General features: G+C 60.3%; 87 protein-coding genes, 2 pseudogenes and 2 riboswitches (1 of these 91 cut by a window edge). Of the genes and pseudogenes, 49 read left to right on the top strand and 40 right to left on the bottom strand.

Going from position 1 to position 115,343, the window contains the following annotated elements; translation table 11 throughout:
• Positions 1-386, top strand: partial view of a TerC family protein gene (locus tag TK42_RS12855; RefSeq protein ID WP_078821548.1) — the 3' portion only. The gene continues 1,183 nt to the left of window position 1, outside the view; only the last 386 of its 1,569 coding nucleotides appear in the window; its start codon lies off the left edge, out of view; the stop codon is at positions 384-386.
• A 37-nt stretch (positions 387-423) separates the two neighbouring features.
• Here the strand turns inward: TK42_RS12855 and TK42_RS12850 are convergent.
• Positions 424-696: pseudogene (locus TK42_RS12850) on the bottom strand (thioredoxin family protein); the annotation flags it as partial.
• 325 nt (positions 697-1,021) lie between these two features.
• Between TK42_RS12850 and TK42_RS12845 the strand changes: the two are divergent.
• The 8 genes from TK42_RS12845 to TK42_RS12810 all read left to right on the top strand — a co-directional run bounded on the left by TK42_RS12845 (position 1,022) and on the right by TK42_RS12810 (position 7,609).
• Positions 1,022-1,870: a transporter substrate-binding domain-containing protein gene (locus TK42_RS12845; protein WP_005788838.1), complete on the top strand. Its 849-nt coding sequence runs from the start codon at positions 1,022-1,024 to the stop codon at positions 1,868-1,870.
• 52 nt (positions 1,871-1,922) lie between these two features.
• Positions 1,923-2,585: an amino acid ABC transporter permease gene (locus tag TK42_RS12840; RefSeq protein ID WP_103734358.1), complete on the top strand. Its 663-nt coding sequence runs from the start codon at positions 1,923-1,925 to the stop codon at positions 2,583-2,585.
• A 12-nt stretch (positions 2,586-2,597) separates the two neighbouring features.
• Entirely contained in the window at positions 2,598-3,260 is a 663-nt protein-coding gene (locus TK42_RS12835) for an amino acid ABC transporter permease (RefSeq protein ID WP_032876082.1), read from the top strand.
• Entirely contained in the window at positions 3,257-4,039 is a 783-nt protein-coding gene (locus tag TK42_RS12830; RefSeq protein WP_103734357.1) for an amino acid ABC transporter ATP-binding protein, read from the top strand. The genes TK42_RS12835 and TK42_RS12830 overlap by 4 nt, the downstream gene beginning before the upstream one ends.
• 15 nt (positions 4,040-4,054) lie before the next feature.
• Positions 4,055-4,444 carry a RidA family protein gene (locus TK42_RS12825; protein ID WP_005788829.1) on the top strand — a complete coding sequence of 130 codons (390 nt, stop codon included), beginning with the start codon at positions 4,055-4,057 and terminating at the stop codon, positions 4,442-4,444.
• A gap of 167 nt (positions 4,445-4,611) precedes the next feature.
• Positions 4,612-5,376, top strand: coding sequence for an IclR family transcriptional regulator (locus tag TK42_RS12820; RefSeq protein ID WP_032876076.1), 765 nt, complete (start codon positions 4,612-4,614; stop codon positions 5,374-5,376).
• A 9-nt stretch (positions 5,377-5,385) separates the two neighbouring features.
• The gene (locus TK42_RS12815; protein ID WP_103734356.1) at positions 5,386-6,594 is read left to right on the top strand and encodes an amino acid deaminase; all 1,209 of its coding nucleotides are present in this window, start codon (positions 5,386-5,388) and stop codon (positions 6,592-6,594) included.
• Between the two features lie 109 nt (positions 6,595-6,703).
• On the top strand, positions 6,704-7,609 hold the full coding sequence (locus tag TK42_RS12810) for a sugar kinase (protein ID WP_103734355.1): 906 nt from the start codon (positions 6,704-6,706) through the stop codon (positions 7,607-7,609).
• Positions 7,610-7,713: 104 nt separating this feature from the next.
• On the opposite strand, the gene TK42_RS12805 is transcribed toward TK42_RS12810, so the two are convergent.
• The 12 genes from TK42_RS12805 to TK42_RS12750 all read right to left on the bottom strand — a co-directional run bounded on the left by TK42_RS12805 (position 7,714) and on the right by TK42_RS12750 (position 23,244).
• The gene (locus TK42_RS12805; RefSeq protein WP_003174397.1) at positions 7,714-7,989 is read right to left on the bottom strand and encodes a peptidylprolyl isomerase; all 276 of its coding nucleotides are present in this window, start codon (positions 7,987-7,989) and stop codon (positions 7,714-7,716) included.
• Between the two features lie 43 nt (positions 7,990-8,032).
• Positions 8,033-10,570, bottom strand: a complete 2,538-nt coding sequence (locus TK42_RS12800) for a PAS domain-containing protein (protein WP_103734354.1) — start codon at positions 10,568-10,570, stop codon at positions 8,033-8,035.
• Between the two features lie 141 nt (positions 10,571-10,711).
• Positions 10,712-12,667 carry an acetoacetate--CoA ligase gene (locus tag TK42_RS12795; RefSeq protein WP_103734353.1) on the bottom strand — a complete coding sequence of 652 codons (1,956 nt, stop codon included), beginning with the start codon at positions 12,665-12,667 and terminating at the stop codon, positions 10,712-10,714.
• A gap of 162 nt (positions 12,668-12,829) precedes the next feature.
• Positions 12,830-13,603: a 3-hydroxybutyrate dehydrogenase gene (locus TK42_RS12790; protein WP_103734352.1), complete on the bottom strand. Its 774-nt coding sequence runs from the start codon at positions 13,601-13,603 to the stop codon at positions 12,830-12,832.
• A 7-nt stretch (positions 13,604-13,610) separates the two neighbouring features.
• The gene (locus tag TK42_RS12785; RefSeq protein ID WP_005788811.1) at positions 13,611-15,002 is read right to left on the bottom strand and encodes a GntP family permease; all 1,392 of its coding nucleotides are present in this window, start codon (positions 15,000-15,002) and stop codon (positions 13,611-13,613) included.
• 280 nt (positions 15,003-15,282) lie between these two features.
• Positions 15,283-16,686 carry a sigma-54-dependent Fis family transcriptional regulator gene (locus tag TK42_RS12780; RefSeq protein WP_103734351.1) on the bottom strand — a complete coding sequence of 468 codons (1,404 nt, stop codon included), beginning with the start codon at positions 16,684-16,686 and terminating at the stop codon, positions 15,283-15,285.
• 22 nt (positions 16,687-16,708) lie between these two features.
• Complete coding sequence (locus tag TK42_RS12775; protein ID WP_103734350.1) at positions 16,709-18,280, bottom strand: ABC transporter ATP-binding protein; 1,572 nt, start codon at positions 18,278-18,280, stop codon at positions 16,709-16,711.
• A gap of 10 nt (positions 18,281-18,290) precedes the next feature.
• Positions 18,291-19,313 carry an ABC transporter permease gene (locus TK42_RS12770; protein ID WP_005788807.1) on the bottom strand — a complete coding sequence of 341 codons (1,023 nt, stop codon included), beginning with the start codon at positions 19,311-19,313 and terminating at the stop codon, positions 18,291-18,293.
• Positions 19,313-20,371 (bottom strand): microcin C ABC transporter permease YejB, encoded by a 1,059-nt coding sequence (locus tag TK42_RS12765; RefSeq protein ID WP_032876053.1) that lies wholly within the window; start codon positions 20,369-20,371, stop codon positions 19,313-19,315. The genes TK42_RS12770 and TK42_RS12765 overlap by 1 nt, the downstream gene beginning before the upstream one ends.
• On the bottom strand, positions 20,371-22,230 hold the full coding sequence (locus tag TK42_RS12760; protein ID WP_032876050.1) for an extracellular solute-binding protein: 1,860 nt from the start codon (positions 22,228-22,230) through the stop codon (positions 20,371-20,373). Before TK42_RS12760 ends, TK42_RS12765 begins: the two co-directional genes overlap by 1 nt.
• A 130-nt stretch (positions 22,231-22,360) precedes the next feature.
• Positions 22,361-22,642, bottom strand: coding sequence for a peptidylprolyl isomerase (locus TK42_RS12755; RefSeq protein ID WP_005788801.1), 282 nt, complete (start codon positions 22,640-22,642; stop codon positions 22,361-22,363).
• A 107-nt stretch (positions 22,643-22,749) separates the two neighbouring features.
• Positions 22,750-23,244, bottom strand: coding sequence for a DUF1543 domain-containing protein (locus TK42_RS12750; RefSeq protein WP_032876046.1), 495 nt, complete (start codon positions 23,242-23,244; stop codon positions 22,750-22,752).
• Between the two features lie 106 nt (positions 23,245-23,350).
• Between TK42_RS12750 and TK42_RS12745 the strand changes: the two genes are divergently transcribed.
• Positions 23,351-24,172 carry an aldo/keto reductase gene (locus tag TK42_RS12745; RefSeq protein ID WP_032876043.1) on the top strand — a complete coding sequence of 274 codons (822 nt, stop codon included), beginning with the start codon at positions 23,351-23,353 and terminating at the stop codon, positions 24,170-24,172.
• A gap of 53 nt (positions 24,173-24,225) precedes the next feature.
• Here TK42_RS12745 and TK42_RS12740 read toward each other — a convergent pair whose 3' ends face one another.
• Positions 24,226-24,741, bottom strand: a complete 516-nt coding sequence (locus tag TK42_RS12740; protein WP_005788794.1) for an Hcp family type VI secretion system effector — start codon at positions 24,739-24,741, stop codon at positions 24,226-24,228.
• A 483-nt stretch (positions 24,742-25,224) separates the two neighbouring features.
• On the opposite strand from TK42_RS12740, the gene tssA reads away from it, so the two are divergent.
• The 15 genes and pseudogenes from tssA to TK42_RS12665 all read left to right on the top strand — a co-directional run bounded on the left by tssA (position 25,225) and on the right by TK42_RS12665 (position 42,531).
• Positions 25,225-26,778, top strand: coding sequence for a type VI secretion system protein TssA (tssA, locus tag TK42_RS12735; RefSeq protein WP_177464466.1), 1,554 nt, complete (start codon positions 25,225-25,227; stop codon positions 26,776-26,778).
• A gap of 28 nt (positions 26,779-26,806) precedes the next feature.
• Positions 26,807-27,304, top strand: a complete 498-nt coding sequence (gene tssB / locus TK42_RS12730) for a type VI secretion system contractile sheath small subunit (protein WP_078821537.1) — start codon at positions 26,807-26,809, stop codon at positions 27,302-27,304.
• 27 nt (positions 27,305-27,331) lie between these two features.
• The gene (tssC, locus tag TK42_RS12725) at positions 27,332-28,810 is read left to right on the top strand and encodes a type VI secretion system contractile sheath large subunit (RefSeq protein ID WP_005788785.1); all 1,479 of its coding nucleotides are present in this window, start codon (positions 27,332-27,334) and stop codon (positions 28,808-28,810) included.
• Positions 28,811-28,824: 14 nt separating this feature from the next.
• Complete coding sequence (gene tssE / locus TK42_RS12720) at positions 28,825-29,226, top strand: type VI secretion system baseplate subunit TssE (RefSeq protein WP_103734348.1); 402 nt, start codon at positions 28,825-28,827, stop codon at positions 29,224-29,226.
• A pseudogene (gene tssF / locus TK42_RS12715) lies at positions 29,216-31,003 on the top strand (type VI secretion system baseplate subunit TssF). The gene tssE and the pseudogene tssF overlap by 11 nt, the downstream one beginning before the upstream one ends.
• Positions 30,967-31,980 carry a type VI secretion system baseplate subunit TssG gene (gene tssG, locus TK42_RS12710; RefSeq protein WP_103734347.1) on the top strand — a complete coding sequence of 338 codons (1,014 nt, stop codon included), beginning with the start codon at positions 30,967-30,969 and terminating at the stop codon, positions 31,978-31,980. The pseudogene tssF and the gene tssG overlap by 37 nt, the downstream one beginning before the upstream one ends.
• 8 nt (positions 31,981-31,988) lie before the next feature.
• Positions 31,989-33,518, top strand: coding sequence for a sigma-54-dependent Fis family transcriptional regulator (locus TK42_RS12705; protein ID WP_103734416.1), 1,530 nt, complete (start codon positions 31,989-31,991; stop codon positions 33,516-33,518).
• 34 nt (positions 33,519-33,552) lie between these two features.
• Positions 33,553-33,684 carry a type VI secretion protein gene (locus TK42_RS12700; RefSeq protein ID WP_078821533.1) on the top strand — a complete coding sequence of 44 codons (132 nt, stop codon included), beginning with the start codon at positions 33,553-33,555 and terminating at the stop codon, positions 33,682-33,684.
• 11 nt (positions 33,685-33,695) lie between these two features.
• Positions 33,696-34,892 carry a type VI secretion system-associated FHA domain protein TagH gene (tagH, locus tag TK42_RS12695; protein ID WP_103734346.1) on the top strand — a complete coding sequence of 399 codons (1,197 nt, stop codon included), beginning with the start codon at positions 33,696-33,698 and terminating at the stop codon, positions 34,890-34,892.
• Positions 34,893-34,897: 5 nt separating this feature from the next.
• Positions 34,898-35,383, top strand: coding sequence for a type VI secretion system lipoprotein TssJ (tssJ, locus tag TK42_RS12690; RefSeq protein ID WP_032876027.1), 486 nt, complete (start codon positions 34,898-34,900; stop codon positions 35,381-35,383).
• 1 nt (position 35,384) lies between these two features.
• On the top strand, positions 35,385-36,713 hold the full coding sequence (tssK, locus tag TK42_RS12685; RefSeq protein ID WP_103734345.1) for a type VI secretion system baseplate subunit TssK: 1,329 nt from the start codon (positions 35,385-35,387) through the stop codon (positions 36,711-36,713).
• Positions 36,714-36,718: 5 nt separating this feature from the next.
• The gene (icmH, locus tag TK42_RS12680; RefSeq protein WP_103734344.1) at positions 36,719-37,579 is read left to right on the top strand and encodes a type IVB secretion system protein IcmH/DotU; all 861 of its coding nucleotides are present in this window, start codon (positions 36,719-36,721) and stop codon (positions 37,577-37,579) included.
• Between the two features lie 16 nt (positions 37,580-37,595).
• Complete coding sequence (gene tssM, locus TK42_RS12675) at positions 37,596-40,964, top strand: type VI secretion system membrane subunit TssM (protein ID WP_103734343.1); 3,369 nt, start codon at positions 37,596-37,598, stop codon at positions 40,962-40,964.
• A complete protein-coding gene (locus tag TK42_RS12670; RefSeq protein WP_032876015.1) occupies positions 40,961-41,692 on the top strand; it encodes a PP2C family serine/threonine-protein phosphatase in 732 nt (243 codons plus the stop codon). Before tssM ends, TK42_RS12670 begins: the two co-directional genes overlap by 4 nt.
• Positions 41,689-42,531: a serine/threonine-protein kinase gene (locus TK42_RS12665; RefSeq protein WP_032876012.1), complete on the top strand. Its 843-nt coding sequence runs from the start codon at positions 41,689-41,691 to the stop codon at positions 42,529-42,531. Before TK42_RS12670 ends, TK42_RS12665 begins: the two co-directional genes overlap by 4 nt.
• 8 nt (positions 42,532-42,539) lie before the next feature.
• Here TK42_RS12665 and TK42_RS12660 read toward each other — a convergent pair whose 3' ends face one another.
• Positions 42,540-42,869 (bottom strand): DUF6388 family protein, encoded by a 330-nt coding sequence (locus TK42_RS12660; protein WP_032876009.1) that lies wholly within the window; start codon positions 42,867-42,869, stop codon positions 42,540-42,542.
• 10 nt (positions 42,870-42,879) lie between these two features.
• Positions 42,880-43,134 (bottom strand): hypothetical protein, encoded by a 255-nt coding sequence (locus tag TK42_RS12655; protein WP_228309798.1) that lies wholly within the window; start codon positions 43,132-43,134, stop codon positions 42,880-42,882.
• A 343-nt stretch (positions 43,135-43,477) separates the two neighbouring features.
• Between TK42_RS12655 and TK42_RS12650 the strand changes: the two genes are divergently transcribed.
• Complete coding sequence (locus tag TK42_RS12650) at positions 43,478-45,547, top strand: PTS sugar transporter subunit IIC/EAL domain-containing protein (protein ID WP_103734342.1); 2,070 nt, start codon at positions 43,478-43,480, stop codon at positions 45,545-45,547.
• A 58-nt stretch (positions 45,548-45,605) separates the two neighbouring features.
• Here TK42_RS12650 and TK42_RS12645 read toward each other — a convergent pair whose 3' ends face one another.
• Positions 45,606-47,063, bottom strand: a complete 1,458-nt coding sequence (locus TK42_RS12645; protein ID WP_032876003.1) for an alpha/beta hydrolase — start codon at positions 47,061-47,063, stop codon at positions 45,606-45,608.
• A 173-nt stretch (positions 47,064-47,236) separates the two neighbouring features.
• Here TK42_RS12645 and TK42_RS12640 point away from each other — a divergent pair, with 173 nt between their 5' ends.
• On the top strand, positions 47,237-47,824 hold the full coding sequence (locus tag TK42_RS12640) for a LysE family translocator (RefSeq protein WP_032803577.1): 588 nt from the start codon (positions 47,237-47,239) through the stop codon (positions 47,822-47,824).
• On the opposite strand, the gene TK42_RS12635 is transcribed toward TK42_RS12640, so the two are convergent.
• From TK42_RS12635 to gloB, 8 genes are all read right to left on the bottom strand, one after another.
• Positions 47,766-48,659, bottom strand: coding sequence for an AraC family transcriptional regulator (locus TK42_RS12635; RefSeq protein WP_078821524.1), 894 nt, complete (start codon positions 48,657-48,659; stop codon positions 47,766-47,768). The two genes, TK42_RS12640 and TK42_RS12635, sit on opposite strands and share 59 nt — an antisense overlap.
• 77 nt (positions 48,660-48,736) lie before the next feature.
• The gene (locus TK42_RS12630) at positions 48,737-50,338 is read right to left on the bottom strand and encodes an ABC transporter ATP-binding protein (protein WP_032875996.1); all 1,602 of its coding nucleotides are present in this window, start codon (positions 50,336-50,338) and stop codon (positions 48,737-48,739) included.
• Between the two features lies 1 nt (position 50,339).
• Entirely contained in the window at positions 50,340-51,359 is a 1,020-nt protein-coding gene (locus TK42_RS12625) for an ABC transporter permease (protein WP_005788757.1), read from the bottom strand.
• A gap of 1 nt (position 51,360) precedes the next feature.
• Positions 51,361-52,434, bottom strand: a complete 1,074-nt coding sequence (locus TK42_RS12620; protein ID WP_005788756.1) for a microcin C ABC transporter permease YejB — start codon at positions 52,432-52,434, stop codon at positions 51,361-51,363.
• Positions 52,435-54,273 (bottom strand): extracellular solute-binding protein, encoded by a 1,839-nt coding sequence (locus tag TK42_RS12615; RefSeq protein ID WP_103734341.1) that lies wholly within the window; start codon positions 54,271-54,273, stop codon positions 52,435-52,437.
• Positions 54,270-56,099 (bottom strand): extracellular solute-binding protein, encoded by a 1,830-nt coding sequence (locus TK42_RS12610; protein WP_103734340.1) that lies wholly within the window; start codon positions 56,097-56,099, stop codon positions 54,270-54,272. The genes TK42_RS12615 and TK42_RS12610 overlap by 4 nt, the downstream gene beginning before the upstream one ends.
• Positions 56,100-56,309: 210 nt before the next feature.
• Entirely contained in the window at positions 56,310-57,710 is a 1,401-nt protein-coding gene (locus TK42_RS12605) for a transglycosylase SLT domain-containing protein (protein WP_103734339.1), read from the bottom strand.
• Between the two features lie 98 nt (positions 57,711-57,808).
• Entirely contained in the window at positions 57,809-58,576 is a 768-nt protein-coding gene (gene gloB / locus TK42_RS12600; protein ID WP_103734338.1) for a hydroxyacylglutathione hydrolase, read from the bottom strand.
• 65 nt (positions 58,577-58,641) lie between these two features.
• Between gloB and TK42_RS12595 the strand changes: the two genes are divergently transcribed.
• From TK42_RS12595 to TK42_RS12575, 5 genes are all read left to right on the top strand, one after another.
• The gene (locus tag TK42_RS12595) at positions 58,642-59,400 is read left to right on the top strand and encodes a class I SAM-dependent methyltransferase (RefSeq protein ID WP_005788749.1); all 759 of its coding nucleotides are present in this window, start codon (positions 58,642-58,644) and stop codon (positions 59,398-59,400) included.
• Between the two features lie 85 nt (positions 59,401-59,485).
• Positions 59,486-59,938 (top strand): ribonuclease HI, encoded by a 453-nt coding sequence (rnhA, locus tag TK42_RS12590; protein WP_003173571.1) that lies wholly within the window; start codon positions 59,486-59,488, stop codon positions 59,936-59,938.
• 84 nt (positions 59,939-60,022) lie between these two features.
• Positions 60,023-60,763: a DNA polymerase III subunit epsilon gene (dnaQ, locus tag TK42_RS12585; RefSeq protein ID WP_164699548.1), complete on the top strand. Its 741-nt coding sequence runs from the start codon at positions 60,023-60,025 to the stop codon at positions 60,761-60,763.
• A 105-nt stretch (positions 60,764-60,868) separates the two neighbouring features.
• On the top strand, positions 60,869-63,124 hold the full coding sequence (locus TK42_RS12580) for an Orn/Lys/Arg decarboxylase N-terminal domain-containing protein (protein WP_032875977.1): 2,256 nt from the start codon (positions 60,869-60,871) through the stop codon (positions 63,122-63,124).
• Positions 63,125-63,147: 23 nt separating this feature from the next.
• Positions 63,148-63,717, top strand: a complete 570-nt coding sequence (locus tag TK42_RS12575) for a GNAT family N-acetyltransferase (protein ID WP_078821556.1) — start codon at positions 63,148-63,150, stop codon at positions 63,715-63,717.
• Between the two features lie 8 nt (positions 63,718-63,725).
• Here the strand turns inward: TK42_RS12575 and TK42_RS12570 are convergent, their stop codons facing one another.
• The gene (locus TK42_RS12570) at positions 63,726-64,634 is read right to left on the bottom strand and encodes a LysR substrate-binding domain-containing protein (RefSeq protein WP_032875974.1); all 909 of its coding nucleotides are present in this window, start codon (positions 64,632-64,634) and stop codon (positions 63,726-63,728) included.
• 183 nt (positions 64,635-64,817) lie between these two features.
• Between TK42_RS12570 and TK42_RS12565 the strand changes: the two genes are divergently transcribed.
• On the top strand, positions 64,818-65,156 hold the full coding sequence (locus tag TK42_RS12565; protein WP_032880976.1) for a hypothetical protein: 339 nt from the start codon (positions 64,818-64,820) through the stop codon (positions 65,154-65,156).
• A 62-nt stretch (positions 65,157-65,218) separates the two neighbouring features.
• Here the strand turns inward: TK42_RS12565 and TK42_RS12560 are convergent, their stop codons facing one another.
• A complete protein-coding gene (locus tag TK42_RS12560; protein WP_032875971.1) occupies positions 65,219-65,455 on the bottom strand; it encodes a hypothetical protein in 237 nt (78 codons plus the stop codon).
• A 227-nt stretch (positions 65,456-65,682) separates the two neighbouring features.
• On the opposite strand from TK42_RS12560, the gene TK42_RS12555 reads away from it, so the two are divergent.
• On the top strand, positions 65,683-66,240 hold the full coding sequence (locus tag TK42_RS12555) for an NADPH-dependent FMN reductase (RefSeq protein WP_005788734.1): 558 nt from the start codon (positions 65,683-65,685) through the stop codon (positions 66,238-66,240).
• A gap of 51 nt (positions 66,241-66,291) precedes the next feature.
• On the opposite strand, the gene poxB is transcribed toward TK42_RS12555, so the two are convergent.
• The 3 genes from poxB to TK42_RS12535 form a co-directional block, all read right to left on the bottom strand.
• Complete coding sequence (poxB, locus tag TK42_RS12550) at positions 66,292-68,016, bottom strand: ubiquinone-dependent pyruvate dehydrogenase (protein ID WP_103734337.1); 1,725 nt, start codon at positions 68,014-68,016, stop codon at positions 66,292-66,294.
• 318 nt (positions 68,017-68,334) lie between these two features.
• Entirely contained in the window at positions 68,335-68,829 is a 495-nt protein-coding gene (locus tag TK42_RS12540; RefSeq protein ID WP_103734335.1) for a DUF934 domain-containing protein, read from the bottom strand.
• The gene (locus TK42_RS12535; protein ID WP_103734334.1) at positions 68,813-70,471 is read right to left on the bottom strand and encodes a nitrite/sulfite reductase; all 1,659 of its coding nucleotides are present in this window, start codon (positions 70,469-70,471) and stop codon (positions 68,813-68,815) included. The genes TK42_RS12540 and TK42_RS12535 overlap by 17 nt, the downstream gene beginning before the upstream one ends.
• A gap of 424 nt (positions 70,472-70,895) precedes the next feature.
• On the opposite strand from TK42_RS12535, the gene TK42_RS12530 reads away from it, so the two are divergent.
• On the top strand, positions 70,896-71,963 hold the full coding sequence (locus TK42_RS12530) for an ABC transporter substrate-binding protein (protein WP_032875962.1): 1,068 nt from the start codon (positions 70,896-70,898) through the stop codon (positions 71,961-71,963).
• On the opposite strand, the gene TK42_RS12525 is transcribed toward TK42_RS12530, so the two are convergent.
• Positions 71,960-72,178 (bottom strand): DUF2970 domain-containing protein, encoded by a 219-nt coding sequence (locus tag TK42_RS12525; RefSeq protein ID WP_032875959.1) that lies wholly within the window; start codon positions 72,176-72,178, stop codon positions 71,960-71,962. The genes TK42_RS12530 and TK42_RS12525 overlap by 4 nt on opposite strands.
• Positions 72,179-72,304: 126 nt before the next feature.
• A complete protein-coding gene (locus TK42_RS12520) occupies positions 72,305-77,140 on the bottom strand; it encodes a dermonecrotic toxin domain-containing protein (RefSeq protein ID WP_103734333.1) in 4,836 nt (1,611 codons plus the stop codon).
• A gap of 179 nt (positions 77,141-77,319) precedes the next feature.
• Here TK42_RS12520 and TK42_RS12515 point away from each other — a divergent pair, with 179 nt between their 5' ends.
• On the top strand, positions 77,320-84,561 hold the full coding sequence (locus tag TK42_RS12515) for an NEL-type E3 ubiquitin ligase domain-containing protein (RefSeq protein ID WP_103734332.1): 7,242 nt from the start codon (positions 77,320-77,322) through the stop codon (positions 84,559-84,561).
• Between the two features lie 44 nt (positions 84,562-84,605).
• Here TK42_RS12515 and metH read toward each other — a convergent pair whose 3' ends face one another.
• Entirely contained in the window at positions 84,606-88,316 is a 3,711-nt protein-coding gene (gene metH, locus TK42_RS12510) for a methionine synthase (RefSeq protein WP_103734331.1), read from the bottom strand.
• Between the two features lie 167 nt (positions 88,317-88,483).
• On the opposite strand from metH, the gene TK42_RS12505 reads away from it, so the two are divergent.
• Both TK42_RS12505 and TK42_RS12500 read left to right on the top strand, forming a co-directional pair.
• Entirely contained in the window at positions 88,484-90,775 is a 2,292-nt protein-coding gene (locus TK42_RS12505; RefSeq protein WP_032875951.1) for a fatty acid cis/trans isomerase, read from the top strand.
• Positions 90,776-90,856: 81 nt separating this feature from the next.
• The gene (locus TK42_RS12500) at positions 90,857-91,882 is read left to right on the top strand and encodes an acyltransferase (protein WP_103734330.1); all 1,026 of its coding nucleotides are present in this window, start codon (positions 90,857-90,859) and stop codon (positions 91,880-91,882) included.
• A 41-nt stretch (positions 91,883-91,923) separates the two neighbouring features.
• Here TK42_RS12500 and TK42_RS12495 read toward each other — a convergent pair whose 3' ends face one another.
• Positions 91,924-96,420, bottom strand: a complete 4,497-nt coding sequence (locus tag TK42_RS12495) for an SET domain-containing protein-lysine N-methyltransferase (RefSeq protein WP_256584579.1) — start codon at positions 96,418-96,420, stop codon at positions 91,924-91,926.
• 99 nt (positions 96,421-96,519) lie between these two features.
• Here TK42_RS12495 and nfuA point away from each other — a divergent pair, with 99 nt between their 5' ends.
• A complete protein-coding gene (gene nfuA / locus TK42_RS12490; RefSeq protein WP_003190728.1) occupies positions 96,520-97,104 on the top strand; it encodes a Fe-S biogenesis protein NfuA in 585 nt (194 codons plus the stop codon).
• Between the two features lie 123 nt (positions 97,105-97,227).
• Here the strand turns inward: nfuA and cobM are convergent, their stop codons facing one another.
• From cobM to TK42_RS26970, 5 genes are all read right to left on the bottom strand, one after another.
• Entirely contained in the window at positions 97,228-97,974 is a 747-nt protein-coding gene (gene cobM, locus TK42_RS12485; RefSeq protein WP_078821508.1) for a precorrin-4 C(11)-methyltransferase, read from the bottom strand.
• A gap of 71 nt (positions 97,975-98,045) precedes the next feature.
• The gene (locus TK42_RS12480) at positions 98,046-98,438 is read right to left on the bottom strand and encodes a cobalamin biosynthesis protein (RefSeq protein WP_032875943.1); all 393 of its coding nucleotides are present in this window, start codon (positions 98,436-98,438) and stop codon (positions 98,046-98,048) included.
• Positions 98,435-99,139: a CbtA family protein gene (locus TK42_RS12475; protein WP_103734328.1), complete on the bottom strand. Its 705-nt coding sequence runs from the start codon at positions 99,137-99,139 to the stop codon at positions 98,435-98,437. Before TK42_RS12475 ends, TK42_RS12480 begins: the two co-directional genes overlap by 4 nt.
• Positions 99,140-99,150: 11 nt before the next feature.
• Positions 99,151-99,339: a CbtB-domain containing protein gene (locus tag TK42_RS12470; protein WP_032875937.1), complete on the bottom strand. Its 189-nt coding sequence runs from the start codon at positions 99,337-99,339 to the stop codon at positions 99,151-99,153.
• Between the two features lie 96 nt (positions 99,340-99,435).
• A riboswitch (cobalamin riboswitch) is annotated at positions 99,436-99,650 on the bottom strand.
• Positions 99,651-99,768: 118 nt separating this feature from the next.
• Positions 99,769-100,338 carry a hypothetical protein gene (locus TK42_RS26970; protein WP_177464464.1) on the bottom strand — a complete coding sequence of 190 codons (570 nt, stop codon included), beginning with the start codon at positions 100,336-100,338 and terminating at the stop codon, positions 99,769-99,771.
• Positions 100,339-100,602: 264 nt separating this feature from the next.
• Positions 100,603-100,803, top strand: a riboswitch (cobalamin riboswitch).
• Between the two features lie 91 nt (positions 100,804-100,894).
• Between TK42_RS26970 and cobW the strand changes: the two genes are divergently transcribed.
• From cobW to TK42_RS12445, 4 genes are read left to right on the top strand one after another with little or no spacing between them, the layout of a single operon-like run.
• Positions 100,895-101,956, top strand: coding sequence for a cobalamin biosynthesis protein CobW (cobW, locus tag TK42_RS12460; protein WP_103734327.1), 1,062 nt, complete (start codon positions 100,895-100,897; stop codon positions 101,954-101,956).
• A gap of 2 nt (positions 101,957-101,958) precedes the next feature.
• Positions 101,959-105,720: a cobaltochelatase subunit CobN gene (gene cobN, locus TK42_RS12455; RefSeq protein ID WP_103734326.1), complete on the top strand. Its 3,762-nt coding sequence runs from the start codon at positions 101,959-101,961 to the stop codon at positions 105,718-105,720.
• Positions 105,720-106,718 (top strand): ATP-binding protein, encoded by a 999-nt coding sequence (locus TK42_RS12450; protein ID WP_078821506.1) that lies wholly within the window; start codon positions 105,720-105,722, stop codon positions 106,716-106,718. Before cobN ends, TK42_RS12450 begins: the two co-directional genes overlap by 1 nt.
• 53 nt (positions 106,719-106,771) lie before the next feature.
• Complete coding sequence (locus TK42_RS12445) at positions 106,772-107,374, top strand: VWA domain-containing protein (protein ID WP_032880973.1); 603 nt, start codon at positions 106,772-106,774, stop codon at positions 107,372-107,374.
• Between the two features lie 114 nt (positions 107,375-107,488).
• Here TK42_RS12445 and TK42_RS12440 read toward each other — a convergent pair whose 3' ends face one another.
• Positions 107,489-108,436 carry a DUF1853 family protein gene (locus TK42_RS12440; RefSeq protein WP_032875927.1) on the bottom strand — a complete coding sequence of 316 codons (948 nt, stop codon included), beginning with the start codon at positions 108,434-108,436 and terminating at the stop codon, positions 107,489-107,491.
• A 145-nt stretch (positions 108,437-108,581) separates the two neighbouring features.
• Here TK42_RS12440 and TK42_RS12435 point away from each other — a divergent pair, with 145 nt between their 5' ends.
• The 6 genes from TK42_RS12435 to pepN are packed head-to-tail and all read left to right on the top strand — an operon-like array spanning position 108,582 to position 115,082.
• On the top strand, positions 108,582-109,472 hold the full coding sequence (locus TK42_RS12435; RefSeq protein ID WP_003217892.1) for an NAD(+) kinase: 891 nt from the start codon (positions 108,582-108,584) through the stop codon (positions 109,470-109,472).
• Positions 109,469-110,443: a metallophosphoesterase gene (locus TK42_RS12430; RefSeq protein ID WP_164699547.1), complete on the top strand. Its 975-nt coding sequence runs from the start codon at positions 109,469-109,471 to the stop codon at positions 110,441-110,443. The genes TK42_RS12435 and TK42_RS12430 overlap by 4 nt, the downstream gene beginning before the upstream one ends.
• Entirely contained in the window at positions 110,440-111,309 is an 870-nt protein-coding gene (locus TK42_RS12425) for a rhomboid family intramembrane serine protease (protein ID WP_032875921.1), read from the top strand. Before TK42_RS12430 ends, TK42_RS12425 begins: the two co-directional genes overlap by 4 nt.
• A 14-nt stretch (positions 111,310-111,323) precedes the next feature.
• Positions 111,324-111,584, top strand: a complete 261-nt coding sequence (locus tag TK42_RS12420) for a YeaC family protein (RefSeq protein WP_005788688.1) — start codon at positions 111,324-111,326, stop codon at positions 111,582-111,584.
• Complete coding sequence (locus TK42_RS12415) at positions 111,581-112,411, top strand: DUF2797 domain-containing protein (protein WP_005788687.1); 831 nt, start codon at positions 111,581-111,583, stop codon at positions 112,409-112,411. Before TK42_RS12420 ends, TK42_RS12415 begins: the two co-directional genes overlap by 4 nt.
• Before the next feature lie 13 nt (positions 112,412-112,424).
• Positions 112,425-115,082 carry an aminopeptidase N gene (pepN, locus tag TK42_RS12410; protein WP_103734325.1) on the top strand — a complete coding sequence of 886 codons (2,658 nt, stop codon included), beginning with the start codon at positions 112,425-112,427 and terminating at the stop codon, positions 115,080-115,082.
• Positions 115,083-115,343 lie beyond the last annotated feature (261 nt).

Raw genomic sequence — 115,343 nt, 5'->3', positions numbered from 1 at the left:
GCCAGGAGTCCACCCACATCGCCTTCGTGATCAACGAATTCGGGGACTTCATGGGCGTGTTGAGCATGACCGATATTCTGGAATCCATCGCCGGTGAATTGCCCGATGCCAGCGAAATCGAAGGGCCGGACATCGTCGAGCAGAACGACGGCTTTCGTGCCAACGGTGCCTTGAACCTCAATCTGGTGCGTCAGCGCACGGGCTTCAAGGCTGCGGCGACCGAGGATTATCAAACCCTGGCGGGGTTGGTGATGAGCCTGCTCGACCGTTTGCCGGTGGTGGGCGATAGCCTGGAACATGAGGGTTGGCGTTTGACGGTAGCTGAAGTGGAGGAGCGTCGAGTGACGCAAGTGCACTTGCGCCCTTGCTCAGGTCATAACGGTTGAAGATGTCTGTTACGCACTGCTCTTGTTCTTCAAGTGGGCCGAAGCCCTTGAGTTTTTCTACCACGATTCCCTCCTGGTAGATCAGTAGCGTCGGGGTGCCTGTCACATCAGGGTGCCTCGGCGTATGGGCGCAATCGAGTACCAAACTGACTAGCCAGGGATGCTTCCAAGCGGCCTGTTCGAATAAGGAGCCTGCTTGCGCACAGGCAGGGCAGTGCTCGGAAACAAACAGAATGAACACCGGGCGCGGGGTGTTCAGTACCCGATTGAACTCTTTGGCGCTGGAAATTCTGCGCGTGGCGACTCCCATGTCGATCCCCTTCCGGCTGTGTTGGTTTTTGCCAACGCTAAGCCGGTGGGGTACCACCGTCTACTGTCAACCTTCACAGGTGTGCGTCGATCCGTGGCGGTCAGTATGGGGGCGCAGTAACACCGTTGTGGGGCGTTGCGTAGCAACACCCGATGCTGGCGGCGCAAAGCCGTTAAGCGCTTCAATACCTATCTTACTGAACCCTAAAGAGTTTCCCGACCGCATATTTTTCCTCCCGTGGCTGTGGCACACTTTCTGCTGTCTATTCCGTTGTTACATACCAAGTTCCGGTATAGCGGAATACACAACCCCTGGAGTGCTTGTCATGCATCACCGACCTTCCGTATTCAAAGCGTGTGTTTTTCTTGTTGCCGCATCGGCTTCCTTCACAAGCATGGTGCAGGCGGCGGACAGCAAGCTGGATGATGTGCTCAAGCGCGGGCATCTGATCGTGGGTACAGGCAGTACCAATGCGCCGTGGCACTTCCAGGGAGCGGATGGCAAATTGCAGGGGTTTGATATCGACATCGGCCGCATGGTGGCCAAGGGTTTGTTCAATGACCCGAGCAAGGTCGAGTTTGTGGTGCAGTCATCTGATGCGCGCATTCCCAACCTGCTGACGGACAAGGTCGACATGAGCTGCCAGTTCATCACCGTCACCGCCAGTCGTGCGCAGCAGGTGGCTTTTACTTTGCCGTACTACCGCGAAGGTGTCGGCCTGCTGTTGCCCAACAACAGCAAGTACAAGGAAATCGAAGACCTTCAAGCCGCAGGCGATGACGTGACCGTGGCCGTGCTGCAAAACGTGTACGCCGAAGAGCTGGTGCACCAGGCACTGCCCAAAGCCAAGGTCGACCAGTACGACAGTGTTGACCTGATGTACCAGGCCGTGAACTCCGGTCGCGCCGACGCGGCTGCCACCGATCAGTCCTCGGTCAAATACCTGATGGTGCAGAACCCCGGTCGCTACCGCAGCCCCACTTACGCCTGGAGCCCGCAAACCTACGCGTGTGCGGTCAAGCGTGGCGACCAGGATTGGCTGAACTTCGTCAACACCGCGCTGCATGAAGCCATGACCGGTGTGGAATTTCCCACCTACAAGGCTTCTTTCAAGCAGTGGTTCGGCGTTGACCTGCCAGAACCGGCCATCGGTTTTCCCGTGGAATTCAAATGATCCGGAACAGCCGGGGCGTGCTTGAGCGCGCCTCACTCAGGTATTGCCGACCATGAACTATCAGTTGAATTTTGCCGCCGTCTGGCGTGATTTCGACACCTTGCTGGCGGGGCTCGGTCTGGGCCTGCAGTTGGCCCTGCTGTCGATTGCCATCGGCTGCGTGATCGGCCTGCTGATGGCGTTTGCCATGCTGTCCAGGCACCGCGCGTTGCGCATCCTCGCTTCGGTGTATGTGACGGCGGTGCGCAATACGCCGATCCTGGTGTTGATCCTGTTGATCTACTTCGCCTTACCGTCCCTGGGGATTCGCCTGGACAAAATCCCTTCGTTCATCGTCACCCTGTCGCTGTACGCCGGTGCCTACCTGACCGAAGTATTCCGCGCCGGGCTGTTGAATATTCCCAAGGGCTTGCGTGAAGCGGGGTTGGCGATCGGCCTTGGCGAATGGCGGATTCGCGCCTATATCACCGTGCCGGTGATGCTGCGCAACGTGCTGCCGGCGCTGTCGAACAACTTTATCTCGCTGTTCAAGGACACGTCCCTGGCCGCCGCGATCGCGGTGCCGGAGCTGACCTATTACGCCCGCAAGATCAACGTTGAAAGCTACCGGGTGATTGAAACCTGGCTGGTGACGACCGCGCTCTATGTGGCTGCCTGTTACCTGATTGCCATGCTGCTCCGTTACCTGGAGCAGCGTCTGGCGATCCGTCGTTAAGGAAGGGTTTGCATGTACGAATCCCCCAGTTGGCTGCATGAATTGTGGATCGCCCGCGAGACCCTGTGGGCCGGCTTCCAGGCCAGTGTGTCGGTCTCGGCACTGGCGATTATCTTCGGCACCCTGATCGGTATCGTCGCCGGGTTGATCCTGACCTACGGCAAGTTCTGGATGCGTGCACCGTTTCGTCTGTACGTCGATCTGATCCGAGGCACCCCGGTGTTCGTGCTGGTGTTGGCGTGTTTCTACATGCTCCCGGCCCTGGGCTGGAAAATCAGTGCATTCCAGGCCGGTGCGGTCGGGTTAACCCTGTTCTGTGGCTCCCACGTGTCGGAAATCGTGCGCGGTGCACTGCAAGCCATTCCCCGTGGGCAACTGGAAGCGGGCAAGGCCATTGGCCTGACGTTTTACCAGTCGTTGGGCTATGTGTTGTTGCCCCAGGCCCTGCGTCAGATCCTGCCGACCTGGGTCAATTCCTCTACCGAAATCGTCAAGGCGTCCACTTTGCTGTCGGTGATCGGCGTGGCCGAATTGCTGCTCAGCACCCAGCAGGTGATCGCCCGCACCTTCATGACCCTGGAGTTCTACCTGTTCGCCGGTTTCATGTTCTTTGTCATCAACTACGCCATCGAATTATTCGGGCGCTACATTGAAAAGCGGGTGGCCTTGCCATGAACCAAGCTCAAACCAAACCAGCGCTGCTGGACATTCGTGGCCTGCGTAAACAGTACGGCCAGGTGGAAGTGCTCAAGGGTGTCGATCTGTCGATGCAGCGCGGCAATGTGGTGACGTTGATCGGCTCCAGCGGCTCGGGCAAGACCACCTTGCTGCGTTGCGTGAACTTGCTTGAGGAGTTCCAGGGCGGGCAGATCACCCTGGACGGCGAGTCCATTGGCTACAGCGAGGTCGGCGGCAAGCGCGTACGGCACCCGGAGCGGGTGATTGCCCAGCACCGCGCCATGACCGGCATGGCGTTCCAGCAATTCAACCTGTTCCCGCATCTGACCGCGCTGCAAAACGTCACCCTTGGCTTGCTCAAGGTCAAGAAGATGGGCAAGGATGAAGCCGTGGCCCTGGCCGAAAAGTGGCTGGACCGCGTCGGCCTGCTGGAGCGGCGCAACCACTTTCCCGGCCAATTGTCTGGTGGTCAGCAACAGCGCGTGGCGATTGCCCGCGCCATTGCCATGAACCCCAGTCTGATGCTGTTCGACGAGGTCACATCGGCCCTCGATCCGGAGCTGGTAGGCGAAGTGCTCAGCGTGATCAAGGGGCTGGCGGAGGAGGGCATGACCATGTTGCTGGTCACCCACGAAATGCGCTTTGCCTATGAAGTCTCCGACCAGATCGTCTTCATGAACCAGGGCCGCATTGAAGAGCAGGGCACTGCGAAGGACATCTTCGAGCGGCCGCAGTCGCCGCGACTGGCGGAATTTTTAAAGAACATTCGTTTTTAACAAGGAGCAACTTTTATGAGCATTACTCGTTACGGTACCGGCAGCACCGCAGGTGGCGGCCAGCCACGCCCGTTCGCACGTGCGGTGGAGGCCGATGGCTGGCTGTATGTGTCGGGCCAGGTGCCGGCGGTGGATGGCGAAATCATCAGTGGCGGCATCGTCGAGCAAACCCGGCAGACCATGCGCAATGTGGTGGCGATCCTCGAAGAAGCCGGCTATGAGCTCAAGGATGTTGTGCGCGTGGGCGTGTGGCTGGAAGATCCACGGGACTTCTGGAGTTTCAACAAGGTCTTCGGCGAATACTTCACCCCCGAGCACGCCCCGGCGCGGGCTTGTGTGCAGGCCAATATGATGGTTGATTGCAAGGTTGAGATCGACTGCGTGGCCTACAAGAAAAAGGGCTGAATGCCCCCACTCTTGAGATCACTGAAGATCAATGTGGGAGCTGGCTTGCCTGCGATGACGTAGTGCCAGATAACACCTTTGTCACTGACCCACCGTCATCGCGGGCAAGCCCGCTCCCACAGGGGATCACCGTGCAGCAAACACCTTTGACCGGACCCATCACTGCCATGACCGAAGACACCATCAAACGCCGCGCCAAAGGCCTGGACCGTGCGTTCGATATCCTTGATTTTCTCAAGGAGATCGGCCAACCCCTGCGCCCGAATGACATTGCCAGCGGCATCGGCAGCCCCAAGTCCACGGTCTACGAATTGGTCGCGTCGCTGCTGGAGCGGCGCATTCTGGAAACCGTGGGCAAGGACGGTCACGTGTATCTGGGGCGCCAGCTGTATTTCCTCGGCCAGGCGCACCTGCGGCACTTCGACCTGACCCGCGAGGCCGATCACGCCCTGCAGGAAATCGTCAGCCAGACCCACGAAACCGCGCAGATGTGCCTGCTCAACGGGCGCAAGTACACGGTGGCGCTGATGCGCGAAGGCCAGCGGCATTTCCGTATTTCTTCGGATATCGGTGAAAACGCGCCGATCCCGTGGACCGCTTCCGGGCGTTTGTTGCTGGGGCATTTGAGCGACCAGCAGATCATCGAGCTGATCGACCCCGACGATTTCATCCTGCCGGACGGCCTGCGCCTGCCGCTCGATACCTTCCTGGCGCAGATCCGCCAGGCCACCGTCGATGGGTTCTTTTCCTTCGACAGTGTGGCCGACACCTTCACCCATTGCTTCGCCGCCCCGGTGCGGGACGCCCAGGGCATCAGCATTGCGACCCTGTGCATCGTTGCCCCGCGAGCCGATGCCAGCAAGCACTACCACGACTATCGCCGGGTGCTGATCGACAGCGCCAACAGCCTGGCCCGGCGCATCAACGAATAGGAGTTTTCCATGTCTGCCCTCAATGCCGTTGAAAAAGGTGCCGCCGCCGTCGGTGCCCATTTGGTCCGCGATGTCAGCCTGCCGGCGCTGGTGCTGCACCGTGACGCCCTGGAGCACAATATTCGCTGGATGCAGGACTTTGTCAGCCACAGCGGCGCCGAGCTGGCGCCCCACGGCAAGACCAGCATGATGCCTGCGCTGTTCGAGCGCCAGATCACCGCCGGTGCCTGGGGGATCACCCTGGCCAACGCCGTACAAACCCGCGCCGCCTATGCCGGTGGCGTGCGTCGTGTGCTGATGGCCAACCAATTGGTGGGTGCGCCGAACATGGCGCTGATCGCCGACCTGCTGGCCGATCAGGATTTCGACTTCCATTGCATGGTTGATCACCCGGACAACGTCGCGGATCTGGGCCTGTTCTTCGCCGCGCGCGGCCTGCGTCTGAACGTGATGATCGAATACGGCGTGGTCGGCGGCCGGTGTGGCTGTCGCAGCGAGCAAGAAGTGCGTGAACTGGCCCGGGCAATCAAGGCCCAACCGGCATTGACGTTGACCGGCATCGAAGGCTACGAAGGGGTGATCCACGGCGAGCACGCCATCAGCGGCATCCGTGACTTCGCTGCCAGCCTGGTGCGCCTGGCGGTGGACCTGCAAGACAGCGGCCTGTTCGACCTGCCCAAACCGATCATCACGGCGTCGGGCTCGGCCTGGTACGACCTGATCGCCGAGTCGTTCGAGGCGCAGAACGCTGCCGGTCGTTTCCTCAGTGTGTTGCGCCCAGGCAGCTACGTGGCCCACGACCATGGCATCTACAAAGACGCGCAATGCTGCGTGCTCGACCGACGCAGCGACCTCAACGAGGGCCTGCGCCCGGCGATGGAAGTCTGGGCGCACGTGCAGTCGCTGCCGGAGCCGGGGTTTGCGGTGGTTGCCCTGGGTAAGCGTGACGTGGCCTATGACGCCGGCTTGCCGGTGCCGCTCAAGCGCTACAAGGCCGGGATCGTCCCGGCGCAGGGTGATGATGTGAGCGCGTGCAAGGTCACCGCGGTGATGGACCAACATGCGTTCATGACCGTAGCGCCGGGGGTTGAGTTGCGCATTGGCGACATCATTTCGTTTGGCACGTCCCATCCCTGCCTGACCTTCGACAAATGGCAGGTGGGTTGCCTGGTGGATGAGCAGTTGCAGGTGGTCGAGTCGCTGCGTACCTGTTTCTAGACCGAGTCGCACCTATCGGGGGCAAGCCCCCTCCCACATTTGGAATGCATTCCCCTGTGGGAGGGGGCTTGCCCCCGATGAGGCCATCAGCCCCACCGAGACAGCAGCCATGACCACCCAACCCCGCATCGCCCTTATCGGCGAATGCATGATCGAACTGCAACACCGCGCCGACGGCAGCCTGCACCAGAGCTTCGGCGGCGACACCCTGAACACGGCGGTGTACTTGCGCCGTGAGCTGGGCGAGTGCGCCAGCGTCGACTACGTCACCGCCTTGGGCGATGACAGTTTCAGCGACGCCATGTGCCAGCAGTGGCAAACCGAGGGCCTTGGCCTGAGCATGGTCCAGCGCCTGCCCGGGCGTCTGCCGGGTTTGTACTGCATCCAGACCGACGCCAGTGGCGAGCGCAAGTTTCTTTACTGGCGCAACGAAGCGGCCGTGCGTGACTGCTTTACCACGCCTGCGGCCGAGCCGATCCTGGCAGTGTTACCGGATTATGACGTGGTGTATTTCAGCGGCATTACCCTGGCGGTGCTGGGCGAGGTTGGGCGCGAGCGCTTGCTGGACACCCTGGTCGAAACCCGCCGCCGAGGTGGCAAGGTGGTGTTCGATAACAATTACCGGCCACGGCTATGGGCCGATGTGCAAGCGGCCCGTGCGGCTTATCGCAAGGTGTTGGCCGAAGTGGATATAGCCTTGTTGACCGAGGATGACGAGCACGCGTTGTTTGGCTATGAGGACAGCGAGCAGGTGTTTGCGGCCTATCCATCGATTGCAGAAGTGGTGCTCAAGCGTGGCGCGGATGCGTGTTTGATTCGCTGTGCGGGAGAGCGTTTTGCGGTGCCGGCGTTGAAGGTGGAAAAGGTGGTGGACACTACGGCGGCGGGAGATTCGTTCAGTGCGGCGTATCTGGCCGGGCGGCTCAAAGGTGGCTCGCCGCAAGAGGCTGCATTGGCTGGGCATCGGCTGGCGAGTCGGGTGATTCAGCTGCCGGGGGCGCTGATACCGAGGTGAATGGCCGCCTGCGGCGGATCGGGAGCAAGCCCCCTCCCACATTAGACTGCATTCCTTCAGTTGGAACAGGGTCAACTGTGGGAGGGGGCTAAAAGGCAATCCCATCAATCCCGGTAAAACACCTGCACCAAGTGATAGCCAAACTTGCTCTTGATCGGCCCGTGCACCACCTTCACCGGCTTCTTGAAGATCACCGCATCAATCGCTCCCACCATCTGCCCGGGCCGCACTTCGCCCAGATCGCCGCCACGCTTGCCCGACGGGCAGGTGGAGTACTTCTTGGCCAGCACGTCAAAGGCTTCACCCTTGGCAATGCGCTGCTTGAGTTGTTCGGCTTCTTCGCTGGTTTTCACCAGGATATGACGGGCTTGGGCTTTCATTGATCTCTACCAGGTGTGCGACGGCGCGCGATTATGCCTGAACTCAGGCCTCGCCGCCGATCATGCTGCGGATTTTGGTGGCCAGCAGGTCGATCGAAAAGGGCTTGGCGACCATGTCCATGCCGTCTTCCAAAAAGCCCTGGCGCTCAGCGGCTTTCTCGGCATAACCGGTCATGAACAACACCCGCAGGCCGGGGCGATGCTGGCGCGCGATTTCCGCCAGTTGCCGGCCGTTCATGCCCGGCAGGCCGACGTCGGTCACCAGCAAATCCACGCGCAAATCCGACTCCAGCAGCGGCAGCGCGGCACGGGCGTCGGCCGCCTGGTGCGCGGTATAGCCCAGTTCATCGAGGACGTTGACCACCAACATGCGCACTGCGGGGTCGTCCTCGACCACCACCACGGCTTCACCGGCCAGGGCCACCGGGGCTTCGGTGAGGCTGACGGGCAGGTCGCTTTCCAGTGCGGTGCCGTGCAGGCGCGGTAGGTACAGGCGCACGCAGGTGCCCTGGCCCGGTTCGCTCTGGATCGTTACATGGCCACCGGACTGCTGGGCAAAGCCGTAAATCATCGACAGCCCAAGGCCGGTGCCTTGGCCGATAGGCTTGGTGGTGAAGAACGGGTCGAATGCCTTGGCGAGGATTTTCGGCGCCATGCCGCTGCCGTTGTCGCTCACGCCGAGCATTACGTAGTCGCCGGCCTTGACCGGCTCCAGGGTGGTGATGTCGGTGCCGTCCAGGTAGCTGTTGGCGGTTTCGATCAGCAACTCGCCGCCGTCGGGCATGGCGTCGCGGGCGTTGATCACCAGGTTGAGCAGGGCGTTTTCCAATTGGCTGGCGTCGGTGTTCACCGGCCAGATGTCCTTGCCCAGTTGCACCTTGAGCGCGATATGCGCGCCCTTGGTGCGCTGGAACAGATCTTCCAGGGATGCCACCAACTGGTTGGGATCGGTGGGGCGGCGGTCCAGCGACTGGCGCCGCGAAAACGCCAGCAGGCGGTGGGTGAGGGCGGCGGCGCGATGGGCCGAGGATACGGCGGCATCGGCAAAGCGGCCAATCTCATCGCTGCGCCCGGCGGCAATATAGCGCTGCATCAGGTCCAGGCTGCCGATGATGCCGGTGAGCATATTGTTGAAGTCATGGGCGATACCGCCGGTGAGCTGGCCCACCGCTTCCATCTTCTGCGCATGGCGCAGGGCGTCTTCGGCGCGTTCACGCTCGAACATCTCGTTCTGCAGGCGCTGGTTGGCCTCGGCCAGCGCCTGGGTACGCTGGGCCACACGCTCTTCGAGGTTCTCGTTGAGATGACGCAGGGCTTCCTCGGTGAGTTTGCGTTCGGTCTCGTCGATCACAAAAATGTAGAAGCCGTTCACCGAACCGTCATTGCTGAAGCGCGGCAGGTATTTCATCAACGCGTGGCGCGGGCGGCCGTCGCGATGGGGCGTGAGGGTCATGAAGCTGCACGCCTTGCCGTTCAGGGCCGCTTCGATCTTGTCTATTCGTCCGGCATACACCTCATCACCGAGCACTTCGCGGATGGTCTTGCCGTACAGCTCCTGGGGCGTCTTGCCGTACCAGTCGAGGTAGGCGCTGTTGTTCAGGCGAAAGCGCTGCTCATGGTCCACGTAGCCGATCAACACCGGCATGGCGTTGATGATCAGTTGCAGCTCGGTCTGGCTCTGGCGCAGCGCCTGTTCGGTGTGCTTGCGCTCGGTGAGGTCCAGCGCGGCACCGAGGAAGCGTGCGGGTCGGCCTTGTTGGTCCTTGTAGCAGCGGCCACGGGCAAACACCCAGCGCACTTGGTCGTCGGCTTGCAGCAGGCGGTACTCCTCGGCGTATTCAGTGCCGAAGGTGATGCAATGCTTGATGCTGCGCGTGACCATGCCACGGTCTTCGGGATGCACGCCGAGCAGATAGGCGCTGATGGGCAGCAGGCCGGCGTCACTCGGGTCGACACCGTGCAGGTAGGCGAAATGTGCATCGGCGATAAAGTGATCTTCACCGATGTCCCAGTCCCAGGTGCCCACGGCATCGGTCGCCGCCAGTGCCAGTTGCAGGCGCTGCTCGGTGTTGTGCTGGGCCTTGAGGCTCGCTTCGGAACGCTGCTGCAGTTCCAGGGTTTTGCTGCGCCGTTCATTGGTTTCGATGGCGGTGACCAGGATGCCTGCCACCTGGCCACTTTCGTCGCGCACCGGGCTGTAGGTCAGGTCGAGCCAGATTTCGGTGTCGCGACATTCGCGTTGCAAGACAAAACGCTGCTCGCTGAAGGTGCGCACCTGGCCGCCGAGCACCGCGTCGTATACCGGCGCAGCGAAGCTTTGCAGCTCCGGCCAGGTCTGGTGCGCAGGCTGGCCCAGGGCGCCAGGGTGCTTGTTGCCCACCAGGTGGGCAAAACCATCGTTATACAGTTGTATGAGTTGCGGGCCCCACAACAGCACCATCGGCATCGGCGAATGCACGACGATATCGACGGCGGTACGCAGGCTCTGCGGCCACTCGCTGGCCTCACCGAGGGGGCTTTGCGCCCAGTCCAGCCGCTTGATCAATGCAGCGGCCTCGCTACCGGTGGATGTTCCATTCATGAAAAAAAGCCCTGAACACGACGCTTTGAAAAATGACCACATCCATTGTCCCAAGGATCATCAATGGATGACTACCCCGGAAAAATAGCACGCATTGACGGCTTTTCTTCAAAACAGCGGTTCAGCGCTGAAACCTTTCATCTAAAAATCCAGTTCAGGGCGTCGGCGAAACTGCTCCAGTGCTTCGGGATTGGCGAGGGCATCGGTGTTCTTTACCGGCTCCCCATGTACCACGTTGCGCACCGCCAACTCCACGATCTTGCCGCTGATGGTGCGAGGGATATCCGTGACAGCGAGGATCTTGGCCGGTACGTGGCGCGGCGTAGTGTTGGCACGGATTACCTGGCGGATCTGCTGTTGCAGCGCCTCATCCAGCTCGACGCCGTCATTGAGGCGCACAAACAGCACCACACGCACATCGTCCTGCCAGCGTTGGCCGATGGCGAGGCTTTCCAGCACCTGTGGGACTTTTTCCACTTGGCGGTATATCTCGGCGGTGCCGATGCGTACGCCGCCAGGGTTGAGCACCGCGTCTGAGCGCCCATGAATCAGCAGGCTGCCATTGGCCCGCTGCTCGGCATAGTCACCCTGGGCCCATACGCCGGGGAACTGGCTGAAATAGGAGGCGCGCAGCTTGTGCTGGTTCGGGTCGTTCCACAGCCCAATGGGCATGGCCGGAAAGTGCCGGGTGCAAACCAGTTCGCCTTTTTCCCCGATCAGCGGCCGGCCCTGGTCGTCCCACACCTCGATGGCCATGGCCAGGCTCTTGCACTGCATTTCACCGCGTCGCACCGGCAGCACCGGGTTGCCGATCACGAAGCAGGAGACGATATCGGTGCCACCGGACATCGACGACAGGCACAGCTCGTTCTTGATCTCGCGGTAGACATAGTCGTAGCTCTGGGGTGACAGCGGCGAGCCGGTGGAAATCAGGCCCTTGAGGCTGCTCAGGTCGTGGCTCAGGCGTGGCCGCAACCCGGCTTTCTCCAGGGTAGCGAGGAATTTCGGGCTGGTGCCGAATACACTGATTTTTTCCGCATCGATCAAGTCGATCAAACGCTCGGGGCCGGGGTGGAACGGTGAGCCGTCATACAGCACCGCCGTGGCGCCTATCGCCAGCACCGACACCAGCCAGTTCCACATCATCCAGCCGCAGGTGGTGTAGTAGAACAGGCAGTCCTTGCGGCTCAGGTCGGCGTGCAGGCCGTGTTCCTTGAGGTGGGTGAGCAGCACGCCGCCGGTGCCATGGATAATGCATTTGGGGATGCCGGTGGTGCCGCTGGAATAGAGGATATACAGCGGATGATCGAACGGCACTGCGACAAATTCGGGCACGCCGCCGGCCTGATAGAAGTCGTCCCACAGCGTGACACGGGCTTGGCTCAGGTAATCGTCGACCTGTGCCTGAGGCCGGGCGTACGGCACGATGATCAGCTGTTGCAGGGAGGGCAGGCGCGCAAGGATTTCATTGAGCTTGGCGCTCTGGTCGATGTTTTTGCCTGCATAGCGGTAGCCGGCGCAGGTAATCAGCACTTTGGGTTCGATCTGGCCGAATCGATCGATGACGCCCTGGGTGCCGAAATCCGGCGAAGAGCATGACCAGATCGCGCCGAGGCTGGTAGTGGCAAGCATACCCACCAGGGTTTGCCAGGTGTTGGGCATGCACGCGGCCACCCGGTCACCCATGCCCACGCCTGCCGCGCGCAGGCTGCTTTGCAGGCCTGCGACGTGGGCGGCCAGCTCGGCGTAGGTCAGTTGTTCACGCAGTCCGTCTTCGCTGATAGCGACTACGGCAGGGTGATCGTCGCGGCGGCGCAACAGGTGTTCGGCAAAGTTCAGGGTGGCGCCGGGAAACCATTGGGCGCTGGGCATCTCGATGTCTTCGATCAGTGTGACGCTGGGCGGGCTGCGAAACTGCACGTCGAAGAACGCCACAATCGCCTGCCAGAAGTCCGGGCGCTGGTCGATGCTCCATTGGTGCAGGGCAGGGTAGTCGTGGAGGTGCAGGTCGTGGCGTTGGTTGATGAAGCGACGGAACTGGTCCATCCGTGTGTTGGCGATGCGTTCGGGCGAGGGTTGCCAGAGGATGTCGGACATAGCGAAATCTCTTGTTCTAGTATCGGTCTTCCAAACAATAGCGTTCCAATGTGGGAGGGGGCTTGCTCCCGATAGCGGTGGTTCAGTTACAAATGTCTACCCTGACACACTGCTATCGGGAGCAAGCCCCCTCCCACATTTTGATCTCCGGTGTCTGGGGGGTTATTGGGCCAGCCAGCCACCGTCGATATTCCACGCCGCACCGCGCACTTGGGCGCCAGCTTCGCTGCACAAAAACAGCACCAGCTCACCCAGCTGCGACGGCGTCACAAACTCCAGGGACGGCTGCTTTTCAGCCAGCAAATCCTGCTGCGCCTGTTGCGGGTCGATCCCACTGGCCACGCGATCATCAATCTGCTTCTGCACCAGCGGCGTCAGCACCCAGCCCGGGCAGATCGCATTGCAGGTCACATTGCTGGTGGCGGTTTCCAGGCCCACCACCTTGGTCAGGCCGATCACGCCATGCTTGGCCGCCACGTAGGCAGCCTTGCCCACTGAGCCGACCTGGCCGTGCACCGAGGCGATATTGACGATACGCCCCCAGCCCTTGGCCTTCATGCCCGGCAGGCTCAAACGTGTACTGTGGAACACCGAGGACAGGTTGATCGCGATAATCGAATCCCAGCGCTCCACCGGGAAGTCTTCCACCGCCGCCACATGCTGGATGCCGGCATTGTTGACCAGAATATCCACGCCACCGAACTCGCGCTCGGCGTAGGCGAGCATGTCGGCGATCTGCGCCGGGTCGCTGACATCCGCCGGGTGATGCCCGACCTTGCCACCAAACACCTGCACCTGGGCGATCACCGCGCTGGCGTCGCCAAAGCCGTTGAGAATCAGGTTGGCGCCGGCCTTGGCCAGGCTCAATGCTATCCCTAAGCCGATGCCGCTGGTGGAGCCGGTGACCAAGGCGGTCTTGCCATTCAAAGTCGTCATGAAAACCTCACACAATGCCGGTGGCATAGAAAGTACCGATCACCACGAACACCGCGAGGGTCTTGATAATCGTGATGCCGAAAATGTCCTTGTAGGCTTCGCGGTGGGTCAAGCCGGTGACCGCCAGCAGCGTGATCACCGCGCCGTTGTGGGGCAGGGTGTCCATGCCGCCGCTGGCCATGGCCGCGACCCGGTGCAGCACTTCAAGAGGGATATTGGCCGCATGGGCCGCTGAAATAAAGCTCTCGGACATCGCCGCCAGGGCAATGCTCATGCCGCCGGAAGCCGAGCCGGTGATGCCCGCCAGCAGGGTCACGGTAATTGCTTCGTTGACCAGCGGGTTGGGGATGCCCTTGAGCCAGTCCGCCAGTACCAGAAAGCCTGGCAGCGAGGCGATTACTGCGCCAAAGCCGTATTCCGAGGCGGTGTTCATTGCCGCCAGCAGCGCGCCGCTGACCGCACTTTTACTGCCTTCGGCCAGCTTGCTTTTGATCGCGGAGAAGCCGAACACCAGTACCACGATAATCCCCACCAGCAACGCCGCCTGCACCGCCCAGATCGCGGTGAGCTTGGCGATTTCGGTGGTCACCGGTGCGCTCATGCCTGGCAGGCTGAGGCTGTGGGTCTTGCCGTACCACTGCGGGATCCAGTGGGTAAACAGCAGGTTCATTACCCCGACCAGAATCAACGGCGACAGCGCGATCCAGGGATTGGGCAGGCTGAGGTTCTCGGCGGTTTCCGGCTCGTTACGCAACTCGGTGCCATAACCTTCCCCGGCCCGCTGGGCCTTGTTGCGCTGGCGGGCCAGGTAGAGCATACCGGTGCAAAACACGAAGATCGTGCCGATCAGCCCCAGCCACGGCGCCGCCCAGGCAGTGGTGTTGAAGAAGGTACTGGGGATGATGTTCTGGATCTGCGGCGTGCCGGGCAGGGCGTCCATGGTGAACGAGAACGCGCCGAGGGCGATGGTTGCCGGGATCAGGCGCTTGGGGATATTGCTCTGGCGAAACATCTCCGCCGCGAACGGGTAAACCGCAAACACCACCACGAACAGCGACACGCCGCCGTAGGTGAGCAGGGCGCAGACCAGCACGATAACCAGCATCGCCTGGCGTGTGCCCAGCAAGCGGATCGCAGCCGCCACGATCGAGCGCGAGAAACCCGACAACTCGATCAGCTTGCCGAACACTGCGCCGAGCAGGAACACCGGGAAATACAGCTTGATAAAACCGACCATCTTTTCCATGAACACCCCGGTAAAGGCGGGGGCGACGGCTGATGGGTCGGTGAGCAGCACCGCGCCGAGGGCGGCGATGGGGGCGAACAGGATAACGCTATAGCCACGGTACGCAGCCAGCATCAGCAGCGCGAGCGCGGCCAGGGCAATGATCACACTCATGGTGTGTCTCCATCGGATTGTTATTGTTGTGGGGTGAAGCGGTGGGAGGGCTATAGCTAGATGTGTGCCATGTTATTAACTATTTGAAAAACAACAATATTTTCAGAATTTTCAACAGCGCTTTGAAATTTTATCTCTATTTTGAGACAAGCAAATACCTAATGTGGGAGGGGGCTTGCTTCCGAGAGCAGTGGGTCAGGTACAGATGCTCAGCCTGACAGGCTGCCATCGGGAGCAAGCCCCTCTCACAATGGATTGTCTTTGTATTGAGAATTGGGTCTCAATATGGAGACTGAGTTAGCCCCAGCGCCACCATTTTCTTGTACAGCGTCGACCGTCCAAGCCCCAACTGCCTGGCGGCCTCTACCACATTCCCGGTACACGCCTGCAACGCCGCCCCAATCACCTGCCGATCAAACCGCTCCCGCGCCGCCGCAAAGGTTTCACCCTCGATCGCGTCCACCGGGCCACGGACTACTGGGCTGAACGTACCAATCGCTGCACGAACCTGCGCGGCATTCAACATCAGGTCATCACTGAGCAACGCCGCCCGCTCCAGCACATTGCGCAGTTCACGGATATTGCCCGGCCATGCATGTTGTGCGAGCAACACCAGCGCCTCAGGGTCCAGTTCGTGCTGGCTGCGCAGCTCTTCGAGGATCGCCTCGCTCAGCGCTGGAATATCCTCCAGCCGTTCACGCAACGGCGGTACCTGGATCGGCAGTACGTTGAGGCGGTAATACAAATCCGCACGAAACTCGCCACGTTTGATCGCTGCCTCCAGGTCCATGGATGTCGCGGCAATCACCCGCACATCGCTGTGCAGCATCTCGTTGGAGCCCACCGGTTCGAATTCTTTTTCCTGCAACACCCGCAGCAATTTGCTTTGCAGCGGCAGCGGCATGTCGCCAATTTCGTCGAGAAACAGCGTGCCGCCCTGGGCGATCTGGAACTTGCCGGGGCGACCCTTGCGGTCGGCGCCGGTAAATGCACCGGGTGCGGTGCCGAAGAACTCTGCTTCGAGCAGATCGTGGGGAATCGCGGCGCTGTTGATGCTCACGAAGGCTTTGTGCGCCCGCGGTGACGCACCGTGGATAGCCTGGGCGAGCAGTTCCTTGCCGGTGCCGGTTTCCCCCAGCAGCAACACTGGCGACTCGGCACTCGCACTGCGCCGCGCCCGGCGCTTGACCTCCAGGCTGGCAGCGCTGGTGCCGATAAAATGCGCGAAGTTGTATTTGCTTTGCCGCGAGCGCAGCAGCGAGCGCGTCGAGGCCAGCTCTTGCTGCATGCTCAGGTAGCGCTCGATCAGCGGTGACAGGTTGCGCAACTCATCGAACAGCGCAAAGCCAATCGCGCCGATCACCGCTCCGGCATCATCGTGGATTGGCAGGCGCATCACCACCAGCGGGCCCTTGGGGGTGTCCTGGATATCCAGCAGTATCGGCCGGTCGTTGTGCACCACCTGGCGCAACAGGCTATTGGAAATCACCTGCTCGCAGGGCTGGCCGATGGCCTCATCGGCGCTGTGCAGGCCGAAACGCCTGGCGTAGCGCTCGTTCATCCACACGATGTTCGCGTCGCGGTCGACGATGACCGTGCCTTCGCTGGACTGCTCGATGATCTCGAACAACGACTGAATGGCCAGGCCGCGAACGTGTTGATAATCCTTGAGGCTGGTACTCATGGAGGCAGAATCCTGTTGATCATCACAAAGGGATGTGCGCTGCAGCCAGCAGTTCTTTGGTATAGGGGTGCTGGGGCGAATCAAACACATCATGACTGGCACCGCGCTCCACTACCTTGCCATCCTTGACCACGATCATGTCATGGGCCATGGCGCGCACCACGGCCAGGTCATGGCTGATAAACAGGTAAGTCAGGCCATATTTGTCCTGCAGTTCACGCAGCAACGCCACCACTTGTTTCTGCACCGTACGGTCCAGGGCCGAGGTGGGTTCGTCGAGCAGCATCAGCGCCGGTTTGAGCACCAGGGCGCGGGCGATGGCGATGCGTTGGCGCTGGCCACCGGAAAACTCATGGGGGTAGCGATGCCGGCTGGCGGGGTCGAGGCCCACGTCCTTGAGCACCTGGATCACCTGGGCATCGCGCTCGGCCAGGCTGCATGGCGCATGCACTTCCAGGCCTTCGCTGATGATCTGCTCGACCGACATGCGCGGGCTGAGGCTGCCATAGGGGTCCTGGAACACCACCTGCATCTGCTTGCGCCACGGGCGCATCTGCTGATGGTTGAGCGGGTCGAGGGCCTCACCCTGGAAGCGGATGCTGCCGGTGGAGTCAAGCAAACGCAGGATCGCCTGGCCCAACGTCGATTTGCCTGAGCCGGACTCACCGACAATCCCCAGGGTCTTGCCGCGCTGCACGCTGAGGCTGATGCCGTCGACCGCACGCAGCCAGGTCTTGCGCCGAAACAACCCGCCGCCCAAGGGGAAATCGACGTTGAGGTTGTCTACTTGCAACACCGTCTCGCGCGCATCGCTGCACAGCGCATCGCCCGTGGGCTCGGCGTCCAGCAGCAGGCGGCTGTAAGGGTGCTGTGGGGCCGTGAACAAGGTCTGGCAGTCAGCCTGCTCGACAATTTCCCCGGCGCGCATCACGCAGACCCGCTGGGCGATACTGCGCACCAGGTTAAGGTCATGGCTGATCAGCAGCAGCGACATGCCCAGGCGTTGCTGCAAAGACTTGAGCAGCAGCAGGATCTTGCGCTGCACGGTCACGTCCAGCGCGGTGGTGGGCTCGTCGGCAATCAGCAACTCCGGCTCGCAGGCCAGGGCCATGGCGATCATCACCCGCTGGCGCTGGCCGCCGGACAACTGATGCGGGTAGGCCTTGAGCCGTTCCTGGGGTTTCTGGATACCCACCAGCTCCAGCAGTTCGAGAATCCGCGCCCGCGCCTGCTTGCCGCCCAGGCCCTTGTGCAGCAGCAAGGTTTCGCCGATTTGCTTTTCGATGCTGTGCAACGGGTTCAGGGACGTCATCGGCTCCTGGAAGATCATCGCAATTCGGTTACCGCGCAGTTTTTGCAGGGTAGACGGCGCTGCACCGATCAACTCCTGGCCACGATACTTGATCGAGCCCGTGGTTTCGGTACCGGCTTGCGGCAGCAGTTGCAGGATTGAATGGGCGGTCACTGACTTGCCCGAGCCCGACTCACCCACCAGCGCCAGGCACTCGCCGGGGCGCACATCCAGGCTCAGATTGCGTACCACGGTCTGGCCGCTGAACGCGACGCACAGGTCGCGGATTTCGATCAGGTTCATAGGCAATTACTCATGAGCGAGGGTCGAAGGCGTCACGCAACGCCTCGCCGATAAACACCAGCAACGACAGGATCAGCGCCAAGGTGAAAAACGCGGTCAGGCCCAGCCAGGGGGCTTGCAGGTTCTGCTTGCCCTGGGCGATCAGCTCACCCAGGGACGCGCTGCCAGCCGGCATACCGAAGCCGAGGAAATCCAGGGCGCTCAAGGTGGATATCGCCCCGGTCAAGATAAACGGCAGATAGCTCAGCGTCGCGGTCATGGCATTGGGCAGGATATGCCGGCGAATGATCTTGGCGTCGCCCAGGCCCAGGGCGCGCGCGGCCTTGACGTACTCCAGGTTGCGCCCGCGCAGGAACTCGGCGCGCACCACATCCACCAGCGCCAGCCAGGAAAACAGCGCCATGATCCCCAGCAACCACCAGAAATTCGGCTCGACGAACCCCGACAGGATAATCAGCAAGTACAGCACCGGCAGGCCGGACCACACCTCCAGAATGCGCTGCCCGAGCAAATCCACCCAGCCGCCGTAGTAACCCTGCAACGCCCCGGCGGCAATGCCGATGGCGGCGCTGATGGCGGTCAAGGCCAGGGCAAACAGGATCGACACCCTTGCGCCGAAGATCACCCGCGCCAGTACATCGCGGGACTGGTCATCGGTGCCCAGCCAGTTCACCGCCGACGGTGGGCTCGGGGCAGGGCGGGTCAGCTCATAATTGGGGGTGTCGTCGCTGAAGGGAATCGGCGGGAACAGCATCCAGCCGCCGTCCTGCTTGATCAGCTTTTGCACATAGTCACTGCGGTAATCCGCCTGGAACGGCAGCTGCCCGCCGAACTGCTGTTCGGTGTAGCGCTTGAACACCGGGAAATACAGTTCGTTCTTGAAGCTGAGCACCAAGGGTTTGTCATTGGCGATCAGCTCGCCGCCCAGCGTCAGGATAAACAGGCCGATAAACAACCACAGCGACCACCAGCCACGCCGGTTTTTCTTGAAGCGTTCGAAACGCCGACGCGCAACGGGAGACAGGTCAAGCATCAGGCGTTCCTCGCAGCAAAGTCGATACGCGGGTCCACCAGGGTGTAGCAGAGGTCACCGATGAGTTTTATCAAAAGGCCGAACAGGGTGAAGATAAACAGCGAGCCGAATACCACCGGGTAGTCACGGGACACTGCCGCCTCGTAGCTCATGCGGCCCAGGCCGTCGAGGGAGAAGATCACTTCGATCAGCAGTGAGCCGGCAAAAAATACGCTGATAAACGCTTGGGGAATCCCCGAGATCACCAGCAGCATGGCATTGCGAAACACATGGCCATACAGCACCCGGCGTTCGCTCAGGCCCTTGGCACGGGCGGTCACCACGTACTGGCGGGTAATCTCATTGAGGAAAGAGTTCTTGGTGAGGATGGTCAAGGTGGCAAACCCGCCGATCACCAGCGCCGTCACCGGCAAAACCAGGTGCCAGAAATAGTCGGCAACCTTGCCCACGGTGCTCAGTTCGGCAAAGTTTTCCGACACCAGCCCGCGCACCGGGAACCAGTTCAGCGACGTACCGCCGGCGAATACCACAATCAGAAACATCGCAAACAGGAACGCCGGCATCGCGTAACCGATCACGATGGCCGTGCTGCTCCACATGTCAAAGCTGCTGCCATGGCGCACGGCCTTGCGTATCCCCAAGGGTATCGACACCAGGTAGGTGATCAGCGTCGCCCACAGGCCAAGGGAAATGGTAACTGGCATCTTTTCCAGGATCAGGTCGGTCACCGTCGCGCCGCGAAAGAAACTGTTGCCGAAGTCCAGCTGGGCGTAGTTCTTGAGCATCAGCCACAGGCGTTCCGGTGCGGACTTATCGAAGCCGTATTGTTTTTCGATGTCCTTGATCAGCTTCGGGTCCAGGCCACGACTGGCCCGGGAGCCGCTGATACCTTCGCCGGATGCGCCCGCTACACCGCCGCCGCCAATGCCTTGCAGATGGGCAATGGCCTGTTCCACCGGCCCGCCGGGCGCGGCCTGCACGATCACGAAGTTCACCAGCAGGATGATCACCAGCGTCGGGATGATCAGCAGCAGGCGCCGTACGATATAGGCAAACATCAACGGGCTCCTCCGCGTTTTTTCAGCTCGGCCTGCATTTGCTCGTTAGTCAGTGGCGTGGGGCTGACTTCCCACCAAGTTTCCAGGGCTTCGTCATTCTTCGCCTCGATCGCCGGGCGGCCGAAACGGTTCCACCACGCGGCGGAGGTGCCCGGGGGGTAATAGTTGGGGATCCACAGGTAATTCCATTGCAGCACACGGTCCAGGGCGTGGGCGTAGGTGAGCATCTGCGCCTGGGTGTCGGCCTTCACCAAACCGTTGATCAGCGTATCGACGGCCGGATCCTTGAGTGCGATGTAGTTGTTGGCGCCCGGATCGAACGCAGCGGCGGAGCCGAAGTAGTTGTACAGCTCCATGCCGGGCGAGGTGGTGACCGGAAAACCGGTGACGATCATGTCGTAGTCACGGGCCATCAGGCGGTTCACGTACTGCGACGAGTCGATGCGGCGGATATTGAGGGTGATGCCGATCTGCGCCAGGTTGCGCTTGTAGGGCAGCAACAGGCGCTCAAGCCCGTTCTGGACGTTGAGGAAGGTGAACTCCAGCGGCTCGCCCTGGGCGTTGACGAGTTTGTCACCCACCGGTTTCCAGCCAGCGTCCTCAAGCAGTGCCAGGGCTTGCAGTTGTTTATCGCGGATCATGCCGCTGCCGTCGGTGACCGGGGCCTTGAATACCTGGGTAAACACTTCATCCGGGATTTGCCCGCGCAACGGTTCCAGGATCGCCAGTTCTTCCTGGGTCGGCAATTGGCTGGCCGCCAGCGGGCTGTTGGAAAAGTAGCTTTGCTGGCGGATGTACAGGTTGCGCATCATTTGCCGGTTGGCCCATTCGAAATCCCACAGCATCGCCAAGGCCTGGCGCACGCGGCGATCTTTGAAAATCGGCTTCTGCACGTTGAACACATAGCCTTGGGCCGGTTGCGGCATCTCTTTGGCCAGGTGTGCGCGCTGCAGGCGACCATCGTCCAGCGCCGGGCCGTTGTAGCCGATGGAATAGCCGGTGGCGGAGAATTCACGGTTGAAGTCGTAGGCGCCGCCGCGCAGCACCTGGCGCGCCACTTCGGTGTCGCCGAAGTATTCCAGGCTCAGGTGATCGAAGTTGTACAGGCCACGGCTGACCGGCAAATCCTTGCCCCACCAATCCGGATCGCGGGTAAAGGTGATGGTGCTGCCGGAGTCGATCTTGCTGACCTTGTACGGGCCGCTGCCCAGCGGGGCTTCGTAGCCGCCGCCATTGGCAAAGTCGCGGGTCTTCCACCAATGCTCCGGGAACACCGGCAAGGTGGCGATATCCAGGGGCAGGGTGCGGTTGTCGTTGCTGGAGAAGTCGAAGCGTACCTGACGCTCGCCTTCGACTTCGACGTGCTTGACGTCGGCAAACAACGTGCGAAAGCGCAGGCTGCCTTGGGTCATCAGCAGATCGAAGCTGTAGCGCACGTCTTCGGCTGTAATCGGGGTACCGTCGGCGAAACGCGCCTTGGGATTGAGGTAGAAACGTAGCGACAGGCCGTCGTCGGCGCGCTCCATTTTTTCTGCCACCAGGCCATAAACGGTGTAGGGCTCATCCAGCGAGCGCAGCGCCAGGGGCGCATACACCCAGCCGTCGACCTGAGACACGCCAATACCTTTGTCGATATACGGCAGCACATGATCAAACCGCCCGACCTCCAGCGCCGAGCGCCGCAGGCTGCCGCCCTTGGGCGCGTTGGGGTTGGCATAGTCGAAGTGGCTGAAACCGGCGGGGTACTTGGCGGGCTCGCCGTAAACCGTCAGGTAGGTTTGCGGGGCCGCGATCGCCGCAGTGCTGGCCATCAGCAGGGCCAGGGTGGAGCAGAGCAGAGATGAAAAAGCCAATCGCATTATCAGCCTTGAACGCCGGGTTAAGAAGAATAGGGATTTGTACGCTAACGGCCTGGGCATCGCCAGTCATCACATGCACAACGGCCCGCCAAAGGGCGGGCCGTTGTTTATCGCATCTGCGCCGATTGAATCAATCCTGGCGGCTGGTGACTTCCAGCAGGTGATAACCGAACTGGGTTTTAACCGGGCCCTGCACGGTATTGACCGGGGCGCTGAATACGACAGTGTCGAATTCCTTGACCATTTGGCCTGGGCCGAACGAACCCAGATCACCGCCCTGGCGGCTGGATGGGCAGGACGAATTGGCTTTGGCGATTTCTGCGAAATCAGCGCCGCCTTCGATTTGGGCCTTGAGTTCGTTGCACTTGTCTTCAGTGGAAACGAGGATGTGACGGGCGGTGGCTTTGGCCATGGGGAATAACTCCTAGAGTAAAAAAACGGTGAGCGTACCGGATTCAGGCGGTTATTTCCTGGCAAAGTTCCGCTGTTGTTCAGTCCTGCCTTTTTCAGCGTGGCGGTTCAAGGCAACACGATGTAGTCGTTGCGCTGCACGATCGGTTGGTGCGGCCCCTGCACCAGGTGGATGTAACGGCCGTCCACCAAGTCGATCGGCAGGCAGTCGTCAATATCCAGCACGCCGTCGGTGTGGGCCTGGGACCAGTGGCGCAGCATCTGCTGCTTGCCCTGGCTCATGGCCTGCTGTTTGTTACGAGCGACTACCAGCAGGTAGTGATGGGCCTCGCCGAAGCTATGGGCTTCATAGCCACCGAGGTTGATGAAGTACAGGCGGGGCGCGTCGCCATGAGGCGCCAGATGGCTCAGTTCAACTTTCCAGCCGTCGACGCCGTCGACCGCCATCCATGAGTCGATGTGCACACCCTTGGGGCTGCCAAACCAGGCGTCGCGCAATTGCGGGTAGCTGGCCTGCAACGTATCCGCCACGGCGAACACTACATCGTGTACTTCGATTTTTGCCCGTGGATGCTTGCCCCCGAGCATGACGACAAACAGCATTACCGGTGATTCCTGGCGACTGGCGAAAGGGCAACCATACTGCGATTGAACCCTTTTGTCCGCTCAATGCCACATTGTTAATCAGCACACTCACCAGGAGGTTGTCATGCGTACCATTGATCTGGCCGGTGTTCCCGTCCCTGTCATCGGCCAGGGGACCTGGCGCATGGGCGAAGACCCAAGCCGGCGCCGCGCCGAAGTTGCTGCGCTGCAACTGGGTATAGATGAGGGCCTGACGCTCATCGATACCGCCGAGATGTATGGCGACGGCGGTGCCGAAGAGGTGGTCGCAGAGGCGATTCGTGGCAAGCGCGACCAGGTATTTCTGGTCAGCAAGGTCTATCCGCATAACGCCAGCCAAAAGGGGGTGCCTCGCGCCTGCGAAGCCAGCCTTCAGCGCCTTGGCACCGATTACATTGATTTGTATCTGTTGCACTGGCGCGGCCAGTACCCACTTGAAGAAACTGTCGAAGCGTTCGAGCGTTTGCGCGAGGCCGGCAAAATCGGCCGCTGGGGTGTTTCCAACTTCGATGTGGCAGACCTGCAGGAGCTCGCATCCCCTGCATGTGCGACCAATCAAGTGCTCTACAACATTGAAGAGCGCGGGATCGAGTTCGACCTGTTGCCATGGTGGCAACAGCATCATTTACCACTGATGGCTTATTGTCCCATCGCCCAGGGTGGTGAGCTGCTGTCGAGCCCGACCCTCAAGCAGATCGCACGTCGCCATGAGGTCACACCGGCCCAGGTATCGCTGGCGTGGGTCCTGCGCCAGGAGGGTGTCATCGCAATCCCCAAGGCGGTCACACCTGAACACATCCGACTCAACGCCGCAGCTGCGAAGCTGGTGTTGGATGAACATGACCTGGACGCTATCGATCGTGTGTTCGCAGCGCCCAAGCGTAAGCACCCATTGGCGATGGTGTAACCGGCCAGCAGGAACGGCGCCTTCCCTGGCAGCTGTTCCCGCTCTAGCCGTGGTTAGCCGGCCACTGGGCTGCGCCAGTCGTCCGAGCCGGAAGTTCCGGCCACTTCGTGAGTCCAGATGATCTTGCGATAGGTGAAGTGCACATCCTCCAGATGAGTGAAGTGGGCGTTGTCGGGGTCCTGGCAGTTGGGCATGCGTGACTGGATGTCCACGATAGTCGCACCCTCCAGTTCAATGGTGAAGTAGTGCTCCTGGGTTCCGGCGGACGAGGTGCGCAGCCATTCGAGGCGGCAGGAGACTTCTTCACCGCTGGTCAGGGCGCTGAACAGCAACGGTGACGATTTATCGAAAACCTTGCTGATCATCAGCGGCTTGTGCACGCGCTGACCTGTCGGCTGGCCCGATTGCGGATCGCGAGGAATGATCACCTGATGGGCAAATGCCTGGACCAGTATCTGATCCTCATGACCTTCCTGATAAATGTTGCCTACCGAGTCCTGAGTAAATGTGCCTGCCGTGATCAAACCTTGTTTGACTCCGGTGATGGAGAGGTACGCGGGTGTTGGCATGATTGGTTTCCTTGCCGGGTTGAGTAGGTTTTGCCGAACAGCGAAATGGCTGAACGGGTAGGTGCCTATAACCTATAACAAGAAGCGTGCCTGAAAGTGTGAAGTTCAATGAAATAAGGGCTAGCACTGTTTGGTGCACTGCGTATTGGGTTTTTATTCCGGGCTATGGGCTGTTTTTAGTTATAAAAGTTGCGCGTCGATGCGCACTTAGTTGCTCGCGTGTTTTTACGGTGAAGTATACGGCTGGCCGAGCTAACAGAGTTGTTGTTACTCGAATGTGTGCGCAAATAGCTGCGCAGGCCAAGATTATAGCGGCGCGTAGGATGTTTCTTAAGTTTTGGTCCGTCGCTTGCTCATTGCTTTATGCATGGCTAAGGTTCTTGTGTCTCGATATGTTTGAACGGAACTTAAGGGCTCTCTGATACGTACTTTAATGGCGTTAAGTTTGCCTATTTTGCCTTGGATGGTTGTGTGCGGCCGAAAATGAGTCATTCAAAAGAACTGTATGCCTATTATTTGCTACTTGCACGAGCAGCCTGTTCGCCAGGTAGTTTCGTGGGCATTGATATGCGCTTTTCCAACGAGTTCGAAGCGCTGGAAGGCGAACTTGGCAAAGCGCAGTCGGTTCATGGCAATGGGCTGCCGGATTGGCAGCGGGTCAGCGAAATCAGCGAATGCCTGCTGCGTGAGCACTCCAAGGATCTGCGTGTCGCCTGCTGGTTGACCTGGGCCTTGTATCAGCGTGATTCATTGGCTGGATTGCTGGCCGGCCTCGGTGTGCTGCGTGAGCTCTGCGAGCACCATTGGGTGCACGTCTACCCTGGCAAACTGCGTACCCGCGTTGCAGCGTTTGGCTGGTTGGTGTCGCGCCTTGAGCAAGCGTTTGCAAAAAAAATCTCGCTCAATGATCAACAGCCTTTATTTCAAGCGTTGCTGGAACACCTCGAACATCTGGACCAACTATGGGCCCAACATCTGGGGAGTGATGCTCCCGTGCTGCTGCCGATTCGACGGCAATTGGCGGAGCGCCTGGCCGATGCCGCGCAAGGGGCGCCAGAAACTGATGGGCGCGCGGGTGCTATTCCCGGCGTGAGGCAAGCAGCGGTCCAGTTGCCCACCCCCGAGCAATCGGTCAACAGCGAAAAAGAGGCGCACAAATTACTGCGCTCATTACAGGAACAGGCCCGGCCTTTATGCGCCTGGTGGTTGCGCCAGAACGCCACCGACCTGCGGGCTTTGCGCCTGGGCCGAACCTTGGCGTGGCTGATGCTCGTCAACTACCCCGACGCCAACAGTGAACGCATAACCGCGCTGCGCCCATTGGCCGCCGACAAGCTCAAGCGTTATCAGGAGCGCTTGAGCCAAGGCCATTACGCCGATGTGCTGTTCGAACTGGAAGTCAGTCTGGCCGGTGCGTTGTTCTGGTTCGATGGTTTGCGCATGGCCTGGGAGTGTCTGGACGGCTTGCACGCGGACCTGGCCATGGCCGAACTGGAGATACATTTCGCGCTGCTGCTGCAGCGCCTGCCAAACCTGACGGAGTACCGCTTCGACGACGGCACCCCCTTTGCCGACACTGCGACAGCCGAGTGGATTGCGCTGCACGTGATGCGCCATGTGCGCAAGCCTGCGCCCAGTGAAGTCGTGACCGACCTGACGACCCAACCCTGGGACGCGGCGTTGGAAGCGGTAATGCCTTGTCTGCGCAAGGACGGGCTCAAAGCCGCGGTGGGTGTGATCAAGCAAGGCTTGCAGGGCGCGGTCAGTGATCGCTGCCGTTTTCATTGGCGCCTGGCGCTGGCCAGGCTGTGCATGGCGGCCGGCAAACACGAGCTGGCCAGGATCCAGCTGGAGCAACTCGATCTTCAATTACAACGCGCGGGCCTGGAAATCTGGGAGCCGGCGTTGGCCCTGCAAGTCGCTCAGCTCCTGTACCGCTGCTACGACCTGCTACCTCAAAGCCAAGCCATACGCGACGGCAAGGATGCCCTGCATCGCCGGTTGTGTCATTTCGACCTGGAAGCAGTACTTCAATAGCGCCTCATCAAATAAAAGGAAAAGCACCATGGCCAAAGACGGTTCGGTAGCCCCCAAGGAACGTATCAATATTACCTTCAAACCCGCCCTCGGCGGTGCCCAGGAAGAGGTCGAGCTACCGTTGAAGCTGCTGGTGCTGGGGGATTTTTCCCAACGTGCGGACCTGCGCAAGCTGGAAGATCGCAAGCCCATCGGTATCGACAAGCACACCCTCGACGAGGTGTTGGCCAAGCAAGCAGTGAGCCTGACGCTGAACGTACCCAATCGCCTCCAGGATCAAGCCGACGTGGAAGAACTGGCGATCCAGGTTCGCATCAACGCGATGAAAGACTTCAATCCCGCGAATCTTGTCGAGCAGATCCCGGAGTTGCAAAAGCTGATGGCACTGCGTGAAGCACTGGTGGCGCTCAAGGGACCATTGGGCAACACCCCAAGCTTTCGCAAGGCGATCGAGCAGGCATTGACCCATGGTGATTCCCGCGCACGAGTTCTGGCCGAGCTTGGGCTGCCCAGCCCAGACGCCTGACATTTTCAGTAAAAGGACACTGATACCATGACCACGATTCAACACGAGCTGCAATCGGTACAGACTATCCACACCTGCAGCATCCTCGACAACATCACCGCCCAGACATTGCTGAGCGCCGACGACGAGGCTTACGGCATCGCCAAGCGCGGCGTATCGGCGTTTATCGCGGAGCTGCTCAAGCCACACAACCGTGACGAACCGGTAAAGAAACGCCTGGTCGACCGGATGATCGCCGAAATCGATACCAAGCTCAGCCAGCAAATGGATGAGATCCTGCACCATCCCGACTTCCAGGCGCTGGAAGCTTCCTGGCGGGGGTTGCAGTTGCTGGTCGACCGCACCAATTTTCGCGAGAACATCAAGATCGAGCTGTTGAATGTCTCACGCGAAGACCTGCTGGATGATTTCGAGGATTCCTCGGAAATCACTCAGTCCGGGCTTTACAAGCATGTTTACAGCGCTGAATACGGTCAGTTCGGTGGGCAGCCGGTGGGTGCGATCATTGCCAATTATTTTCTCTCGCCCAGTGCGCCCGATGTAAAGCTGATGCAATACGCCTCCAGCGTCGCCAGCATGGCTCACGCCCCCTTTATTGCTGCGGCGGGGCCGAGTTTCTTTGGCTTGGAAAGCTTCACCGGGCTGCCCGACCTGAAAGACCTGCGGGATCATTTCGAAGGGCCGCAGTTTGCCAAATGGCAAAGCTTTCGCCAGAGCGAAGACGCCCGTTACATTGGCCTTACTGTCCCGCGCTTTCTGTTGCGCACCCCGTATGACCCCCTTGAGTGCCCAGTCAAGACCTTTGCATATCAGGAAAACGTGGTTAACAGCCACGAGCATTACCTGTGGGGCAATACCGCCTATGCCTTTGCCACACGCCTGACAGACAGTTTCGCTCGCTTTCGCTGGTGCCCGAATATCATCGGGCCGCAAAGCGGCGGGGCCGTCGAGGACCTCCCACTGCATCACTTCCAGAGCATGGGCGAGATTGAAACCAAGATCCCTACCGAAGTGCTGGTATCGGATCGGCGCGAATACGAGCTGGCGCAAGAAGGGTTCATCGCCTTGACCATGCGCAAGGGCAGCGACAATGCAGCGTTCTTTTCCGCCAGCTCCGTGCAAAAGCCCAAATCCTTTGGCATCAGTGAAGAAGGCAGGGCGGCAGAACTGAATTACCGCTTGGGCACCCAATTGCCCTACATGATGGTGGTCAACCGCCTGGCCCATTACCTCAAGGTTCTGCAACGCGAACAGTTGGGCGCTTGGAAAGAGCGCACGGACCTTGAGCAGGAACTCAACAAGTGGGTTCGCCAATATGTGGCGGATCAGGAAAACCCCAGCGCCGAAGTGCGTGGACGGCGCCCACTGCGTGCCGCGCGCATCGTCGTCAGTGATGTCGAGGGCGAGCCAGGCTGGTACCGCGTCAACGTGACAGTGCGCCCGCATTTCAAGTACATGGGGGCAGACTTCACCTTGTCCCTGGTTGGCAAGCTCGATAAAGAATGAGCAGAGGCCAGGGCATGATTCAGCACAACAGCCTTTTCGAGCGTCTTGAATACGGTGCATCGACGCAAGGGTGTCCTGTGGCGTCCATCGCCGCACATCTGGGGAAAATGCTCAGCACACGTGCGGGCAGTGTCCAGACACTGGCTGATTATGGTTTGCCTGATCTCAACGACATGCGACTGAGCCTGCATGAATCATTGACTCAGTCGCGGCTGCATATCGAGCGTTTTATCCAGGCCTACGAACCGCGACTGGCGAATGTGCATGTCAGGCTGTTGCCCGATGTGCGTGGGTCCCTGGTCCTGGCATTTGCAATTGAAGCTGAGCGAGTTATCGACGGCGTCCTGCAACCGGTCGTGTTTCAGGCCCGTCTTGCGCAAGCCGGGCGGGTAGAGGTTTTCGTCCATGACGTTTAACCGCTACTTTCAAAGTGAACTCAGCGCGCTGCGCCAACAAGGGCGGCGTTTTTCCGAGCGCAATCCAGCTCTGGCGCCGTTTCTTGCTGAGGCCGGCCAGGACCCGGATGTCGAGCGTTTACTGGAGGGGGTTGCATTTCTGACCGCTCGCCTGCGACAAAAGCTGGATGACGAACTGCCGGAGCTGACGCATTCGTTGATGCACTTGTTATGGCCCCATTACATGCGGCCAACACCGGCCTTCAGCATCCTGCAATTCGACCCCTTGAAACGTGCCGGCCCCAGTGTTCGAGTGGCCCGGGACACCGCCGTGGAAAGCGCTCCCACCAAGGGTGAGCGTTGCCGGTTCCGCACATGCTATGCCACCGACATCATGCCCCTGCAACTCAGTGGCCTGGAATACCGCTGCCAGGGCGAGGGGGCCTGGCTGGAATTGCAACTGACCATGAGTACCCAAGGTAACTTCAGTGAGTTGGCATTTGATTCGCTGAGGCTGCACTTGGCTGGCGACCACTACATCAGTCAGGGCCTGTACCTCAGCCTGTTGCGCCATGTCGACAGTATCTGCCTGTCGCTGCTGGATCACGAGGGTGTACCGGTGAGGACCCGCGACGGGCAACCTGTGACGCTGCGCCTCAGTGCCGGCCAGGTTCAGCCAGTGGGGTTTTCCCCGGAGCAGGCGCTGATTCCTTATCCGCAGAACACCTTCGATGGTTATCGGCATCTGCAGGAGTACTTCGCTTTTCCCGAGAAATACCTGTTTGTCGACGTCGAAGGGCTGAACGTGGTGCACACGCTGCCTGACGAGCTGCTCCGGGAGGCGCATGGCATGGTGATGCGCTTCGAACTTCACACCCAGGGCCGTGATCCCCTGCGTCCAACCCTGGACAACGTGAAGCTGTATTGCACGCCCATCGTCAACCTGTTCAAACAGGATGCGATCCCCATTCGCCTGGACGGTAAACAGGATGAGTACCTGTTGGTACCTGGGGAATATACGCCGGGCAATGCCAGTGTGTTTTCCGTGGACTAGGTCACCGGGTGGCGCCCCGGCGGGTTGGGCTACCAGACCTATGTGCCGTTCGAGTCGTTTGAACATGACGGCGATCACGAGGCTATGGCGGCCCCCTCCAGTTACAGCATTCGCCAGCGTTCGTCGGTACAGCATGGCGGGCTTGATACCTGGATGGGATTCCCCAGCCGCCGCGAACAGGGCCAGGAAACCCTGTCGGTCGAACTGACCTGTACCAATTGCAACCTGCCGCGCCAACTTCGTGCAGGCGAAATCACCCTGCCCGGGGAACAGACCCCGGAGTCATTGGGGTTTTGCAACATCACCACGCCCACCGCGAGCTTTGCGCCGCCACTGGACCAGGATTTTTTGTGGAAGCTCATCAGCAATATGTCAGTCAACTATCTGTCGTTGACCGATATCAATGCCTTGAAAGTGATACTCCAAACCTACGACTTGCCGCGCTATCACGATCGACAGGCGCTGAAGGTCAGTCAGAAAAGGTTGAGCGCTTTGCGCTCCATTCGCCATGAGGCAGTGGACCGTCTGCACCGCGGTCTGCCTGTTCGAGGCTTGCAGGTCGAGCTGACCGTTGATTCCCAGGGCTTTGTCGGTCAGGGCGATCTGTTTGTATTCGCCTCTGTTCTCAATCAGTTCTTTGCGCTCTATGCAAGCCTCAATTCGTATCACGAGTTGCGGGTCATCAGCACACAAGGAGACGTGTACCTATGGCCATCCCGGATGGGGCAGCAACCGCTGTTTTGACTCAACTTTGCCGTGTGATTCGTGAGTACACGCTATTTCAGGCGATTGTGCAGGTCATCGAACGACTGCGCGAGGCCCATCCGCTGCTGGATGACGAGGCGCTGTATGACCAATTGGAGTTCCAGGCCAACCCCGGTTTTGGGTTTGCCGCGCACGATATCGACCGTGTGGAGTTTTTCAGCGAGCGCGGGGCCTTGCGCGCTCGCTTGCGTCTCAACGTATTGGGGTTATTCGGTGCCGGCTCGCCGCTACCTGCGTTTTACGCCGAGCAAGCGTTTGCCGAGCGTTCGGGCGGCAACCCGACTCGAGATTTCCTTGATCTGTTCCATCACCGCCTGCAGCGCTTGATGTTGCCGATCTGGCGCAAATACCGTTATCGGGCGTGTTTCCGGGCAGGTGCTAACGACAGGTTTTCCGAGCAGATGTTTGCCTTGATGGGGCTGGGCGACAGCGCAATTCGCAGTGCTTCGCAGCTTGATTGCAAGCGCCTGCTGCCTTATCTGGGCCTGCTGAGTTTGCGAGTGCACTCGGCTGCGCTGATCGAGGCTGTCCTGCGTTACTACTTCAAGCACGACGCGTTGTTTATCGAGCAATGGGTGGAGCGCACGGTCGAGGTCAGCCAGTTGCAATGCAATCATCTGGGGCGGGCCAACAGTGCCCTTGGTCAGGACCTTGTCCTGGGGCATCGCATCGCTGACCGCAGCGGTAAGTTCAGGGTGCATCTTCTGGCGCTGGGTTGGCAGCGTTTCCATGATTTTCTGCCTATCGCTGAGGCGTACCAGCGGCTGTGCGCGCTGGTGCGACTGACCCTGCGCGACCCTCTGGAATACGACCTGCGCCTGACGTTGGCGCCGGGCGAGGTCAGGCCGTTGCACATCGGCGAAAACACGCTTTGCCGCCTGGGCTGGACCACCTGGCTGGCGCATGAACAGGCCGACGGCGTGGTTACGCTTGCCAGCAATTTTCACAGGGGTTGATGATCATGATGAATGTGGACCTGCCAGGCGAATTGTCCGACCCACTGGTATACGCCAATGCGCTGGCCGCCTGCTTTACACGCCTGGCGTTGTACCGTGATGAACAGGCGCTGCCTGACGCGCTCGTCGCCGGTGTGGCACAACTGAACCAGTGCGAACTCAGCCAGTTTTACCTGCTCAATGAAGTGACCGGTCGCCTTGAACTGATTGCCCAACATTTGTCCGAGGCGGCATCGATGGTCGTCGCGGTCGCAGATTCTGATCTGCACCATCCACCCCTGTTGAACCATACCTTGAGCCAAGGTGCTGTCCTGAGCCTGGAAGATGTGCAGAGCAGTTGCCATGACGTTAATTTCCTGCCCGTACCGGTGAAGCCCTGGCGGGCGCTGTTGAGCGTGCCATTGCTCAATCGTGGTGAGCGGGTCGCCGGTGTGCTGCTGTGCGCTCGGCAACAGCCGGCCCAGTTGCAAGGCTACGCCACCTCCCTGGCGCAGTTGGGCAGCTTCGCCGTGAACCAGCTGCTGGTACTGCGCAGTATGCAGCCCAACGTTGATTCAAGGCTCAGGTGCAACAAGCCGTTGGCCAGGGAGTACGGATTGATTGGCTCCAGTGCGGCGATGAAGCAGACGTGCCATTTGATCAGTAAAGTCCTGCATACCCCGTATACCGTACTGCTGTGCGGCGAGACCGGCACCGGCAAGGAAGTGGTAGCTCGGGCCATTCATGCGGCCGGCCCGCGCCGGGAGAAAGCCTTCGTCGTGCAGAACTGCGCAGCGTTCCCTGAAGGGCTGCTTGAGAGCGAGCTCTTCGGTTATCGCAAAGGTGCGTTCACGGGGGCCGAGCGCAATCATGCGGGTCTGTTTGATGCCGCGCACGGCGGTACGTTGCTGCTGGATGAAATCGGCGACATGCCGCTGGCACTGCAAGCCAAATTGCTGCGGGCCTTGCAGGAGGGCGAGGTCCGGCCGCTGGGTGCCAGCGCGGCGCATAAGGTCGACGTGCGGATCATTGCGGCCACTCATCGCGACCTCGCTGCGATGGTCGCCGAGGGGCGCTTTCGCGAAGACCTCTATTACCGGCTCGTGCAGTTTCCGATCACGTTACCGGCCCTGCGCGAGCGAGACGGCGACCTGCTGCAACTGGCGCGCTATTTCACTGACGAGGCGTGCGCGGCGCTGGAGAGGTCACCCGTGGGTTGGTCCACCCTGGCCCTTGATCAACTGTCCGGCCACGCCTTTCCCGGCAACGTACGCGAGCTTAAATGCATGGTTGAGCGTGCCGTGTTGTTGTGTGACGCCGGCGTGATCTTGCCGGAGCACCTGGCGCTGCCACCGACTGCGGCGCCGGCCGCGAGCGACGATGTGACGCTGCGCCAGCGCATGGAACGAGTAGAGCGAGTGTTCCTGCTCGATTGCTTGCACAAGAACCATGGCAATCGCACCCGTACCGCGCGGGAGCTAGGGGTTGCCCGACGCACGCTGCTTTACCGTCTTGCACGCTTGAATATCCCCGTCGGCGATGCCAGGGAGAAATGCTAATGGTGCACTTGATTTTTACTGTGGGAGAAACCTGATGCCTGACCGTCCATGGCACGCCGTGTTGCTTGTGTTGTGTTTGCTGGGTGGCTGTAACGCCAACTACGTGTTCGATGATGCCGAGTACCGTCCTCTGGGTGACCCACAGGCAATTATTCGTGGCCGATGAATAGAGGGATCATGACGATGCAGCTTGTGTTTGAGGTCTGTACGGTCGACAGCGCCAGCGCCGAACCCTCGGCCCACAAAGTATTTGACGCAGTGGGTGGCGTGATTGGCCGCGGCCCCGGATGTGACTGGGTGATACCCGACCCCAGCCGCGTGCTCTCCAGTCACCATGGATTAGTCGGTTACCGTGAGGGCCGCTATTTCCTGACTGATATCAGCCGCAACGGTATTGGCGTGGCAGGCAGTGCTGAACGCCTGCGCAAGGGGCAGGCGCGATTGATCAATGATGGCGATGTATTCGAACTTGGGGCGTTGGTGCTACGTGCGCGTTTGTTGCAACCCGCACGACCTTGCGGCGAGCTGCGTGCCAGTGTGGCAGTACCGATTCCCGATGATGCCTTCCTGTCCCTGGACCCTCTGCACGCGCTGGACCTGGAGCACCAGCAGCAGGCCATCTCGGATGACCTGGCAGCATTGAGCGAGGCCGTTGATGAGCAAGGGGTGTGGGCCGAACGCCACGGGACCGATAGGGAGCATGTGACATTCCCGCGCCGGGCAGAACCCGGGGTAGAGGTTGCTGCAGTGCACGTTAGTGCAATGGGACCCTCGACTGATGAAGTGTTCTGGTCACAGTTCGCGGCGGCCTTGGGCGTGGGGCTCGACGCACTCGACCCAGCGGCCAGGGAGGTACTGGCGATCAAGGTGGCGGGGTTGTTTCGCTTGACGATCCAGGGGCTGCAACAAGCCCTGCGCACGCGTGAAGAGTTGCATCACGAATGGGGGAGGTCGTCGTTCGACAGTCAGGGCGCAGCCCGGAACCCTTTGAAAATGTTCAGCGACACCAACGCGGCGTTATCCGCACTGCTGGATACAGGGGCTTTGGGCCAAATGCCCGCCTCGCGGGCCATTGGTCTGGCTCATCGGGAGCTGCAGGTACATCAGGTCGCGCTGCAGGCTGCGTGTCGCAGCACCGTGAACAAGGTGTACACGGCCTTCGAGCCGAACCATTTGGCCTGGTGCTTTGAATCTCAGGGCAAGCCGCCACGATTTTTCACCGATGGCGCGCGTTGGCGTGCTTACCAGCGTCACTACCAGCGTTTGGTGGCGCAAGGGCCGTTGAACGATCGCCCGTTGAACGGCGATTTCGCCACGGCCTATGAAGAACAGGTGCGCCTGATCTCCTCCCTGCACATTGATTTTTCAGGATGATATTCATGTATCGAGCTACCCGTGCTTTGGTGTTGCTTTTGTTTGGTTTCTTGGCGGGTTGCAGCGCCGTATCGCCTTTTTCCACGCTGACCAAGCTGGACGTTGTGTTGACCGCCAACGAGCACGTCAACCCTGACCTGCACGGTCGCCCCTCTCCCGTGGTGGTGCAGTTGATCGAACTGCGCCATGGCGTAGCCTTCGAACATGCCGACTTCTTCAGCCTGTATGACAAGGCGCAGCAATTGCTGGCAAAGGACTGGGTAAGCAGTGAAGAAGTCGAGCTGCGTCCAGGTGACCACCTGGCGCTCAAACTCCGTATCGGTCCCGACAGTCGTTTTGTAGGGGTGTTGGCGGCTTACCGAGACTTGCCGCACGTTCAATGGCGGCAGTTGATCCCCGTGACTATGCACCAGCGCAACCGTGCCGATCTGGTGCTGGACCAGGACGGTATACGCGTCGTCGACTCGCTCGCCGGGATGGAGGTGCGCTGAGATGCCTGTTCATAAAGTGATCTGGCAAGAAGGCATGTTGCTGCGGCCACAGCACTTGCAGCACAACGACCGCTATTACCAGCAGCAACTCAACCAGACGCGCCTGTTGGGCAGTGATGCCTGGGGCTTCCTTACGCTGGAATTGAATGAGCAATACCTAAAGCTGGGCAAGCTGGTGGTCAACCAGGCGAGTGGCGTCTTGCCGGACGGTAGCTTGTTTGATTTGAGTGCCGCTATGGAACCGCTGGTGTTGCAGGTGCCAACTGATGCGGGCAGGCAGGGCATTTACCTGGCACTGCCCCTGGCCAGCGGCAATCACCTTGAGGTCCGCCAGCCTGAACAGAGCGATGTTCTGGCGCGTTACCTGCGATGCGAAGTGGAAGTGGGAGACTCCAACCTGGGTGTAGATGCGCGTTGCCGAATCAGCTGCGCACGGCCCGACTTACGCCTTGTATTGGGCGAGCAGGCGGGTGATCAGAGCTTCGTCACACTCAAGGTTGCCCAGGTACTGGACGTCAGCGGTGAAGGGGGCGTGAGCCTGGATACCGCGTTCATCCCGACCTTCATTTTCGTGCAGGAGCATGGCTACTTGGCGTCGTGCCTTAACGAAGTCGTCGGTCTGCTTGCCAGCCGCGGCGATGCCATCGCGGCGCGCATTCGTGGCGAGAGCACGGCTGCAAGCACACAACTCGGTGATTTCCTGATGCTGCAGGTGATCAATCGTACCGAACTTGCGCTGCGGCACTGCCTGAGCCAGGCCCAGGTTCGACCCGAAGCGCTGTTCCGCCTGTTGGTGTCGATGCTCGGCGAGCTATCAACGTTCGCCTGTGACAGTAAACGCGCGCAGCTGGACGTGCATTATCGACACAGCGACCAGGGCGCCAGTTTTCGTGGGTTGATGGAGCGCCTACGCGCCGTCCTGTCGGTGGTGCTTGAGCAACATGTGATCGAATTGACATTGCAACCACGCCAGTACGGCGTTCTGGTCTGCCCGGTCGACGAGTTGAAATTGCTCGGCACGGCCACGTTCATCCTGGCAGCCACCGCGCAGTGTGAGGCAGAGGAACTGCGCCAGCGCCTGCCGGCACACCTGAAAGTCGGGCCGGTAGAGCGCATACGTGAGTTGGTCAACCTGCACCTGGCCGGTATCAAGGTCAAGCCGCTGCCAGTGGCGCCGCGGCAGATTCCGTTTCATGCCGGCAAGACCTACTTCATCCTCGATATGAGTGCCCCCGAGATCGCGCAATTGCAGCAGTCGGGCGGTTTCGCGTTCCACGTAGGCGGTGACTTCGCCGGGCTTGAACTCAACTTTTGGGCCATCAGGAATTGAATGCCATGGACAGTGAGTACACACAGGATGAAAGAACCGTCCTGCTCGACCGCGAGGGTCATGGGCCTGCACAGGGGGCATTGACGGACTTCCCATCGCCGCCACGCTATGAGCAGCTGGAAGATCGCATGATCTATGCCGGCCGTATGCTCGATGCGTCGAGCTTCAAGGCTGGGCTCAACCCGCTGGTGGCTGCGGCTTGGGCGGTGTTGTCCGAGATCGTGGCGCTCAGGGTCTGCTCTGGTCGCGAAGACCTGGGCACGCTCAACGACCGATTGTCATTGACGGTGACTCAATTCGAAACCCGCGCCTTGCAGGGCGGTGTTGAAAGCAGCCAAGTCATGTCGGCGCGTTATGTGTTGTGCAGTGTGATCGATGAGGCGGTTGTTACTACGGCGTGGGGGGCACAGAGTGAATGGTCGAAGGTTAGCCTGTTGAGCCGCTTTCATAACGAAACCTTCGGGGGCGAAAAAGTTTTCCAACTGCTGGAGCGTCTATCACGCGACCCGGTGAAGAACCTGCCGATGCTGGAGCTGCTTTACCTGTGCCTATCCCTGGGGTTCGAGGGCAAATACCGAGTGATGGAGCGCGGCATGTCGCAACTGGAGGGTGTTCGCGATGCCTTGTATCGCCAGATCCGGCACGTACGCGGGGAGCCGTCGCCGGCGCCACCCGTACCCGCGATGCACGGGGCGAGCCGGCGTACGGGGTTGTGCGTTGTTCCCGTTACCTGGTTGGTCATCTTCACCCTGGTTTGCTTGCTGGCAATGTACACAGGATTTGCCTGGATGCTGAGCACGGAGCGCGCGAACGCGCTGCAACCGCTTCAATTTTCGGCGTCGGATTTGATCCGCACGTCCTTGTAAACGCAGGGAGCAAAGAATGAGCGCATTCTTCAAGGGTGTGGGCGCCGTGCTGGGCCGGATTTGGGTTTGGAGCCTGTTGCTGGCGCTTTCGTGTGCGGCAGTGGTGTGGTTTTGGGGGCCGCTGCTGGCGGTGAATGATCAGCCTGTTTGGCAGGGCGCGACGGCTCGCCTGGTCACCATCAGTGTCGTGTTTCTGCTTTGGGGGTTGGTGATGGTCCTTGCCGGCGGTGGTCGTGCCGCCCGGCGTCCACGGTCTGAGCGCCAGCCCCGCCAGCAGCCGTCGACACGTGTGGAGAACGAATACCGCTGCGTACGCACTCGGTTCAAGGATGCGGTTCACCTGCTGAAAACCTCCAGCCGTTATGGAGAGCGCAGCGCGCGTTGGCGCCATGAGTTGCCCTGGTACCTGTTGATTGGTGAGCCGGGCAGTGGCAAGACGCAGCTGCTGGCGGCAGCCGGCTTGCAGTTATCGCCTGAACACGCTGACAGGCGACCGACGAGCAGCAGTGCTCATTGCGAGTGGTATTTCGCCGACGAAGGCGTACTCGTCGACACCCCGGGGCGCTATCTGACCCAACCTGACAGTGCAGTGGATGCCGCAGGCTGGGCCACCCTGCTGAATCTCCTCAGGTGGCGCCGCCGGGTGCGCCCGCTCAACGGCGTGGTGGTGGCGCTGTCGGTAGACACGTTGCTCAACACCAGCGAGTACGACCTGGATCACCATGCCCGTCGTGTGCACGCGCGCTTGCAGGAGATCCGGCAAACGCTACATGTGGATGTGCCGATCTATCTGGTGTTGACCCAGGCCGATCGATTGCCGGGATTCGCTGAGTTCTTTGATTCACCCCATGGGGAAAGTGCCGACAGTCTGCTGGGGCAGCCACTGGACGTCGGCAGCGGCATGGCTGAAATTACTCAGGTGCACGAGGCCGTCGAGGGATTGTTGCAGCGTTTGAACGGTGAGCTGATTGCGCGACTGCACCAGGAGGGCAACGTTGAACGTCGTGGTCAGATCCTGGAGTTTCCCCAACAGGCGGCACGCGTCGGTGAGCGTGTAAGCCTGTTCGCTGAAATGGCCTTTTCTGCTCATCGCTACCAACCCATCAATGGTTTGCGAGGGTTCTTCCTGACCTGTGCCGATGACAGGCATGCACGTTTTGTGAGGGGGCTGTTCAGCCAGGTGATCTTTGCCGAAGCCGGTCTTGCCAGCCTGCAAGCCCAGGAGCAGCAGCGCATCCGTCAGCGCCAGGGCCTGCAAGCGATGACAGTCGCGCTGATTCTTGGCGGTGTCGGTGGCCTGTGGATGTACAGCTACAGCGTCAACCAGCTACGCCTGGTCCAACTGGCGGCATTGGTCGCCCAGACGATGCCGGCCACAGGGGCTCAAAACGATGAAAGCCCGGCGTTGTTGGGGCTGTTGGATGCGCGGTTGGCGGCGACCCGGGTGTTTCCGGCGGCGCAGGATGTGCGCTTGGTCGAGCGCCTCGGCCTGTATCAGGGCGAGGTGAGTCGTGCCTGGGTAGACCAGGCTTATGAGCAGGCGCTGCAACAGCAACTGCTGGTCTGGATAACCGCGCAGCTTGAAGAACAGATAGACGCAAGCCTGGGGGACCGCGAACGGTTATTGGATAACCTGCGTGCGTATTTGATGCTCAATCTGCGCGAGCGCCGTGACGCCACCTGGCTGGCACAGCATGTGACAGGCCTTTGGTCGGTGCGTTTTGCCGGGGATATGCCCACGCAGAAGCGTCTGGGAGAGCACTTGGCACGGCTGCTTGAACGGCCGTTTGTCACACCGCTCAACGATGAACGAGTGGCCCAGGCCCGCGAAGTGCTGAGAGGGGAATCTTTGGCCGATGGCGTGTATCGAGTATTGCGCGAACAAGCGCGCAACCTGGAACCGTTGCGCCTGGCCGAGGGTAAGGTATTTGCCACGATCGACCCGCCTGTTCCCGGTTTCTATACAAAAAGATATGTGCAGTACTTTGAGGCGCAGGGCCCGAGGCTGGTCAATGCCATCGCTCAGGATAATTGGGTGCTGGGGCAGGGCACCGACCTGGGGCCACAGGATCTGCGGCGGTTGATGGCAGAACTGCAGCAACGCTACTTCAGTGAGTATGCCGATGCCTGGAGCGACGTACTCGGACGAGTCAGGCTGCAACAGACCGACAGCCTGCGCCAGGATGCCGACCAGCTCATGAGCCTGACCTCGGCACAGTCCCCGTTGATTCGGCTATTGCAGCAGTTGCGGGAAAACACTCGTTTGCTGCCAGGCCATGTGCTGCTGGATAAGGTGTCCCAGCATTCGGGAGAGCTGGCAGGGCTGGCCAAGGCGACGTTGACGGATGGGCAGTCGGTTTTTGACGATGCGCCACGGCGGGCATTGCAGCAGCGGTTTGAACCCTTGCATCAGTTGCTCGATGAGCAGCACAACCCCGGCGCAGAGCTGGCCCAGGCGTTGCGTTTGCTCGGTGAGCTGCACCTGCAACTCACGGCATTGAACCGTGACAGTGCGCCAGAACAGGCGGCCTTCCTGCGGGCTCGACAGCGTATGGAGGGGCAGCAGGATGTACTGGGCAATTTGCGTGATGCTGCTGCGCGTCTGCCGCTGCCGCTTGCCGGTTGGTTCGAGGGCGTGGCCGACGACAGTTGGCGGCATTTGCTGGAGCAGGCGTATGTGCATGTCAATCAACGGTATCAAAGCGACGTACATAGCCTTTATGCCAAGGCCCTTCGCCGACGTTATCCATTCAATGCCCATGCAAGCAGTGATGTTGCGCTGCATGATTTTCAGGAGTTCTTCAAGCCGCAGGGGGTAATGGCACGTTTTTATGAGGGATATCTTAGGCCTTTCATCAGCGCCGATGGCAGCCGCTACAGGTTGCGTGGGTTGGATGGCCAGAGTTTGCCGGTTTCGCGCTCGCTGCTGGACCAACTGACGAAAACCCAGGTAATCCGCCGCGGCTTTTTCAGCGAGGACTCGGGGGAGTTATCTGTGCGATTTACCTTGGCGCCCTACAGCCTGGACCAATCGGTCAGCCGAGCCGTACTGCGGTTTGGCGACCAGCAGTTGGAATATCGGCACGGCCCGATCACGCCCATGCCGTTTCATTGGCCCACCGAGGCAGAGAATGGGCGCAGCAGCCTTGTGCTGGACAGAGGTACGGAGCAGCGCCCGTTGGGGATCGAGAAAAACGCAGGGGCCTGGTCGCTGTTCCGGTTTTTCGATCTGCTGCAGAAAGAACCCGCAAGTGGTGCAAATATGCAGATTTTCAAGGCAGACCTCGCCGGTCTGCGCGCCAATTACCTGCTGACCAGCCAGCGCACGCCAGGGCCGTTTGATATGGACACATGGCGCACCTTTCGATTGCCGGAGCAACTGTGAGCCAGGCCGGCGCCCATTGGCGCAGTGCCGGGCGCACCCAGCGAGGGCAGGCGCGACTGCGTAATGAAGATGCGTTTCTGGACAACCCGCATGGCGGTTGCTGGGCTGTGGCGGACGGAATGGGCGGCTATCGGCACGGTGATGTCGCCAGTCGTTGGGTGGTCAGCCACCTGGCTTCAGTGCCGGCTCATGGCAACCTCCATCAACGGATCAATGCCGTTCGGGAAAGTTTGCAAGGCGTTAACCAGCGATTGCGGCGCGCGTGGACAGAGCCCGACACAAATGATGGCGCGACGATGGGCAGTACCGTGGTTGCCTTGCTGTTGGAGAACGGGCGGGCGGCCTGTGTCTGGGCTGGAGACAGTCGCTGCTATCTATGGCGGGGCCAGAACTTGTACCAGTTGTCCAAGGATCACTCGCTGCTGCGGCGCCTCATGGACGAGCGTCATATCAGCGTGGCGCAAGCCCAGGCGCACCCCGATGCCAGGGCCTTGACCCGCGCCGTTGGTGCGCGCTCGCGTTTGGACCTTGAGGTATTGGAGCTCAGTACTCGCCCTGGGGATGTATTCCTGCTGTGCAGCGATGGCCTGTATCAGACCCTCAGCCATGTCGAGGTGGGACGGGCGTTGAGCAGGAGAACGCCCCGGCAGGCGGTGGAACAATTATTCGCCGGGGCGTTGCGCAGGCCGGTGCGAGATGACCTGACCGCAGTTGTGGTGCAACCTTGAACCTGGCGGTCGCACCATCCCGTCTGCTGGCAGGGCGTTATCACCTTGAGCACGTCCTGGGCAGCGGCGGCATGGGTGTGGTGTACCGCGCGCGCGATCTGTTGCATGAGCAATTGGGCCAGCCTTGCTCCAGGGTGGCACTTAAGCTGCTGGGCGAGTCCATTTCCCAGTGCCCCGACGCGCATGTGCTGTTGTACGGCGAGTTTGCGTTGGCTCGCAGCCTGCGACATGACCGTGTGGTACGGGTGTTTTCCTTTGAGGTCGACACCCACAGCAAAATTGCGTTTTTCACCATGGAGCTGCTGCAAGGGGTGACCCTCGACCGGCTGCTGCTGGAGTGCCCCTATGGTTTGCCCTGGCAGGAACTGCAACCCATCGCGCTGCAGTTGCTGGATGCTTTGGCCTACATCCACCAGAAGAACGTCCTGCATGGCGATGTGAAACCCGCCAACGTCATGGTGGGAGAGGAGGGCGTATGTTTGTTCGATTTTGGCCTGGGGCATGCTCAGACGCAGGAGGCGATGGGTTTGCCAAGTGTCAGCCGTACTCGTTTCAATGCCTGGACACCCGCCTACGCTGCCCCGGAATTACTGGACGGCGGTGCGCTGAGCGGCGCTGCGGACGTATACGGCATGGCTTGCATTGTGTATGAGCTGGCTAGTGGCCAGCGCATCGGCGCACGCTCTTTCACTGACCGGCTGGCCCGGCCCGCGCAATTACCCAGGCACTGCTGGCCGGCATTACATTCGGCGTTGGCGATAGATCCGCAGCGTCGAACCGTAACAGTCGCCGAATTGCGCCAAGTGATGGCCTGTAGCCGGCCACGCTGGTACTTGTAGGGTAAAGGTCAGACCGCCAGGCCATGCAGCTGGCAATACTCCACCCAGTCCATACCGGCCATCTGTGCGACTTCTTTATGCACTTCGCGGCGCTGGGCCTCGAAGGTTTCGGTGGAGTCGGCCGTCAGTTTAAGGGTCAGTTCCCAGGCGAACAGGTGTTGCTGCTCCGCGTGGGCTTCGAACGCTTCGTGCAAGCGCTCGGCGCGATACTGCGCCAGGGTTTCCCCCCTGGCCTGGGCGGCCAACGGGTTGAGGTTGTCTAGCTCAGCGGCGATGTGTGGCTGATCGCGCAAAAACCTGTCCAAGGCGAGCTGGTAAGTATCGCTGGGTGCTGACAAGGATGTGCCCTTAGTGCGAAGGACGGGACTTGGAATCGCCTGAGTGCGCGCTGGGGTGAAGGCGCGCACGTTTGCGGGCTCTGCGTCGCATCCAGTTCTGCAACGGCGCCAGCAAGAAGAACATCAGGTAAGCGACTAGCACCAATGCCAGGTCAACCCAGGTTTCAGCGACAGGCCCGGTGAACAGCTCAATGACATTCTTGATTACAAACAGCAGCACCACACTGCACAACCACAGCAAAATGGTGACAAATAGGGGACGCATGTTGCTTGACCGCTTGTCTTGCATAGTGAAGCTCTCTCCTTTGTGCCTGTTGTCGTTCCAGGCCTGATTCCCTGACTGCGTACCTGCTGGTTTGCAAGTTGTAACATCCTTTAACACGCAGACAGACGCGGATGATACCGACTCAGATAGCCTTAGGGGTTGCTTCAAGTCAGAAAGTTCGATAATTCGGTGGGAAATAGGTGCGGCTATCGTGCGTTTTATCCCAAGAAGCGCGGTACGGGTTGGCAAAAGTCTTTCGCTCCTGCTCTCAGGGCGTGTAGCGTTAGCGTGTGTTTCCGGCCCTGGCTTCCAGCGGCAATAGGTGACGGGCAGAGGACGGCTCATGGCGCAAACGCTGTTCAAACTTTTCCTTACCCAGCGCCTGGCGGTCTTGGCCAGCACCGAGTCGTTGCGTGCGATTCGCGAGGGGTTGTTGTGGATACTGCCGTGTTTGTTGGTATCCGCCGGATTCCTGATCCTGTCCGAGTGCGCCCAGGCGTTGGGGTTCGCCCCCCAGGTAGTGAGTTTCCTGGCGGGGTTGCACAACCAGATCAGCTCGGTGATTCCCTTGCTGGTTGCGGCCTCCATCGGTTACATGTTGGCGATCCAGCATCGCCTGCCACAGCTGCCGGTCGCCTTCCTGTGCCTGGCCCACGTGGTGGTTGCCACGTTTGTATTGCGCGAGTATCCCCGGGCGTCGGCCACCTTCCTGCTGTTTATTGCCATCGCTTCGCCCTTGATCAATGTGCCGGTCATTGCCTGGCTGCACCGTTTTCGCTGGACACGCCTGGTCAACGAAGACCTGGTTGGGCATAACCTCAAGGGCACCATCAACATGGTGATCCCTGGCGCGATCACGGCGTTGTCATTGGTGATGATACTGACGTTGCTGTTGCTGATTCCCTACGTGGCGCAATTGCAGGGGCCTCAGGTGCTCGATGCGTTGCAATCGCCTTACAGCACTGGGTTGTTTGTAACGCTGATGAATTCGCTGCTGTGGTTCTTCGGCATTCACGGCGTCTATGCCATGCAGCCGTTGTTCGATGTACTGGACCAGGCCGTGGTGCTCAACGGTGCGGCGCTGGCGGCGGGACAGCCGGTCCAATACCTGCTCAATAACGGCCTGCTCGGCAGTTTTGCGTTTATCGGCGGATCGGGCGCGACCTTGTGCCTGCTGCTGGCGATCCTGGTGTTTTCCCGCAGCCACTCCATGCGGTTGCTGGCGATCGCCAGCTTGCCGTTGTCGTTATTCAACGTCAGCGAGGTGCTGTTGTTTGGCTTGCCGATCATTCTCAACCCGCGTTTGTTCATACCGTTTCTACTGGTGCCGGCGTTCAACGCGATGGTGGCTTTGACGGTGGTGCAATTGGGCTGGGTCTCGCCGGCGGTGGCCAGCGTGCCGTTTACCGCGCCGGTGCTGCTCAATGCCTACCTCAGCACCCATGGCGACGTGGCGGCTGTGGCCCTGCAAGTGTTGCTGTTGGGCATGGGCACGCTGGTGTATGCGCCCTACGTGCGGGCCATTCATCGTCAGTCCATCGACGGTGGCACGGTTTATCTCAAGTCTCTGGACATGACCTTTCGCGGCCTCGAAGAAAAAGGCCGCCTGCTGGAGTTCGATCCGGTAATGGCCTCCCACCGGACCCTGGCGCGGCAGGCCGTTGAATTGAGCCGGATCCAGCAGATCAGCGATTACGAGTTCTACCTTGAATTCCAACCCCAGGTGTCTACCCGTACCGGCTTGTGCACCGGGTGCGAGGCATTGATGCGCGCCCGGGACAGCCACGGCACGGTGCATTCACCCTGGGAGTTCCTGCAATGGCTGGCGCAAGCCAGGCTGATGCCGGACGTGGACGTGTGGGTGGCGTCCCAGGCCGTGCGCCAGTATCAGAAGTGGCGCAAGATCGGTTTTGAACTGCCCATGACCATCAACATTTCCAGTGCCACCTTGAAGGACGCTGCCTATGGTGATCGCCTGGTGGAAATTCTTGCCCAGGCCGATGGCCGGGTGTCGGTGGAAATCACCGAAGATGCGCTGGTCAGCGATATTCCCGCCGCCCGCCAAACCATCCATAAACTGCAGGCCACCGGAGCAAAAGTGTATCTCGATGATTTTGGCACCGGGTTTTCCGCGTTGAGTTACCTGCACCAGTTTCCTGTGGACTTTATCAAGATCGACCGCAGTTTTGTGGTGGCCCAGCGCGACCCCAAGGGCGCCCAGGTGCTGACCGGCATGTTGCGGTTTTGTGAGGCGTTGAACCTGGGCGTGGTAGTGGAGGGGGTGGAGACTGCCGAGCAACTGGCGTTCTTGAGTACGGGGCCTGAGTTGTTTATCCAGGGGTGGTATTTCAGCAAGGCATTGCCGGGTGATCAGTTGCCGCGCTTTGTGCGCGAGCGGGCGGCGGTGGTTTGATCCGGCGGTGGGGACGACCGGATAGCCAGACGCTCTTGCCCCACCACTCGGCACTTGGCTAGCGGCAGGTCTTGTCCGTTCTGGTCTCACGAGGCGCCAGCAGATAGTCGACGACAGCCTCGTCCACGCAGCGGTCGATGCCGTTGAGCACCAGGGTGTGCCCGTCTCCCTCACGGGTGACCAGTGGGCTTTTAAACCATTTCGCCATCTGCCGTGCGTTGATGTAGGGCGTAGTCGGATCGAATCGCTGGCCGACAAACAGCAACGGTGGCAGGCTCGGTGCGGCCACCGGCACGTGGGCTGAAAGTGTGCCGCGCCATGGCCACAGGTCGCACAGTTCCAGGCCCGACTGCTGCACCGCCAGGTAATTGGTGAAGGGCGAGGCCTCTCGAATCGCCTGTCTCTGTTTGCGCAATAACTGAACATCGCGACCCGGGATTGCGACGTCTGCACAAGAGATTACGCTCAGGGCATCATCGGCATCTTCCCCGACGTTTTCGTCAATCAACCCGGCTACCTGTTCATCGGCGATCCTGTCGTTGGCCTTTTGCAACAAAGCCATCAGCTCGGGCCAGCGGTCGGACCACAGCAGCAGTGCTTGAGTGGTGGTCAATAGGTCGTCGGCGGTCACTTCGTCCCCGTCGGGCGTGATCAAGGCTGTGTCGTATACCTGGCGTAATAGTTGATGAAACGCCTCGTTCGCTCCCGCCTCATCGGGCGGTAAAGGGCAGTCACGGTTTTTCGCGCAGTACGCTGCAAAGCGCTTGAAGGTCTGCTGGTAGCCGCGAGCCTGATTCAGTAGTTGGGTGTAATCGTCCTCTGAAAGGTCCACCACGCCGTCCAGCACCAATGCACGGGTTTGCGCTGGAAAACGTTCGGCATAGAGTGCCGCGACCTGGGTGCCGTAGGAGTAGGCCACTGCGGTTAAACCGGGTTCGCCCAACGCAGCCCGGATCACATCAAGGTCATTGACCGCGTCGTCGGTGCCCATGTGCTGCAAGACCTTTGCGCCGGTATGTTCGATGCAGGCGGCCAGGGTTTTGCGGACCTGGGCTTCCAAGGCGCCAACGTCGTTTTCGTCGATGACCGTTTTTTCGTCTCGCTCGGGCAAGGCACAGGAAATCTTCGGTGTTGACTGCCCCACGCCTCGCGGGTCGTAGCCGATAATGTCGTAGGACCGCGTGAGCCTGGCCACGGTGTCGTCATCGGCCAGGAAGGGGTTGATCCCGGGCAGCCCCGGTCCCCCGCTGATCACCACTACGCTGCCCTGTTTGACGCTGGTGGCAGGCAAGCGGGTCAGCGCGAGTCGTACCTTGTCCGCCTTGGCGTGGCCCGAATATCCCAAAGGCGCCTCAACATAGCCGCACAGCAGATCCTCCGGTGGCTCAGCGTCAAACCAATTGTCGAACGGGCTGTCGGTGCACGGCTGCCAACGCACAGCGCCGGGCTGGGCGTGGGCAGACTGGGACAGGATGATCAGCGGGAGCAGTACCAGCAGGTGCTTGAGTGTTGACATGAAGAGTGAGTCAAGGCCAAAGGGCGCCTACCTTAACCGAGATAGGTGGCCTGGAATCACGCCTTTACAGAATCACCACAAATGTTCACCAAGGGGCATTTTGTTCAATATCCGCAGTGTCTGAGCCTTTACCGTGAAGTCACCTGTGTTTGACTTAACAAGAAGGGACTGCAATGAGCTTGATCATTTCCATGGCTGCTTTCGCCCTGGCCACCTCCATTACCCCTGGCCCGGTCAACGTGGTTGCCCTGAGCAGCGGTGCACGCTTTGGCTTTGCCGCCAGCCAGAAACATGTGTTCGGCGCGGCAGTCGGCTTCACTTTACTGCTGGTGCTGATCGGCCTGGGGCTGCATGAAGTGCTGGTGCGCTGGCCGATACTGACTCAGGTGATCCAGTGGGGCGGGGTGGCTTTCCTGTTGTATATGGCTTGGAAACTGGCGATGGATGACGGTCGACTTGACGCTGAAGGCGCCGCTACCGCGCCATCGATGCTGTACGGCGCGATCATGCAATGGCTCAACCCCAAAGCCTGGCTGGCCTGCGTGGCCGGGATGGGGCTGTTCGTGGCCGATGGCGATGCGGGGCAGGTATGGCTGTTTGCGGCGCTTTACCTGGTGATTTGCTACCTGTCGGTAGCGTGCTGGGCGTATGCCGGGACGTTTTTGCGTCGCTACCTGAACAACCCGCAGGGCGTGCGCCTGTTCAACCGCTCAATGGCCGCGTTGCTGGTGGCCAGTGTGGGTTATTTGCTGATGGCTTGAGGTTCTCGCGGTACTGCCCGGGCGTGGCGGCAAAGTGCTGTTTGAACGTGCGCTGGAAGTGCGCCTGGTCGGCAAAGCCTGCGGCCAGGGCGACATCGGCAATCAGTTCGCCGTCGCGCAATCGAGCGCGGGCGAACTGGATACGGCGATTGACCAGGAAGGCATGGGGTGTCAGCCCGTAATACTGCTTGAAGGCGCGAATCAGGTACGACGGCGACAGCTCGGCTGCCAGGCAAATGTCCTCCAGCTTCAACGCCTCGGTGCAGTGTTCACGGATGAAGTCCGCTGCACGCTCCAGCTTGTGATTGACCTCCCGTATCGGCGTAAGCGAGGGGTTCAAGCGCTGCTGGACTTCGCTGAAGTAACCCACCAGCGCGCTCTGTTTGTGCAGCAGTTCGGCCTGCTCATCCACCAGCAGTCGGTACAACGCCAATAAGCCGTTATACAGCGAGACGTCTAGGGTATAGGGGGTGCTGAACGGGCGGTAACCCTGGTCGGTGCTGAAACCCAACTGGTGCTGCAGGTCGGTCAGCCAGGGTGTGTCCAGGTAGAGCATATGGTAGGACCAATGCTCATTCTGGATAGGGTTACAGGCGTGCACGTCGCCGGGGTTCATCAGCACCACGGTGCCTGCGCTGATCTCGAACGTCTGTGTGTCGTAGTGGTAATAGCTGCGCCCGGTGGTGATCGCACCGATGGAAAAGTGCTCATGGGCGTGCCGGGTATAGGTGACTTTGCGCCCGTCGGCAATGGTGCGCGCCTCGATAAACGGCAAGCGTTCGTCGCGCCAGAAACAAGGCGCCTGGGCGGGGCGGGCAGTGGTGTTCAGCGACATGGCGGTGGCTCCATCCCTTGAGAGATCGAGGGCTGATCTTTACACACACCGCCAGTGGCGTCAGCCTTGATGTGATGTCAGGCAGGTACCAAAAAGGCGGCCTTGAGCAACTGGCGGGTGTAGGCATGTTGTGGGTCGGCAAAAATCGCCTTGGCATCGCCTTGCTCCACCACCTGGCCTTGCTTGACCACCATCAGTTGATGGCTGAGCGCCTTCACCACCGCCAGGTCATGGCTGATAAACAGGTACGTCAGGTTGTACTTGGCCTGCAAGCCGCGCAGCAACTCAACCACCTGGCGTTGTACCGTGCGGTCCAGGGCCGAGGTGGGCTCGTCCAGCAGAATCAGGCGCGGCTTGAGCACCAGGGCGCGGGCGATGGCGATACGTTGGCGTTGGCCACCGGAGAATTCGTGGGGGTAGCGATGACGGGATTCGGGGTCCAGGCCCACTTCCCTGAGCGCTGCGATAATCGCTGCTTCCTGCTCGTCAGGCGTGCCCATCTTGTGGATGCGCAAGCCCTCGCCGACGATTTCGCTGACGCACATGCGCGGGCTCAGGCTGCCGAATGGGTCCTGGAACACCACCTGCATTTCCCGGCGCAACGGGCGCACCTGTTGCTGGGTAAGCGTGTCCAGTTGCTGGCCTTCGAAGCGTATCCCGCCCTTGCTGCCGATCAGGCGCAAAATCGCCAGGCCCAGGGTGGACTTGCCCGAGCCACTTTCACCGACGATGCCCAGGGTTTGTCCCTGGGGCAGGCTGAAATTGATGCCGTCCACCGCCTTGACGTAATCCACGGTGTTGCGCAAAAAGCCCTTCTTGATCGGGAACCAGACTTTCAGGTCGTCTACTTCCAGCAACGGTGGGCCGACCTCATTGCCGGCCGGCCCGCCGCTGGGCTCTGCTGCCAATAATTCCTGGGTATAGGGGTGCTGGGGCGACCGGAACAATGTCTCGCACTCGGCCTGCTCCACGATGCAACCTTGCTGCATCACGCACACGCGATGGGCGATGCGTCGCACCAGGTTGAGGTCGTGGCTGATCAGCAACAGCGCCATGCCCAGCCGCGCCTGCAACTCCTTGAGCAACTCCAGGATCTTCAACTGCACGGTGACATCCAGGGCCGTGGTCGGCTCATCGGCGATCAGCAGCTCCGGCTCATTGGCCAACGCCATGGCGATCATCACCCGCTGGCGCTGGCCGCCGGACAATTCGTGGGGCAGCGCCTTGAGGCGTTTGTGCGGTTCGGGGATGCCCACCAGCTCCAGCAATTCCAGGGTGCGCCGGGTGGCGGCCTTGCCCGTCAGGCCCTTGTGCAGGCCGAGTACTTCGTTGATTTGCTTCTCGATGGAGTGCAGCGGGTTCAACGAGGTCATCGGCTCCTGGAAGATCATTGCAATGCGGTTGCCGCGAATATGCCGCAGGGTCTTTTCTTTAAGGGTCAGCAGGTCTTGCCCGGCGTATTCGATAGTGCCGCTCGGGTGTCGCGCCAACGGGTAGGGCAGCAGCCGCAGGATCGAGTGGGCCGTTACCGACTTTCCGGAGCCGCTTTCGCCGACCAGTGCCAGGGTCTCACCCCGTTTGATGTCGAAACTCACCTGGTTGACCACGCGGTGGTGATGTTCACCGGTGACAAACTCGACACTGAGGTCACGGATTTCAATCAGATTGTCCGGATTCATCTCATTTCCTCGGGTCGAACGCATCGCGAGCGGACTCGCCGATAAACACCAGCAGGCTCAACATGATCGCCAGTACGGCAAAGGCACTCATGCCCAGCCACGGCGCTTGCAGGTTGGATTTACCCTGGGCCACCAGTTCACCCAGCGACGGCGAACCCGCCGGCAGGCCGAAGCCAAGGAAATCCAGGGCGGTGAGGGTGCCGATGGCGCCGGTAAGGATGAATGGCAAAAAGGTCATGGTCGAGACCATGGCATTGGGCAGGATATGGCGGAACATGATCGCGCCGTTCTGCATGCCCAGCGCCCGTGCTGCGCGCACGTACTCAAGGTTGCGCCCGCGCAGGAACTCGGCGCGCACCACATCCACCAGGCTCATCCAGGAAAACAGCAGCATGATCCCCAGCAGCCACCAGAAGTTGGGTTGCACGAAGCTGGCGAGGATGATCAGCAGGTAGAGCACCGGCAGCCCCGACCAGATCTCCAGAAAGCGCTGCCCGGCCAGGTCGACCCAGCCGCCATAGAACCCCTGCAACGCGCCGGCAATCACGCCGATGATCGAGCTGAGCACGGTCAGGGTCAGAGCAAACAGCACCGATACGCGAAAGCCGTAGATCACCCGCGCCAGCACGTCACGCCCCTGGTCATCGGTACCCAGCAGGTTGACGCTTGAAGGGGGGGCAGGGGCGGGGACCTTCAGGTCGTAGTTGATGCTCTGGTAGCTGAACGGGATCGGTGCCCACAAGGTCCAGGCATCCTTGGCCTTGAGCAGCTCCTGGATATACGGGCTCTTGTAGTTGGCTTCCAGGGGGAATTCGCCGCCGAAGGTGGTCTCGGGGTAGCGCTTGAGCGCCGGGAAATACCAGTCGCCGTCGTAATGTACGGCCAGGGGTTTGTCGTTGGCGATCAGCTCGGCGCCCAGGCTCAGCCCGAACAGGATCAGGAACAGCCACAGCGACCACCAGCCACGTTTGTTGGCCTTGAACCGCTCGAACCGGCGGCGATTGAGGGGGGACAGGTTCATCTCAATGCTCCCGGCTGGCGAAGTCGATACGCGGATCGACCAGGGTATAGGTGAGGTCACCGATCAGTTTCACGACCAGCCCCAGCAGGGTGAAGATAAACAGCGTGCCGAATACCACCGGATAGTCGCGGTTGATTGCCGCTTCAAAGCTCATCAGGCCCAGGCCGTCGAGGGAGAAGATCACCTCCACCAGCAGCGAGCCGGTAAAGAAGATGCCGATGAACGCCGAGGGGAAGCCGGCGATCACCAGCAGCATCGCATTGCGGAAGACGTGGCCGTAGAGCACGCGGTGGTTGGTCAGCCCTTTGGCCTTGGCAGTGACCACGTATTGCTTGTTGATCTCGTCGAGAAAGCTGTTCTTGGTCAGCAGGGTCATGGTCGCGAAGTTGCCGATCACCAGTGCGGTGACAGGCAGCGCCAAGTGCCAGAAGTAATCGAGGATCTTGCCGCCAACGCTCAACTCGTCGAAGTTGTTGGAGGTCAGCCCGCGCAAGGGGAACCAGTCGAAATAACTGCCGCCGGCAAACACCACGATCAGCAAGATCGCAAACAGGAACGCCGGAATCGCATAACCCACGATGATGGCCGAGCTGGTCCACACATCGAAGTGGCTGCCGTGTCGCGTGGCCTTGGCGATCCCCAGCGGAATCGACACCAGGTACATGATCAGGGTGCTCCATAACCCGAGAGAGATGGACACCGGCATCTTTTCCTTGATCAGGTCGATGACCTTGGCGTCACGAAAAAAACTGTCGCCAAAATCCAGCCGGGCGTAGTTCTTGACCATGATCCACAAGCGTTCCGGCGCCGACTTGTCGAAGCCGTACATCTTTTCGATTTCCTTGATCAGCGCCGGGTCCAGGCCCTGGGCGCCACGGTAGCTGGAGCCGGCCACCGCAACTTCGGCCCCGCCCCCGGCAATACGGCTGGTGGCGCCGTCGAAGCCTTCCAGCTTGGCGATCATCTGCTCCACCGGCCCGCCGGGGGCGGCCTGGATGATGACGAAATTGATCAGCAAAATCCCGAACAGCGTGGGAATGATCAGCAACAGGCGGCGAACAATATAGGCCAGCATTCAATCGCCTCCGCTCGCCGCATCGGCGTTTTGTGTGGTGTCCAGGGAGACCGCCGGTTTGACGTCGGGTTTGGCCCACCAGGTGGCCGTGCCCACGTCGTAGCGTGGCGAGACCTTGGGATGACCCAAGTGGTCCCAGTACGCCACGCGGAAGGTCTTGATGTGCCAGTTGGGCACCACGTAGTAACCAAACTGGAGTACGCGGTCGAGCGCCCTGGCGTGGGCAATCAGGCTTTGGCGCGAGCCGGCATCGATCAGCTCTTCGACCAGTTGGTCAACGGCCGGATCCTTGAGGCCCATGTAGTTACGGCTGCCGGGTTTGTCGGCGCTGGACGACTTCCAGAATTCGCGCTGCTCGTTACCGGGCGAGGTGGACTGTGGGAAGCTGCCCACCAGCATGTCGAAATCCCGTGAGCGCAGGCGGTTGACGAACTGCGAGACATCCACTCGGCGAATCACCAGGTCGATGCCCAGGTCGGCCAGGTTGCGCTTGAACGGCAGCAGGATGCGTTCGAATTCGGTCTGGGCCAGCAGGAATTCAATAGTCACCGGTTTGCCGGTGCTGTCGACCATCTTGTCATCGACAATCTTCCAGCCGGCAGCTTGCAACAGCTGGTAAGCCTCGCGCTGCTGGGTGCGGATCATGCCGCTGCCATCGGTTTTGGAAGGTTCGAAGGCCTGAGTGAAGACTTCGGGCGGGATCTTGTCGCGCAAAGGCTCAAGGATCGCCAGTTCATCCGGGCCAGGTAAACCGGTGGCGGCCATTTCCGAGTTTTCGAAATAGCTGCGGGTTCGGGTGTACGCGCCGTTGAACAGCTGCTTGTTGCTCCATTCGAAATCCAGTAGCAGGCTGATCGCCTTGCGCACCCGCACATCCTGGAACATCGGCTTGCGCATATTGAACACAAAGCCCTGCATACCGGTGGGGTTGCCGTTGGGGATCTCTTCCTTGATCAGTCGGCCCTGGGTCACCGCTGGAATGTTGTAGGCGTTGGCCCAGTTCTTTGCGCTGAACTCCAGCCAGTAATCGAACTGCCCGGCCTTCAAGGCTTCCAGGGACACGGTGCTGTCACGGTAGTAATCCGTGATGCGGGTGTCGAAATTGTAGAAACCCTTGTTGACCGGCAGGTCCCTGGCCCAGTAGTCCTTGACCCGCTCGTAGCGAATCATGCGTCCGGGCTTGACCTCCGACACCTGGTACGGCCCGCTGCCCAGGGGCGCTTCCAGGTTGCCCTTGGAGAAGTCGCGAGTCGCCCACCAGTGCTTGGGCAGCACTGGCAACTGCCCGAGAATCAGCGGCAATTCGCGGTTGTTGGTGCGCTTGAACTTGAACAGCACACGCAACGGGTCTTCGGCCACCACTTCGTCGACATCGGCGTAGTAGTTGCGGTAAAGCGGGTTACCGTCCTTGATCAGGGTCTGGAAGGTAAACACCACGTCCTCGGCACGCATCGGATGGCCATCGTGGAAGCGCGCTTCGGGGCGCAGGTAGAAACGCACCCAACTGTTGTCCGGGGCTTTTTCGATCTTGCCCGCCACCAGCCCGTATTCGGTAATGGGCTCGTCCAGGCTTTGCATGGCCAGGGTGTCGTAGATCAACGGCAGGTTATCCGCCGGCACGCCCTTGCTGATGTAGGGGTTGAGGCTGTCGAAGCCGCCCATGGCCGATTCGCGGAAGGTGCCGCCTTTGGGGGCGTCGGGGTTGACGTAGTCGAAATGCTTGAAGTCGGCGGGGTACTTGGGGGGCTCGTTGTAGAGGGTCAGCGCGTGTTGCGGGGCGGCTTGGGCCGCGGTGCACAGCAACAGGCTGGCGAGCAGGGTAGTACGCAAAGACATCATTGGGCTTTCTCCGAAGCTTTCAGCCACCACGCACTCAGGCCCAGGCTATAGGGCGGCGTGGTAACGAAGGCGAACCGGTTGCGGTACGCCAGGCGATGATAGTTGAGGTACCAGTTGGGAATGCTGTAGTGCTGCCACAGCAGCACGCGGTCCAGGGCGCGGCCGGCCGCCAGTTGTTCTTCGCGGGTCTGCGCCGCCAGCAGTTGATCCAACAGATGGTCGACCACCGGGTTGGCGATGCCGGCGTAGTTCTTGCTGCCTTTGATCGTGGCCTGGCTGGAGTGAAAGTACTGCCACTGCTCCAGACCCGGGCTTAGGGTCTGGTTGAGAGTCATCAGAATCATGTCGAAATCGAATTGATCGAGGCGCTGTTTGTACTGTGCCCGGTCGACGGTGCGCAAGCGGGCGTCGATGCCGATGCGGGTCAGATTTTCGACATAAGGTTGCAGGATGCGCTCAAGGTTCGGGTTGACCAACAGGATCTCCAGGCGCAGCGGTTGCCCATCCTTGTTGAGCAGGCGTTGGCCCGACAGTTTCCAGCCGGCTTCGCCGAGCAGTGCCAGGGCGCGACGCAGCGTGTCGCGGGGGATACCGCGACCGTCGGTCTGCGACAGGTTGAACGGCTGGGTAAACAGTGCGGCCGGCAGTTGGTCGCGATAGGGCGAGAGCATCAGCCACTCATGGCCCACGGGCAGGCCGGTGGCCGAGAATTCGCTGTTGGGGTAATAGCTCACCGAACGCTTGTAGGCGCTGCTGAACAGGGTGCGGTTGGTCCACTCGAAGTCGAACATCAACCCCAGGGCTTCGCGGACCTTGGTCTGGCTGAAGGCGGGCCGCCGGGTATTCATGAACAGGCCCTGGCTCTGGGTGGGGATCTGGTGGGCAATCTGCGCCTTGATCACATCGCCACGATTGACCGCCGGGAAGTTGTAGCCCGTGGCCCAGTTCTTGGCCTGATGCTCGATATAAATGTCGAATTCACCAGCCTTGAAGGCTTCAAAAGCCACGTCGCTGTCGCGATAGAACTCCACCTCGACCTTGTCGTAGTTGTAGAAGCCTCGGTTGACCGGCAGGTCCTTGCCCCAGTAATCCTTGACCCGCTCGAATACCAACTGTCGGCCCGGGGCGACCTTGGTCATGCGGTATGGCCCGCTGCCCAGCGGCGGCTCGAAGGTGGTGGCCTTGAAATCGCGGTTCTTCCAGTAGTGCAGGGGCAGCACCGGCAATTCGCCCAGGCGCAGGATCAGCAACGGGTTGCCCGCACGCTTGAATACAAAACGGATGCGGTGGCGGTTGAGAATATCGACCCGGGCCACTTCCTGCAGGCTCGTACGGTATTGCGGATGGCCTTCGGTCAACAGCGTGCGATAGGAAAACGCCACGTCTGCGGCGGTGATCGGCTTGCCGTCGTGAAAGCGCGCTTCGGGGCGCAGGTTGAACACCACCCAACTGCGGTCCTCGCTGTATTCCACCGACTGGGCAATCAGGCCATAGCTGGAAGTGGGCTCGTCGCCCGACGGCGCGTACTGGCCGGTGCCGACCATCAAGGGTTCGTTCAGCTCATTGACGCCGTATTGCAGGAAATTGCCGGTGGAAACCGGGCTAGTGCCCTTGAAGGTATAGGGGTTGAGCGTGTCGAAGGTGCCAAAGGCCATAACCCGCAGCGTGCCGCCTTTGGGCGCTGCAGGGTTTACCCAATCGTAATGGGTGAATTTGGCCGGGTACTTGAGTGAGCCGAACTGCGCGTAACCGTGGCTCTCGGTAATCGTCGCGTTCGCAGCAAAGCTCAAGGCCAGACTTGTTAGTAGAAGGAGAGGACGCTTCAAGTCAGAGATCCGATCCAGGCGGCTTGGGCTTTATGATCGGTACAGTAACAGCTTGTTCCGGTTGGAAAAAGCCAGTTAGGGCGATGGCGATCCAATGTGGGAGGGGGCTTGCTCCCGATAGCGGCATGTCAGCCAATACATAGGCTGACTGACCCACTGCTATCGGGAGCAAGCCCCCTCTCACATTAGCCTCCGGTGTTCTTGAGGGCTTTATCTTGGCCCGGAAACCACCAGCATCTGCCCTGGCTTTAACGCCTGGCCGGTGCGCGGGTTCCAACGCTTGAGATGTTGCATCTCAACGTTGAAGCGCTTGGCGACCATGTACAACGAGTCGCCTTTCTTGACCTTGTACTGCACCGGTTTTTTCGCGACGGCCTTGCGGGTGTCCTGCATCACCAGGGTCTGGCCGACCTTGAGTGCCTGGCCGTTGAGCTTGTTCCAGCGTTGCAGGTCATGCACGTCGACCTTGTTGGCCTTGGCGATCAAGGTAAGGTTATCGCCACTGCGCACCTTGTAGCTGCGGGTACGCCCGGCCACCGACTTGGTCTCGACTTCGTCGAACACCGGCTTTTTGGGGCGCATGCTCAGCAATTCTTCCGGCTTCATCGTCGAAAGGGTGCTGGTGAGCAGCTGCGCCTTGGAGGTCGGCACCAGCAAATGCTGGGGGCCGTCCAGGGTGGTGCGTTGTTTCAGGGCCGGGTTGAGCTGGAACAGTTCGTCTTCGTCGATCTCGGCCAACGCGGCAACCCGTGACAGGTCCATGCTTTGCTTGACTTCAACCACTTCAAAATACGGCGTGTTGGCAATCGGGTTCAGGTTGACACCGTAGGCCTCCGGCGCCAGAACCACCTGGGACAGGGCCAGGAACTTGGGCACATAGTCCTTGGTTTCCTGGGGCAGGGGCAGGTTCCAGTAATCGGTAGGCAGGCCGAGCTTTTCGTTGCGCTCGATCGCCCGGCTGACCGTACCTTCGCCGGCGTTATAAGCCGCCAATGCCAGCAGCCAGTCGCCGTTGAACATGTCATGCAGACGTGTCAGATAGTCCAGGGCGGCGGTGGTGGAGGCGGTAATGTCGCGGCGGCCGTCGTAGGCACGGGTCTGGCGCAGGTTGAAGTAGCGCCCGGTGGAGGGAATGAACTGCCACAAGCCGACCGCATCGCTGCGCGAATAAGCCATCGGGTTGTAGGCACTTTCAATCACTGGCAGCAGGGCCAGCTCCAGAGGCATGTTGCGTTCTTCAAGGCGTTCGACGATGTAATGAATGTAGAGGCTGCCGCGTTCACCGGCGTTCTCCAGAAAGGACGGGTTGCTGGCGAACCACAGACGCTGTTGCTCGATGCGTGGGTTGACGCCGACACCGTCCTGCAATTGAAAGCCCCGACGCATGCGTTCCCAGACATCCTGGGGTACTTCGGGGCTGGGCTTCTCTGATAGCCAAATAGGTTTTTGCTTGATCTTGGCAGCAAGATTGGGTTTGGGTTGCACGGTGGATTGTGCAGCGTAATTGGTCGATTGGCAGCCCGCCAGAGCTGCGGAAACGGCCACCGCCACGGCTTGAGCCAGGCGGGTCAATGCGTCTGAAGAAATGGATTTACGAATAGATGACGACATTGGCTGGAAGTAAGTTCCGGGCAAAAATGTCGGGCGATTCTAGAAAGCGCTTTGGTTCCGGTCAACCATTCAGAAATTACGTATCAGATTGCATCCTCTTAGAACTTATCTTTCCAAGCCCTCAAGCTAGCAAACACCTCGGCCCCAGAGCGGTTGTCGCGGCCATTCCGTTCGTCCGCTTTTTGTTTAACGGATGTTTCAGCGGTGCGCAAAAAGGGATTCGTGAGTTTTTCCAGCGCCAGGCTCGAAGGCAGCGTGATCTCGCCACGGGCGCGAAGTTGGGCAACATTTTCCACCCGTTCGGCGATATCGATGTTATCCGGTTCAACGGCCTGGGCAAACTTGAGGTTGCTTTGTGTGTATTCATGGGTGCAGTACACAAGTGTATCGGCAGGCAGGGCAGCCAGGCGCTGCAGGGAGGCATGCATCTGCTCCGGCGTGCCCTCGAACAGGCGGCCGCAACCGGCAGCGAACAGCGTATCGCCACACAACAACACGCCCTGGTGGTAAAAGGCGATATGCCCCAGCGTGTGCCCCGGCACGGCGTACACGTCGAAGTCCCAGCCCAGCACGTTGATGCGGTCATTGTCGTGCAGGGCTACATCCCGCGCCGGAATCTTTTCATTGGCCGGGCCGTAGACCTTGGCGCCGGTAATATTTTTCAGTTGCTCGACACCGCCCACATGATCATGGTGATGGTGGGTGACCAGAATGTCGCTGAGGGTCCACTCGGTGTTGTGCTTGAGCCAGGCCAGCACCGGCGCGGCATCGCCGGGGTCGACCACGGCGCAGCGCAGGGTGGAAGGGTCTTGTAACAACCAGATGTAGTTGTCGGTGAAGGCGGGTAGGGCACTGATCTGTATCATTCTTCGATTCGCCAAGCTGAACACATTGGTGCATCTTAGAACGTCTAGGCGAGTTGGAGAATGCAATGACTGATAAAGCGTTCGCCCAGGCCGATCCTGAGTGGCTGGCCCTGATCAGTTCGGCTCGTGAATGGTTGTCCGGGCCGATTGGACAATTTCTGCTGGACGAAGAGCGGCGTATGCTCGACGACGAGCTGGGCCGGTTCTTTGGCGGCTATCTGGTGCATTACGGCCCCTCGGCCCAGACGCCGCCTTCGGCGCCCCAGGTGCAACGCAATGTTCGCCTGGGCGCGCCGCTGCCGGGGGTGGAAATCGTCTGTGAGGAACAGGCCTGGCCCTTGAGCGAGCACGCCGCTGATGTGGTGGTGCTGCAGCATGGCCTGGATTTCTGCCTGTCGCCCCATGGGTTGCTGCGCGAAGCCGCGAGCAGCGTGCGCCCAGGTGGCCATTTGCTGATTGTCGGTATCAACCCCTGGAGCAGCTGGGGCTTGCGCCGTGTGTTCGCCCGTGATGGCCTGCGTCAGGCGCGCTGCATCTCGCCATCGCGGGTGGGAGACTGGCTGAACCTGCTGGGCTTTGCGCTGGAGAAACGTCGCTTCGGGTGCTATCGTCCGCCGCTTGCGACAGCCAAGTGGCAGGGCCGCCTGGCGGGCTGGGAACGCCGTGCGGGTGCCTGGCAATTATCCGGCGGCGGCTTCTATCTACTGGTAGCGCGCAAGATCGTGGTCGGGTTGCGGCCGGTGCGTCAGGTTGCGCGCCAGCCCATTGGCAAGCTCGTGCCGATGCCGATGGCCAAGGTCAACCGCAAGCAAAGCGAACGCTGAACCCTTTTTTGATTTCAGGCCGGTTTGTCCGGCCTCGGGATACTGTCGGTCGATTACCGCCAGCCCGTTTTGATGGATACAACCGATGACCGATAGCGTAGAACTCTTCACCGATGGCGCCTGCAAGGGCAACCCCGGCCCCGGCGGTTGGGGCGCCTTGCTGGTGTGCAAGGGCGTGGAGAAGGAACTGTGGGGCGGTGAAGCCAATACCACCAATAACCGCATGGAGCTGATGGGCGCTATTCGTGGCCTGGAAGAGCTCAAGCGGCGCTGCAACGTCTTGCTGGTGACCGACTCGCAATACGTGATGAAGGGCATCAACGAGTGGATGGTCAACTGGAAGAAGCGCGGTTGGAAGACGGCGGCCAAGGAGCCGGTCAAGAATGCTGACTTGTGGCAGTTGCTCGACGAGCAATGCAACCGTCACGACATCACCTGGAAATGGGTGCGTGGGCACATCGGCCACCCTGGCAACGAACGCGCCGACCAGTTGGCCAATCGTGGCGTGGATGAAGTGCGCGGCTACAAGCAGAGCTGAATCAGCTCACGTGTTAACATCGCGCCCTTTGATTCACCACATCACATTGCACACCACACCGTTGAGAGCTGAACCCTGATGGCCATCCGATCTGTTGTACTCGATACCGAAACCACCGGCATGCCGGTGACCGATGGTCACCGGATCATCGAAATCGGTTGCGTCGAACTGATGGGGCGCCGGCTGACCGGCCGCCACTTCCACGTTTACCTGCAACCGGACCGTGACAGTGACGAAGGCGCGATCGGCGTCCACGGCATCACCGATGAATTCCTCAAGGGCAAGCCACGCTTTGCCGAAGTCGCTGATGAGTTCTTCGAGTTCATCAACGGCGCCCAGTTGATCATCCATAACGCGGCGTTCGACATCGGCTTCATCAACAACGAATTTGCCCTGATGGGGCAGACGGACCGTGCGGACATTTCCCAGCACTGCACGATCCTCGATACCTTGATGATGGCCCGTGAGCGTCACCCGGGCCAACGCAACAGCCTCGATGCCTTGTGCAAGCGTTATGGTGTCGATAACTCCGGCCGTGAACTGCACGGCGCCTTGCTCGACTCCGAGATCCTGGCCGACGTTTACCTGACCATGACCGGCGGGCAAACCAGCCTGTCCCTGGCTGGTAATGCCTCTGATGGCAGCGGCTCGGCAGAAGGCTCCGGCAATCGCCCTTCGGAAATCCGCCGCCTGCCGGCCGATCGCAAGCCTACGCCGATCATCCGCGCCAGCGAGCAGGACCTGGCCGAGCACGTGGCGCGGTTGGAAGCGATTGCCAAGGCGGCGGGTGCGCCGGCGTTGTGGACTCAATTGACACAACAATAAGCACGGGGCAGTGCAGTTGATCTTGATGGGCTGCCAAATCTTCATTCGCCACATTCGCTTCCAGCTTCTACCCTGAGTGCAAAGCCCTCCGGAGTAAGAGCGCTCATGTACAAAGACCTCAAGTTCCCTATTCTTATCGTGCACCGTGACATCAAGGCCGACACCGTTGCCGGTGACCGGGTTCGAGGCATCGCCAGGGAGTTGGAACAAGAGGGCTTCAGTATATTTTCTGCGGTGGACTACGCCGAAGGGCGGTTGGTGGCTTCCACCCATCACGGTTTGGCGTGCATGTTGATCGCAGCAGAAGGCGCCGGGGAAAATACCCACCTGCTGCAAAACATGGTCGAGCTAATCCGTCTGGCGCGGGTGAGGGCACCCAACCTGCCGATCTTTGCCCTGGGTGAGCAAGTCACCCTGGAAAACGCGCCGGCCGATGCGATGAGCGAGCTTAACCAGCTACGCGGCATTCTTTATCTGTTCGAAGACACCGTGCCGTTCCTGGCGCGGCAGGTCGCCCGCTCTGCACGCACTTACCTGGACGGCCTGTTACCGCCGTTCTTCAAGGCCTTGGTGCAGCACACCGCCGATTCCAATTATTCCTGGCACACCCCTGGCCATGGCGGTGGCGTGGCGTATCGTAAAAGCCCGGTGGGGCAGGCGTTTCACCAGTTCTTCGGGGAGAACACCCTGCGCTCGGACTTGTCTGTTTCCGTCCCTGAACTGGGCTCGCTGCTCGATCATACCGGGCCCCTGGCCGAAGCCGAGGCCCGCGCCGCGCGCAACTTTGGCGCCGACCATACGTTCTTCGTCATCAATGGCACCTCCACCGCCAACAAGATCGTCTGGCATTCCATGGTCGGTCGCGACGACCTGGTGTTGGTGGACCGCAACTGCCACAAGTCAGTGCTGCACTCGATCATCATGACCGGCGCTATCCCGCTGTACCTGTGCCCGGAGCGCAACGAACTGGGGATCATCGGCCCGATCCCCCTGAGCGAATTCAGCCCCGAGTCAATCCGCGCCAAGATCGACGCCAGCCCGTTGGCATATGGCCGGCCACCCAAGGTGAAGCTGGCGGTGGTGACCAATTCCACCTACGACGGCCTGTGCTACAACGCCGAACTGATCAAGCAGCAATTGGGTAATAGCGTAGAGGTGCTGCACTTCGATGAAGCCTGGTATGCCTATGCGGCATTTCACGAGTTTTTCGCCGGGCGCTATGGCATGGGCACCTCGCGCACACCGGACAGCCCGCTGGTATTTACCACCCACTCCACCCACAAACTGCTGGCCGCATTCAGCCAGGCATCGATGATTCATGTGCAGGATGGCGGCGCACGGCAGCTGGACCGTGACCGTTTCAACGAAGCCTTCATGATGCACATCTCGACTTCACCGCAATACAGCATCATCGCTTCGCTGGATGTCGCTTCGGCGATGATGGAGGGCCCCGCCGGGCGCTCGCTGTTGCAGGAAATGTTCGACGAGGCCCTGAGTTTCCGCCGCGCGCTGGCCAATCTGCGCCAGCATATTGCTGCCGAGGATTGGTGGTTTTCGATCTGGCAGCCACAATCGGTGGCGGGTATCGACCGCGTTGCCACGGCGGACTGGCTATTGCATCCCCAGGATGATTGGCACGGCTTTGGCGATGTGGCTGAAGATTATGTCTTGCTGGACCCGATCAAAGTCACCCTGGTGATGCCTGGCCTCAATGCAGGTGGCGCCTTGAGCGATTGTGGGATTCCCGCCGCGGTGGTCAGCAAGTTTCTCTGGGAGCGCGGCCTAGTGGTGGAAAAAACCGGGCTTTATTCGTTCCTCGTGTTGTTTTCCATGGGGATCACCAAAGGCAAGTGGAGCACCTTGCTCACCGAGTTGCTGGAGTTCAAGCGCAGTTACGATGCCAACGTCAGCCTGGCCAGTTGTTTGCCCTCGGTGTACGCCCAGGGGCCGGTACGTTATCAGGGCTTGGGCCTGCGCGATCTTTGCGACCAGTTGCACAGCTGTTACCGTAGCAACGCCACCGCCAAGCATCTCAAGCGCATGTACACGGTATTGCCGCAGATCGCGATGAAACCCGCCGATGCCTACGACCAACTGGTCAGAGGCGAAGTTGAAGCGGTATCCATCGATGCCTTGCCAGGACGCGTCGCAGCCGTAATGCTGGTGCCTTATCCACCGGGCATTCCATTGATCATGCCCGGCGAGCGCTTTACCGAATCAACGCGGTCAATCATCGACTACCTGGCATTTGCCCGCACGTTCGATAGCAGTTTCCCCGGTTTTGTCGCCGATGTTCATGGGCTGCAACACGAAGATGACGGCAGTGGCCGTCGTTACACCGTCGATTGCATCAAGGGTTAAGAATGTTTATGCAACAAGCTGTGATGAACCCGAAGTACCCAGGGCTCAGTGTGCGCGTCGCCGACGAAGGCTTCGACGCATACGTATGGGGCAATGACTTCAGCTTCGAGGTCAGCGCCTATGGCATACCGCAGATGGGCCAGCGCGTCGAGCAATGGCCGGTTGAGCGCGTCCTGCCGTATCGCAAATGCTATGGCATCGACCCGGAAGAGTTCGCCAGCTTTCGCGATGCCGCCGACAGTGCGATCTTCATGGCCTACCTGGATGACCGTGCGGTAGGGCACATTGTGGTCAGCACCAACTGGAACGGTTTTGCGCATGTTGATGAGTTGGCCGTGGTGTTGCCGGCGCGACGCCATGGCGTGGCCAAGGCGCTGCTGGATGTGGCGCAGTTCTGGGCGCGCAAGAAAAACCTACCGGGCATGATGCTGGAAACCCAGAACAATAATCTGGGTGCCTGCCGCCTGTATGAGCGCTGCGGGTACGTGATGGGCGGGATAGACCAACTGCGTTATCGCGGGATTGATCCACAAACACGCGAGGTGGCGATTTTCTGGTATCGGTTGTTCAAGACCGAGGTGGAAGCAGTCTGAACTCGCTTCTACAAGGGTTTGGTGTCGTTGCAAGCCAGGCTTTCGGCTTTCTGGGTGACTATTTCCAGCAGCGCATTCAAGGCTGGTGATGTCGCACCGTCCTTCAGGGTCAGTGCATAGAGGCTGACCAGTATGGGGGGCGACACCGGGCATACATCCAGCCCGGCCTCCCTTGCACCAAAGGCGGTAAAGGGGTCGACAATCGCCAAGCCTTCTCCGGCCTCGACCATGCTGCGCATCATCTGGTACGTCTGCACCCGCGTTTGCACCACCGGCAGCGGGCGCAGGGCTTGCAACTTGGCATCCAGCAGGCGGCTGAGCGGGTCATGCCCCTCAAGTCCAATCAGCGACTGCCCGGCCAGGTCTTGCAGCGCAATGTACTTCTGCCTGGGTTTGAGCCAGCCATGGGGCGCGAGCAATTGCAGCTTGCCCTGGGCCAGCACCGTGCTTTGGATTTGCGCATGTTCCGGGTCATGCAGGCTCAGGCCCACATCCGCTTCGTGCAGCAGCAGGCTCCTGACGATATCCCGGGTCGGCTGGCTCGACAGATTGCACGGCGTATCCTGGAAACGTCTGCGCAGCACGGCGATGCTGTGCGGCAACAGCTGGTTGGCCAGAGGCGGGGTGCAAAGGGCACGCAGGGTTGGAGCGTGATGGTGTTTCAAACGGCTGGCCAATCGCTGTACTGGCTCAAAGGCTTCGTACAGTTGGGCAATGTGCGTCTGCAACTCCAGCGTTTCCCGTGTTGCCTGGAGCCGACCGCGCACGCTGGCAAACAGCATGAACCCCAGCTGCAACTCGGCGTCCTTCAGGATTGCGTCTACTTCACCCACAGAGAGTTGCAACCATTCGGCGGCCGTGCCCAGGTGTCCGGTTTGCAAGATGGCCTGAATCACTTCGATATGACGTAAACGCATGGCCGGAGTCTATGTGCAGCGCGATGGGTATTCAATGGTGCAAGCCCTCAGGCGCAAAAAAGACTGCGCGGGTCGCCCCGGCCTATGGCGCTCGGCCATGACCTCATTAGAATGGTGCGTCTGATCAGCAACGACCAATGCCGGCTTGCCGGTATTTACAACAAAAAACAGGTCTGGTCTCAAATGCCTCTACCCTCGACGTTCTTCGGGGTGACGGCCAAGCAACTCGTGGTTCTTGTGACCGTGGGATGCGTGGCGGCTTACCTCTTCAACGACCCCACGGAACACCCATCCGAAGGCCTTGCACTTGAAACGTTCATCCGTTCCCAGGAAAAAGTGAACGAGCAGGTCGGCACTGTGTTGGCGGTTACCTTGATCAAGCAAGTGGAGGCGTACCCCGCGTCCAACCGGTCGGGCTACAAGCGCTCGATGTACGCGGTGGAGGGGGAGAGAGGGCAACTGGTGGTGACGCTCAAACAAAGTGAGCAGGGCATCGAAGTGACGCAGATCCGCAGTCCTTGATGGCCCCGGCCCAGTCAACGCCATCGATGGCCAGGACTGAGCGGGTGTACAAACGGGGACCCTTATGATGCCAGGGTAGTTTTCGATTCGCGGACGAGAATGGTCCCCGACTGGATCAGTTTGAATTCATCGCCTTCCAGTTTCTCTACACGGTCGCCAATGGCCAGCTTGTAGGTGGTGGTGGGCGTCGAGCCAGCCAGGTCGCCTTGCGCCGGGTTGGATTCCTGGAACTCATGCACTGAATATACGCGGCCTTCCGCGTCTCTGGCATGGAACTGTCCGACTAGTACTGCTGCCATCTGTTTAGAACCTCTGGAGATAAACGCTCGATTTGCGGTTCTGTAGACCGTCAGGGAGCGGGGTAGTTTACCTATAAGAAAAAAATACTATTCGCTGATATTTTCAGACACTTCCTACGCAGGTTACTGCAAGGAAAACGCCCCGGTAATCATCGAAACCCTCTGGTGAACACGCCGCTAAGCCTTTATAACTACAAGCTCCTTTATTCAGAAGTCGGGAAACCTCAATGAGCAAGGTCTACACGATTGCCGTCCTGGTGGGCAGCTTGAGAAAAGCGTCGATCAACCGCAAGGTCGCCCTGGCCTTGGCCGAGCTGGCGCCTGCCAATCTCAAGTTGAACATTGTTGAAATCGGCGACTTGCCGCTCTACAACGAGGACATCGACGGTGCAACACCGCCCGCAGCCTACAGTACTTTCCGCCAACAGGTGAGTTCATCCGACGCGGTGCTGTTCGTGACCCCGGAATACAACCGCTCCGTACCGGCAGCGTTGAAGAACGCTATCGACGTAGGTTCTCGTCCATATGGGCAAAGCGCCTGGAGCGGCAAGCCTGGTGCGATCATCAGTGTGTCGCCAGGTGCCATTGGTGGTTTCGGCGCCAATCATCACCTGCGCCAGTCACTGGTGTTCCTGGATGTGTGGTGCATGCAGCAGCCGGAAGCTTACCTGGGTGGGGCGGGCAGTGTGTTCGATGAGGCGGGCAAGGTGTCGGAAAAGACCAAACCATTCTTGCAAGCATTTATCGATGCCTACGGCAAATGGGTAGAAAAACAGAAGGCTTGATCGGGCAATGCGCTCAGGTGTGGGAGGAGCAAGCCCCTCCCACCTTTTCGTTTAACGCAGCCAGTTGGTCCGGGCCAGTTCAATCACCTCATCCCCGCGCCCACTCATCACCGCTTTGAGCATATACAAGCTGAACCCTTTGGCCTGTTCCAGCTTGATACTTGGCGGCATCACCAGTTCCTGAGTGGCGGTCACCACGTCTACCAGCACCGGGCCATCATGGGCCAATGCGCGGCGCAAAGCCGGCTCGAGGTCTTCGGATTGCTCCACGCGAATCCCCAGGATGCCCATGGCATTGGACATGGCCGCGAAGTCCGGGTTTTTCAGCTCGGTGCCAGTGTCCAGGTACCCGGCAGCCTTCATTTCCATGGCCACAAACCCCAGGGACGAGTTATTGAACACAATGAGTTTGACCGGCAGATTCAACTGCGCCAGTGAAATGAAATCCCCCATCAACATGGTAAACCCGCCATCGCCCGACATTGAAATCACCTGGCGCCCAGGGAATGCCGCCTGGGCGCCGATGGCCTGGGGCATGGCGTTGGCCATAGAGCCATGATTGAACGAGCCGATCAGCCGGCGTTTGCCATTCATCTTCAAATAACGCGCCGCCCACACCGTGGGTGAGCCGACGTCGGCGGTGAAGATCGCATCATCGTCGGCCAGCTCGCTGAGCAAGCGTGCGACGTACTGGGGGTGGATCGGTCGATTCGCTTTGGAGGGTTGCGCCAAGTCATCCAGCCCTTGACGGGCCTTCTCGTAGTGCTTCAACGAGGTCTCAAGAAAGCTGCGATCGGTCTTGCGGGTCAGGCGCGGCAGCAGGGCATCGATGGTCTCCCTGACATCGGCGGCGATGCCCAGATCCAGCGTGGCGCGTCGTCCCAGGGCTTGCGGGTCGCGATCAACCTGAATGATCTTGGCATCGGTGGGGTAGAACTGGCGGTAGGGGAAGTCGGTGCCGAGCATGATCAAAGTGTCGCAGTCGAGCATGGCGTGGTAACCGGAACTGAAACCGATCAGGCCGGTCATGCCCACGTCAAACGGGTTATCCCACTCCACATGTTCCTTGCCGCGCAACGCGTGCACCACCGGCGCGCCGAGCGCATCGGCCAGCGCTACGACTTGGTCGTGGGCACCGGCACAGCCGCTGCCGCACAGCAGGGTGACCTTTTCACTGCCCTGAAGGATCTCGCTGAGGCGTTGCAGGTCCTGCTCAGCCGGTAAGGTGCGCGGTGCGTGCAGAGCTGGCCAGGGCTTGAGTTTATCTTCCACTTCAAGCAACGACACATCCCCCGGAATCACCACCACCGCTACGCCGCGGTTGAGGATTGCCGAGCGCATGGCACGGTGCAGTACCTGGGGCATCTGCTCGGGGTTGCTCACCAGCTCGATGAAATGGCTGCACTCCTTGAACAGTTCCTGGGGATGGGTTTCCTGGAAATAGTTGAGGCCGATCTCTGACGACGGAATTTGCGCAGCAATCGCCAGCACCGGCACATGGTTGCGATGGCAGTCGAACAAACCATTGATCAAATGCAGGTTGCCCGGCCCGCAACTGCCGGCACACACCGTCAACTCCCCCGTGGCGGCGGCTTCGGCACCGGCGGCAAAGGCGGCGACTTCTTCGTGGCGCACATGCATCCACTCGATACTGTCCATGCTGCGCAGTGCGTCGGTCAGGCCATTGAGACTGTCACCGGTCAGGCCCCAGATGCGCTTGATACCCGCCTGTTCAAGGGTGGTCGCCAGTTGCTGGGCCAGGTTGATTTTCGCCATGAGGAACTCCAGTCGTCAGTGAGGTTAAAAACTGCTGATCAGTAGAGGACAGTTCGATTACAGCGAATGCTCACCCTATAGTGTGAAGATTGCTTCATGGCCACGCGGTATTGGCGGGGGCGCCGGGGGATGAACCACTGGTCACGTACCAGCGCAATGCACGGGGCGACGTTGGCCTTGGTCTGCCCACCCAAATTTGCAGAGCCAAGCAGGACCAAATGTGGGAGGGGGCTTGCTCCCGATAGCGGTGGATCAGGCAACGAATCTGTTGACTGGTACTCCGTCATCGGGGGCAAGCCCCCTTCCACATTTTGATACTCAGCGTCGACGGAACAGCGGCAGCGGCTCGTCCGTCGCAGCCTGATAGGTCACCGAAAAGTCCTTGAGACTTTCCAGCGCTTCGTACGGGTCTTTGTCGGCGCGCAAGGCGAAGGCATCGAACCCGCAGCGGTGCAGGTAGAACAACTGGTCACGCAGCACATCGCCAATCGCCCGCAGTTCGCCCTTGTAGCCATAACGGTCACGTAGCAGGCGGGCGTTCGAGTAGTTGCGGCCATCGGTGAACGCCGGGAAGTTCAGGGCGATGACCTGGAAGTGTTCCACGTCGGCGCCGATTTCCTCGGCTTCTTCATCGGCGTCCAGCCACACGCCCAGGCCGCCATCGCGGGCCTTGAGGGCGTGGCCGTGTTCGCGCCACAGGGCCAGCGGCACGATCAGGTCGTCGCAGTTGGAGATGCCGTCGAAGCTCGCGTCCTTGGGCAGCAGGTGCCAGGTTTCGTCGACGACTTCGTTGTTCTTAATGATTCGCTGCATAGACGCGCTCCTTGAACAGGTCGATGCCGATGCGCTGGTAGGTGTCGATGAAACGTTCATCTTCGGTGCGCTGTTCGATGTAGACTTCGATCAGCTTGCCGATCACCTCGGGCATGGCTTCCTGGGCGAAGGATGGGCCAAGGATCTTGCCCAGGCTCGCATCGCGGCTGGCGCTGCCACCCAGGGACACTTGGTAGAATTCTTCGCCTTTCTTGTCCACGCCCAGGATGCCGATGTGGCCGACGTGGTGGTGACCACAGGCGTTCATGCAACCGGAGATGTTCAGGTCCAGCTCGCCGATGTCGAACAGGTAGTCCAGGTCGTCGAAACGGCGCTGGATGGATTCGGCAATCGGGATCGACTTGGCGTTGGCCAGGGAGCAGAAGTCGCCGCCCGGGCAGCAGATGATGTCGGTCAACAGGCCAATGTTCGGCGTGGCAAAACCGCCTTCGCGCAACTCGCCCCACAGGGTGAACAGTTGGCTTTGCTCGACGTCCGCAAGAATGATGTTCTGCTCGTGGGAGGTACGCAGTTGGCCAAAGCTGTAGCGCTCGGCCAGGTCGGCAACGGCGTCCAGCTGCTTGTCGGTGATATCGCCTGGGGCAACGCCGGTGGGCTTGAGCGACAGGGTCACCGCCACATAGCCTGGCTTCTTGTGCGCCAGGGTGTTGCGCGTGCGCCAGCGGGCGAAACCTGGGTGTTGCTGGTCAAGGGCGGCCAGTTCGGCGTCCTGGTTGCTCAGGGCTTTATATTCAGGATCGACAAAATGCTTGGCGACGCGGTGCACTTCGGCTTCGGTCAGAGTGGTCTGGCCGCCGCGCAGGTGTTCCATTTCGGCGTCGACTTTCTGGGCAAACACCTCAGGGGTCAGCGCTTTGACCAGGATCTTGATCCGGGCTTTGTACTTGTTGTCGCGACGGCCGTAGCGGTTGTAGACCCGCAGGATGGCGTCGAGGTAACTCAGCAGGTCCTGCCACGGCAGGAACTCGTTGATGAACGCGCCGACCACCGGGGTACGGCCCAATCCACCACCCACCAGCACGCGGAAACCCAGCTCACCGGCAGCGTTGTACACCGGCTCCAGGCCGATATCGTGCACTTCGATGGCGGCGCGGTCCGAGGTCGAGCCATTGATGGCGATCTTGAACTTGCGCGGCAGGTAGGCGAACTCAGGGTGGAAGGTAGTCCACTGGCGCACGATCTCGCACCACGGCCGTGGGTCGATCAACTCGTCGGCAGCGACGCCGGCAAACTGATCGGTGGTCACGTTGCGCAGGCAGTTACCGCTGGTCTGAATGGCGTGCATTTGCACAGTGGCCAGTTCAGCCAGGATGTCCGGCACGTCTTCCAGGGCCGGCCAGTTGAACTGCACATTCTGGCGGGTACTGATGTGGGCATAGCCTTTGTCGAAGTCGCGGGCAATCCTGGCCATCATTCGCGTCTGGCGCGAAGTCAGCTGGCCATAGGGCACGGCGACCCGCAGCATCGGCGCAAAGCGCTGAACATAAAGGCCATTTTGCAGGCGCAGAGGGCGGAACTCTTCTTCGCTCAGTTCACCTGCTAAGTAGCGTCGGGTCTGATCACGGAACTGCTTGACGCGGTCCTCGATGATGCGCTGATCGTATTCGTCGTATACGTACATATAGGTCCTGTTCTCGGCAAATCTGCGCGCACGGCCGCGCACTCCCAACGGAGCCGGCGCACGATACCAGTTTGCGTATATGCGCAAAAGTGATGTTTGGGTATATGTAAATAACCAAACTGACTAATGAGAACTGTTATCGCCATACCCACATTTGTCATAGGGGCAACTCTGGTCTTTACTGTGGTCGAGTCTTAGTGCCGTCACCTATAAAACTGACAAGAGGCGATGCAATGAGCAATTCCACCAAAGCCCGTAAACCTGACAGTACCGTGGATGCTTGGGCCATTCTGTTCCTGATCATCTTGGTGGTCGGGACGGCCGTGTTCTGGGTCAGCCACCAGTAAAAGAGCGTTGACTGAGCCTCGATTTGCTGTCGCATTGCCACTATTATGGCGATCAATATTCCAGGCTCGAAACAACCATGTTGAAGGTTCTGATTACGTGTATGTGGTTAGCAGGATCGACGTACGGGGCGATGGCCCGGGCGGCGTCGGTGGTTTTTCTTAACCCAGGCTCGTCCACGGAAACCTTTTGGGTCAGTTATGCGCAATTCATGCAGGCCGCCGCCAAGGACCTCGGCCTGGATTTGCGCGTGCGCTATTCCGAGCGGAATGCCGATAACACCCTGGCACAAGCCCGTGAGACGCTGCAAGGCAGTCAGCGGCCCGACTATCTGGTGCTGGTCAATGAGCAATATGTAGCCCCGCCGATCTTGCGCATGGCCCGGGGCAGTGGGGTCAAGCTACTGATTGTGAATAACGCACTGACCGGCGATCAGGTGCAATTGCTGGATGCCCATAAAGACGCTGAGTGGATCGGCAGCCTGGTGGCCGACGATGAGCAGGCCGGTTACCTGATGCTCATCGACCTGCTAGGCAACCATGCCCCGCTCGCGCCAGGGGCATCCCTTGAGCTGTTGGCGTTTTCCGGAGCCAAGAACACCCCGGCTGCGCAGTTGCGTGAAAAAGGTTTGCGCCGTGCGTTGGCCGAGCACCCCCAAGTGCGTCTGCGTCAGCTTGTCTACGGTGAGTGGAACCGCCAGCGTGCCTTTGAGCAGGCCACACTGTTATTCAAACGCTACCCGCAGGCCGCATTGGTGTGGTCGGCCAATGATGAAATGGCACTGGGTGCCATGCAGGCCCTGCAAGACAGCGGGCGGGTGCCGGGTAAAGACGTATTGTTCAGTGCGCTCAATAGCTCGCCAGAAATCCTCAGGGCACGCTTGGATGGGCGCCTGAGTACCTTGGTGGCAGGGCACTTCACTTTGGGCGGATGGGCGATGGTGTTGATCAATGACCATGCCAAGGGTATCGATATCGGCGCGACCGGCACGCGCGACCGTCAACAAGCATTGTTCCAACTGATCGATGCCGACCAGGCGCGACAGTTGCAGGCGTCGACGCCGTCGGTGGATTTTCGCGCACTGTCGGCCGTAGGCAAGCCGGCATCCTACCGGTACCCGTTCAGCCTGCAATTACTGCTGCGTTAAACCCCGGCCAAGTGCAGCACAAGCTTGACGATGCCGAACAACGTCAAGGCAAATACCGCCGTGAAAAGCAGGCCCAGGATCACAAAGTGGCTGGGCTTGCCGTGGGTAAAGTCACGGGTGCGGTTCTTGCCGCTCTGAACACCAAAGGCCGCTGCCAGGACGCTGTGGAGCATTTGCCAGAAGGTTGGCGGCTTGTTGTTGGCTGGATCGTTCATAAAACCCTCGTGCGCAAGGCTGTCTTACAGAGCATAGACAATTGGGCAGCACGCGGCTGGCTTGTATCAGCCCTCTGAACCCTGCTTCTTGATCGTTCCCACGAGTGGAAACGATCAAGAACGACCCTACACCTCCAGGTGCAGGAACAGCTTCTGATCAAGCGGCGCATCGATCCGTGCGTCATCCAGATAGATCACGACGCGGTTATTGGCCTTGTCCCGCTCCATCAGTTCTTTGCGCGTAAACAGGCGTTCTGCTGGGGTCTTCAGGTGGCCGTAATTAGGCGGTGAGACGGGAGAGTCGACGGAGGTGTAATGGAAGTGCGCGTACCACAGGTTAGCTTCCTCCCACTTTATTCCTGGTTTGATTTTACGTTTGTCACGTATGACATATTCGGTGAGAAAGTCACCGGCCTTCAGTGGAATACGTTTTTTTTTCTTCACCAGGTTGATATCAACAAAACCATGTGTGTGTAAATAATCGACCTTGTAGGCTTTGGGGCGCTGTAACAGATACCCTTCGGCGCACACCTTGTGAGCCTGTTTAGAGGCAGCTTTTGCCGCGTCATCGTAGCGCTTGCGCAGGGCAGCGGCTTCTTCGCCAGTCGCGCTCTCAAGCTCCTTGGCCAATGCTGAAAATTTTGCCGCATGTTGACTCAGCATCTCCTCCCAATCCCTGGGGTTGACTGTCTCGCGTTGACTGGGCTCCTGGAGTTTGCGCTGTTGGAAGCTAATACGTTCATTGATACTGGTTCGCTCGTTTTCGATGGTTTGTGCATCCGCTTTGATTCTTTTCAATGAGCGAACCACAGGCGCGGGCGTTTTTGCCGGCACACTCTCGGGCTTGACGATTTTCCAAACGCCTTCGCTGGGATGTTCGTGGTAAGAGGCGATGATTGCGCCGGTGAGTGGGTCGGCAATGTCGACATAATTGCCCGGTTCATTGGGCTGGTGCGTACGCATGTCGCCCACCAGACTCTTCTTGTCTGCGGTTTTGATCACCCGCCGGGTGGTGGATTTTTGTCGTTTGGTTTTGTCGAGAGCCGGCCTGGGGGCAATCTTTTCTTCAACGAGGATCAAGTTGGCCAGTTGCGCCTCAAGGCTTGAACGTGCCTCACCCAGGTGTTCCAGGTACGACACGCGATAAGCCTCCCGCACGAAACCGGAGTTCATTTCGTACAACGACTTAACGGCATTCTCCAGTTGCTCATAGCGCTCAAGGGCACCCTTGAGGACATTGATTTGCTCCACCGTCGAGTAGCCTGAGGTGGTGCGCATTTCTGTATGTGCGAGCACAATGCTGACGATTTGGGGGTCGTGGAGTACACGGATGAACGGAAACTCCATCACCCCCATTGGGCGATGGGTTCGATTGAACACCAAATCAGTGAACACTAGCAGTGCATGCTGTTTGATCGCCACTGAGGAGATGTTTTGATCGGAAGGGTCTCCTTCCAACAGTAATGGGCGCAGTGCAGGGTCGGCTTGCTTGAGGAAGGTCTCGATCTGTTCTGCCGGCTCGATCATTTGATTGAGGGCCGCTACTTGGCGCTTTTTGGTGTTGATGTACTCATCGTAGGCATGTGTGATGTTTTCCGGTAATTCTCGATTGGCGCGCTCACCGAGCTCGTCGGAGTTTTCGCCGTTGTCGCTTACCAGAGTGTCGGCCATTTTTTGCGCCAGACACGCAAAGACCGAACTCCAGTAGCTATAGATGATTCTTGTGGCCTTATCTCGTGTTTGCCTGCGTGTGGAATCTGTGCGGTCGGCTTGCATCAGTTCATCGGCCTTGGCTTCGATTCGTTGCATCACAGGGATCAATGTCCGGCCGTTTCGTTGGTAGTTGTCGAGTGCTGTTTCCCACTGGGCCCTGGCATGTGCTGTATCGACTCGCCTGGCCGCGTGGCGCCTGGCGACCTGGGCGTGAAGCTGCGGGATGCTGGCTGAGGTGCCGAGGAGTAGCCAGTCCTTTCTCAGAAGTGTTGCCTGGTCGGCCAGATTGGCGCGGGTCGTATTCAAGATGGACTCCAACACAGCGGTAGAGATCACTTCTGAATTCATCTCTATCAAGAGCGCGTCAAATTCTTGTTTTAACGTGCGAATACGCTGGTCACGCTTTGACTTCCACCCACTCAAGCTGTCCCTGGGCATGCCACCCTCCAGCCTGGCACGCCGGTCCAGCCGCCAATGCCCTTGGCCATCGCTGACCAGCTTGAAGCCGGGATGCTGGGGATGGTCCGGATGCACCAGGTAGACCTCGTTGAAACCCGGCACCACGTTCGCCTGAAACAACAACCCGCCGATGCTGGCGTGCCACTTGCCGTCAATCCAGTACAGCCCTTTGAGAACACCGTGTGTTAGAGGGGAGGGTAGCGGAGTGGGCCACGGAACTTGCACATCGAGCAGCGCCTTGAGCAACTTCGCGCCGGCTTGAGGGCTGGCAATCGAGTGACCGAAGTCCAGGGCCGTGTGGCCGGTCGCCGGTGGTTCACCGGGCAGCGATACTGGGCCATGGCGCACTATGGGCGCTTCTTGCGCAGCGGGCAGGCCCACCGGGCGTCGCCACGTTTCCAGGTGCAGGGCATGCTCCTGCGCGGAGGGCTCCGACAACGGCTGTCCAGACCGATCGGAAGGGGCAGTGGCGTGCAGCAGCACCATGGCGGTGTTGAGCAAAAGATCGATCAGGGCCAGCTCACGGGTGGTGGGATCGTTGCTGTCCAGGCCGGCCAGATCCTGCTCCAGGCTGCTGACCAGCACCATGAACCAACCAGCCAGCATGGCCGGGCCCTGTACCAGCGGTAACAGTAGGGTATTGAACAGCAACCACGCGCCTTCCATCACGACGGCCCAGCGGCTTTCGTGGTTGGACACCGACTCGCGGTCCGCCAGGTCGACCAAGGCCCGTGCCGTGCTGCCGAACAGATGATTGAGCAGTTGACCGTTGACTTGCGATTGCAGCCATTCGCCCGCGCCTTCATCGACGGCGAGCGTCGCAGGTGCTGGCTTTTCAGGGATGCTGAATTCATCCCCGGGCAGGAAACGAATGATGTGCGGTTCCTTGATGCCGCCATGGTCATAGATGGGGCGGGCCGTGTCGCTCAGCCACGCCAGCACCGTGTCTTGCAACGCACCGGGCGCGGCCAGTGCGTCGAGCAAGGCCTGGCGGGTCGGGTATTCATGCAGGGCCTCGGCATACAGCGGCTGGTACAGCAGGTGCGGGCCGACACTCGTATCACGCGGCTCGATAATGAACGCGTTGTTGACTTCATCCGGTGCGGCCCCGGGCTTGCGGCACAGGGCCAATGGGCGCAGAACAATCTCCTGTTCGTCGACGATTCGGTCCGAGGGCATTTCACCCATCAACGCTTTGACGTAGCGATAACCGGTGACGGTGACGCCATGCTGCCCGCGAATCTTGTATTCCAGTGCCTGCATCGGCAGCTTGACCTTGAGTTCGCGGGTAAACAGGGTTTCCCGGCGGCGCGCGTCAACCGTGTCGGACAACAAGGTGTCTTTGATTGTTTGTGGATAGGTGGCGCCGATATCGACACGCTGGATCAGCCCGGTACTGCCCAGCAGGTAGTCTTCGTCCAGCCAGGTCGGCAGCGCCTGGGAGCCTTTGGCTGAGAGCGTCAGTGTGCCTTTAGGTTTGCCGGCCAGGTTCTTCAGCGCCAACTCCGTCAGCGACATGCGCACATGCTCGATAATACCGGCGCCGCCTGGATAACCGGCGGCCACGGCAAAGTCCAGCACCACTTCGTCAGGGTCGCAGTCGCCATGATCGGCTTGCATCTGCTTGCGCAGCGCGGCGCGGCTGAAACCGTAGATGTTTTCAATGCCCTCGTTGAACGAGCGGCCCTGGTTGCGTTGCAGCACCTGCGCCATGTCCTGTACGTGGCGATGGTAGGCAAAACGGTCGGTGGCGCTGGCCTGGGCGAGCCATGGCGGCAGTTGCTCATTGACCTTTTGCAAGGTCGGCTCAGCGGCTGTCGGCACCTGGGTAAACAGCAGCGCCGGATCGGTGAGTTTTCCCAGGCGTCGTTCAAGCGTTCTTTCGTCCTGGCCCTGAAATTTCAACGTCGCCAGATCTTCCAGTTGCTGATTGAGGATCAGGCCGGCCTGTTGCTCGAACACATTGCCGTCCGGTTCGTTGCGCCGCCACGTAAGGCTGTCGAACTGGAAGCGCGCCTGCATCCTGGCTCCCCAGGCAACACCGAAGTCATCGAGGCCGTCAAACGCCTGGATATTCCCGGCCACGCTGTACAGCAGCACCTGCTTGTCGCGCACCAGCAGCAGGTCGGGGGTTAGCAGGCTGACCTGTTCGCCGGCATGGGTGAATGTGTTCTCAATCAAATAAACATAGGTGGCGGGTGAGGATTGGGGTAGGCGCTCGGCTTGCACCGGCCAGGTAGCGACGACCCTGAGCATGTCCCGCTGGGTCGGGTTCAAGCTCGATTGGCTGGCGGCTATTGCCGTCATCCGGCCGTTGAGAAATTCGCCCAGCCACTGCCAACGGCTGCTGCCATGGCTGTCGGTTTCGCTCCAGTAGTCGGCCAGCGCAGCCTGGAAATACAGGTGAATCGATTCGGGCAGTTCATCAATGATGCTTGCGATTGCCTGCATGTCGATCAGCGGCGCGGCATCAGGCTTGAGGATCGTGGGGATCTGTTGCGTCAAGTAGTACGCCAGCTCGCGTTTTGGCTGCAGGTCGAGCAGCTGTGGGTTGAGCACATGGGCGATGGCAACTTCCATCAACGACCGGTAGGTGTACACCCCATCGGGGTGCGGGATGGCCAGCTTGACGGTAGCCAAGTCCAGCTTGAGCGACGGATAGCGCTCCAGGATACGGCTGCGCAGGGCGTTGAACACCACGGAATACAAGGCCGGGCGCGTAGCGAAATGCGCATGGATGGCCTGGGCGGGCAGTTGGCTCAGGGTCGTGGGGGTGCTCGGGGTGGGCATGATGAAATCCTTTTACCTGTTTGATAGAAGCGACAGGAAATCGAATGTGGTGACCCCGCAGGCGGTACAGGAATACCACTGCCGGCGCCCCGCCCCGAACGCGCACGACGTCATATATGCACCGCCTGGCCTAGCGGGCGCCGTGATGTGCTGTCAGTCCATTTCAAAGGAGTGACACGATGGACTCTTCATCCCAGCTTTCTTCGCCGGGCGTGCCAACCAACGACGTACCTGAGCCGGTGAAAAAGCTCAACGCCACCCAAAGCCTGCACGGTGACTTCCTGGAGCGCAGCAGTCCTGATTGGCTGATCAGCGCGACGCCGGCCCGCAAGCAGGCGCTCAAGGACGCCAGCACGGTCATGCCAGCGTGGCTCGCGAACGCCACGCCTGAGCAACGCAATGAGGTGACCGGCCGTTTTCTTGCCAACCTCACCACCCAGACGCAACTGGACAAGACGATGGCCTCCTTCCAGGGCATCGACGACTTCGCCCGGCCCTTGCTGCTCACAGCCCTGAAGGATCAGTACCGACTGGACCTCGATGTCGACAAAACCCTGTTGTGCCTGCGCCGCCCGCTGGCGGTGGGGATTGCCGAAGTCGAGGCGGGGGATTTCGAGTTTTTGAAACTGCCCCTGCTGGAAGCGGCCTTGCACAACTTTGAGGCCTACGAGTGCAAGGAGGGCGCTTACCACAAGACCTCCGGGTTCATGCAAGCCACCGGCACCTCCGGCACCTACCACTCGGTGGCGATCAACCTGAAGGTCAGCCAGTTTTTGACGCTGTGTCGAAACCTCAATATCGGCGCCAAATACCAGGCCTACCTGCAATCATTTTTCTACCCCGAAGACGCCAGCGCGCAAGTCACCCTACGTGACCAGTTCATCGCCAATCAGAAGGCCGCCGTCAGGGCCGCCGCCGAGCAGGCACTGTTGACCGGCGATATCGAGCCGGCCGATCACCGCATGCTGCTGTCGGTGATCGAGGGTGAAATTCATCCCTGGATGGGCGACAAGCAGGTCTGGTTCAGGACCCTGGGCCTGATGCGGCTGCGGATGACCGGCTGCATGGTGTTCTCGATCTGCAAGAAATACAGCTACCCGGACGAGCTGATCATCTATGTGCCCCAGGACCCTGAGCATCCGCTCAAGCGCTACCGCTGGCGGCAAATGCAGGCTGAATTCAAGCGCCTGTTCACCGCCCGCGACCCGGCCAAGGCCAATGATCCCTCGCCGACGCCGTACCAGCAGTTTTTCAGTCGCTTCGTGCCCTACGACAAGCGGCCCTACTACTTCAGCCAGTTCACCCAGAAAGCCGCCGACTCACCCACCGACATCTGGCGCTCACCGTGGAAGAAATTGCTGGATTTCACCACGCCGCACTTCATCACCGGCATCAAGGAGTTGCCGCCCGAGGCGCCTGCCAAGCTTGAACCCAACCCCGACCCTTTCCTTGATCCCTCAACGCGCACGCGGCGCGGTAAAGGGATCTGGGCGGCGAACATCGACCCTTGGCAGTACTTCTACGAGCAACACCGCGAGCAGGTAATCGCAGATGCACGGGCCCATGCCGTGCCCACCGCGGACGTGGATGCCAAGGCCCGTGACGCCAAACTGGCGCACCTGCTGGAAATCGGCATGCTGGGGTTGAACATGGTGTCGATGTTCGTACCGGTGCTGGGCGAGGTCATGATGGGGGTGATGGCCGGGCAGTTGCTCTATGAAACCCTGGAAGGTGCGATTGAATGGGGCGAAGGTGACCGCCAGGTGGCCAAGGCGCACTTGATTGACGTGGCCGAGAACCTGGCACAGATCGCCGTGATGGCCGGTGTGGGGGCGGGCGTCAGTCGCTGGCGAGCGGCCAAGGCCGAGCCGGTGATCGAGGCACTGAGCGAGGTTAAGCGGCCCGATGGCCAGGTACGCTTGTGGAAGCCGAGCCTGAGTGGTTATGAACACCCCGTGACCCTGGACCGCGCCGCCTACCCCAACGCCCAAGGGCAGTATGTGAAAGAGGGCAGGACCTATATCCGCCAAGGCCCTCAGGTTTACGAGCAATACTTTGACGAGTCAATTCAGAAGTGGCGGATCAAGCACCCCACCGACCCCCAGGCCTACCAACCGGTGCTTGAGCACAACGGTCACGGCGCCTGGCGGCATACCCTGGAGCGCCCGCTGGAGTGGGATCGGTTGACGCTGTTGCGGCGCATGGGGCATCAAACCGAGGTATTCACTGACCAGGAGTTGCTCAAGATCGCCGATGTCAGCGGCGTCAGCGACAACACGCTGCGCAAGATGCATATGGACCATACGCTTGCGCCGCCCGAGCTGATTGATACGCTGCGCCTGTTCAAGGCGGATGCAGATGTGTCACGGGTGATCGAGCAACTAGAGGGTACCCGTGATATTGATGACCTGTACCTGTATGCGCTGCCGTTGATCGTTGAAATGCCCGGTTGGCCGCGAGGGCGCGTACTGGAAGTGTTCGAGGGGGCCGGTACCTTCGGCCGGTCGGTCAAGTATGGTGCTCACCGCTCGTTTAAAGGAGGGCGCGCAGCGCTGCCGATCAAGGTGGGGCGCAGCGATATTCTCGGCGGCGAAGTGCCTGCGCGGATTCTATTGGCGTTGGACGATTCAGAGCGGGTGCAGTTGCTCGGCACCGACGGCCCAGGCAGCCTCGACGCGCGCAAGGCGAGGTTCAACCAGCGACTGGCCGACTATGCGCGCGAGCGCAGGCCGGCGATTTTCGACAGTATCTACGGCGGCACCGAGCCGCTGGACAAGCGTATCAGCCTGTTGCAACGCACCTGCCCGGGGCTCAGCAAGGCGGCAGCGCAAACGGTGCTCGACCACGCCCGTGTCGATGAGCTTGAACGGCTAGCCGCCACCGCGCGCGTACCCTTGAACATGCTCGAGGAAGCTCGCTGGTATGCGCGACAAGGACGGTTGGCCCGAGCCTACGCCGGGCTGCGTAGCGAGACGATTGCCGCGGCCGACAGCCGACGGCTGGCGCTGCATGCCCTTCAAACGCTGCCGGGCTGGCCGGATACGTTGCGCCTGGAAGTGCGCAGCACCCACACGCGTGGCACGCTGATCGACAGCATTGGTGCATCCACCGCGGCGCAGAAAAAATACTTGGTCAAGCACGGCCCCAGCTACCAGGCGTTCGATGAGCGGGGCGAAGCACTCAACAGTCTGGCACCGGAGGGCGACAACTTTTTCGCCTCGCTGATGCATGCCTTGCCCGATGAGGCGCGCCAGAGCCTGGGAGTGCCGCAGGTCAGCCAACACGCCGTGTTGCAACGCAAACTGATCGAGCAAGCCGATGCGCATCGTCTGGAGGCCTCGGCGTGGCTGGAGCCAAAAGTGCCCAGGTTCAAGCCGCCGGTGCGCATCAACGACACGCTGATAGGTTATCAGGCCAGTGGGCGGGGGCCGAGTGTGAGCCCGCTGCTGGCTCATCAGGTGCGCATAATCTATCCGGATCTGGATGAGGTGCAGATCAATGCGTTTTTCCTTGAGCTGGTACGGGCGGGGAACGATGGCCGAGCAATCGTCAGCAGGTTGAAAGCGCTGTTTGAAGAGCGCCAGGCGCTGCATGACGCGCTCAATCATTGGGTCAATCGCTCGTCGGTAGCCAATCGTCAGAGCAATTTCCTCGCCGGGGAAGCGCTCAAGCGTAGCTGGGGCCGTTCTTGGTTGGCCGGGAAAGTGCCGAGTGCCGATGCCTTGGCGTTGACCCTCAATGAACCGTTGCCTTCATTGACGGCGAACTTTTCATACGTGCGTGAACTATCTGTTCTCGGTACGGCCCTGCATGACACCAATATCGATGGGTTTCTGAGCCAGTTTCCCTCTCTCGAAAAACTGACCTTGCGGCCGCCCTATTTCCCAACCGTAGAAACCACGGATGCCAGCCCGAAGTTGACCCGCGTGCCCCAGGTGTTGGCACAGTTCACAGGGCTCAAACATTTGGCAGTCAGCTTCGATGCACATCAGTTGACCGCGCAGTTATCGTCGCAATTGACGGCACTGGCCGGCCTTGAACACCTGGAGCTCGGTTATTTCGCCTACGACGGCCACGTCCTCAACGGCCTGGATTTAAGCCCCTTGCAACGCTTGAAACGCTTGAAGATCGTGGCGCCCAACGTGCCAATGCAATGGCCCGCCTATGTGCAGAAACTGCCGCTTCTGGAGCGACTGGATCTGGCCCAGACCGCCATTGCCACGTTGCCTGCCGAGCTCTATAGCGGGTACGAGCGGTTATGGAGCGGGTTATCGCTGGACTGGTCGACGTTCAGCTATGAAGAATTCAAGCCAGCCTATGAGCACGTCAGGAATTATGCGGGGTCGTTCGGGCCACACCTGGCGAACCTGGACGAAATGGTCAGAGGCTTTGCGCGCGGAGAACTGAGCCTGCTGATGGGCGAGGTCCCTGTCGGCCGTCGAATGACGGACGTGGTCATGGGCCTGTGGAACACGCCACAAACGCGGATGAACGCCGTGCAAGCGCTGCGTGAAGAACACCTCGGCATTTTCAAGCCGTTCTACGAACCCTCTTTGGTCCCCGTACTCCGGGTGCGCTGGAGGGACGGGCAGAATGCAAGCATCCTGGCGTTGCTGAAGAAAAGCTGGCGCGGGGCGGTATGCCAACGCTATGGCCTGCCGACCGATATCGATATTTCGATGTTTGAACTGCCGGATCCAAAGATGTCGCCGACCAATCCCCTGGTCGCTGAAAAAATCCGCGAATTGCCAGTGTTGCCGGCCGGTACCTTTTCGCATGTCAAAACGTTAAAGGTGAATTGGCTGGAGGATGTGCCGCCTGATCAGCTCAGTGGTTTCATCCAGGCGTTCGCCGGAACGCAAAGCCTTGAACTGCGCTTCAGTCGCCTCACTGAGGTACCGATCAGTGCGGACATCCTGCCGGAATTGACACACCTGGACTTGTCCGACAACCAGATCGCAGTGACCCCGGCAGTACAGGCTCAATTCAATGGGTTGAACAGGCTGCAAGTGCTGAGCCTGCAATATAACCGGCTGGGCACCCTCGACGTCAGCGCACTGACCCGCCTGACGGCGCTGAACCTGCGCGAATCGATGCTACGGGAATGGCCGCAAGGCGCTGAACACCTCGCGCAATTGGCTTGCCTGGACTTACGTGACAATCAGTTGACGAGCCTTGCACCGCTTGCGATTGATGATTCAGATGTGTTGATGCGCACTGAGTTGGCAGGCAACCCGTTGAGCGTCGAAGGCACGACGGTACTCAATGCAGCGCGGCGTCGGGTCGAGACGACCAAAGGATTGCCTGAGGGAGCGTTGAGTCGGTTTGCGCTGGATCAGGAACCCCTGGTGTTTCCCCCGAAGCACACCGCAGGTTCGGTAGCGCACTATTTGCTGCCCTTGCCATCGGGTAATGGACACTTTGAGGGGGTTCCGGAAAATGCGATAAGGGCGTTAAGCCCGCTCTTGACGCAAGAGCAAGCCATGGCCAGGGTCAGGCAACTGCGCGAGACGGGGCTGAGCGACCTGCAAATAGATACGCAGGTCGCTCGGTGGTATCAGACCCATGACGTGCTGACGCGTGAGTTGAATGGTTGGTTGTTTACCCGCGAGGCGCGCGCTTTTGGCGACAGTCTCGACAGTCTGAAGCGAGTAACCCCCGCGCAGGCGATCCGCGAATCCTGGGTTCGGGCTGTGGTAGAAGGGCGCTCGGCTGGCGAGGTCGAGACGTTGAGCTTGCAGGCGACCCAACCTGGTGATTTTCCCGCGCTCTCCGTGCCGTTTACCCATGTGCGCAGCCTCAATCTGACGGGGGTCAAGCTCACTGCGCAAGGCAGCAACGGGTTTTTAGCCGCCTTTGGCCCATTGAACCGGTTGATACTCAGTGGTAATGAGCTGACAGCACTGCCCGAAGCCGTTCAACGCATGGAGCAGCTTGAGCGTCTGGAACTGGCCTACAACGCCTTCACGCAAGCGCCGTCGTTGCCTGCTCGATTGCGCAGTGAGCGCTTGCGTTGGTTGGACTTGAATCATAACAACCTGCAGGCCTTTGATATGCGGGACTTCAGTCGCCTGGAGACATTGGACGTGAGCTACAACGACATCGCAAGCTGGCCCGAGGGTGCGTTGGAGTCGCAGCACCTGACCCGGCTGAACCTGAGCGGCAATGCGCTGGTGTCCTTCCCGCAGTCTTTACTCGAAGGCGCGCACGACGGCTTGGTGTCAGGTACGGACCTGTCCGATAACCATAACCTGACCGCGCAAGCCCTTGAACAAATGCGCAATTACGCCGAGGCGCATGAGGCCAATGAGGTCATGGGCTTTTCGCGAGCAGAACTCGACCGCGCCCATCGTCGCAATTATGGCGGGTCCGACACTGAGTCGGACCCGGACTCCGACTCCGATGCTGATTCGGGCTCTGGTTCTGACGACGATGATAGTGATCCGGACGCCGGCTACCTGCCGGCTGAGAGCATTGAAAACCCGCTGCAAAATACCGCGCAGCCGGCACTTGACCCCTGGTTGGCCGATACCTCAGCGGAGTTGGCGACACAACGAACAGCGCTGTGGAATCAACTGGCACAGGCGCAGGATCATGATCGGTTTTTCCACCTCATTTCGCTGTTGCGCCTGACCTCGGAATTCAACCTCAATCGTCCAAGCCTCACGCAACGGGTATGGGGCGTTATCGCGGGGGCCGCAGAAAATGCCGAGTTGCGCGGTACCCTGTTCATCGAAGCCGAAACCCATGGCACCTGTATCGATGGCCGCATCCTCACGTTCAGTGAGATGGAAGTGCGGGTGTTCGAATACCGCGCCTTGCGCGATATCCCACAGCAGCGGCTCGACCTCAGGGGCCGGGCGCTGCTGAACCTGTCGCGGCAGTTGTTTCGGTTGAGCAGGGCCGATCAACTCGCAGAAGCCGCCGCGGTGGGCATGGACCGGGCCGAGGTGCGCTTGAGTTACCGGATCGGCTTGACCCGCGGCTGGCCCGACGGCCTGGAGCTGCCTGGGCAGCCGACCTACATGGCGTTCGCAAACCCGATCAATGCCGAGCTACAGGCACAGTTACGCGCACAAATCCTGGCAACTGAAAGTACCGATGCGTTTGTCGAAAGCCTGATTCAACGTGAGTACTGGTTGCGTTATCTGGATGAGCGTTACGCCGAACAGTTCGAGGCCCTTGAGGACGAACTGGCACGCCGTTATGAAGCCTTGGAGGACGCGCACAGTGATCGGGGCGATGCCCAGAGCATGGCGCGCTATGAGCAAGCCATAGGCCAGTTGGAGATCGAACGGGCCGCCGCCCGTACTCAGAAACGCATGGAGCTGTCCCGGGCGGAGATACAACGGTTATCGGGCATGGAACCTGCCACGCCCGCTCCGTCGTCACCCCAGCCCGGTCCGTCCTGGCGTCCCTGAAGCGGCAATTTAAGAGCGCCGAACCGGGTGGTCGGGGTTTAACCTCAGTTGTCATACCCCAGGTTCGGCGCCAGCCAGCGCTCCGTCACGCTGAGGTCCTGGCCTTTGCGCGCGGTGTAGCTGGCGACCTGGTCCTTGTCGACCTTACCCACGGCAAAGTACTGCGCCTGCGGGTGGGCGAAGTACCAGCCGCTGACTGCTGCTGCGGGGAACATCGCATAGTGCTCGGTGAGGAACACCCCGCTGCGCCCGGCGTGCATTTCACGGGCCTCGGGGTCCAGCAGTTGGAACAGCTGGGCTTTCTCGGTGTGATCCGGGCACGCCGGGTAGCCGGGGGCAGGGCGGATGCCGCTGTACTGCTCCTTGATCAGCGCCTCGTTGTCCAGTTGTTCATCCTTGGCATAGCCCCAGTGTTCTTTGCGCACTTGCTGGTGCAGCCATTCGGCGCAGGCTTCGGCCAGGCGGTCGGCGAGGGCCTTGACCATGATCGAGTTGTAGTCGTCGCCAGCGTCCTGGTAAGCCTTGGCCACTTCCTCGGCACCGATGCCGGCGGTGGTGATGAAGCCACCGATGTAGTCGGTCACGCCGCTGTCCTTGGGCGCGACGAAGTCGGCCAGGGAAAAATTCGGCTTGCCGTCGGTCTTGATGATTTGTTGGCGCAGGTGATGCAGTTTGGCGATGGGCTGGCCGTCGTCGCCGTAGACTTCCAGGTCATCGTCCTGCACCTGATTGGTCGGCCAGAAACCGAACACCGCGCGGGCGCTGATGAGTTTCTCGTCGATCAGCTTCTTGAGCATTTCCTGGGCATCGGCGTACAGCGCAGTGGCGGCTTCACCGACCACCTCGTCTTCGAGGATGCGCGGGAACTTGCCGGCCAGGTCCCAGGAGATAAAGAACGGCGTCCAGTCGATGTACTCGGCCAGGACGTTGAGGTCGATATTGTCCAGCACCTTGGCGCCGGTAAAGGTCGGTTTGACCGGGGTGTAGCTGCTCCAGTCGAACTGCGGCTTCTTGGCGATGGCCGCCGGGTAGCTCAGGCGTTCGGTACGCGCACTGCGGTTGGAGGTGCGTTCACGCACGTCGATGTATTCCAGGCGGGTTTTCTCGACGAAACCGGCCTTCAGTTCCTTGGACAGCAACTGCGTGGCCACACCCACGGCGCGCGAGGCGTCGGTCACGTAGATCACGGCGTCATTGCTGTACTTGGGCTCGATTTTCACTGCCGTGTGCGCCTTGGAGGTGGTCGCGCCACCGATCATCAACGGCAGGTGGAAGTCCTGGCGCTGCATCTCGCGGGCCACATGCACCATTTCATCCAGGGACGGCGTGATCAGGCCGGACAGGCCGATGATGTCGCACTTCTGCTCCTTGGCCACCTGCAGGATCTTCTCGGCAGGCACCATTACACCCAAATCCACGATGTCATAGCCGTTGCACCCGAGCACCACGCCGACGATGTTCTTGCCGATGTCATGCACGTCGCCTTTGACCGTGGCCATCAGGATCTTGCCCTTGGCCTCCGGCTTGTCGCCTTTTTCCAGCTCGATAAACGGGATCAAGTGGGCCACGGCCTGCTTCATCACGCGGGCGGACTTTACCACCTGAGGCAGGAACATCTTGCCGGCGCCGAACAGGTCGCCGACGATGTTCATGCCGGACATCAGCGGGCCTTCGATCACTTCGATCGGACGTGCGAACGACAGGCGCGACTCTTCGGTGTCTTCGACGATATGCGTGGTGATGCCCTTGACCAGCGCATGTTCCAGACGCTTGTTGACGTCCCAGCCACGCCATTCCTCGGTCTCGGCTTCCTTGACGCTGCCGTCGCCTTTGTACTTGTCGGCAATCGCCAGCAGGGCGTCGGTGCCTTCCGGCGTGCGGTTAAGCACCACGTCTTCCACGGCGTCACGCAGCTCGACCGGGATCTGGTCGTAGATCTCCAACTGGCCGGCGTTGACGATACCCATGGTCAGGCCGTTGCGGATCGCATACAGCAGGAACACCGAGTGGATCGCCTCACGCACCGGGTTGTTGCCGCGGAACGAGAATGACACGTTGGATACGCCGCCGGAGGTCAGCGCATACGGCAGTTCGTCGCGGATGTAGGCACAGGCGTTGATGAAATCGACGGCGTAATTGTTGTGCTCCTCGATACCGGTGGCGACGGCGAAGATATTCGGGTCGAAGATGATGTCTTCCGGCGGGAAGCCGACTTCATTCACCAGAATGTCGTAGGAGCGTTTGCAGATCTCTTTTTTACGCGCTTCGGTGTCGGCCTGCCCGGCTTCGTCGAAGGCCATCACCACTACCGCAGCGCCGTAACGCTTGCACAGTTTGGCGTGATGAATGAACTGCTCGACGCCTTCCTTCATGCTGATGGAGTTGACGATGCCCTTGCCCTGGATGCATTTGAGGCCGGCCTCGATCACTTCCCACTTGGAGGAGTCGATCATGATCGGCACACGGGAGATGTCCGGCTCCCCGGCAATCAGATTGAGGAAGGTGACCATGGCCTTCTTCGAATCCAACATGCCTTCATCCATGTTGATGTCGATCACCTGGGCGCCGGCTTCCACCTGCTGCAGGGCGACTTCCAGGGCTTCGGTGTAGTTGTCTTCGCGGATCAGCCGAGCGAACTTGGCCGAGCCGGTAATGTTGGTACGCTCGCCGACGTTGACGAACAACGAGCTGCGATCGATGGTGAACGGCTCCAGGCCAGACAGGCGGCAGGCTTTGGGAATGTCCGGGATCGGGCGCGGCGCATAACCGGCAACGGCCTTGGCAATGGCTTCGATATGGCCCGGTGTGGTGCCGCAGCAGCCGCCGACGATATTCAGGAAACCGCTCTGGGCGAACTCTTCGATGACCTTGGCGGTTTCCGATGGCAGTTCGTCGTATTCGCCGAATTCGTTGGGCAGGCCGGCGTTGGGGTGCGCCGAAACGTGGGTGTTGGCTTTGTTCGACAGCTCTTCCAGGTACGGGCGCAGTTCGCTGGCGCCGAGGGCGCAGTTGAGGCCGACCGAAATCGGCTTGGCGTGGGCCACGGAGTTCCAGAACGCTTCGGTGGTCTGGCCCGACAGGGTACGGCCGGAGGCATCGGTGATGGTGCCGGAGATCATGATCGGCAGTTCGATATTCAGTTCTTCGAACACGCCTTGCACGGCGAAGATCGCCGCCTTGGCGTTGAGGGTATCGAAGATGGTTTCGATCAGGATCAGGTCGGCACCGCCTTCGATCAGGCCCTTGGTGGCCTCGGTGTAGTTTTCCACCAGCTCATCGAAGGTCACGTTGCGGTAGCCAGGGTTGTTCACGTCCGGGGACAGTGAGCAGGTACGGCTGGTCGGGCCCAGTACACCGGCGACAAAACGCGGCTTGGCGGGGTTCTCATGGGTTTTGGCGTCGGCCACCTTGCGCGCCAGGCGGGCGCCTTCCACGTTCAGTTCATAGGCCAGCTCTTCCATGCCATAGTCGGCCATGGAGATCCGCGTGGCGTTGAAGGTGTTGGTTTCAAGGATGTCGGCGCCGGCGTCCAGGTAGGCCTTCTCGATTCCGCCGATCACGTCGGGACGAGTGAGGACCAGCAGGTCGTTGTTGCCCTTCACGTCGCTTGGCCAGTCGGCGAAGCGTTTGCCTCGGTAGTCCTGCTCCTCAAGCTTATAGCTCTGGATCATCGTGCCCATGCCACCGTCGAGGATCAGGATACGGTCCTTGAGGGCTTTGTGAAGGGCTTGCAGGCGAGCGCTACGATCGGGCATGGGACTACTCTGGTCAGGCATTACGGAGGGCGTGAATCATAGCAAACCTGTGCCGATTTAGAGCATGTCAGGGTTCTGCATGAATATCGCTCATGTTGTCGGCAGTCATGGCCCGGTAGAATCACCGCCACTTCACAGACCGCACGCCTTGAATCGGGACCCGATACATGTCACTTCGTTTGATCGTCAGCGCCGTCCTGGCCTTGATAGCCAGTACCGCGCAGGCTGACGGCCGCGCTTCGGCGATTTCCTATACCCGCGATATCCAACCGATCTTCACCGAGAAGTGCGTGGCCTGCCATGCCTGCTACGACTCTGCTTGCCAACTCAACCTTGGCAGCGCAGAGGGCGCGGCCCGTGGCGCGAGCAAGGTGCCGGTGTACGACGGCGAGCGTAGCCAGGCCACACCGACTACACGGCTGTTCTATGACGCGTTCGGCAAACAAGCCTGGCAGCAGAAGGGCTTCTATTCGGTACTGGATGCCCAGGGCAGCCAGGCTGCGTTGATGGCACGTATGCTGGAGCTGGGGCATAACGCGCCATTGCCACCCAATGCCAAACTGCCCGACGAGATTGTATTGGGCCTGAACCGCCAAAACATGTGCGCGACGCCCGGCGAGTTCAACGCCTATGCCGGCGCCCATCCCAAGGAGGGCATGCCGCTGGCCGTCACCGGCCTGACCGACCAGCAATACCAGACCCTGCAACGCTGGCTGGCCTCCGGTGCGCCGATTGATGAGCAGAGTCTGGCTCCCAGCACCAGGGAAGCCTTGCAGGTGCAGCAATGGGAAACCCTGTTCAACCAGCCGGGCGCCCGGCAAAGCCTGGTGGCGCGCTGGTTGTACGAGCATTTGTTCCTCGCCCACATTTACTTCGAAAACGGCGAGCCGGGGCATTACTTCCAGTGGGTGCGTTCGCGTACGCCGAGCGGGCAGCCGATCGACTTGATCGCGACCCGTCGTCCTAACGATGACCCAGGCACTCAGGTCTATTACCGCCTGTGGCCGGTACAGGGCGTGATCGTGCATAAAACCCACATCACTTACCCGTTCAGCGCGGCGAAAATGGCACGGATCAAAGACCTGTTCTATTCCGGTGACTGGCAGGTGAGCGCCTTGCCGGGCTACGGACCGGGGCGCCGTGCCAACCCGTTCGAAACCTTCGAAGCCATACCGGCCAAGGCGCGTTATCAGTTCATGTTGGATAACGCCGAATACTTCGTGCGCACCTTCATCCGCGGTCCTGTATGCCGTGGGCAGATCGCCACGGACGTGATCCGTGACAACTTCTGGACACTGTTCCAGGAGCCGGACCATGACCTGTACATCACCGATGCCCGTTACCGCGGCCAGGCCACGCCATTGTTGGCCATGCCTGGGCAAAACGATGATGTGGGCAGTGTGCTGGGCCTGTGGCTGGCCTATCGCGACAAGCGTAATCAGTATGAGGCGTTGCGCCGCGATAGCTACGCAGATGTGCCGCCGCCGAGTTGGTCGAGCTTGTGGGCGGGTAATGACAATGCCTTGCTGACCATCTTTCGCCATTTCGACAGCGCCTCGGTGACCAAGGGCCTGATCGGTGAGGTGCCGCAGACGATGTGGCTGTTCGATTACCCACTGCTGGAGCGCACTTATTACCAGTTGGCAGTCAACTTCGACGTGTTCGGCAATGTGTCGCACCAGGCCCAGACGCGCTTGTACTTCGACCTGATCCGCAACGGCGCCGAACAGAACTTCCTGCGTCTGATGCCGGCCGACACCCGCGAGGACTTCCTTGACGACTGGTACCAGAACAGTGGCAAGCTCAAGCTGTGGCTGGACTATGAAGCCATTGATGACGACAAGCCCACGGGGCTGCATCTGGACGAGAAAGATCCCAAGCGCGATTTTGCCAACCAACTGCTGACGCGTTACGGCGGTTTGAACGTCAGCCCGGACCCGATCAACCGCTGCACCGGGGCCTATTGCTCGCGCACCGGTATCGACCCGGCCTTGCAGGACGCCGAACAGGCGCTTAGCCGCCTGACGTCGCGCCCGGCGGCGGGGCTCAAGGTGATCGACCAGTTGCCCGAAGCCACCATGCTGCGCATCGAAACCCAGAGTGGCCAGCGCGTGGTCTACAGCATGCTGCGTAACCGTGCCCACAGTAACGTGGCTTTCCTGTTGGGTGAGGCTTATCGCTACCAGCCGGGCCTCGACACACTGACCATCTATCCGGGGGTGATGAGCAGTTACCCGAACTTCATGTTCAACATTCCAGCTCAAGAGGTGCCGCAATTCGTCACGCAAATGGAGCAGGCCAAGGATGCCAAGCGGTTTGAGAAAATAGTCGATCGCTGGGGGGTACGCCGCAGTCATCCGCAGTTCTGGCAATACTTCCACGATTTGTCGCGGTACATTCGTGAAACCACGCCAGTGGAAGAGGGTGTATTGGACATGAACCGCTACGAGAATCTATAACTACTGTATTGGTCCGGTCATTTCTCCAAGTGAGCGCTGAAGCAGTCGGATACCTACCTACGGACTGGACAGGGGACACCGATGTTGATTTCAGTGCAGTTTCTACGCGCCTTGGCGGCATGGAGTGTGGTGGGCCACCATTTCATGCAAGGGTTTTTCAACTTTGAAGCCAGCAACGCGCTGGAATTTCTGTTTGTCGACAAAGGCGCCATTGGGGTGGATGTGTTCTTTGTCATCAGTGGCTTGGTGATTTACCTGGCGACTGCCGACAAAGCGCTGAACCCCGGGCGTTTCATGCTGATGCGCGTGGCGAGGATTGTTCCGGCGTATTGGTTCTATACCCTGCTCATGATTCTCGTGGTTGCCGTTGTGCCTGCGATCTTTCCAGAGGCTCGGCTCGAACCCGGTCATGTACTCATGTCGATGCTCTTTATACCGGCCCAAAACCCGGGAGGCTTCGGCGTCTACCCACTGCTCGATGTCGGGTGGACACTGAATTTCGAGATGCTGTTTTATTGCCTGTTTGCCTTTGCCTTGCTGGTGCCCGCGGCCTATCGCTTGTGGGTGGTAGCAGCGCTGCTGTATCTGGTGTGCTACATCATCACTCCCGCCGTTGACCTGGCCAGTGGCTTCTACCATGAGGACATTATTTTCGAGTTCCTGATGGGCGTGGTGATCGGCATGCTGTATCGGCGCGGCCTATGCCGGGCCAAGCCGTGGCTGGCATTGTTGAGTATCGCAGCGGCCCTGGTGGCTATTGATCATGGCGCGGACATACCCCGAGCCCTGGAGTGGGGAGTACCCAGCGCGATAGTGGTCTTCAGTTGCGTGGCGCTGGAACCTTACTTCCAGGGCGCGCGCTTGTTGAAGGTGCTCGGGGATTGCTCCTACTCGGTCTATCTACTCCACGTGTTGGTGCTCAGCGCCGGGCGTTGGATCGCCGACCGCACGGGGATCGACCCTTACGCCATATTGCCTGGATGTATCGTCATCATCGGACTGGGCGCATTTGTGAGTTACCAATGGCTGGAGAGGCCTGCCTACCGCACGCTCACACGCTGGTTTGGCGTTGATGCTCCGGCACCCCTTTCGACAGCGCCTCGGTGACCAGGGATCTGGTCGGCGAAGCGCTTTACAAGTGGCCGGTCTCAGGGCTTCAAGTACTTCCAATAGCTTTTGCCATAGTCCATCAATAACTCGGTCCCGGCCGGAATATCCCGCCACGCGACAATAAATACCATGTATTTACCTACGCACAGGGAGCCGACGTTCTCGATACCGACATCGGTAATGCCCGGTACCTTGACCGCATTGATCAGGCTCAGCGTATTACTGTTGCCGTGGCCGCTAATGCTGGCACCGCTGGTGTTGGTCTGAAATAGATATGTGCCGACCGCCGCTTCACCCTTTTCAAGTATTTCGGTATTCACCGAAGCTTGGTCCAAGTGCAGCTTGCCGGTGTACGGCCCCAGCACATCGAACCGCTTGATGTCGGTGCGGGCCACGACCGAGAGTCCGCGTTCCGTGCCCTCGTTGAGTTTCTTGACCTCCAGCAATCGATCGAGCTTGCGATGATGGTTGCCCTCCTTGGAGATCCATTCGCGAATGCTCTTGGTGGCAGCCTCCTTGACTTCCACATGTTGCATGCCGATGAACTCATCGAAAAAGCCGTTGGCATCGGTAATTTTGATGTTTTGCAGTGGGCCTTCCAGTTCCAGGGTCAAGCTGCGCCTGACATCGTTTGGGTCCTGCAGGATCGGTGCGTTGTTGTTGATTTTATGGTCAAAGGACGCCGTGATTGAAGTGGAGCGCCGGCGGGCAGGGACGGCCTCTTCATCCAGGCGCGGATGTTTCGAGCCGCCTGCCGTAGGTGGCGGAGCGGGGCGTTTCCTGGCGATCGGTTGATCCAGCGGGCTCCTCTGCCCGAAGATCAACATTTCCCTGCCGGCGCGGGTCATGCTGCCATTGTCATTGACGTAGGCGCTCCAGATCACCGGATTGAGGTTTTTCTCATCGACAAACGTGAGCACGGAATGCCTTGAACCAGGGGTAATGTAGTGCTTGTGCCATTCGTCCAGGTGTTCAGGTGTCAGTACGGTGAATTCTCCACCGTTGGCATGCTTGGCGAGCACTTTGCCGGCGGCGCGATAGCTGCCATCGAGGTTGACGTACTGTGCCAAATCCCGTGGGTCCAGGTTATGGTCAGCGGCGAAGCCTTCAAGGGTAAGGCTGTTGCGTTCTCGTTGCGAGCTGTTGCGCCAATGCTCCAGATGGTCGTGGGTAATGGCGGTACGGGCGGTTCCCGCACGGTCGAGCATCTGTTGCCCTCGGGGTGTCAACGTGTCGCGGCTTTTGACAAATTGGCGGAATGCGGTGGGGTCCAGATTGTAGGTCTTGATGAAGGTGTCCAGGGTTTTTTTCAAGGCGTGTTCACTGGATTCGGTCCATTTCTGCAGGATCGAGGGGGTCACGACGTTCGTGACATCCGGCGCGCCGCCCGTGACTTTGATCTGGCTTGAGTACCAATGCCCCGGTTCTACGGAGGATAGCGTGATCGACAGGTCGCGATTGTTCTTCGGGTTGACCATGACCACCGAGAAGCTGTTGTCGGCGCCCGCGGCGGTTTCCTGGATAAATCCATAGGAATTGTCACGTACCTGATACACCGCGATCTTGCCCTTGTCATCGACATTGCAGATGAACTTCTGGTTGTAGTCCGCGCGGGAGAAGATACCGCGTGCGTCGGGTTTGAGACCGCTGATCAACTGAGGGTCGACGGCGTATTGACGGATCAACGGGCTGCTGTTGCTGATCACCGTGATCGGTTCGCGATAACGCGGGCCGAAGGCTTTATTGGACGCGGCATCGATGAGGCGAAAATCTGGCGCGTCGAGGCTACCGACGTTACGCATCGGAATGTCAGGGAAACCGTCGACGGTAAAGAGTCGATCGCCGGCCTGAAGTGGCTTCCAGGTCGTGGGGTCAACTGACTTCATGTGGCGGGCAGCGAGGGTTCCATCGCGTAGGAGGGCGACCCCGCGTTTCGTCTGGCGCATGGCAATACGGCCAAGCTTGACCAGTCCAAAGCGCGCCAGCCTGAGCAGGCTGGGTACCGCCGCCAGGGGGTTGAGTTCCTGCAGAACTGAAATCACCAGCGTGCCTGTCAGTTTTGCGAGTTTTGGCAAGGCCAGGCGCAACCCGGTTTTCCCGGCCTGGATGATCAGACGGCTGGAGCCGGCAACATACCTTCCGACCGGCAAGGCAAAAGACACGAAGTCGATGGTCAGGCTCGCGATCCCCGGTTTGATGCGCTGGGGATCCCCGGATGCGAGGTCGTCAATGCCGGCCCAGAAGGGAACAAATACCTTGCCCCAGAACGTCATGTCTTCCAGTACATCGCGGCCGATGTCCATTTCCCGTGTGCTTTTGCGGGTCTGTTCCAGGAGCGCTTCTTCGTCGCGGAAAAACAGCTCTCGGGCGATCATACTCGCCAATTGTTCACTGCGCGGGGCATACAGGGTATTAGGGGCGAACGATTCGATTCGACGTCCCAGGGCATCGATGGCCGGCAATGTTTCGCCGACTTGCTCAACGATCAACTCGGCCTTGCGGCCTGCAACAGGGGTATTGCTCTCCTTGTAGGCATTCGGATCAAAGGGGACTTCGGTGGCCAACCTGTATTTACACCAACTCATCGCGTCGCGTAGTTCTACGACCTTGCCGTCCAGCGGCAGGGTCTTGATGTCAGGACGTCGACGAATCAATCCGGCGAGGGGGAACACCTCGATGTAGTTGGCCTGGAAGGGCTGGCGTGGTTTTACGATTCGAAGGATGAAACCTGCCCGGTAACGAACGGCATCGGTCTTGCGTTTGTCTTCATATTCGACCGGAACCTTGTCCAGGGCTTTTCGCAATGAGTACACCGTGATTTCGTCTTGATCCACATTAAGGGTGTCAGAACCCAGGTGGGCAAGCAGGGATTGGATCAAGACCTTGTAGGCGTTCCTGGGCGTCTCAAGGGCCTCACGGAAAACTTTGTCGTACTCGGCGTCCGACGCCGAGCGCCAACGACTGGGCAGCTTGAGCGCAAGATCGCGGACTGCGTTGAACACCTCATGCTCATGTTGCTCGAGGGCGGCTACGGCTTGGGCAAGTTCCTCACGGGAGTGGCCTGACTGCCGAGTGGCAATCAACCCGTTGGCTTGCGCCCAGTAAACGCTCGGCGCGAGCTTGGCGGCCGCTACCAGTGCTTGTTGCTCGGGGCTGTTGGCATGGGCGCTATAGTGTGCCGCTGGCAGGTTGAGCAATTGTTCGAAGGTCATGTGGCGCGATGAGCCTGGTGCCAGCGCTTCGGCCAGAAGGAAACCGCTTCTGAAGTTGACCCAGGCAGTGGTGACACCGTAGGGCAGGTCCTGGGGAATATCGGCGACCCATACCTCGCTGGCGATATTGGCCTTGGCCACGCACATCACCAAGGGTGTCGACTCAGGGCTGATCGACAGGGCGTTTTCAAAGCGCCGGGCCAAAGAATTGCGGATCGACGAATAATAAGTTCCCGCTGAGATGAACAACTTCAATTCATTATCAATGGACGCTTGAGGTGCGGGGATGATCGTCAGCCATAGCGCGCGCCAGAGTAATTTCACTAGAACCGGCTGTGGGCAACTTTCGTGCTTTTGGCTGCCATACCAGCCCAACGCCGTGGCTATCCGTTCGGCCAGTGCCAGGTTCTGCGGGCTGTTGAGAATCTGCTCAAGCAAGACCGTTGGTGTCGTTGCGAGCAGTTCCTGCTGCGATGGGGAATAGTGCTCAGGCAATACTGTACGGAACAGAGATCGGCCGGTTTCCTTTTCGATTTGGCGGGTCACCTCCTTGATAGTTTCGTCGGCCGGTGCATCCAACAAATGCTCCAAGTCGCTTACGTGGCCGTCGTGTCCTAGTCGCTGCAGAACGCGGTGCTCCTGCAGGCCATAGAGCACCGATTTCCACTGTGCGGTGGTCTTGGGCTGTGGGGGGGCGATGGAGTAATACTTGAAGACCAGATCAAGCCTTACCGAGCCATCGGCTTTGAGTCCATTGCCCACGCGGCGGTTGATGTCGAGCAATACATCGACGTCGATGGACCAATAAGTGGGGACATGTCGAAGGACCACGGCGTGGTCGTCGATGCTGAAAACTTCGGGAAGAGCGGGCATCGGCGGGCGGGTGCTGCTGAGCATTGTCGAGAGCAGGTCGTAGAGAAAGTCCCGCCCCAGTACGGAATTGTCAGGCTCTGGTTTCTTGCAGAGGAACTGTTGAAAGTCTTCATCCTCCTGCAGTTTTTTCAGCACCCGAAAGGCTTCCTTGCACTCGCGACCCAATGCGGAATCTTGCGGGGGGTAATAATAACAATCAGAAGCGGGTGACGACTTCAGTGGGATGCGTGCGGTCACGTAATCAATCAAATGGTCCAGATGCGCTGGCTGTTCAGGCAAACCCTTGAAATGGAAACTCTGCATAGCAATATTCATTGAATCCTCACAACCAATAGCCGAAGAGGATTCACTATATTCAGCATGATTTTGCGGGAGGCCTATATAACTAGGTGCAAGGCAGGCGTTGGCGATCGATCTGTTTTCACGGGCAATGGGGCGGTTGTTCGCCATCGGTCAGGGGGATAGGGGGCTTTTCCGACAAAAATGCTCGGACTTTGTACCTGCGTAATAATTTGGCGTAAACTGCCGGCAAGCCTGTGAGGAGTTTCCATGACTGCCATAACCATTACCGACGCCGCCCACGATTACCTGGCTGACCTGCTGTCCAAGCAGAACACCCCGGGTATCGGCATCCGCGTCTTTATCACCCAGCCCGGCACCCAGTACGCCGAGACCTGCATTGCCTACTGCAAGCCTGGTGAAGAGAAGCCTGAAGACACCGCCCTGGGGCTGAAAAGCTTCACCGCGTACATCGATGCCTTCAGCGAAGCTTTCCTTGACGACGCTGTAGTCGACTACGCCACCGATCGCATGGGCGGCCAGTTGACTATCAAGGCGCCCAACGCCAAGGTGCCCAACGTTAACGCCGACAGCCCGGTCAATGAGCGGATCAACTACTACCTGCAAACCGAGATCAACCCGGGGCTGGCCAGCCACGGCGGTCAGGTGAGCCTGATCGACGTAGTGGATGACGGTATCGCGGTATTGAAGTTCGGCGGCGGCTGCCAGGGTTGCGGCCAGGCGGACGTGACTCTGCGCGAGGGCATCGAGCGCACCTTGCTTGAGCGTATTCCTGAGCTCAAGGGTGTGCGCGACGTGACTGATCACACGCAGAAAGAAAACGCCTACTACTGAGTAAGGTGTTCACTGCGAGCTTAAAAGACGGCGCCCCGTGAGCGCCGTTTTTTTATGCTCTAAATTCAGCCAGCTATGATGATTGTCTGATAGTTTGGATTGGCTGTGGTTCAGTCCATATCTTCAAGGACGATAGAGGTGGGCGTGACCTGCGCGGTACAGCGAGGATTCGCCAAAGCTATCATTTGCCAACACCCGCCCGACCACAATCAGCGCCGTACGCCGAAAGCCTTTAGTCGCGACCTTCTGGGCAATATCACTCAACGAACCCACCACCCAATCCTGGTCCGGCCATGTCGCGCGGTGCACCACGGCGATCGGGCAATCTGCACCATAGTGCGGCAGCAGCTCAGCGACGATCCTGTCCAGATGATTGACCCCCAAGTGAATGGCCATTGTCGTGCCGTGCCGGGCCAGGCTGTCGAAGTCCTCACCCGCCGGCATGCTGGTTTTATCCGCATAACGGGTCAGGATCACACTCTGGGCAATGTCCGGCAGGGTCAGTTCGGTTTCCAGCAACGCCGCGCAGGCAGCCACCGCCGTGACCCCGGGAATGATCTGAAAGGGAATGCCCAGCTCGCGCAAGTGACGGATTTGCTCACCAATCGCCCCATACAGGCTCGGGTCGCCGGAGTGCACGCGCGCCACATCCTGGCCTTGCGCATGGGCGGCTTTGATCACGTCGATGATCTGTTCCAGGTGCAGCTCGGCACTGTTGACCACCTGGCGTGCCTGATGACCTTCCAGTACTGCCGCAGGCACCAGCGAGCCAGCGTAGATGATCACCGGGCAGCTGCGGATCAGCCGCTGGCCCTTGACGGTAATCAGTTCCGGGTCGCCGGGGCCTGCGCCGATGAAGTAGACGGTCATGGGGAATTCCTGTTGAAAAAACGGGCGAGCATGAAGATTGCTCATGATCGAGAGCGGCAATTATCGGGATTTTAACCGGCGCAGGCTAATGCAAGGGTGGCCTGGATGGTTTTCTTGCGGGTGATGAGCAGGTGGGCAGGGCCGTGGGCGAGTTGCTCGGCCAAGGCCAATGCGGCACTTTCGGCGATGCCGTAACAGCCGGTATGGCTAAATGCTACGTCTGATTTGTGGCTCAGCCGATGTTCAAAGCCGGCCAGTTGTTCGGCGCTGAAACACTGCAAGGGCAGGCTCAATAATTGGGCCAGGGCCACCAACCCCGGCTCAGCCTGTTTGCGATCAATGCTCGCCAGCGCGGTAATGCGTTGGCGTTCAATGCCGCCTTCGGCGAGGGCGCTATCAAGGAGTTCCAGCAGGGTTCGGACATCACAACCCCGCTGGCAACCCAGGCCGACGACGAGGGTCATGCCGAGTAGTGTTCGTCGCGGTTACGGCGAAACAGCCAGGCACTGATCAGACCAAGGGCCAGCCAGAACGCCACATTGGTCAACTGCGATGCGATCTTGAACTGGGCTTCGAGGGCCTCCGGGGCCAGCATGGAGTGGACTTCCGGCTGCGGAGCGCCAATCACGTGGGGTACGGCGACGATCGCCACGCCCAGCACTTTGAGCAACCAGCCGCGACCGAACACCAGCAAAGCAATGCCAGCAGCGGTAGACGCGGCAGTGCCGATCCACCAGATCTGCCGTTGCGCCAGATCAGCGGCGGCGGTGCCCGGCAGTTCAGGCGGCAGGCCCAAGGTCGGCGCAAGTACGAATGTCGCGTAACCGGCCAGGCCCCACATTAGCCCTTGAGCTGTACGGGTTGGTGCGCGCAGGGTGTACAGGCCGGCCAGCATCAGCGCAAACCCGACCGCAACGACCAGGTTGCCACCGGTGGTCGACAGCACGCGCTGCCAGCCATCTTCCGGCTCCCAGGCTTCGGCGTCGTGGGTGTGGGCAGCGGTGCCAGCAGCATGTTCATGGGGGACTTCGGCAACAGCTGGAGCCTTTTCAAAGGTCTCCGCCTGCAAAATCAACGGCGCGACCCACAAGCTTTGCAGCAGGGTCAGCAGCAGGGCGGCCAATAAGCCGGTGAACCCTGCGGTTTGGGCAATACGCTTGATCATGTCGGCAGGTCTCAGTGGCACGGGAACGCGGCGCTGTGGCGGGTATCGTGGGCCGCGTTGTGCACGGCTTCGATATGGGAGAAACCGGCGAAATACACCAGGCACGCACCAAGGATTGACGCACCGATGGCGGCGGTCAGGCGTTGGCTCAAGGTGGCAGTGCTGCTGGCGGAGTGCGAAGTGCTGCTGATGATCGACATGGCGCGTCCCTTTCAGGTATCAGGGTGAAACGAGCGCATGAAAACCTCGCGAGCCAGGCACGCAGGGTTCTGAACAGCGCCCGCCCACCGCGGGTTTGTTATCTGATATTTTCGGGCCGGTCTCCGGGCTTGCGAGGGGCGGCTCTTGATAGAGTCCATCCTGACAAGCGTCTCCTTCCCATGCACAGCACAGTGGATTTGACGCTTCGCTCGCTTACCGTTGCGGGGGCAGCACCGGACTGGCCATAAGTCTATGACGCACCGGTTTCCCGTTTCACCCTGTGAGGGGCACCCGAAACAAGATGTGTAGGAGAGCATGACGCAGTGATGTGCGTCAAACTGATACGTAGTGACGAACGCAGCTTGCCTGTCGAAACCTTGCCATCTTGTATCAAGCACCGCCGACTGTGTTGTATCTGACCGAACTAATCAGGTGAGTCGGTAATCCAGCAAAATCGCAAAGTGCTCTCCCATATAAGTTGGCTTTGTTAACATGTGCTCGATGTTTTCAATATCAAATCTCCCATCTTCCGCGCCGGGCCGGCCATGGTCACCAATTCCGATATCTAACTCACGAAGTACCCGAGGGTTCTGCAGGAGTATTTTGGCATAGAGGGTTGCCTCGGCGGAAAAAGCTCTGGTGGTTGGTATTTGACCTGCCGCTTCTTTCAATTCGTTAAAGTTTACAAATCGGTCGTTTTCGCCTGCGGCGTACTCACGAAAGTGCTTTTTTATCCCATTTATCAGATCGTCTTGGAAGCAATGGAGTAGGGGGCCACGTTTGCTGATCCCTTGTTCCACAAGGCTGCTCATAAGCGGCTCTGATCGTTTGAATCGCGGTAAGTTGCCGCGAGCGTTCGGGGCTGCGGGAGGGTTGTCCTGAGAATCCAGCGGCGCACGCCCAACAGCGTCAGCACTGACGGGCTGTTTGTTATTGAGTGCACCCGTATTGTTAAAAAGAGCGAGGGGGGTGGGCGCGTTAGAAGTCGATATCAGCATGATTCATTCCTGAAGCCAATGGATTAAAATTCGCCACATTTCAAAAACACTCCGCTAATTGCGAAATGGCAGGAGTCTCTGTATGAAATGAGCACTGCTGCGTGGTGTCGTTCTGCGCGTCCGTTCCGTATTGAATATGACATCATATTGCAGGGCGCTTTTGCGGGATCGGCGCAAGCGTTACAAAGACTGAGTTGGTCAAGGCACAGGCTGGGTAAGTTTATGCTTTAGGCGGCGCGACATTGACCTGCTCCGTTGCACTGCGTAGCCTTGCACCCTCGAGGTTCTTCGGCCCAGGTCGAAGCTAAGAAGGGAACGCGGTTCAAGCCGCGGCTGCCCCCGCAACTGTGAAGGGTTCAGTTGACTGCCACGCCACTGCCGAGACGGCGGGAAGGCGCAGTCAGCGTTGGTCACAAGACCTGCACGCCCCAAGCCAGGAGACCTGCCTCGTCACCGATTTTCCAATTCAACCGGGCGGGGTGATCCGGTGACGAAATCCGCTGCTGCGCGCGCCGCAGGGCCTGTCGTCCCGTATGCCCGCCCCAAAGGGCATCCGATGAAAACACTGGCCAAACTCCCCGTCACCATCGTTACCGGCTTCCTCGGCTCGGGCAAGACCACGTTGCTGCGCCACATGCTCGATAACGCCCAGGGCCGTCGCATAGCCGTGATCGTCAACGAGTTCGGCGAACTGGGCATTGACGGCGAAATCCTCAAGCAATGCTCCATCGGGTGTACCGAAGAAGAAGCCAACGGCCGCGTGTACGAACTGGCCAACGGCTGCCTGTGCTGCACCGTGCAGGAAGAGTTCTTCCCGGTGATGCGCGAACTGGTCGCCCGTCGTGGTGACCTTGACCATATCCTGATCGAAACCTCGGGGCTGGCCTTGCCAAAACCCTTGGTGCAGGCGTTCCAGTGGCCGGAAATCCGCAGCGCCTGCACGGTTGACGCGGTGATCACGGTGGTCGACAGCCCGGCCGTGGCCGCCGGCACTTTCGCTGCGTTCCCGGATCAAGTCGACGCCCAGCGCAAACTGGACCCGAACCTGGACCACGAGTCGCCTTTGCACGAGCTGTTCGCCGACCAACTGGCCAGCGCCGACCTGGTGATCCTCAACAAAGCCGACCTGATCAGCACCGAAGACCTGGCCCGCGTGCGCCTGGAAGTGGCCGAGGAGCTGCCGCCGGCGGTTAAGATCATCGAAGCCAGCAGCGGTCGCCTGCCATTGGACGTGCTGATCGGCCTGGGTGCCGGCTCCGAAGAGCATATCGACGCTCGCCACAGCCATCACGATCATCACCATGAAGGCGAAGACGACCACGATCACGATGCTTTCGACTCCATCTCCATCGACCTGCCTCAAGCCGACGAAGCACTGTTGCTGGACGCCCTGACCCAATTGGTGGGGCAACACGGCATTTTGCGCGTCAAAGGCTTTGCTGCTATCCCGAACAAGCCGATGCGCCTGCTGATCCAGGGCGTGGGCACACGCTTTGACAAGCACTTCGACCGTGCCTGGGGTGCCGATGAAGCGCGTATCACGCGCCTGGTGCTGATCGGTCAGGAGCTGGACGCCGCTGGCCTTGAAGCGCAATTGCGCGCTGCCCTCAGCGTTTAACCATGCACCTGCTCAGGACCCAACCCGGTGGTTTCGTCGCGGACGACAATATTGCTGACCTTGGCCAAACCCCCGCCGAGCTGGTGATCCTGTGCAGCGGTGACTCCAGCCTGGCGCTGCTGGCCGAAGCCGCCCAGCAGTTGCCCGAGGATTACCCCAGCCTGCGCCTGGCCAACCCGATGCAGGTGCAGAACCACGCCTCGGTCGACCTGTACGTCGATGAGGTGTTGCGTCACGCCAAGGTCATCCTGATTTCCTTGCATGGCGGCATTGGTTATTGGCGCTACGGCATCGAGCGCCTGGTGGAGTTGGCCGAGCGTGGCGTCACGTTGATCCTGGTGCCGGGGGATGATCGTCCAGACCCGGAACTCAGCGGCCTGAGCACCGTCGCTGCTGAACAGCGCGAGCGTCTGTGGCACTTTTTGCGCCAGGGTGGCCTTGGCAATGCGTTGGACTTTTATCACTGCCTGGCCAGCGCCCATCTGGGCCGCGACTATGCCTGGGCCGAGCCACAAACCTTGCCGCGTACGGCGATCTATCACCCGCACAAAGCCAATGCCCGCCTCAATGACTGGCAGGCGGATTGGCGCGCCGACTTCCCCGTGGCCGCGGTGCTGTTCTACCGCTCCCACTTGCAGGCGGCCAATACCGGGTTTATCGATGTGTTCTGCCAGCGCTTGCAGGCAGCGGGCCTGAACCCATTGCCCATCGCAGTGGCCAGTTTGAAAGAGCCCGGTTGCCTCACAGTGGTCGAGGACCTGTTGGACGACGTGCAAGTCGCGGTGATCCTCAACACCACAGGCTTTGCCCAATCCACCCCCGAAGCGCCGCATCTGCGACCGTTTCGGCGCAACGTCCCGGTGATCCAGGCGATCTGCGCCCAGGATAACCAGCCCGGCTGGGAAGCCAGCGAACAGGGGCTCGGCCCCCGCGACCTGGCCATGCATATTGCCTTGCCCGAGCTGGATGGGCGCATCATCAGCCGGCCGATCAGCTTCAAGGACCTGGCCTGGCGCAGCGAGCGCAGCCAGTCTGACGTGGTGTGCTACCGCGCAGCGCCCGAGCGCATGGATTTTGTCGCTGAACTGGCGCGGCGTTGGGTTGACTTGGCCCGGGTGCCGAATGCCGACAAACGCATCGCCCTGATCCTCGCCAACTACCCGACCCGTGACGGTCGCATCGGTAACGGTGTGGGCCTGGACACGCCAGCAGCGGCGCTGAATATCCTGCGGGCCTTGCAGGTTGAAGGCTATCCGGTGGCGCCGGCGCTTGCGGACAGCGGCACCGCACTGATCCACGAGCTGCTCGGCGGTGTCACCAACGACCTCGACAGCCTCGACCAGCGCCCGTGCCATCAAAGCCTGGGCCTGGCCGAGTACCAGGCGTTGTTCGATCGACTGCCCGAGTCCAATCGCCAGGCCGTGCTGCAACGTTGGGGTGCTCCACAAAACGATCCAATGTTCCGCGACGGCCGCATGATGATCGCCGGCCTGCGCCTGGGCCTGACCTTCGTCGGCATCCAGCCTGCCCGGGGTTACCAGGTGGACGCGAGTGCCGTGTACCACGACCCGGACCTGGTGCCGCCCCATGGGTACCTGGCGTTCTATTTCTGGCTGCGTCACACCTACGGCGCACACGGCGTGATTCATGTGGGCAAGCACGGCAACCTGGAGTGGTTGCCGGGCAAGGGCGTGGGCCTGTCGGAAAACTGCTGGCCGGATGCATTGCTGGGGCCGCTGCCGAACATCTACCCGTTTATCGTCAACGACCCGGGCGAGGGTGCCCAGGCCAAGCGGCGTACCCAGGCCGTGATCATCGACCATCTGATGCCACCGTTGACCCGTGCCGAAACCTACGGCCCGTTGCGTAACCTTGAGTTGTTGGCCGACGAGTATTACGAGGCGCAATTGCTCGACCCGCGCCGCGCCCTTGAGTTGCAAAAAGACATTCTCAAGCTGGTGCGCGAAACCCGCATCGACCAGGAGCTGGAGCTGGACAGCGAGACTGACGCCGACATCTGGTTGCCGCGCCTGGACACCTACCTGTGCGATTTGAAGGAGTCGCAGATCCGCGACGGCCTGCATGTCTTTGGCGAGTCGCCCGAGGGCCGCTTGCGCATCGACACCTTGCTGGCGTTGCTGCGCATTCCGCGTGGCGATGGCCGTGGCCCGCAATCGAGCCTGTTGCGGGTGCTGGCCAAGGCCTTCGAACTGGGCTTCGATCCGCTCGATTGCGCCTTGGCCGAACCATGGACGGGGCGGCGCCCGTTGGTACTGCAAAAGATCGACGGGCAGTTGTGGCGCACCGCCGGCGATACCCGCGAACGCCTGGAGCTTTACGCAACGCGCTTGATCGAGCAGGCGCTGGAAGGCCCTGTCGAGCAGTTGGAAGAGCCTGGCTGGGAGGACGTCAAGTCGGTCGTCGAAAGCCTGCGCATCGTGGTGGCGCCACGCCTGGACGCCTGCGGCCCGGCGGAAATGCGCGGCCTGCTCGATGCCTTGAGCGGGCGCTTCGTCCCGGCAGGGCCCAGCGGTGCGCCCAGTCGCGGACGCCTGGATGTGCTGCCGACCGGGCGTAACTTCTTTACCGTGGACGTACGCAACCTGCCAACCACCACAGCCTGGCGCATCGGTTTCCAATCGGCCAACCTGATTCTGGAACGCCATCTACAGGATCATGGCGATCATTTGCGCCAACTCGGCCTGTCGGTATGGGGCACGGCCACCATGCGCACCGGCGGTGATGATATCGCCCAGGCCATGGCGCTGATGGGCGTGCGCCCGGTATGGGCCACCGGCAGCCAGCGGGTCGACGATTTTGAAATCCTGCCGATCAGCCTGCTGGATCGCCCGCGTGTCGACGTGACCCTGCGCGTGTCCGGCTTCTTCCGCGATGCCTTCGCCAACCTGATCCGCCTGTTCGACGCAGCGGTGCAGGCGGTGGCGGCCCTGGATGAACCGGACGACATGAACCCTTTGGCCGCCAAGGTGCGCAGCGAGCGCCAGGCGCTGGTTGAGTCGGGCCTGAATGCAGAGGCTGCGGCCAAGCAGGCCGGCTGGCGCATCTTCGGCGCCAAACCGGGCGCCTATGGCGCGGGCGTGCAGGGCGCGGTTGACGGGCGCCTGTGGCAGAGCCGCGAGGACTTGGCCGAGGTCTACCTGAACTGGGGCGGCTATGCCTACGGGGGCTCCGATGAAGGCACCGCCGCCCGCGAGCAGTTTGCCCAGCGCCTGAGCCAAGTGCAGGCGGTGTTGCAGAACCAGGACAACCGCGAGCACGACTTGCTCGATTCCAATGATTACTACCAATTCCAGGGCGGTATGCTCGCCGCCGTGGAAACCCTCAGCGGTGACAAGGCCGCCAGTTATCATGGCGACCACAGTCAGCCGGACTTGCCCAGAATCCGCACCTTGAAGGAAGAGCTGAACCGGGTGATCCGCGCCCGCGCCGCCAACCCCAAGTGGATCGAAGGCGTGAAACGCCATGGCTATAAAGGCGCGTTTGAAATGGCCGCGACCGTGGACAACCTGTTCGCTTTCGACGCCACCACCGCGTTGATCGACGACCATCAATATGCACTGCTCGCCGATGCCTACCTGCTGGACCCTGACACCCGGGCGTTTGTGCAGCAGCACAACCCCGATGCCCTGCGCGACATGACCGAGCGTATGCTCGAAGCCCAGCAGCGGGGCATGTGGCAGGCGCCGGGGGCTTATCGCGAAGCACTGGAAAACCTCTTGCTGGATATAGAAGAAGACAGCTGATGACCGAGATTCCCCATTTTCCGCTGTCCGCCGTGGTCGGTGCTGACGACCTGAAACTGGCGCTGTGCCTGACCGCCATCGACCCCCGCATCGGCGGCGTGCTGATCGAAGGCCCGCGAGGCATGGCCAAGTCGACCCTGGCCCGTGGGCTGGCGGACCTCCTCGCCAGTGGCCAGTTCGTGACTTTGCCCCTGGGCGCGACCGAGGAACGCCTGGTCGGCACGTTGGACCTGGAAGCCGCACTGGGCGAAGGCCGTGCACAATTTTCCCCCGGCGTGTTGGCCAAGGCTGACGGCGGCGTGCTGTATGTGGATGAAGTCAACCTGCTGGCCGACCATTTGGTGGACCTGCTGTTGGACGTGGCCGCCAGCGGCACCAACCTGATCGAGCGCGACGGTATTTCCCATCGGCATTCGGCGCGCTTTGTGCTGATCGGCACCATGAACCCGGAGGAGGGGGAGTTGCGCCCGCAGTTGCTCGACCGCTTTGGTTTCAATGTGGCGCTGAGCGGGCAGACCTTGCCCGCCGAACGTGGGCAGATCATTCGTCGTCGTCTGGATTTCGACAGTGATCCGGCGGCCTTCTGCGCGCAGTGGGCCGCGCCGCAAGCCGAGTTGCGCGAACGCTGCACGCAGGCGCGGGCGCGACTCGACAGCATCGACCTGGACGATCACGCGTTGGCGCAGATTACCGAACGCTGCTTTGCCGCAGGCGTGGACGGTATGCGCGCCGACCTGGTCTGGCTGCGTGGTGCCCGGGCCCATGCGGCGTGGCGAGGCGCGTCAGCCATTGCCGAGCAAGACATCGAAGCGGTGGCCGAGTTTGCCTTGCGCCATCGCCGTCAGCAGCAAACGCCCGCGGCCGCACCGCCGAATCAAGGGCAGTCGTCGAAACCGTCTGAAAGCTCGCCCGGCCAAGGCCAATGGGGCGATATGCCTGCGCCGGCCTTGCCCACGGGCGCCCGCCGCGATGTGCCGGCCTGGCCAAAAAAGCCCTAGGCATTCGCCCCCGACCTGACGCGGGGGCGGATGCCCGGCCCCAGGCGGGGCGACTGGACAACGGCAGGCAGGGCAAGGCGCGCAGCGCACAGAAAGGCAGGATCAATTGGCCGGGTACGTTGCTCGGTGGACGGCCACAATGCCGTGATGATCTGCTGTTCCACCTGCGTAGCCGTTCGGCGCCGGAACTGTGGTTGGTAATCGTCGATGCCTCGGCGTCCACCCGGCGCCATCGGGCGTTGACCGATGCCAAGGGTTTGTTGGCTCAGCTGTTCGACGACGCTTATCGGCAACGGGCGCGCATGGCGCTGTTGACGGCCAGCGGATCAGCGCCGAAGTGGCAGGTGCAGGGCTTGAAGGCGGCAAAGGGATTGACGGGTTGGCTGGAGCAGTTAGGCGCCGGTGGCGGTACGCCATTGCTCGCCGCCTTGAGCGAGGCCGGGCAGTGGCTCAAAGCGCGGCGCAAGCGTTACCCGGCGCAGCAACAGCGATTGCTGGTGATCACTGATGGTCGGCTCAAAGCCATTGATGGGTTGCCGCCGTTGGAGTGTCCGGGGTTACTGGTAGACATTGAGCGCGGGCCGATCAGGTTGGGACGGGCTCAGGAGTTGGCGATGGGGTTGCAGTTGGATTATCAGCATATCGATGATGTGTAGTGCCTGGGCAATCGACATCGGGAGCAAGCCCCCTCCCACATTTTTCAGTGCGCCGCACTACCTTGTGGAAGGGGGCTTGCCCCCGATGGCTGCCTTGAATACACCGAGGATTTATCAGCCTGCCCCCGGCACATTCGGCCAAAGATCCGCCACCAGAAACAACCGCTCCGCTTCCTCCCAGTCCTCACCGTTCTGCACCATCCGAACCAGTAACTGCGCCGGTGCCATCGGATCCAGGTCCTTCAGCCAGCTTTGCATCTGCGCTTCACTCCACACTTGATCCGCCGTGTAATGCGCAGGTGCCAACCAGGCGTGGCGGGGCAGGGGTTGCCAGTGGCCGGGTGGGCGGGTGCTGACAAAATCCGACCAGTCACGCTGATGCAACCAGCAACCACGCAGATGCTGCGGGTGGGCGCCGATTGGGGGTTGCGCCGTGCCAGGCCAGGGATAGAGCAGATAACCGCCCAGCCACAAATGCGCATCGAACACCTGGATATCCAGCGCCGCCAAGGCGTCGCGGCTCTCGGCCCGCGCAGAAATCGGCAGTTGATGTTCGGCCAGGTGCGCCAGCTTGCGGTCCAGCCGGTCATGGCAGCCCGGCCCGAGCCATAGCGCGGTGTCCTGGCCATTGCCGTCCTGTGGGCCAAGATAGAGTTTGATCGCCAGTTCCAGATGGTGCACGCCATCGCGGTCGCGCAACAGCATGTCCAGTTCGCCCAGGGTATGCCCGGCGCGGCGGATCGGCAGGTTGGCGGCCAGCAATTCCACACCCGGCGCGTGCTGCACGGCAAACTGCCACAGGCGCTCGTAATAGAGGCCCAGGCGCCGTGTGCGCGACAGGCTGAGCCACTGCTGCAGGGCGCTGCTGTCCTGATCAAGCGCACGCAGCCAATGCTCAAGCCGGTGTGGCGCCTGCACCCAGTCACTGCCGGCCAGCGGGTGGCGCTGCGGCCACGGCGTTTGCGCCAGCATGGGCGGGGCGAGGATCACCCACGCCAGGTCGCGCACCTCGGGGTGGCGCAATTGGCGGGGCAAGTTGTGCAAGTCAGGGAACACGGTCATGGTCCGAGCATAGCCTTTTCAGCCGGGTGAAGGTGTCTGAGAACCATTGTCATCAAGGCGTGGCGGCGACAAAGGATTTTGCCTGACGCGGCCTTTCGCCCATAATCGTTCTTTTTTGCCGCACCCCAAATCCCGCAGGAGCCCCATGGAGCAATTTCGCAATATCGGCATTATCGGTCGCCTGGGCAGTACCCAGGTGTTGGACACCGTCCGCCGGCTGAAGAAGTTTCTGCTCGAGCGCCACCTGCATGTGATCCTCGAAGACACCATCGCCGAAATCCTCCCGGGCCACGGCCTGCAGACCTCGTCGCGCAAGATGCTCGGCGAGGTCTGCGACATGGTCATCGTGGTCGGCGGCGATGGCAGCCTGCTCGGCGCCGCCCGGGCGCTGGCGCGGCATAACGTGCCGGTGCTGGGGATCAACCGCGGCAGCCTGGGGTTTCTGACCGACATCCGCCCCGATGAGCTGGAAGTCGAAGTGGCCAAGGTGCTCGACGGCCATTACCTGGTGGAAAACCGCTTCCTGCTGCAAGCCGAAGTGCGCCGCCATGGCGAGGCGATCGGCCAGGGCGATGCCCTCAACGATGTGGTGCTGCACCCGGGCAAATCCACGCGGATGATCGAGTTCGAGCTGTATATCGACGGCCAGTTCGTGTGCAGCCAGAAGGCCGACGGCCTGATTGTCGCCACGCCTACTGGCTCCACCGCGTATGCACTATCGGCCGGTGGCCCGATCATGCATCCCAAGCTCGATGCCATTGTGATCGTGCCGATGTACCCCCATATGTTGTCCAGCAGACCGATTGTGGTCGATGGCAACAGCGAGCTGAAAATCGTGGTGTCCAAAGACATGCAGATCTACCCGCAAGTCTCCTGCGACGGGCAGAACCATTTCACCTGCGCCCCCGGTGACACCATCACCGTGAGCAAGAAGGCACAGAAGTTGCGCTTGATCCACCCGCTGGATCACAACTACTACGAAGTGTGCCGTACCAAGTTGGGCTGGGGCAGCCGCTTGGGGGGTGGGGGCGACTGATGCTCGATCCCGCGCGTAGCTACGACCTGATTGGTGACGTGCACGGTTGCGCTCATACCCTTGAGCACTTGCTCGACCAATTGGGTTACCACAAGCAGGGCGGCACCTGGCGCCATCCGTCGCGCATGGCGGTGTTCCTGGGCGATATCATCGACCGTGGCCCACGCATCCGCGAGGCGCTGCATATCGTCCATGATATGACCGAGGCCGGCCAGGCGCTGTGCATCATGGGCAACCATGAGTTCAATGCGCTGGGCTGGACCACCCCGGCACCACCCGGCAGCGGCAGGCAGTTCGTGCGCGAGCACAACCCACGTCATGCGCGGTTGATCCAAGAGACCCTGACCCAGTTCGAGCACCACCCGGCCGACTGGCACGACTTCCTCGGCTGGTTCTACGACATGCCGCTGTTTGTCGATGCCGGGCGTTTTCGCGTGGTGCACGCGTGCTGGGATGAAGGCTTCATCCAGCCATTGCGCGCCACCTTCCCGGATGGCTGCATCGACCAGCACTTCCTGCAAGCCGCCGCCGTACCGGGCAGCTTCGCCTGCAACGCCTTCGATCGGCTGTTGCGCGGCACCGATATGCGCCTGCCCGACGGTCTGACCCTGACCGGCGGAGATGGCTTGACGCGGTCGTTCTTCCGCACCAAGTTCTGGGAAGATGACCCCAAGACCTACGGTGACATCGTGTTCCAGCCCGACGCTTTGCCAGAGCCGGTGGCGCGCACGCCGTTGTCGTCCACCGAAAAGAATTCCCTGCTGCGCTACGGCGTCGACGAGCCGTTGTTGTTCGTCGGCCATTACTGGCGCAGTGGCAAACCGGCGCCGATCCGCCCGAACCTGGCCTGCCTGGACTACAGCGCGGTGCTGTACGGCAAGCTGGTGGCGTATCGACTCGACCAGGAAACCCAACTGGATCCGCGTAAATTTGTATGGGTCGACGTTGAGCGACCCGAGGCCATTCCATGAGTACCGTAGCCGTATTGCGCTTGCCCCTGAGTGTCGACCTGGGTGGTTTCGTCAAGTTGCTGCAACGCATGCAGGTGCCCCATCGCGTCAGTGAAGAGGCGGGTGAGCAAGTGTTGTGGGTGCCTGAAACCATCAGCGATGACGTGCGCGTGTTGTATCAACGCTTTCCTGCCGGCGACCCGGACCAGCAGCTGGATATTCCTGAACAGGCGCCAGTTGCACGGCCAGGTTTCGTCCAGCAGCTGCGTCATAGCCCTGTCACGGCGCTGGTGCTGTTGGCCAGCCTGATTGTCGGCGCCGTGACCCTGCTTGGTGAAAACCTGCAAGCCATGGCCTGGCTGACGTTCCTGCCGTTCCGGGTGCTGGGCGAGTACATCCAGTTCACGCCGTTGGCCGACACGCTCGCTTCAGGGCAGTGGTGGCGATTGGTCACGCCGATGCTGATCCACTTCGGCATCCTGCACCTGGCCATGAACGGCATGTGGTACTGGGAGTTGGGCCGGCGCATCGAAGCGCGCCAGGGCAGTATCAACTTGCTGGGGCTGACCCTGTTGTTCAGCCTGGTCTCCAACTACGCGCAATACGCTTATGGCGGCCCTGGCCTGTTCGGTGGCTTGTCCGGTGTGTTGTATGGCCTGCTCGGGCATTGCTGGATCTTTCAACTATTGTCACCCAACCCAGCCTATCGCCTGCCCCGTGGGGTGCTGGTGATGATGCTGGTGTGGCTGCTGCTCTGCCTGTCGGGGCTGGTCTCGATGATCGGCTTCGGCCAAATCGCCAACGCGGCCCATGTCGGCGGCCTGGTTATCGGTTGCCTCACCGGTTTGCTCGGCGGGCTGTACAACCGTCGCAAATCGTCTATTTGATAAGGAAGAGCCGAATGTCCTCTTTTGCTGAAATGATCGAAAACATCACCCCCGATATCTACGAAAGCCTCAAGCTCGCCGTGGAAATCGGCAAATGGTCCGATGGCCGCAAGCTCACCGCCGAACAGCGCGAATTGTCCCTGCAAGCGATGATCGCCTGGGAGATCCAGAACCTGCCCGAAGAGCAGCGTACCGGCTATATGGGCCCGCAGGAATGCGCGTCCAAGTCGGAGCCGGTGGCGAACATCCTGTTCAAGTCGGATGCGATCCATTGATTGAAATTGGTCGCGGTGCAGTCAGCAAAATGTCGGCGCAACTTGGTGAGCCGACTGTTCAATATGCGTTTCGCCTGGGCGATGTCGAGGTGCCGGTCAATCCGATGATCGGCACCCATGTGCGCCTGGAGTACCTGGGTGCCATTCATTGCAGCCATTGCGGGCGCAAGACCAAGACCAGCTTCAGTCAAGGGTATTGCTACCCGTGCATGACCAAGCTGGCCCAGTGTGACCTGTGCATCATGAGCCCCGAGCGTTGCCATTACGACGCCGGCACCTGCCGTGATCCGGGCTGGGGCGAAAAATTCTGCATGACCGACCATGTGGTGTACCTGGCCAATTCGTCGGGGGTCAAGGTCGGCATCACGCGTGCCACCCAGCTGCCCACCCGCTGGCTGGACCAGGGTGCCAGCCAGGCATTGCCGATCATGCGCGTGTCGACTCGCCAGCAGTCCGGCTTCGTCGAAGACCTGTTCCGCAGCCAGGTGGCCGACAAGACCAACTGGCGCGCCTTGCTCAAGGGCGACGCGCAATCGGTGGACCTCAAGCAGGTGCGCGATGAGCTGTTCGCCTCCTGCGCCGAAGGCTTGCTGGGTTTGCAGGAACGCTTTGGCCTGCAAGCCATCCAAACCATTGCCGACATCGAGCCGATTGAAATCCGCTACCCGGTCGAGCAGTATCCGACCAAGATCGTCAGCTTCAACCTGGACAAGAACCCGATTGCCGAAGGCACGCTGCTGGGGATCAAGGGCCAATACCTGATCTTCGATACCGGCGTCATCAATATTCGTAAATACACGGCCTACCAGCTCGCCGTGCATCAGTAGAAGGATCCCGAGCATGCGCACCGAACAACCGAAGATGATTTACCTTAAGGACTATCAGGCGCCGGACTACCTGATCGACGAGACGCACCTGACCTTCGAGTTGTTCGAGGACCACAGCCTGGTCCACGCGCAGCTGGTGATGCGCCGCAACCCCGAGCGCGGCGCCGGTTTGCCGCCCTTGGTACTCGACGGCCAGCAACTTGAACTGTTGAGCGTCAACCTGGCCGACCAGCCGCTGACGGACGCTGACTACCAGTTGACCGACAGCCACCTGACCGTGCAGCCAAAGAGTGAGACCTTCACCCTCGACACCACGGTCAAGATCCATCCGGAAACCAACACTGCCCTGGAAGGTTTATACAAATCCAGCGGTATGTTCTGCACTCAGTGCGAGGCCGAGGGCTTTCGCAAGATCACTTACTATCTCGACCGCCCGGACGTAATGAGCGTGTTCACCACCACGGTGATCGCCGAGCAGCACAGCTACCCGGTGCTGTTGTCCAACGGCAATCCGATTGCCAGTGGCCCTGGCGAAGACGGCCGGCACTGGGCGACCTGGGAAGATCCGTTCAAGAAGCCGGCGTACCTGTTTGCGCTGGTGGCCGGTGACCTGTGGTGCGTCGAAGACAGCTTCACCACCATGACCAATCGCGAAGTCGCGTTGCGCATCTACGTCGAGCCGGAAAACATCGACAAGTGCCAGCACGCCATGACCAGCCTGAAGAAATCCATGCGCTGGGACGAAGAAACCTACGGCCGCGAGTACGACCTGGATATCTTCATGATCGTGGCGGTCAACGATTTCAACATGGGCGCCATGGAGAACAAGGGCCTCAATATCTTCAACTCCAGCGCCGTGCTGGCCCGCGCCGAAACCGCTACCGACGCCGCCCACCAGCGCGTCGAAGCCATCGTCGCCCACGAATACTTCCACAACTGGTCGGGCAACCGCGTGACCTGCCGCGACTGGTTCCAGTTGTCGCTCAAGGAAGGCTTCACCGTGTTCCGTGATTCGGGCTTCTCCGCCGACATGAACTCGGCCACGGTCAAGCGCATTCAGGATGTGGCCTATCTGCGTACGCACCAGTTCGCCGAAGACGCTGGCCCTATGGCCCACGCGGTGCGCCCGGACAGCTTTATCGAGATCTCCAACTTCTACACCCTGACCGTTTACGAAAAGGGCTCGGAAGTAGTCGGCATGATCCACACCTTGCTCGGCGCCGAAGGCTTCCGCAAAGGCAGTGACCTGTACTTCGAACGCCATGACGGTCAGGCCGTGACCTGCGACGACTTTATCAAGGCCATGGAAGACGCCAATGGCGCCGACCTCAGCCAGTTCAAACGCTGGTACAGCCAGGCGGGTACGCCACGCTTGGCGGTGAGCGAGTCCTACGACGCGGCGGCCAGGACCTACAGCCTGACATTCCGCCAGAGCTGCCCGCCAACGCCGGACAAGGTCGAAAAACTGCCGTTCGTGATCCCGGTGGAATTGGGCCTGCTGGACGGGCAGGGCGCCGCAATCAACTTGCGCCTGGCCGGTGAGGCTACAGCTGCAGGCACCTCACGAGTGATCTCGGTGACTGAAGCCGAGCAGACGTTCACCTTTGTCGATGTCGCTGAAAAGCCGTTGCCTTCGCTGTTGCGTGGGTTTTCGGCGCCGGTGAAATTGAACTTCCCGTATAACCGCGATCAGTTGATGTTCCTGATGCAACACGACATCGACGGCTTCAACCGCTGGGATGCCGGCCAGCAGCTGTCGGTGCAGGTGTTGCAGGAACTGATCGCCCAGCATCAGGCAGGCCAGCCGCTGAAGCTGGACCAGCGCCTGATCGATGCGCTGCGCACGGTATTGAGCGACGAAAGTCTCGACCAGGCCATGGTCGCGGAAATGCTCTCGCTGCCAAGTGAAGCCTACCTGACGGAAATCAGCGAAGTGGCGGATGTGGATGCGATCCACGCGGCCCGTGAATATGCCCGCAAGCAACTGGCCGAGAACCTGTTCGAAGGCTTGTGGCTGCGCTACCAGGCCAATCGTGAGCTGTCCAAGCAAACGCCGTACGTGGCAGAGGCCGAGCACTTCGCCCGCCGTGCCTTGCAGAACATCGCGTTGTCGTACCTGATGCTCAGCGGCAAGCCAGAAGTATTGGCGGCCACCCTGGATCAGTTCGACACCAGCGATAACATGACCGAACGCCTGACGGCCCTTGCGGTGCTGGTGAACTCGCCGTTCGAAGCGGAAAAGGCCCAGGCGCTGGCGGTGTTTGCCGAGAACTTCAAGGACAACCCGTTGGTCATGGACCAGTGGTTCAGTGTTCAGGCCGGCAGCACGTTGCCGGGCGGGCTGGCGCGGGTCAAGGCGTTGATGGGACACCCGGCGTTCACCATCAAGAACCCGAACAAGGTGCGCGCCTTGATCGGCGCATTCGCCGGCCAAAATCTGGTCAACTTCCATGCGGCGGATGGCTCGGGTTATCGCTTCCTGGCGGATCTGGTGATCGAACTCAACACCTTGAACCCGCAGATCGCCTCGCGCCAACTGGCGCCGCTGACGCGCTGGCGCAAGTATGACAGCGCACGCCAGGCGCTGATGAAGGCGCAACTGGAGCGCATTCTCGCGTGTGGCGAGCTGTCCAGCGATGTGTATGAGGTGGTCAGCAAGAGCCTGGCGTAACGTTTTCTGCCTGATGTTCCGGGGGCAAAATGTGGGAGCGGGCTTGCTCGCGAAGGCGGCCAGGCAGCCGACACAGTTATACCGAGTACATATCCATTGCTGCGGTAACGGCTGATATTGGTTCCGATTTTACAGCGGGTCACTTTTGGAAAAGAGCCCGGAATGCCGGCCCAGCCAAAAGTAACCAAAAGGGCTCTTGCCCCACCACTCGGCACCTCGCTTAGGCTCGGTGTGCCCGTAATCCGCCAGTGATTTGGGGGG

Source organism: Pseudomonas sp. GZJR-8 (assembly GCF_002916705.1).
GTDB classification, from domain to species: domain Bacteria; phylum Pseudomonadota; class Gammaproteobacteria; order Pseudomonadales; family Pseudomonadaceae; genus Aquipseudomonas; species Aquipseudomonas synxantha_A.
This window is presented reverse-complemented; position numbering and strand designations above follow the sequence as displayed.

Coding starts and splice junctions, on each gene's coding strand:
- TK42_RS12825 (WP_005788829.1), top strand. CDS start 4,055: ATGAGCATTACTCGTTACGGTACCGGCAGCACCGCAGGTGGCGGCCAG.
- TK42_RS12515 (WP_103734332.1), top strand. CDS start 77,320: ATGGACTCTTCATCCCAGCTTTCTTCGCCGGGCGTGCCAACCAACGAC.
- tssG (WP_103734347.1), top strand. CDS start 30,967: ATGGCCATCCCGGATGGGGCAGCAACCGCTGTTTTGACTCAACTTTGC.
- TK42_RS12450 (WP_078821506.1), top strand. CDS start 105,720: ATGACCGAGATTCCCCATTTTCCGCTGTCCGCCGTGGTCGGTGCTGAC.
- tssB (WP_078821537.1), top strand. CDS start 26,807: ATGGCCAAAGACGGTTCGGTAGCCCCCAAGGAACGTATCAATATTACC.
- gloB (WP_103734338.1), bottom strand. CDS start 58,576: ATGATACAGATCAGTGCCCTACCCGCCTTCACCGACAACTACATCTGG.
- TK42_RS12615 (WP_103734341.1), bottom strand. CDS start 54,273: ATGATGTCTTTGCGTACTACCCTGCTCGCCAGCCTGTTGCTGTGCACC.
- TK42_RS12420 (WP_005788688.1), top strand. CDS start 111,324: ATGTCCTCTTTTGCTGAAATGATCGAAAACATCACCCCCGATATCTAC.
- poxB (WP_103734337.1), bottom strand. CDS start 68,016: ATGGCGAAAATCAACCTGGCCCAGCAACTGGCGACCACCCTTGAACAG.
- tssJ (WP_032876027.1), top strand. CDS start 34,898: ATGTATCGAGCTACCCGTGCTTTGGTGTTGCTTTTGTTTGGTTTCTTG.
- TK42_RS12575 (WP_078821556.1), top strand. CDS start 63,148: ATGAACCCGAAGTACCCAGGGCTCAGTGTGCGCGTCGCCGACGAAGGC.
- TK42_RS12775 (WP_103734350.1), bottom strand. CDS start 18,280: ATGAACCTGATCGAAATCCGCGACCTGTGCGTCGCGTTCAGCGGCCAG.
- TK42_RS12530 (WP_032875962.1), top strand. CDS start 70,896: ATGTTGAAGGTTCTGATTACGTGTATGTGGTTAGCAGGATCGACGTAC.
- TK42_RS12480 (WP_032875943.1), bottom strand. CDS start 98,438: ATGACCCTCGTCGTCGGCCTGGGTTGCCAGCGGGGTTGTGATGTCCGA.
- TK42_RS12650 (WP_103734342.1), top strand. CDS start 43,478: ATGGCGCAAACGCTGTTCAAACTTTTCCTTACCCAGCGCCTGGCGGTC.
- TK42_RS26970 (WP_177464464.1), bottom strand. CDS start 100,338: ATGCTGATATCGACTTCTAACGCGCCCACCCCCCTCGCTCTTTTTAAC.
- TK42_RS12500 (WP_103734330.1), top strand. CDS start 90,857: ATGTTGATTTCAGTGCAGTTTCTACGCGCCTTGGCGGCATGGAGTGTG.
- TK42_RS12440 (WP_032875927.1), bottom strand. CDS start 108,436: ATGACCGTGTTCCCTGACTTGCACAACTTGCCCCGCCAATTGCGCCAC.
- TK42_RS12595 (WP_005788749.1), top strand. CDS start 58,642: ATGACTGATAAAGCGTTCGCCCAGGCCGATCCTGAGTGGCTGGCCCTG.
- TK42_RS12835 (WP_032876082.1), top strand. CDS start 2,598: ATGTACGAATCCCCCAGTTGGCTGCATGAATTGTGGATCGCCCGCGAG.
- pepN (WP_103734325.1), top strand. CDS start 112,425: ATGCGCACCGAACAACCGAAGATGATTTACCTTAAGGACTATCAGGCG.
- rnhA (WP_003173571.1), top strand. CDS start 59,486: ATGACCGATAGCGTAGAACTCTTCACCGATGGCGCCTGCAAGGGCAAC.
- TK42_RS12785 (WP_005788811.1), bottom strand. CDS start 15,002: ATGAGTGTGATCATTGCCCTGGCCGCGCTCGCGCTGCTGATGCTGGCT.
- TK42_RS12565 (WP_032880976.1), top strand. CDS start 64,818: ATGCCTCTACCCTCGACGTTCTTCGGGGTGACGGCCAAGCAACTCGTG.
- TK42_RS12655 (WP_228309798.1), bottom strand. CDS start 43,134: ATGCGTCCCCTATTTGTCACCATTTTGCTGTGGTTGTGCAGTGTGGTG.
- TK42_RS12505 (WP_032875951.1), top strand. CDS start 88,484: ATGTCACTTCGTTTGATCGTCAGCGCCGTCCTGGCCTTGATAGCCAGT.
- TK42_RS12605 (WP_103734339.1), bottom strand. CDS start 57,710: ATGTCGTCATCTATTCGTAAATCCATTTCTTCAGACGCATTGACCCGC.
- TK42_RS12795 (WP_103734353.1), bottom strand. CDS start 12,667: ATGTCCGACATCCTCTGGCAACCCTCGCCCGAACGCATCGCCAACACA.
- cobW (WP_103734327.1), top strand. CDS start 100,895: ATGAAAACACTGGCCAAACTCCCCGTCACCATCGTTACCGGCTTCCTC.
- TK42_RS12535 (WP_103734334.1), bottom strand. CDS start 70,471: ATGTACGTATACGACGAATACGATCAGCGCATCATCGAGGACCGCGTC.
- TK42_RS12805 (WP_003174397.1), bottom strand. CDS start 7,989: ATGAAAGCCCAAGCCCGTCATATCCTGGTGAAAACCAGCGAAGAAGCC.
- TK42_RS12630 (WP_032875996.1), bottom strand. CDS start 50,338: ATGAATCCGGACAATCTGATTGAAATCCGTGACCTCAGTGTCGAGTTT.
- TK42_RS12475 (WP_103734328.1), bottom strand. CDS start 99,139: ATGATCAAGCGTATTGCCCAAACCGCAGGGTTCACCGGCTTATTGGCC.
- TK42_RS12845 (WP_005788838.1), top strand. CDS start 1,022: ATGCATCACCGACCTTCCGTATTCAAAGCGTGTGTTTTTCTTGTTGCC.
- TK42_RS12810 (WP_103734355.1), top strand. CDS start 6,704: ATGACCACCCAACCCCGCATCGCCCTTATCGGCGAATGCATGATCGAA.
- TK42_RS12435 (WP_003217892.1), top strand. CDS start 108,582: ATGGAGCAATTTCGCAATATCGGCATTATCGGTCGCCTGGGCAGTACC.
- TK42_RS12755 (WP_005788801.1), bottom strand. CDS start 22,642: ATGGCCAAAGCCACCGCCCGTCACATCCTCGTTTCCACTGAAGACAAG.
- TK42_RS12560 (WP_032875971.1), bottom strand. CDS start 65,455: ATGGCAGCAGTACTAGTCGGACAGTTCCATGCCAGAGACGCGGAAGGC.
- metH (WP_103734331.1), bottom strand. CDS start 88,316: ATGCCCGATCGTAGCGCTCGCCTGCAAGCCCTTCACAAAGCCCTCAAG.
- tagH (WP_103734346.1), top strand. CDS start 33,696: ATGACGATGCAGCTTGTGTTTGAGGTCTGTACGGTCGACAGCGCCAGC.
- TK42_RS12840 (WP_103734358.1), top strand. CDS start 1,923: ATGAACTATCAGTTGAATTTTGCCGCCGTCTGGCGTGATTTCGACACC.
- TK42_RS12625 (WP_005788757.1), bottom strand. CDS start 51,359: ATGAACCTGTCCCCCCTCAATCGCCGCCGGTTCGAGCGGTTCAAGGCC.
- TK42_RS12705 (WP_103734416.1), top strand. CDS start 31,989: ATGAATGTGGACCTGCCAGGCGAATTGTCCGACCCACTGGTATACGCC.
- TK42_RS12570 (WP_032875974.1), bottom strand. CDS start 64,634: ATGCGTTTACGTCATATCGAAGTGATTCAGGCCATCTTGCAAACCGGA.
- TK42_RS12765 (WP_032876053.1), bottom strand. CDS start 20,371: ATGTTTGCCTATATCGTACGGCGCCTGCTGCTGATCATCCCGACGCTG.
- TK42_RS12700 (WP_078821533.1), top strand. CDS start 33,553: ATGCCTGACCGTCCATGGCACGCCGTGTTGCTTGTGTTGTGTTTGCTG.
- TK42_RS12425 (WP_032875921.1), top strand. CDS start 110,440: ATGAGTACCGTAGCCGTATTGCGCTTGCCCCTGAGTGTCGACCTGGGT.
- icmH (WP_103734344.1), top strand. CDS start 36,719: ATGGACAGTGAGTACACACAGGATGAAAGAACCGTCCTGCTCGACCGC.
- TK42_RS12640 (WP_032803577.1), top strand. CDS start 47,237: ATGAGCTTGATCATTTCCATGGCTGCTTTCGCCCTGGCCACCTCCATT.
- TK42_RS12520 (WP_103734333.1), bottom strand. CDS start 77,140: ATGCCCACCCCGAGCACCCCCACGACCCTGAGCCAACTGCCCGCCCAG.
- TK42_RS12750 (WP_032876046.1), bottom strand. CDS start 23,244: ATGCTGTTTGTCGTCATGCTCGGGGGCAAGCATCCACGGGCAAAAATC.
- TK42_RS12645 (WP_032876003.1), bottom strand. CDS start 47,063: ATGTCAACACTCAAGCACCTGCTGGTACTGCTCCCGCTGATCATCCTG.
- TK42_RS12525 (WP_032875959.1), bottom strand. CDS start 72,178: ATGAACGATCCAGCCAACAACAAGCCGCCAACCTTCTGGCAAATGCTC.
- TK42_RS12620 (WP_005788756.1), bottom strand. CDS start 52,434: ATGCTGGCCTATATTGTTCGCCGCCTGTTGCTGATCATTCCCACGCTG.
- TK42_RS12470 (WP_032875937.1), bottom strand. CDS start 99,339: ATGTCGATCATCAGCAGCACTTCGCACTCCGCCAGCAGCACTGCCACC.
- tssE (WP_103734348.1), top strand. CDS start 28,825: ATGATTCAGCACAACAGCCTTTTCGAGCGTCTTGAATACGGTGCATCG.
- TK42_RS12555 (WP_005788734.1), top strand. CDS start 65,683: ATGAGCAAGGTCTACACGATTGCCGTCCTGGTGGGCAGCTTGAGAAAA.
- TK42_RS12790 (WP_103734352.1), bottom strand. CDS start 13,603: ATGACGACTTTGAATGGCAAGACCGCCTTGGTCACCGGCTCCACCAGC.
- TK42_RS12495 (WP_256584579.1), bottom strand. CDS start 96,420: ATGGCGAACAACCGCCCCATTGCCCGTGAAAACAGATCGATCGCCAAC.
- TK42_RS12820 (WP_032876076.1), top strand. CDS start 4,612: ATGACCGAAGACACCATCAAACGCCGCGCCAAAGGCCTGGACCGTGCG.
- TK42_RS12540 (WP_103734335.1), bottom strand. CDS start 68,829: ATGCAGCGAATCATTAAGAACAACGAAGTCGTCGACGAAACCTGGCAC.
- cobN (WP_103734326.1), top strand. CDS start 101,959: ATGCACCTGCTCAGGACCCAACCCGGTGGTTTCGTCGCGGACGACAAT.
- cobM (WP_078821508.1), bottom strand. CDS start 97,974: ATGACCGTCTACTTCATCGGCGCAGGCCCCGGCGACCCGGAACTGATT.
- tssK (WP_103734345.1), top strand. CDS start 35,385: ATGCCTGTTCATAAAGTGATCTGGCAAGAAGGCATGTTGCTGCGGCCA.
- TK42_RS12745 (WP_032876043.1), top strand. CDS start 23,351: ATGCGTACCATTGATCTGGCCGGTGTTCCCGTCCCTGTCATCGGCCAG.
- tssM (WP_103734343.1), top strand. CDS start 37,596: ATGAGCGCATTCTTCAAGGGTGTGGGCGCCGTGCTGGGCCGGATTTGG.
- TK42_RS12830 (WP_103734357.1), top strand. CDS start 3,257: ATGAACCAAGCTCAAACCAAACCAGCGCTGCTGGACATTCGTGGCCTG.
- TK42_RS12815 (WP_103734356.1), top strand. CDS start 5,386: ATGTCTGCCCTCAATGCCGTTGAAAAAGGTGCCGCCGCCGTCGGTGCC.
- TK42_RS12780 (WP_103734351.1), bottom strand. CDS start 16,686: ATGAGTACCAGCCTCAAGGATTATCAACACGTTCGCGGCCTGGCCATT.
- TK42_RS12770 (WP_005788807.1), bottom strand. CDS start 19,313: ATGCTTGACCTGTCTCCCGTTGCGCGTCGGCGTTTCGAACGCTTCAAG.
- nfuA (WP_003190728.1), top strand. CDS start 96,520: ATGACTGCCATAACCATTACCGACGCCGCCCACGATTACCTGGCTGAC.
- tssC (WP_005788785.1), top strand. CDS start 27,332: ATGACCACGATTCAACACGAGCTGCAATCGGTACAGACTATCCACACC.
- tssA (WP_177464466.1), top strand. CDS start 25,225: ATGAGTCATTCAAAAGAACTGTATGCCTATTATTTGCTACTTGCACGA.
- TK42_RS12740 (WP_005788794.1), bottom strand. CDS start 24,741: ATGCCAACACCCGCGTACCTCTCCATCACCGGAGTCAAACAAGGTTTG.
- TK42_RS12760 (WP_032876050.1), bottom strand. CDS start 22,230: ATGCGATTGGCTTTTTCATCTCTGCTCTGCTCCACCCTGGCCCTGCTG.
- TK42_RS12800 (WP_103734354.1), bottom strand. CDS start 10,570: ATGAATGGAACATCCACCGGTAGCGAGGCCGCTGCATTGATCAAGCGG.
- TK42_RS12635 (WP_078821524.1), bottom strand. CDS start 48,659: ATGTCGCTGAACACCACTGCCCGCCCCGCCCAGGCGCCTTGTTTCTGG.
- TK42_RS12580 (WP_032875977.1), top strand. CDS start 60,869: ATGTACAAAGACCTCAAGTTCCCTATTCTTATCGTGCACCGTGACATC.